General features: G+C 44.2%; 89 protein-coding genes and 1 tRNA gene (2 of these 90 only partly in view). 59 read left to right on the plus strand and 31 right to left on the minus strand.

Annotation, left to right across the window (positions count from 1 at the left end; all coding sequences use genetic code 11):
- Positions 1 to 563: the 5' portion of a tetratricopeptide repeat protein gene (locus tag ALKIM_RS18165; protein ID WP_044117858.1), read on the minus strand. It extends 79 nt beyond the left edge of the window; 563 of the gene's 642 nt are visible here — the first part of the coding sequence; its start codon is at positions 561 to 563; the stop codon falls past the left edge of the window.
- A 64-nt stretch (positions 564 to 627) separates the two neighbouring features.
- Positions 628 to 2,787, minus strand: coding sequence for a TonB-dependent receptor (locus ALKIM_RS0109310; protein ID WP_026474395.1), 2,160 nt, complete (start codon positions 2,785 to 2,787; stop codon positions 628 to 630).
- 338 nt (positions 2,788 to 3,125) lie between these two features.
- Between ALKIM_RS0109310 and ALKIM_RS0109315 the strand changes: the two genes are divergently transcribed.
- The gene (locus tag ALKIM_RS0109315; RefSeq protein WP_052345509.1) at positions 3,126 to 6,041 is read left to right on the plus strand and encodes a TonB-dependent receptor; all 2,916 of its coding nucleotides are present in this window, start codon (positions 3,126 to 3,128) and stop codon (positions 6,039 to 6,041) included.
- A 145-nt stretch (positions 6,042 to 6,186) separates the two neighbouring features.
- Here the strand turns inward: ALKIM_RS0109315 and ALKIM_RS0109320 are convergent, their stop codons facing one another.
- Entirely contained in the window at positions 6,187 to 6,795 is a 609-nt protein-coding gene (locus ALKIM_RS0109320) for a hypothetical protein (RefSeq protein WP_157363870.1), read from the minus strand.
- Between the two features lie 229 nt (positions 6,796 to 7,024).
- Here ALKIM_RS0109320 and ALKIM_RS0109325 point away from each other — a divergent pair, with 229 nt between their 5' ends.
- The gene (locus ALKIM_RS0109325) at positions 7,025 to 7,399 is read left to right on the plus strand and encodes a YbaN family protein (RefSeq protein ID WP_026474398.1); all 375 of its coding nucleotides are present in this window, start codon (positions 7,025 to 7,027) and stop codon (positions 7,397 to 7,399) included.
- A 242-nt stretch (positions 7,400 to 7,641) separates the two neighbouring features.
- Positions 7,642 to 8,376 (plus strand): DUF6383 domain-containing protein, encoded by a 735-nt coding sequence (locus ALKIM_RS0109330; protein WP_026474399.1) that lies wholly within the window; start codon positions 7,642 to 7,644, stop codon positions 8,374 to 8,376.
- 319 nt (positions 8,377 to 8,695) lie between these two features.
- On the opposite strand, the gene ALKIM_RS0109335 is transcribed toward ALKIM_RS0109330, so the two are convergent.
- Positions 8,696 to 9,529 carry a hypothetical protein gene (locus tag ALKIM_RS0109335; RefSeq protein WP_026474400.1) on the minus strand — a complete coding sequence of 278 codons (834 nt, stop codon included), beginning with the start codon at positions 9,527 to 9,529 and terminating at the stop codon, positions 8,696 to 8,698.
- A 209-nt stretch (positions 9,530 to 9,738) separates the two neighbouring features.
- Here ALKIM_RS0109335 and ALKIM_RS0109340 point away from each other — a divergent pair, with 209 nt between their 5' ends.
- On the plus strand, positions 9,739 to 10,644 hold the full coding sequence (locus tag ALKIM_RS0109340) for a DMT family transporter (RefSeq protein ID WP_026474401.1): 906 nt from the start codon (positions 9,739 to 9,741) through the stop codon (positions 10,642 to 10,644).
- Here the strand turns inward: ALKIM_RS0109340 and recJ are convergent, their stop codons facing one another.
- From recJ to lipA, 3 genes are all read right to left on the minus strand, one after another.
- Complete coding sequence (gene recJ / locus ALKIM_RS0109345; protein WP_026474402.1) at positions 10,645 to 12,360, minus strand: single-stranded-DNA-specific exonuclease RecJ; 1,716 nt, start codon at positions 12,358 to 12,360, stop codon at positions 10,645 to 10,647. It lies immediately after the preceding gene.
- A gap of 229 nt (positions 12,361 to 12,589) precedes the next feature.
- Positions 12,590 to 13,288, minus strand: coding sequence for a lipoyl(octanoyl) transferase LipB (gene lipB / locus ALKIM_RS0109350; protein WP_026474403.1), 699 nt, complete (start codon positions 13,286 to 13,288; stop codon positions 12,590 to 12,592).
- Positions 13,289 to 13,390: 102 nt separating this feature from the next.
- Positions 13,391 to 14,260 carry a lipoyl synthase gene (gene lipA / locus ALKIM_RS0109355; protein ID WP_084555857.1) on the minus strand — a complete coding sequence of 290 codons (870 nt, stop codon included), beginning with the start codon at positions 14,258 to 14,260 and terminating at the stop codon, positions 13,391 to 13,393.
- 393 nt (positions 14,261 to 14,653) lie between these two features.
- Between lipA and lysS the strand changes: the two genes are divergently transcribed.
- From lysS to ALKIM_RS0109380, 5 genes are all read left to right on the plus strand, one after another.
- Positions 14,654 to 16,378, plus strand: a complete 1,725-nt coding sequence (gene lysS, locus ALKIM_RS0109360; RefSeq protein WP_026474405.1) for a lysine--tRNA ligase — start codon at positions 14,654 to 14,656, stop codon at positions 16,376 to 16,378.
- Between the two features lie 12 nt (positions 16,379 to 16,390).
- The gene (locus tag ALKIM_RS0109365) at positions 16,391 to 17,389 is read left to right on the plus strand and encodes an NAD(P)H-dependent glycerol-3-phosphate dehydrogenase (protein ID WP_044117859.1); all 999 of its coding nucleotides are present in this window, start codon (positions 16,391 to 16,393) and stop codon (positions 17,387 to 17,389) included.
- A gap of 45 nt (positions 17,390 to 17,434) precedes the next feature.
- Entirely contained in the window at positions 17,435 to 18,778 is a 1,344-nt protein-coding gene (locus ALKIM_RS0109370) for a glucose-6-phosphate isomerase (RefSeq protein WP_026474407.1), read from the plus strand.
- Between the two features lie 194 nt (positions 18,779 to 18,972).
- Complete coding sequence (locus ALKIM_RS0109375) at positions 18,973 to 19,833, plus strand: UDP-2,3-diacylglucosamine diphosphatase (protein WP_026474408.1); 861 nt, start codon at positions 18,973 to 18,975, stop codon at positions 19,831 to 19,833.
- 31 nt (positions 19,834 to 19,864) lie between these two features.
- Positions 19,865 to 20,899, plus strand: a complete 1,035-nt coding sequence (locus ALKIM_RS0109380; protein ID WP_026474409.1) for a glycosyltransferase family protein — start codon at positions 19,865 to 19,867, stop codon at positions 20,897 to 20,899.
- A gap of 3 nt (positions 20,900 to 20,902) precedes the next feature.
- Here ALKIM_RS0109380 and mgtE read toward each other — a convergent pair whose 3' ends face one another.
- On the minus strand, positions 20,903 to 22,267 hold the full coding sequence (gene mgtE / locus ALKIM_RS0109385) for a magnesium transporter (protein ID WP_026474410.1): 1,365 nt from the start codon (positions 22,265 to 22,267) through the stop codon (positions 20,903 to 20,905).
- Between the two features lie 35 nt (positions 22,268 to 22,302).
- A complete protein-coding gene (gene rsmA, locus ALKIM_RS0109390; RefSeq protein ID WP_026474411.1) occupies positions 22,303 to 23,088 on the minus strand; it encodes a 16S rRNA (adenine(1518)-N(6)/adenine(1519)-N(6))-dimethyltransferase RsmA in 786 nt (261 codons plus the stop codon).
- A 143-nt stretch (positions 23,089 to 23,231) separates the two neighbouring features.
- On the opposite strand from rsmA, the gene ALKIM_RS0109395 reads away from it, so the two are divergent.
- The 5 genes from ALKIM_RS0109395 to ALKIM_RS0109415 all read left to right on the plus strand — a co-directional run bounded on the left by ALKIM_RS0109395 (position 23,232) and on the right by ALKIM_RS0109415 (position 29,232).
- Positions 23,232 to 24,215 carry a lysylphosphatidylglycerol synthase transmembrane domain-containing protein gene (locus ALKIM_RS0109395; protein WP_044117860.1) on the plus strand — a complete coding sequence of 328 codons (984 nt, stop codon included), beginning with the start codon at positions 23,232 to 23,234 and terminating at the stop codon, positions 24,213 to 24,215.
- A 3-nt stretch (positions 24,216 to 24,218) separates the two neighbouring features.
- Positions 24,219 to 25,181, plus strand: a complete 963-nt coding sequence (locus ALKIM_RS18170) for a lysylphosphatidylglycerol synthase transmembrane domain-containing protein (protein WP_044117861.1) — start codon at positions 24,219 to 24,221, stop codon at positions 25,179 to 25,181.
- 313 nt (positions 25,182 to 25,494) lie between these two features.
- Positions 25,495 to 26,088: a bifunctional nuclease family protein gene (locus tag ALKIM_RS0109405; protein WP_026474413.1), complete on the plus strand. Its 594-nt coding sequence runs from the start codon at positions 25,495 to 25,497 to the stop codon at positions 26,086 to 26,088.
- 14 nt (positions 26,089 to 26,102) lie between these two features.
- Positions 26,103 to 27,506 (plus strand): NupC/NupG family nucleoside CNT transporter, encoded by a 1,404-nt coding sequence (locus tag ALKIM_RS0109410; RefSeq protein WP_026474414.1) that lies wholly within the window; start codon positions 26,103 to 26,105, stop codon positions 27,504 to 27,506.
- A 163-nt stretch (positions 27,507 to 27,669) separates the two neighbouring features.
- A complete protein-coding gene (locus ALKIM_RS0109415) occupies positions 27,670 to 29,232 on the plus strand; it encodes a carboxylesterase/lipase family protein (protein ID WP_026474415.1) in 1,563 nt (520 codons plus the stop codon).
- Between the two features lie 108 nt (positions 29,233 to 29,340).
- Here the strand turns inward: ALKIM_RS0109415 and trxA are convergent, their stop codons facing one another.
- The gene (gene trxA, locus ALKIM_RS0109420) at positions 29,341 to 29,658 is read right to left on the minus strand and encodes a thioredoxin (protein WP_026474416.1); all 318 of its coding nucleotides are present in this window, start codon (positions 29,656 to 29,658) and stop codon (positions 29,341 to 29,343) included.
- A gap of 154 nt (positions 29,659 to 29,812) precedes the next feature.
- Positions 29,813 to 33,598 carry a DNA polymerase III subunit alpha gene (gene dnaE / locus ALKIM_RS0109425; protein ID WP_026474417.1) on the minus strand — a complete coding sequence of 1,262 codons (3,786 nt, stop codon included), beginning with the start codon at positions 33,596 to 33,598 and terminating at the stop codon, positions 29,813 to 29,815.
- 512 nt (positions 33,599 to 34,110) lie between these two features.
- Between dnaE and ALKIM_RS20005 the strand changes: the two genes are divergently transcribed.
- From ALKIM_RS20005 to ALKIM_RS0109475, 10 genes are all read left to right on the plus strand, one after another.
- The gene (locus ALKIM_RS20005; RefSeq protein WP_026474418.1) at positions 34,111 to 34,326 is read left to right on the plus strand and encodes a hypothetical protein; all 216 of its coding nucleotides are present in this window, start codon (positions 34,111 to 34,113) and stop codon (positions 34,324 to 34,326) included.
- Positions 34,327 to 34,383: 57 nt separating this feature from the next.
- Positions 34,384 to 35,499, plus strand: a complete 1,116-nt coding sequence (locus tag ALKIM_RS0109435; protein WP_026474419.1) for a glycoside hydrolase family 26 protein — start codon at positions 34,384 to 34,386, stop codon at positions 35,497 to 35,499.
- A gap of 26 nt (positions 35,500 to 35,525) precedes the next feature.
- Positions 35,526 to 36,704 carry a glycoside hydrolase family 130 protein gene (locus ALKIM_RS0109440; RefSeq protein ID WP_026474420.1) on the plus strand — a complete coding sequence of 393 codons (1,179 nt, stop codon included), beginning with the start codon at positions 35,526 to 35,528 and terminating at the stop codon, positions 36,702 to 36,704.
- Positions 36,705 to 36,819: 115 nt separating this feature from the next.
- Positions 36,820 to 38,040, plus strand: a complete 1,221-nt coding sequence (locus ALKIM_RS18175) for an AGE family epimerase/isomerase (protein ID WP_044118250.1) — start codon at positions 36,820 to 36,822, stop codon at positions 38,038 to 38,040.
- 97 nt (positions 38,041 to 38,137) lie between these two features.
- On the plus strand, positions 38,138 to 39,538 hold the full coding sequence (locus ALKIM_RS0109450; protein WP_026474421.1) for an MFS transporter: 1,401 nt from the start codon (positions 38,138 to 38,140) through the stop codon (positions 39,536 to 39,538).
- Positions 39,539 to 39,754: 216 nt separating this feature from the next.
- Positions 39,755 to 39,829, plus strand: a tRNA-Val gene (locus ALKIM_RS0109455).
- Between the two features lie 506 nt (positions 39,830 to 40,335).
- The gene (locus tag ALKIM_RS0109460; RefSeq protein ID WP_044117862.1) at positions 40,336 to 40,695 is read left to right on the plus strand and encodes a carboxypeptidase-like regulatory domain-containing protein; all 360 of its coding nucleotides are present in this window, start codon (positions 40,336 to 40,338) and stop codon (positions 40,693 to 40,695) included.
- Positions 40,696 to 40,925: 230 nt separating this feature from the next.
- Complete coding sequence (locus ALKIM_RS0109465; RefSeq protein ID WP_026474423.1) at positions 40,926 to 41,384, plus strand: toxin-antitoxin system YwqK family antitoxin; 459 nt, start codon at positions 40,926 to 40,928, stop codon at positions 41,382 to 41,384.
- Positions 41,385 to 41,674: 290 nt separating this feature from the next.
- The gene (locus tag ALKIM_RS0109470) at positions 41,675 to 42,595 is read left to right on the plus strand and encodes a DUF362 domain-containing protein (protein WP_026474424.1); all 921 of its coding nucleotides are present in this window, start codon (positions 41,675 to 41,677) and stop codon (positions 42,593 to 42,595) included.
- A 13-nt stretch (positions 42,596 to 42,608) separates the two neighbouring features.
- A complete protein-coding gene (locus ALKIM_RS0109475) occupies positions 42,609 to 44,198 on the plus strand; it encodes a 4Fe-4S binding protein (protein WP_026474425.1) in 1,590 nt (529 codons plus the stop codon).
- A gap of 88 nt (positions 44,199 to 44,286) precedes the next feature.
- Here ALKIM_RS0109475 and ALKIM_RS0109480 read toward each other — a convergent pair whose 3' ends face one another.
- The 3 genes from ALKIM_RS0109480 to ALKIM_RS0109490 form a co-directional block, all read right to left on the minus strand.
- On the minus strand, positions 44,287 to 44,769 hold the full coding sequence (locus tag ALKIM_RS0109480; protein WP_026474426.1) for a hypothetical protein: 483 nt from the start codon (positions 44,767 to 44,769) through the stop codon (positions 44,287 to 44,289).
- Positions 44,770 to 44,872: 103 nt separating this feature from the next.
- Positions 44,873 to 45,424, minus strand: a complete 552-nt coding sequence (locus tag ALKIM_RS0109485; RefSeq protein WP_026474427.1) for a hypothetical protein — start codon at positions 45,422 to 45,424, stop codon at positions 44,873 to 44,875.
- A 139-nt stretch (positions 45,425 to 45,563) separates the two neighbouring features.
- Complete coding sequence (locus tag ALKIM_RS0109490) at positions 45,564 to 47,378, minus strand: hypothetical protein (RefSeq protein WP_026474428.1); 1,815 nt, start codon at positions 47,376 to 47,378, stop codon at positions 45,564 to 45,566.
- Positions 47,379 to 48,283: 905 nt separating this feature from the next.
- On the opposite strand from ALKIM_RS0109490, the gene ALKIM_RS0109495 reads away from it, so the two are divergent.
- From ALKIM_RS0109495 to ALKIM_RS0109530, 8 genes are all read left to right on the plus strand, one after another.
- On the plus strand, positions 48,284 to 51,412 hold the full coding sequence (locus ALKIM_RS0109495) for a SusC/RagA family TonB-linked outer membrane protein (RefSeq protein ID WP_026474429.1): 3,129 nt from the start codon (positions 48,284 to 48,286) through the stop codon (positions 51,410 to 51,412).
- A 21-nt stretch (positions 51,413 to 51,433) separates the two neighbouring features.
- Positions 51,434 to 53,179 (plus strand): RagB/SusD family nutrient uptake outer membrane protein, encoded by a 1,746-nt coding sequence (locus tag ALKIM_RS0109500; RefSeq protein WP_026474430.1) that lies wholly within the window; start codon positions 51,434 to 51,436, stop codon positions 53,177 to 53,179.
- 490 nt (positions 53,180 to 53,669) lie between these two features.
- The gene (locus ALKIM_RS0109505; RefSeq protein WP_044118251.1) at positions 53,670 to 56,921 is read left to right on the plus strand and encodes a SusC/RagA family TonB-linked outer membrane protein; all 3,252 of its coding nucleotides are present in this window, start codon (positions 53,670 to 53,672) and stop codon (positions 56,919 to 56,921) included.
- Between the two features lie 69 nt (positions 56,922 to 56,990).
- Positions 56,991 to 58,691, plus strand: a complete 1,701-nt coding sequence (locus ALKIM_RS0109510) for a RagB/SusD family nutrient uptake outer membrane protein (protein ID WP_026474432.1) — start codon at positions 56,991 to 56,993, stop codon at positions 58,689 to 58,691.
- A gap of 179 nt (positions 58,692 to 58,870) precedes the next feature.
- The gene (locus ALKIM_RS0109515; RefSeq protein WP_044117864.1) at positions 58,871 to 60,115 is read left to right on the plus strand and encodes a glycan-binding surface protein; all 1,245 of its coding nucleotides are present in this window, start codon (positions 58,871 to 58,873) and stop codon (positions 60,113 to 60,115) included.
- Between the two features lie 25 nt (positions 60,116 to 60,140).
- Positions 60,141 to 62,309, plus strand: coding sequence for a glycan-binding surface protein (locus ALKIM_RS18180; protein ID WP_052345510.1), 2,169 nt, complete (start codon positions 60,141 to 60,143; stop codon positions 62,307 to 62,309).
- A gap of 178 nt (positions 62,310 to 62,487) precedes the next feature.
- A complete protein-coding gene (locus ALKIM_RS0109525; RefSeq protein WP_026474434.1) occupies positions 62,488 to 63,630 on the plus strand; it encodes an MFS transporter in 1,143 nt (380 codons plus the stop codon).
- 236 nt (positions 63,631 to 63,866) lie between these two features.
- Positions 63,867 to 65,213: a glycosyl hydrolase gene (locus ALKIM_RS0109530; RefSeq protein WP_026474435.1), complete on the plus strand. Its 1,347-nt coding sequence runs from the start codon at positions 63,867 to 63,869 to the stop codon at positions 65,211 to 65,213.
- A 76-nt stretch (positions 65,214 to 65,289) separates the two neighbouring features.
- On the opposite strand, the gene ALKIM_RS0109535 is transcribed toward ALKIM_RS0109530, so the two are convergent.
- From ALKIM_RS0109535 to ALKIM_RS0109565, 7 genes are all read right to left on the minus strand, one after another.
- Positions 65,290 to 65,793 (minus strand): dihydrofolate reductase, encoded by a 504-nt coding sequence (locus ALKIM_RS0109535; RefSeq protein WP_026474436.1) that lies wholly within the window; start codon positions 65,791 to 65,793, stop codon positions 65,290 to 65,292.
- 2 nt (positions 65,794 to 65,795) lie between these two features.
- Complete coding sequence (locus tag ALKIM_RS0109540; protein WP_026474437.1) at positions 65,796 to 66,590, minus strand: thymidylate synthase; 795 nt, start codon at positions 66,588 to 66,590, stop codon at positions 65,796 to 65,798.
- Positions 66,591 to 66,595: 5 nt separating this feature from the next.
- Positions 66,596 to 67,696 carry an endonuclease/exonuclease/phosphatase family protein gene (locus ALKIM_RS0109545; RefSeq protein ID WP_026474438.1) on the minus strand — a complete coding sequence of 367 codons (1,101 nt, stop codon included), beginning with the start codon at positions 67,694 to 67,696 and terminating at the stop codon, positions 66,596 to 66,598.
- Positions 67,697 to 67,743: 47 nt separating this feature from the next.
- Positions 67,744 to 68,640: a rhomboid family intramembrane serine protease gene (locus tag ALKIM_RS0109550; RefSeq protein WP_026474439.1), complete on the minus strand. Its 897-nt coding sequence runs from the start codon at positions 68,638 to 68,640 to the stop codon at positions 67,744 to 67,746.
- An 8-nt stretch (positions 68,641 to 68,648) separates the two neighbouring features.
- Complete coding sequence (locus ALKIM_RS0109555) at positions 68,649 to 69,494, minus strand: rhomboid family intramembrane serine protease (RefSeq protein WP_026474440.1); 846 nt, start codon at positions 69,492 to 69,494, stop codon at positions 68,649 to 68,651.
- A 187-nt stretch (positions 69,495 to 69,681) separates the two neighbouring features.
- The gene (mutL, locus tag ALKIM_RS0109560; protein WP_026474441.1) at positions 69,682 to 71,541 is read right to left on the minus strand and encodes a DNA mismatch repair endonuclease MutL; all 1,860 of its coding nucleotides are present in this window, start codon (positions 71,539 to 71,541) and stop codon (positions 69,682 to 69,684) included.
- 41 nt (positions 71,542 to 71,582) lie between these two features.
- A complete protein-coding gene (locus ALKIM_RS0109565) occupies positions 71,583 to 71,909 on the minus strand; it encodes a hypothetical protein (protein WP_026474442.1) in 327 nt (108 codons plus the stop codon).
- Between the two features lie 274 nt (positions 71,910 to 72,183).
- Between ALKIM_RS0109565 and ALKIM_RS18185 the strand changes: the two genes are divergently transcribed.
- From ALKIM_RS18185 to ALKIM_RS0109580, 3 genes are all read left to right on the plus strand, one after another.
- Positions 72,184 to 73,518, plus strand: a complete 1,335-nt coding sequence (locus tag ALKIM_RS18185) for a YifB family Mg chelatase-like AAA ATPase (protein ID WP_235714402.1) — start codon at positions 72,184 to 72,186, stop codon at positions 73,516 to 73,518.
- Positions 73,511 to 73,723, plus strand: coding sequence for a magnesium chelatase subunit ChlI family protein (locus tag ALKIM_RS20250; protein WP_235714403.1), 213 nt, complete (start codon positions 73,511 to 73,513; stop codon positions 73,721 to 73,723). Before ALKIM_RS18185 ends, ALKIM_RS20250 begins: the two co-directional genes overlap by 8 nt.
- A 162-nt stretch (positions 73,724 to 73,885) precedes the next feature.
- Entirely contained in the window at positions 73,886 to 74,560 is a 675-nt protein-coding gene (locus tag ALKIM_RS0109580) for an inorganic pyrophosphatase (protein ID WP_026474444.1), read from the plus strand.
- A gap of 125 nt (positions 74,561 to 74,685) precedes the next feature.
- Here ALKIM_RS0109580 and ALKIM_RS0109585 read toward each other — a convergent pair whose 3' ends face one another.
- Complete coding sequence (locus ALKIM_RS0109585) at positions 74,686 to 77,802, minus strand: ATP-binding cassette domain-containing protein (RefSeq protein WP_026474445.1); 3,117 nt, start codon at positions 77,800 to 77,802, stop codon at positions 74,686 to 74,688.
- A 474-nt stretch (positions 77,803 to 78,276) separates the two neighbouring features.
- Here ALKIM_RS0109585 and ALKIM_RS0109590 point away from each other — a divergent pair, with 474 nt between their 5' ends.
- Both ALKIM_RS0109590 and ALKIM_RS0109595 read left to right on the plus strand, forming a co-directional pair.
- Positions 78,277 to 78,489 carry a hypothetical protein gene (locus ALKIM_RS0109590; protein WP_026474446.1) on the plus strand — a complete coding sequence of 71 codons (213 nt, stop codon included), beginning with the start codon at positions 78,277 to 78,279 and terminating at the stop codon, positions 78,487 to 78,489.
- Between the two features lie 58 nt (positions 78,490 to 78,547).
- Positions 78,548 to 79,177: a hypothetical protein gene (locus ALKIM_RS0109595; protein ID WP_026474447.1), complete on the plus strand. Its 630-nt coding sequence runs from the start codon at positions 78,548 to 78,550 to the stop codon at positions 79,175 to 79,177.
- Between the two features lie 196 nt (positions 79,178 to 79,373).
- Here the strand turns inward: ALKIM_RS0109595 and uxuA are convergent, their stop codons facing one another.
- Complete coding sequence (uxuA, locus tag ALKIM_RS0109600; RefSeq protein WP_026474448.1) at positions 79,374 to 80,591, minus strand: mannonate dehydratase; 1,218 nt, start codon at positions 80,589 to 80,591, stop codon at positions 79,374 to 79,376.
- A 76-nt stretch (positions 80,592 to 80,667) separates the two neighbouring features.
- A complete protein-coding gene (locus tag ALKIM_RS0109605; RefSeq protein WP_026474449.1) occupies positions 80,668 to 81,483 on the minus strand; it encodes an SDR family oxidoreductase in 816 nt (271 codons plus the stop codon).
- A 167-nt stretch (positions 81,484 to 81,650) separates the two neighbouring features.
- Between ALKIM_RS0109605 and ALKIM_RS0109610 the strand changes: the two genes are divergently transcribed.
- From ALKIM_RS0109610 to ALKIM_RS0109630, 5 genes are all read left to right on the plus strand, one after another.
- Positions 81,651 to 82,529, plus strand: coding sequence for an AraC family transcriptional regulator (locus ALKIM_RS0109610; protein ID WP_026474450.1), 879 nt, complete (start codon positions 81,651 to 81,653; stop codon positions 82,527 to 82,529).
- 156 nt (positions 82,530 to 82,685) lie between these two features.
- Positions 82,686 to 86,420: a methionine synthase gene (metH, locus tag ALKIM_RS0109615; RefSeq protein WP_026474451.1), complete on the plus strand. Its 3,735-nt coding sequence runs from the start codon at positions 82,686 to 82,688 to the stop codon at positions 86,418 to 86,420.
- Positions 86,421 to 86,458: 38 nt separating this feature from the next.
- Positions 86,459 to 87,415, plus strand: coding sequence for a methylenetetrahydrofolate reductase (locus ALKIM_RS0109620; protein ID WP_026474452.1), 957 nt, complete (start codon positions 86,459 to 86,461; stop codon positions 87,413 to 87,415).
- An 88-nt stretch (positions 87,416 to 87,503) separates the two neighbouring features.
- A complete protein-coding gene (locus tag ALKIM_RS0109625; RefSeq protein ID WP_026474453.1) occupies positions 87,504 to 88,871 on the plus strand; it encodes an NAD-dependent succinate-semialdehyde dehydrogenase in 1,368 nt (455 codons plus the stop codon).
- Positions 88,868 to 89,341 carry a regulatory protein RecX gene (locus ALKIM_RS0109630; RefSeq protein ID WP_044117865.1) on the plus strand — a complete coding sequence of 158 codons (474 nt, stop codon included), beginning with the start codon at positions 88,868 to 88,870 and terminating at the stop codon, positions 89,339 to 89,341. Before ALKIM_RS0109625 ends, ALKIM_RS0109630 begins: the two co-directional genes overlap by 4 nt.
- A 299-nt stretch (positions 89,342 to 89,640) precedes the next feature.
- On the opposite strand, the gene ALKIM_RS0109635 is transcribed toward ALKIM_RS0109630, so the two are convergent.
- The 3 genes from ALKIM_RS0109635 to ALKIM_RS0109645 form a co-directional block, all read right to left on the minus strand.
- A complete protein-coding gene (locus tag ALKIM_RS0109635; protein ID WP_218916695.1) occupies positions 89,641 to 90,342 on the minus strand; it encodes a type 1 glutamine amidotransferase in 702 nt (233 codons plus the stop codon).
- A gap of 35 nt (positions 90,343 to 90,377) precedes the next feature.
- The gene (locus ALKIM_RS18190) at positions 90,378 to 91,244 is read right to left on the minus strand and encodes a lysylphosphatidylglycerol synthase transmembrane domain-containing protein (protein ID WP_044117866.1); all 867 of its coding nucleotides are present in this window, start codon (positions 91,242 to 91,244) and stop codon (positions 90,378 to 90,380) included.
- Between the two features lie 280 nt (positions 91,245 to 91,524).
- Positions 91,525 to 92,826, minus strand: coding sequence for a KamA family radical SAM protein (locus ALKIM_RS0109645; RefSeq protein WP_026474456.1), 1,302 nt, complete (start codon positions 92,824 to 92,826; stop codon positions 91,525 to 91,527).
- Between the two features lie 548 nt (positions 92,827 to 93,374).
- Here ALKIM_RS0109645 and dnaG point away from each other — a divergent pair.
- The 4 genes from dnaG (at position 93,375) to ALKIM_RS0109665 (ending at position 97,607) form a co-directional block, all read left to right on the plus strand.
- A complete protein-coding gene (dnaG, locus tag ALKIM_RS0109650; protein WP_026474457.1) occupies positions 93,375 to 95,333 on the plus strand; it encodes a DNA primase in 1,959 nt (652 codons plus the stop codon).
- Between the two features lie 22 nt (positions 95,334 to 95,355).
- A complete protein-coding gene (locus tag ALKIM_RS0109655) occupies positions 95,356 to 95,853 on the plus strand; it encodes a pyridoxamine 5'-phosphate oxidase family protein (RefSeq protein WP_026474458.1) in 498 nt (165 codons plus the stop codon).
- Positions 95,854 to 95,903: 50 nt separating this feature from the next.
- Positions 95,904 to 97,136, plus strand: a complete 1,233-nt coding sequence (locus tag ALKIM_RS0109660; RefSeq protein ID WP_026474459.1) for a nucleoside recognition domain-containing protein — start codon at positions 95,904 to 95,906, stop codon at positions 97,134 to 97,136.
- Positions 97,137 to 97,367: 231 nt separating this feature from the next.
- On the plus strand, positions 97,368 to 97,607 hold the full coding sequence (locus ALKIM_RS0109665) for an SHOCT domain-containing protein (protein ID WP_044117867.1): 240 nt from the start codon (positions 97,368 to 97,370) through the stop codon (positions 97,605 to 97,607).
- A gap of 15 nt (positions 97,608 to 97,622) precedes the next feature.
- Here the strand turns inward: ALKIM_RS0109665 and ALKIM_RS0109670 are convergent, their stop codons facing one another.
- Positions 97,623 to 98,501 (minus strand): AraC family transcriptional regulator, encoded by an 879-nt coding sequence (locus ALKIM_RS0109670; protein WP_026474461.1) that lies wholly within the window; start codon positions 98,499 to 98,501, stop codon positions 97,623 to 97,625.
- A 450-nt stretch (positions 98,502 to 98,951) separates the two neighbouring features.
- Between ALKIM_RS0109670 and ALKIM_RS19290 the strand changes: the two genes are divergently transcribed.
- The 4 genes from ALKIM_RS19290 (at position 98,952) to rimM (ending at position 101,403) form a co-directional block, all read left to right on the plus strand.
- Positions 98,952 to 99,578: a class I SAM-dependent methyltransferase gene (locus tag ALKIM_RS19290; protein ID WP_052345511.1), complete on the plus strand. Its 627-nt coding sequence runs from the start codon at positions 98,952 to 98,954 to the stop codon at positions 99,576 to 99,578.
- A gap of 96 nt (positions 99,579 to 99,674) precedes the next feature.
- A complete protein-coding gene (locus ALKIM_RS0109685) occupies positions 99,675 to 100,136 on the plus strand; it encodes a GNAT family N-acetyltransferase (protein WP_026474463.1) in 462 nt (153 codons plus the stop codon).
- 104 nt (positions 100,137 to 100,240) lie between these two features.
- Positions 100,241 to 100,789, plus strand: a complete 549-nt coding sequence (locus ALKIM_RS0109690) for a 30S ribosomal protein S16 (RefSeq protein ID WP_026474464.1) — start codon at positions 100,241 to 100,243, stop codon at positions 100,787 to 100,789.
- Positions 100,790 to 100,869: 80 nt separating this feature from the next.
- A complete protein-coding gene (gene rimM / locus ALKIM_RS0109695; RefSeq protein ID WP_026474465.1) occupies positions 100,870 to 101,403 on the plus strand; it encodes a ribosome maturation factor RimM in 534 nt (177 codons plus the stop codon).
- On the opposite strand, the gene ALKIM_RS19295 is transcribed toward rimM, so the two are convergent.
- From ALKIM_RS19295 to ALKIM_RS0109710, 3 genes are all read right to left on the minus strand, one after another.
- On the minus strand, positions 101,381 to 101,830 hold the full coding sequence (locus ALKIM_RS19295; RefSeq protein WP_052345512.1) for an acyl-CoA thioesterase: 450 nt from the start codon (positions 101,828 to 101,830) through the stop codon (positions 101,381 to 101,383). The genes rimM and ALKIM_RS19295 overlap by 23 nt on opposite strands.
- A gap of 20 nt (positions 101,831 to 101,850) precedes the next feature.
- The gene (locus tag ALKIM_RS0109705; RefSeq protein ID WP_026474466.1) at positions 101,851 to 102,429 is read right to left on the minus strand and encodes an L-threonylcarbamoyladenylate synthase; all 579 of its coding nucleotides are present in this window, start codon (positions 102,427 to 102,429) and stop codon (positions 101,851 to 101,853) included.
- 115 nt (positions 102,430 to 102,544) lie between these two features.
- Positions 102,545 to 103,351 carry a 2,3,4,5-tetrahydropyridine-2,6-dicarboxylate N-succinyltransferase gene (locus tag ALKIM_RS0109710; protein ID WP_026474467.1) on the minus strand — a complete coding sequence of 269 codons (807 nt, stop codon included), beginning with the start codon at positions 103,349 to 103,351 and terminating at the stop codon, positions 102,545 to 102,547.
- A 954-nt stretch (positions 103,352 to 104,305) separates the two neighbouring features.
- On the opposite strand from ALKIM_RS0109710, the gene ALKIM_RS0109715 reads away from it, so the two are divergent.
- The 9 genes from ALKIM_RS0109715 to ALKIM_RS0109755 all read left to right on the plus strand — a co-directional run.
- Positions 104,306 to 105,079, plus strand: a complete 774-nt coding sequence (locus ALKIM_RS0109715) for a carboxypeptidase-like regulatory domain-containing protein (RefSeq protein ID WP_026474468.1) — start codon at positions 104,306 to 104,308, stop codon at positions 105,077 to 105,079.
- Positions 105,080 to 105,595: 516 nt separating this feature from the next.
- Entirely contained in the window at positions 105,596 to 107,443 is a 1,848-nt protein-coding gene (ilvD, locus tag ALKIM_RS0109720; RefSeq protein ID WP_026474469.1) for a dihydroxy-acid dehydratase, read from the plus strand.
- A gap of 33 nt (positions 107,444 to 107,476) precedes the next feature.
- A complete protein-coding gene (ilvB, locus tag ALKIM_RS0109725) occupies positions 107,477 to 109,210 on the plus strand; it encodes a biosynthetic-type acetolactate synthase large subunit (protein WP_026474470.1) in 1,734 nt (577 codons plus the stop codon).
- A 43-nt stretch (positions 109,211 to 109,253) separates the two neighbouring features.
- Positions 109,254 to 109,796 (plus strand): acetolactate synthase small subunit, encoded by a 543-nt coding sequence (gene ilvN / locus ALKIM_RS0109730; protein ID WP_026474471.1) that lies wholly within the window; start codon positions 109,254 to 109,256, stop codon positions 109,794 to 109,796.
- Positions 109,797 to 109,840: 44 nt separating this feature from the next.
- Positions 109,841 to 110,893: a ketol-acid reductoisomerase gene (gene ilvC / locus ALKIM_RS0109735; RefSeq protein WP_026474472.1), complete on the plus strand. Its 1,053-nt coding sequence runs from the start codon at positions 109,841 to 109,843 to the stop codon at positions 110,891 to 110,893.
- A gap of 176 nt (positions 110,894 to 111,069) precedes the next feature.
- Complete coding sequence (locus ALKIM_RS0109740) at positions 111,070 to 112,569, plus strand: 2-isopropylmalate synthase (RefSeq protein WP_026474473.1); 1,500 nt, start codon at positions 111,070 to 111,072, stop codon at positions 112,567 to 112,569.
- Between the two features lie 94 nt (positions 112,570 to 112,663).
- Positions 112,664 to 114,067, plus strand: coding sequence for a 3-isopropylmalate dehydratase large subunit (gene leuC, locus ALKIM_RS0109745; protein WP_026474474.1), 1,404 nt, complete (start codon positions 112,664 to 112,666; stop codon positions 114,065 to 114,067).
- A gap of 52 nt (positions 114,068 to 114,119) precedes the next feature.
- Positions 114,120 to 114,710 (plus strand): 3-isopropylmalate dehydratase small subunit, encoded by a 591-nt coding sequence (gene leuD, locus ALKIM_RS0109750; RefSeq protein ID WP_044117868.1) that lies wholly within the window; start codon positions 114,120 to 114,122, stop codon positions 114,708 to 114,710.
- Positions 114,711 to 114,830: 120 nt separating this feature from the next.
- Positions 114,831 to 115,343: the beginning of an alpha-isopropylmalate synthase regulatory domain-containing protein gene (locus ALKIM_RS0109755; protein WP_044117869.1), read on the plus strand. 1,023 nt of this gene lie beyond the right edge of the window; the window shows 513 of its 1,536 coding nt (coding positions 1-513); the start codon lies at positions 114,831 to 114,833; the stop codon falls past the right edge of the window.

Genomic DNA, 115,343 nt, shown 5'->3' on the forward strand with positions numbered 1-115,343 from the left:
GATGCGGTGTAGCATTCCATGGCGCGATGAAAATGGGGCAGTGCGTTTTTGGAGCCACCACCAAACATTTTTGGCGTGTGAAATACATTTTGACCCATCAGAAAATGTGCCCTCGGGTTGTTGGCGTCAAGCGCGATGGCCTGTTCCAGTGTTTCGGCAGCCATGCGAGAATATTTCATACCTCTGGAAGCATTCACCTGAATCCTGCCCTGATAGAGATAGGCTTGCAATGCCAGAAGCTCCGATTTATTGCCTCCCAGATTCAGCGCACTGTTAATCTCTTGTTCGGCCTGATCCAGAATGTCATCCTTAAGCTTGCCGTTACTCTCTCTAAAGCTGGTGTTAATTCTGCAATAGGCCAGATGGTAGAGTAGTTCCCAGCGGTCGGGCGCCGCAGCTGCAATGCGTTCCATCTTTGCCACACAGGCATAAAGTTCATTGCTGCTACCTGCCGTATGCAATTGCATCAATGTTTCGGATACAGCTTTGTCTAGCGAAGGCGTTTCGGCTTGTGTGTTTCCCCAAATGTAAATCAAAATCGTTAAAATAATTAGCGTTTTCATGTTGAATGTATTAAAGTTAAATAATAGGATTACTCGTTGCTTATGAATTAATTAGAGTGCTCTTTTAGATGGTAATGAAAATTCCCACAAGATAGAATCGGCTGGATTGCGCTCTCACCGGCATGCGCTGGTAAACTCCCTGTTCATTTGGCTGGGTGTAATATCGGTAGCCGAAAATGTTGTCGCGGCCTAGCAGGTTGCTTACCGACATATAAATGATTGTGGGTTTACCAAGTATTGTGCGCAGATGACTGCAATTGATGCTCAGATCGCTGTAATGCGATGTCAGACTGTTCATAAATCCCGGTTTGTTGGGGTCATGAAATGTGCGGCCGGAAGCCACCGTGCCCGAAACTCCAAATTGAGTGGTAATTTGACTTATCCAATATTTGCCCACAATGGTGAGTGTGTTTTCCGGAGCAAAGTGTGGCTTGGCCTTTTGAGGGTAATCTCTGTAAAACCTTTTGGATTGCAAATGGGAGTATGATATCCAGAAGTCAAGATTTCGGATTGTGGTTTGGTCACGGTAGAATAAATCAATGCCACGTGAATAGCCCGACCCATTGTTCTGGTAGCCATCGGGATTCCAAAACTGCACACCATCATAGGTCACCAGGTTCTTGTAATCTTTCAAGTAGGTTTCAAGACGCAGCACCCTGCTGTTTTTCTCATATTGGTAGTTGAGGATGTAATGGTCGGCACGTTCAAAGTTCAGGTTGGTTGTAAATCTGAGTAAATCTTCTTCCGGTGTCTGGTAAAAGTTTCCGTAAGCCAGTGAAAATTGGGAGCGTGCTGTAAGTTGATAGGCTGCCGACAACCGCACTGCCAGATTTTGACGGGAGAGGAGGGTACTGTTTTCGCCCCTGAGACCTATACGTGCAGCTATCCGTTTTGCCGGTTGCCATTCGGTTTCGGCAAATGCAGCCGTATTGTAATCGGTAAACTGGCTTGTGTTGGCGATATCTGTTGCTGCTTCCCAATAGTTTTGCCTGAAATAGTTAATGGTCTCTTCTGCGCCAAGTATTATTCTGGCCTTGGACGAGAGGCTCCTTTTTGCTGTGAAGCGTACCTGTGCATTGCGGTTAACTTCCTCTACTTTAAATCTCTCAAGATCCAGATTGTTGTCATCCAAAGTGATGGCAACGCCACTTTTAAGAATCCACCCTGAACCCGCTTCACCTGTCCAGGTGAGGTTTATGTAGCCATTATTGTTTTTAAGAGACAAGCTGTTGAGCGCGTCAGGTCTCGTGAGGTCGGGATAGTTAAGCCCAAATCTGGAGCCCGAAAATGTGGCAAACCCTTTTATCACGCTCTGGTTTTGGAGACGCTCACGCGTTACCAGATTGATGTTTATCTCTTCCGGAGCTCGATTCATAGGGAACTGCTGGGGCACCACAGAGTAATATGGCGCCAGGTTTGTATAGTTCACGCCTGCTGCTATGGAGCGGTCATCTTTCCGGTATGTTTGTGTGATGCCTTGGCCAACTGTGAGAAACGAAAGCTCCGTTTGGGTGCGCTCAGGAAACGCATTGGTGGTAAGAATAAGAGCCGATGACAATGCCTGACCATATTCGGCTGAATAGCCTCCCGTGCTAAAGGTGGTCCCGCTGAAAAGAAAAGGAGAGAAGCGGCCACGTGAGGGCAAATCCGGAAAACTCGATGAGTAGGGTTTCTTACTCAACATGCCATCGATGTAGGTTTTGGATTCGTAACCATCTCCTCCGCGCACAAACAGACGTCCGTCTTCGCTGATGGCCGAAGCGCCCGGCAGTGCTGACAGCGCGCCATAGATGTCGCCAAGGGCACTGGGAGTGGTGACAATATCGAGCGGGTTAAGAGTGACGCTCTTCTTACGGTCGCCGGCTTCGAACAAACCTGCTGATATCACCACATCGTGAATTATGCCTGACACCGGCTTGAGAATAAAGGAGGCAGAAACCTTCTCCCCGTTAAGGGTGATTGATTTTTCCTGTGGCTGGTGCCCCAGGTACGTGGCCATTAAAACAACTTCTCCTTTTTCAGATGTCTGAAATGTGTAGGCTCCATCAGTGTTGGTGGCAGCTCCGTCAAAACGTCCTTTGATGAATACATTGGCACCTGCCAGCGGGTTGCCGCCGCCATCGGTCACAAAGCCCGTTACGGTTTGTTGGCTCGTGAGGCATACTATGCCAGTAAGTAGTGTGAAGAGTAAACTGGCTGTTCGTTTATGATAGAAAGGGTTCATACTTGTACCATTAATATTTGATACAAAATTGAACCATAGCCATCGCAAGAAAAAAAAGAACCCGACGAACCCCTCAACTGGTAGGACAAGTTGAAGATTTATGGGTATGGATTGAAAACGGATAAGGACAATTCACAATTTGTTAACCTACATGTAATATTATGGTGACAGACCTTCCCGTTGATTAGAGTTTTCTTTGTCCCTGAAATTTAACAGGGAGGAAACTGTGAAACCAATATGCTTTATTCGTTCTTTTGCTCATTCAATTTGTCTTTTTACCACGGTGTTTCACTCTATTCTTCCTGTTGATTTTTTTGAAAAGCTAACAACAGGAATTTATGAAAATTATTGAACTTATTAAAGCTCTGCTTTTTACGTCTGCTCTGTTTGGTCAAACCACAAGAGGTAAACTTCGGTTTCTAACAATTGCTATTGTCTTGATTTGCGGATTTTCCCAGTCAATAATGGGACAAAACGGATCCATCCGCGGTGTGGTTATCGATGCGGTTACCAAGGAAACGCTTGTTGGCGCAGCAGTTGTGGTTCAGGGTACCTTCACCGGGGTCACTACTGATTTTGATGGACAATATCGCCTCGAAGGACTCCAGCCCGGCACCTATAATCTTCAGTTCTCTTTTATCTCTTACGACCCAATTGTGATTGAAAACATAAAGGTTGAATCGGGAAAAACATTGACGCTAAACGTTCCGCTCAGTTCTGCTACGCAGCAGTTGCAAGGTGTTTCGGTAGTGGCACGTCGTGTGCAGCATACCGATGTATCGTTAATTAGTTCTATTAAAACTGCAGAACTTGTGGTCTCCGGAGTCTCGGCACAGCAAATCAGCCGTTCGCAGGATAGGGATGCTAGCCAGGTGGTTCGTCGTATCCCTGGTGTTACGGTTATCGACAATCGCTTTGTGGTGGTACGCGGACTCAATGAGCGATACAACAGCGTGATGCTTAATGATATCAACGCCCCAAGTATGGAAGATGATGTACGCTCCTTTTCCTTTGATGTTATACCAAGCGGACAATTGGAGCGCATGATGGTTTATAAAAGTCCATCCGCTGAACTGCCTGGTGATTTTGCCGGTGGTGTTATTAAAATATATACCAAAAGCATTCCCGACCGCAATGGGCTTGAGGTTAGTTTCACTGCTGGCTATGAGCCGGCAACTACCTTCAAGGATTTTTATGGCCCGGAGCGCTATTCGGGTCATTGGACCGGCTTTAACAATGGCGCTTATGATATGCCTGCCGGTATGCCTGAGAGATTAAGTTCTGTGCGTAACGAGGAAGAGTTAAAAAGACTTGGTAACTCGTTTAAGAACAATTGGGTGCCCGAGAAGAACACGGCCATGTTTAACCAAAGTGCCACTGTAAGCGGGTTCTTTAACCAGCCTATAGGCAGTGTGACACTCGGTCATTTCACCTCTGTGAATTACAGCAATAGCTATTCTTTTGAAGAGGTGGATCGCTATGATTACAATGCGTATAACTACATCGACAATGTTGCCCTGCCCATTTACTGGTTTCATGATTATCGTTATAAGCAGACCATTCGGGTAGGTGCACTGCACAATTACGGTTTTCGTCTTTCGCCCAACCATTCAATAGAAATAAAAAACCTGTTTAACCAAAATGGTAGCTACGAATATATTGATAGGGGTGGACACGATTTTGATTTTGGCTATTTTCCAAGTAATCATGGATTTCAGCAGCTCTACCGCACCATTTATTCCGGTCAGGTAGGTGGTAAACATGATTTCTTTGATAAGCGCTCTGAGATTTCATGGGCGGGTGGCTATGGTTTCTCGCGCAGAGAAATGCCTGATTACAAACGGTACCGTTCCGACCTTCCCGAGCTAGGTCGTGACCGCTCCCAAGCAGAACTTTACCTTCCGGTGGGAACCGCTCAGGCTTATTTCCTTGGCCGTGTGTTCTCTTTTATGGAGGAAAATACTTATACCGGATCCATTAACTTCACGCAGCGCTTGTTAACAGGCAACTCTGGTTCTTTTCAGCCTGTACTAAGAGTGGGTGCCTACGTAGAGGATAAAGACAGAACTTTTAGTGCCCGTAACATGGGTTACGCACTTACACAGTTTCAGGCCGGGCTAACGTTGCGACAATTGCCAATAAATGAGCTATTTCATCCCGACAACATTAACAGCGGAGCAATTAAACTGGATGAGCAGAGTAACCCCAACGACTCTTACGATGCTACCAGCAGTCTCACTTCATGGTATGTTTCAGTAACAATTCCGGTAACGCGCGATATCAAAATGGTGGCAGGCCTGCGTGTTGAGGATTATACGCAAACCATGAAAAGTGCAACCACCACTGGCCCTGTGAATGAGACGTACAAGAGCACCGACTATCTGCCTTCGTTAAATCTCTCCTACTCATTAAGTGATCAGATGCTGGTACGCGCTGCTTATGGAAAAACATTGAATCGTCCTGAGTTTAGGGAAAGGGCTCCGTTCAGCTTCTACAGCTTTAACGATAACCTGAACCGCAAAGGAAATATTTTCTTGCAGGATGCTTCAATTGACAACTACGATTTGAGATGGGAGTGGTATCCTACCATGTCTGAAATGGTGAACTTTGGCGTTTTCTACAAAGATTTTACCAATCCCATTGAAACCACGTTTGAGCCGGGAGCCGGTAGCGGTGGAGCCAAAAACTTCAGCTTTACCAATGCCCGATCGGCCTATTCGTATGGTGTGGAGCTTGATGCCCGCAAATCACTTGACGGCCTTCTCAACTCGCGTTTTGTAAACGATATGGCCGTAATTTTGAATGCAGCCCTTATTAAGAGCAACGTGGTTTATGGTGAGGGATATGGGCATGGTCGTGACATTGAGAATCGTCCGCTTCAGGGACAGTCTCCCTATATTGTGAACACCGGGTTTTACTATTTTAATGAAACTTCGGGCTGGGAAGCAAACTTGCTTTACAATGCCATTGGAAGACGTATTGTGCGTCCGGGATATACACAGTCGCGCGGCAGTGAAGTAATTGATTATGCCAATATTTATGAGATGCCTCGCAACCTGGTCGATTTCTCCATCAGTAAAACATTTAAAAATAACCTCAACCTGAAAGTGGGTGTGTCGGACTTGCTAAATGAAAAAGTCACATACCTGCAAGATCCCTGGAACAATGGCAAGCCTGATAAATCAAAGGATCCTGTTATCGAGAGCTATCGCCCCGGTACCTTATTCACTTTCTCGATAGGCATAAAACTATAACAACCAGAAGCAATATAGTTGTTCAAAAAAAGAGGGTATCTCGTAAGTTCGAGATGCCCTCTTTCTATTAGTATAATTTGTTCGGCGCGTTGTCAAATGTTCAATTCGCCGAGGATTATATTATCTATTGGTTCGGACTTGTTTTCTATGAAAGACCTTTAAGTTTTTGAATCTCTTTGTGATGTTGTATCACCAGGTTTTCTTGTTTTCTGCGGGCATCCTGCCGGTACTCTTCGTAGCTGCTCATGGTATCCGACAACTCTTTCTTCAATTTTGCAGTCTGCATATTGGCCTTTTGGAATAGTAAAAAGGTTATTGCAACGATGGTGCCCATCACCACAAGCAAAAATATTGCAAGACTAACAAAAAGCCCTTTTCGCATCAAAATCCCCATAAATGAAAACGAATCACGCTCTTTTACTGCCTTCTCATAATTTAACTTTACTTCATCAACCTGATTGTTGAGTGATGTGATATCTGACTCTTTGTTTAGCACAATTGATTGCAGATTGCTTATCTCTTTTTTGAGCACAGATATTGAGTCAAGTGTATGTTTTCGTAACTGATTTAGCCACGTTTCAGGCACCACTCTGTAAGTCTCCCATTTGGAGGATTGCCCAATTACGAAATCAAGTTGTTCATTTAACGGAGCTTCGTTCACGTATGGTCGGTTGCGATTGTCTGCTGCATGCACATCAAGCGACAGCAGCAAAAGAAAAAACAAAGTTGCAACGAATAGGGATTTGTTATTCATGATCATGATTTCTTTTATTATCAAATGTCGGAAATACCAAGTCTTTCTGCAATATCTGTTTAAACGTTTGGTTTGCACTGAATATTGTCATCCAGGGTGAATTTTTCTAAATTATAGGGAGGGAAAACTACTGTTTTTGGCATTAATGTGACGTTGTTTTTTCGTCTGCGCACTTTGAACTTATTAAAATGATATTAGTTCAGTAATTTAGTTTTATCCTTTATGTTGTATGCTTAAAGTTGTCTTTATTGTATTGGGTGCATTGTCGCTTGTTTTGGGAGTGTTGGGGATTTTAATTCCCGGGCTGCCTACAACTCCTTTTTTGCTGCTTACGGCTGCGTTATGGATGAAAAGTTCTGAAAAACTTCATAACAGGCTGCTTTCCAATAAGTATCTTGGCCCATACATTGTAAATTATGAAAAAAGAAAAGGTCTCACCGTAAGACAAAAGAGGTATGCCATTCTTAGTATGTGGATTCTTATCAGCCTCTCGTTCTTTCTGTTAAGTGGTAACCCTTCCTTACAGCTGATTCTTATTTTCGCCGGAATAACAGGTGCTGCCACTGTTTGGTATCTGGTGCCTAATGGTAAAAATGAGGATTAGATATTTTGGTTATGTTAATTTTTTTAAGAATTTGGGTTTGTATCGTTATTCTTTAAAAAATCGAACATTGAAAATAATGTAAAAACCTCATAAATAGATAAATATCTTTTATGGGCTGTTCTGTATCGGGGGGCTTAATTTGCAAAAATAGTACTCAAAATTGCAGAAATAATATAGGCAATTGTCATGTAATTGCCTCTAATTTGTTAACGTTTATTACTAACCATTAAATTACTAAAATTATGAGAAAAATTTACTTACTAATCGCATGTTTAATTGGGTTTTCTGGAGCTTTCGCTCAAGTTGTGATTGCTGATTTTGAAAATAATACAACACAGGGGTTCGGAAAGTGGGGTGGTGAAGATCCTGTTGCAATTGCTAATCCATTTCAGGATGAGACCAACCCTTCTAATTATGTCCTGAAATACATCCCATCAGGGGGTTGGCAAGGTGTTAATTTATGGAAAGATGAGGGAGTATTTTCACATAAACCACTGAAATTCGCTCTTGATGTCTATATTACTGATGTGGTAGGCGATATAAATGAGTTGAAGATCAAACTGGACATGCGAAATGGTGTAGTAGCCGAAAATGCAGAACGTTTTACTGCTGCTTTGGAAGCAAATAAATGGGTTCACGTTGAATATGATTTAAGTGCCCTTACTGCATGGGATTACAAGCAATTTGCATTACAAAACCATGTGGTAGCAACATTCCATTTTGACAACATTAGAGTTTATTATGAAGGCGGAGCTACTTCTTCAGATTTGAATAAAGTTGCGAAAGTGAATGCTTTCTCAGTTACAGGTGGCTTAGTTGTGAACGGTGCAGCTGGTCAAAACGTTTCTGTTTATTCATTAACCGGAGCCAAAGTATTTGAAGTGGCTTCTGCAGGTTCAACTGTTGAGGTTGCTGTTCCCGTTGGTGTTTATGTTGTGGCCGTTGGTGGCGCAACTCAAAAAGTGGTAGTAAAATAACACCCCTTAATAACCCAATATTGGATAAGGGAAGGTGTCTTAACAGGCATCTTCCTTTTCTAATTTTTAATGGGTAGGTAATTCCTTATAATTGAAAAGAGCGTGCTTATAAACTCCCATCTATGCATGTTTTGTGCCTAAGCATCCTTCTTATAGTAAAAGTACAACGAAATTACTTTGAAGTTGGTTACTTCCCATCACAGCCATATACCTACCAGAATAGATGAGCAACTAAGCCATTAACATGCTTCCGAATAAATGAAAAGGGGCTGCCATTTGCATGACAACCCCTTTTCTATCAGTGTCTAACTTAAACTATTTATTCAACCATTTGATTGCGAACAGTATAGATTTCAGAAGTTATCTGTTTCATCTGACGCTCAGTGATGGAACCGTCCTCAATGGCAGTGAAAATCTGATGGATGGGAGTTAATTGCTCAATAACTTCGGCCACGGCGCGGTTTTCACTCACCACATCCATAATTCCCATAAGTTTATTCAACGATTTCTTTTGATCCATTACAATTATCACCATCTCCTTGTTGTTATAGGTGTCTTCTGAAATATGAGTGGCAATATATAAGCTTTCTACCCATGTTCCGGCAAGAACCAACATTGATACAGCACCACGTCCGCTTTGGTTCAGGTGTTCGTATGTGTCAAAGAAAGTAGTGGTGATAAGGTCAACCAGTTCTTCTTTATTATCTTGCTTGGCTTCGATTTGTTCAATGATGTCGGGGCTGATGGCACCTGAAATATTGAGGGCATCAATAAGCTTTTTCGACACATTCATGTAATCGATTGTTGCTTGCTTCTGATTGTAGGTTGTAGCATAGCTCAAATCGGCGCTGTATATCCCAAGATTGACGGCTTTCGATTTTTCGGTCAGGTATCTTTCAACGTTTGACACTGGGTTCGACAGGGTAAGGATGTAGGCTGCACCAATTCGGTTAAGCATTTCGGTCACTTCAAAGCTGGTGGGCAGTGGATATACAAATTCGCGCACATCCTGCTCTATTCTGGCTTTGTCGAGTTTCTCTCCTGTTTGGGAGGCGTCACCAGATGAGGTACGTCCCATTTTACAGGCCGAAAAAACAAACGCAAACATCAGCATCAGGCCAATAAGTTGTACGGGCAAAAGGAGTTTTTTCATGTGTCTGTTTTATTTGTTTGGTTTATTGTTCTTATTAATTCACCAACCACAGTTTTCTTTTTTTGATTTGCTATTGGTGAATGACTCAGGTTCTGAATTATATGACAATTGTTTGCACAAATATAGTTGATAATAATTTATTTTGCGCGGCCTTATTGTAATTTTGCATCTTAATAAACAGTGGGATTCAACTTCTCATTTCCTTTTTCATGTCAGATTCAACCAAAGGTTTGTTGTTGGCTATTTTATCAGCCTTTATGTGGGGGCTGCTGGCTATCGCGCTTAAAGTGGCTCTCAACTACACCGATTCTTTTACCATTGTATGGTGGCGCTTTTCCGCTTCTTTTTTTGTGCTGTTGCTCTGGTTTTTGTTTCGAAGCCCGCAGTCGTTGCGTATTTTGCGTCGTCCACCACGCTTGTTATTGCTGGCAGCCATTCTGCTGGGAGTAAATTTTATCGGATTTCAGCAGGGCATTCATTATGCCGGGCCGGCGGTTTCCCAGGTAATTATACAGGCGGGCCCGGTGAACCTGGCTCTGGTAGGTTTTATTTTCTTTCACGAAAGCATAAGCCGCATTAGATTGACGGGTTTTATAGTGGCTGCTTTTGGATTTTTCTTTTTTTACTATCAGCAGGTGCAGGGTGTGAGCTATGCTGCAAAAGAGTTCACTTTTGGTGTGATATGGACTTTGATAGGAGCCTTGTCGTGGACGGGCTATGCGGTGATTAATAAAATTTTGGTACGTAACATACCACCCATGCAGGTAAATCTGGTATTATATGGCTTGCCAATGCTTTTTTTTCTGCCAATGGCCAATTTTGATTCACTGTTTCAAGTTCACTCACTGGCTGTGTGGCTTCTGTTTCTATTTCTGGCGGTTAATACCCTCATTGCTTATGGTGGTCTGTCGATGGCGCTTAAGTATATAGAGGCCAACCGAATAAGTATGATTGTAACCCTCAATCCCATCATTACATTCCTTCTCCTTGAATTGCTCCTGTACCTGAATGTGAAGTGGTTTGACTCTTTGCCGATGGCGCCTTTAGCCTATGTGGGTGCTGTATTGGTGCTTGGTGGCGCTGTAATGGCCATTGGCTTCCATAAAAAAACGTAATCAATAAGGAAATCGAATGTCTTTAACCATTATCTGTATAGAGACATTCCCGTTGTAAACATTCTCTTCGATGGTATAGCAGATGTCAAACGGGTCGCCACTCTTAATTTTCTGTATGTGTTTACCCATCGAGAAGCCTATGCCCTGAACAATGGAGCCTGAGCACTCCTCAATAATCTCTAGCTTCACATGGTCGCGATCCTTACCTACCAGTTTGCTTGTACCATAATCCATCACGCGGCGGGTCACAAAAACAGGCTTCATGTTTCCGGGGCCAAAGGGCGTGAACTGTTTGAGAATCCGATAAAACTTCGGAGTTATTTTTTTGAGTTGTATCTCAGCATCTATCTCAATTTGCGGAATGAGTTGTTCGGGCAGAATGTTCTCAGATACATATCGTTCAAACCGTTCGGTAAATTGGGGTATGTTCTCAATTTTCATGGTGAGTCCTGCTGCATACATGTGTCCGCCAAAGTTTTCGAGTAAATCGCTGCACGATTCGATGGCCTTATACAAGTCAAAGCCTTCCACAGAGCGAGCCGAACCAGTTGCCAATCCCTGACTCTGTGTGATAATAATGGTTGGCCGGTAGTAGTGTTCGGTAAGGCGCGATGCCACAATGCCAATAACACCTTTGTGCCATTCCGGTTTAAAAAGCACAGTGCTCTTAAGCTTTTGAAGCGGTTCACTCGTGTTGATCATCTCCAGTGCTTCCTGTGTGGTAAGTCTGTCCAGATCTTTGCGCGTTTCGTTGCACACGTTGATGCTTTCGCTCATCCTGTCGGCCAACGGTTCGTCCCTTGATATGAGCAGTTCTACGGCATCACGCCCTGACTCTATACGCCCGGCAGCATTGATGCGAGGGCCAATTTTAAACACGATGTCACTAATGAGGAACTCGCGGTTTTCCATATTGGCAATGCGGATGATGCTTTTCAGTCCGGTACTGGGATTTGTGTTTAGCTTATTCAAACCAATGGCAGCCATCAACCTGTTTTCGCCAGTTATAGGAACAATGTCGGATGCGATGCTTACAGCCACCAGATCAAGGTAGTTATAGAGCAATTCCTCATCGTGGCTGTTCTTTCGGCAAAAGGCCTGCATGAATTTAAAGCCAACGCCACAGCCCGACAGCTCCTTTTCAGGATAGGTACAGTCATTGCGTTTAGGATCCAAACAGGCATACGCATCCGGAAGTGTATCTCCAGGTGTGTGGTGGTCGCAAACAATAAAATCGATGCCATGCTTTTTGGCGTAGGCAATTTTATTCACTGCTTTAACGCCGCAGTCGAGAGATATAATGAGGCGGCATCCTGCGTCGGCAGCATAATCAATACCTTGTGTGGATACGCCATACCCTTCTGAATAACGGTTAGGTATATAAAAATCGAGGTTGTTGTAATATGGTCTCAAAAAGGAATACACCAAAGCCACCGAAGTGGTGCCATCCACGTCGTAATCTCCATAAATCAATATTTTTTCGCCGTTACGAATGGCTGAGTTCAGGCGATCTACTGCTTTGTCCATATCCTTCATCAAAAAAGGATCGTGCAAATGCTCAATGGATGGCCTGAAGAATGCTTTGGCTTGTTCAAAAGTATCAACACCCCGCTGCACCAACAATCTGGATAGAATCTCATCAACATTGATGGCTTCGCTCAATGTTTTAACGATATCCGGATCTGATTCGCTCTTTATTTTCCAACGTTTTTCCATTCTATGGCGGGGGTTTGCCTATGTGATTTTGCGACCGCAATTGTGTGTTAAGCAACGCGTGTCCCTGGTTTTGTTTTTATTTGTAATTAATCCGACAAAGATAGTTAAATAAGGCCGATTTACAGGTTTTAGGTTGTGCTAAATGGAATCCTGGAACCGAAACGACATGCGTTTGAATCAATAAACTACCAAGATACGGCGCCTCACTACTTTGGCTCTGCACAAAGCATCAGACAAAATTCAGGTTGAAAAGCTCTTTGAATGCTTTTAGAAGGTGCTCGTGTATTTCGGCCAAAGGAATGGGGCGATTCAGTTCATTTTGCAACGAAGTAACGCCTTTGTCGATAAAGCCGCATGGGTTGATATACCTGAAATAGTCCAGGTTGGTATTTACATTAAGAGCAAAACCATGCATTGAAACAAACCGGCTGGCGCGTACACCGATGGCACATATTTTACGGGCTTTTTGTGGGTCGTTCACATCGAGCCAAACACCTGTGGCTCCATCCAGACGGGCTCCATTGATGCCATAGTGCCGTAATGTCATGATTATCCCTTCTTCCAGCAAATGGATGTACTCCTTAATGCCGAGGTTCATAGCCTCAAGGTCAAAGATGGGGTATCCAACAACCTGGCCGGGCCCGTGATAGGTGATGTCGCCACCACGATTGATGCGGTAAAACTTAGCTCCGATTTTTTCGAGCAGTTCATCGGTAATCAACAGGTTTGTAGGGGCGCCGCTCTTTCCAAGGGTGAAAACATGCGGGTGTTCCACAAAAAGCAAGTGGTGAAGCATCTCTTTTCTGTCGGCCGGATTGTCGCGATTGTGCAACTTGATTGCTACCACATCTTCAAACAGGCTTTCCTGGTAATCCCATGCTTCTTTGTAATCGGTTTCTCCCAGATTGGAGTATTTGGTGTTGTACATGTTTTTCTAATTGATGTTGTGCGATGATTCGCCAATAAGCATTTACGATTTATCAGAAATAGAGGTCGCAGCCCTTCACAATGCCCATTTGCGATGCCGGTATTACGCTTTCAGGGCATTTATGTGGCGCTCGGCATGATATGACGAACGCACCAATGGGCCGCTTTCTACAAATTTAAACCCTTTTTTTAATCCTTCCGTCTCATAGAATTTAAATTGTTCCGGCGTGATGTATTCCTGCACTTCCAAATGTTGCACGGATGGTTGAAGATATTGGCCAATGGTCAGCACCTTTACCCCAACGGCAGCAAGGTCATCCATGGTTTCAAGAACCTCTTCCTGGGTTTCGCCCAGCCCGAGCATTATTCCCGATTTCGCAATCGCACCTGCTTCGGCAATGTGTTTAAGCACCGACAAGCTCACATCGTATTTTGCTCTGGAGCGGATGCGCGGCGTTAGTCGGCGAACGGTTTCCACATTGTGGCTGATAACTTCCGGTTGTGCATCAATGATGCGCTGAACAAGGTTGGTCATACCCTGAAAATCAGGAATGAGAACCTCCATTGTGGTGGAGGGATTAAGCTCCTTAACTTTTTGGATGGTATCGACCCATACCGATGCACCCCCATCGGGTAAATCGTCTCTGTCAACAGAGGTTATTACGGCGTGTTTAAGCTTCATTATTTGGATGGAGCGGGCAATGCGAAACGGCTCTTTAAAATCTACAGCACCTGGTATTCCGGTTTTAACGTTACAAAATTTGCATGCTCTGGTACACACATCGCCTAGAATCATGAAGGTGGCTGTACCAGCGCCCCAGCATTCGGCGGCATTGGGGCATTTGCCACTGGTACAGATGGTGTGTAACTTATGGTCGCGGATGGTTTTGTGCATCCAGTTGTAATCGGCGGTATTTGGTAGCTGAATCTTAAGCCAGTCGGGTTTTGATATTCTGCGTGTTATTTTAACCATGTTGATCAGTTTTTGACCTGTTACGGCCCAAATAGTGTGTAAAGATATATTTTGTAATGTACTTTATGTCTCAGTGATGCATTTAATCCATAGCGGATTGTTGATATACACCGAGGCACCTCTCTTTTGGGTAAGTCATATCCCGATTAACGCACAACCACAAATAAAGTTCAAACCTTAACGCGCCCTATAAGACCTGTAAAATATCAGGGACGTAGGTTAGCTCTGAGTCATCCTTTAAAAAATGCAATCCATGTAAGTTTTGGTGGCAATGATTTGTACCATTTATCGTGAATGAATTATACGCTACCTTTTTATATTGTTTATTTTGGGTTTATCTTTGCATCTAGTTTTTTGTTTTTTAATAGATGATTAAATAAATATATTCTACCAATGAACCAGTTAGAACTGAGCGAGCAGGAGCTTATTCGCCGCGAAAGCCTTCACGAGCTTGAAAAGTTAGGCATCAACGCTTTCCCGGCCGAAGAGTATCCGGTAACACACTATTCTCAGGACATCCTCAACAATTTTGAAGCCAACCCGGATGCCTACCAAACTGTTTGTCTGGCCGGACGTATCATGAGCCGCCGAATCATGGGAAGCGCTTCTTTTGCTGAGATTAAGGATAACCAAGGCCGTATTCAGATTTATCTTCGACGTGACGATTTGTGCCCGGATGAGGATAAAACGCTTTACAATACTGTGTTTAAACGTTTGCTCGACATTGGTGACATCATTGGTGTGAAAGGTCATGTGTTCAAAACCCAAACCGGTGAAATCTCTGTTCATGTGGATGAGTTTACTCTTTTGGCTAAATCCATCAAGCCACTGCCCATTGTGAAAGAGAAAGATGGCAAACTTTACGATGCCTTCACCGACCCTGAGCAGCGCTACCGTATGCGCTACGTGGATTTGATTGTGAATGATCAGGTAAAGGATACCTTCCTGAAGCGTACCAAAATCATCAACACCATGCGCGAATTCTTTAACCAGAAGGGGTACCTGGAAGTTGAAACACCAATTCTTCAGGCTATTCCCGGAGGCGCAGCGGCACGGCCATTCATCACGCATCACAACGCACTAAACATACCTTTATACCTCCGTATTGCAAACGAACTTTATCTGAAACGTCTTATTGTTGGCGGGTTCGATGGGGTATATGAGTTTGCCAAAGATTTCCGTAACGAGGGCATGGATCGCACACACAACCCTGAATTTACGGTAATGGAAATCTATGTTGCTTATAAAGATTATAAGTGGATGATGGAGTTTACTGAAGAGATGATTGAAAAAGTGGCTCTGGCTCTGCACGGAACAACAAAAGTTCAGCTTGGCGACAAAGAGATTGATTTCAAACGTCCCTTTAAGCGCGTTACCATGATCGATGCCATAAAAGAGCATACCGGATTTGATATTTCGGGTATGAATGAGGCGCAGTTGTTTGATGTGTGTAAAAAGCTGGGTATCGAAACCGAGCCATCCATGGGTAAAGGCAAACTTATTGATGAGATATTTGGCGAGAAGTGTGAACACCATTATATTCAGCCAACTTTCATTATTGATTACCCGGTGGAGATGTCGCCGCTTTGCAAGAAGCACCGCAATAACCCCGAACTTACCGAGCGCTTTGAACTCATGGTGAACGGAAAAGAGCTGGCCAATGCATACAGCGAACTTAACGATCCCATCGATCAGTTGGAGCGTTTTCAGGATCAGCTAAAACTTTCAGAAAAAGGCGATGATGAAGCGATGTTCATCGATACAGACTTTGTGAGAGCGCTCGAGTATGGCATGCCGCCAACTTCCGGAATGGGCATCGGTATCGACAGGCTCACTATGTTTATGACCAACCAGTCATCCATCCAGGAAGTGCTTTTCTTCCCGCAAATGCGACCTGAGAAGAAGCCGGAAAAGGATGGTGACGATAAGTTTTTGGCTCTTGGCATTCCCGAAGAATGGCTCCCGGTAGTACGCAAAGCCGGATTTCAGAGGGTTAAAGAGTTGCTCGAAGTGAATCCAAACAAATTGCACCAGGATCTTTGTGGACTCAATAAGAAGAATAAACTTGGCCTGACCAATCCTTCCAAAGAGGAAGTAACTGGCTGGCTCGCACAATAATTTCACATCATCATGGACGAAACCACGTCGAGAATCGGGATAATTGGTTCCGGAAGTTGGGCTACGGCCATTGCCAAAATGGTGTTGAACAACGAAACGCACATCAATTGGCATTTCCGGAATCCCGAGCATATTGGAAAATTCAAACGGGTAAGGCACAATCCCAATTATTTGACTTCGGTGAGTTTTGACACAGATGCCATCTCATTTTTTACTGATATTAATGATGTGGTGGAAAAGTCTGACATCCTGATCTTTGCCAATCCTTCGGCATTCTTAAAGGATATGCTGGCCGGACTCACATTGTCATTAAAGGATAAGGTTATCGTTTCTGCCATCAAAGGTTTGGTGCCCGGAGAAAATCTGGTGGTGGGTAGCTATTTTCATAAGAAGTATCATGTGCCCATCACGCAGGTGGCCGTTATTTCGGGCCCCTGCCACGCTGAAGAGGTCGCTTTGGAGCGGTTATCCTACATCACCATTGCCTGTCAGGATTTGAAGCGCGGACGCGATTTCGCCTCCCGCCTGCAATGTGGCTTCATTAAAACGGTGGTTTCCGATGACATCTACGGAACCGAGTATGCTGCCGTGCTTAAAAACGTGATGGCCATTGCCTCTGGTATCTGTCATGGTTTGGGGTATGGTGACAACTTTCAGGCAGTGCTTATTTCAAACGCCATACAGGAAATTAAACGGTTTGTAGATACTGTTCACCCGATATCCCGTGACATTAAAAGTTCGGCTTATCTGGGCGACTTGCTCGTGACCTGCTATTCGCAGTTTTCGCGTAACCGCACATTCGGAACCATGATTGGCAAAGGTTACTCCGTAAAAAGTGCTCAGTTAGAGATGCTCATGATTGCAGAGGGCTACTACGCCGTTAAAAGCATCAAGGAGATAAATGACAAGTACAAAGTGAACATGCCCATTACCGATGCGGTTTACAACATCATCTATCAGCGCATTTCTCCGGCCATCGAAATCAAGTTGCTTACCGATGCGCTTCGATAGGTACCCCTTATGTATCACCAATAAACACTATAACCTTTTACACAGATGCAAAAAATATCAATTGACATTAGCAAAACCGGTAGCTTCATTGCGCCCGGCGATGTGAAAAAACTGGAGGGCGACGTGCTCGCCTGTGAACAAAAGCTGCATGACGGAACCGGTGCAGGTAACGATTTTTTGGGATGGCTGAATTTGCCATCGTCCATCACGGCAACTGAACTAAAATCGATTAAGGACACTGCCGCCCGACTGAGTGCAAACTCTGAGATTGTGGTAGTGGTTGGTATTGGCGGCAGCTACCTGGGCGCCCGTGCCGTGATTGATGCGCTTAACGATTCATTCGACTTTTTGCGAACCAACCGCAAAGCGCCTGTGGTGCTTTACGCCGGACAAAACATTGGCGAAGATTATACCTATGAATTGCTCGACCTGCTCAAGGACAAGACCTTTTCTGTAGTTGTAATCTCAAAATCGGGAACTACCACTGAACCTGCCATTGCTTTCCGTGTGCTTAAAGAGTTGCTCGAGAAAAAGCATGATACAGCCGGTGTGAAGGAGCGTATTGTGGCCATTACCGACGAGAGTAAAGGCGCCCTGCGTACCCTCGCCGACCGCGAAGGCTATCAAACCTACGTAATTCCTGATAACGTGGGTGGACGTTTCTCCGTGCTTACACCTGTTGGTTTGTTGCCAATTGCTGTGGCCGGTTTTGATATCGACAAATTGGTAGAAGGCGCACGCGACATGGAAAAAGCTACTGCTCCCGGCGCTTCGTTCGATGAGAATCCGACCAATATTTATGCTGCCGTGCGTAACTTGCTTTACCGCAGCGGAAAAACCACAGAAATTCTGGTGAATTATCATCCTAAACTGCACTTCCTGGCCGAATGGTGGAAGCAACTTTACGGTGAGAGCGAAGGTAAAGAGCACAAGGGTATTTTCCCGGCGGCTGTGGATTTCACCACCGACCTGCACTCTATGGGGCAATGGATTCAGGAAGGTGAGCGCAACATCTTCGAGACGGTTATCTCCATCGAAAATCCGAAATACAAAGTGCAAGTGCCCAACGACAAGGACGACCTGGATAAGTTGAACTACATTGCTGGCAAACGGGTGGATGAGGTGAACAAAATGGCTGAACTTGGTACCCTTGTGGCACACGTGGATGGCGGTGTTCCCAACATCCGCATTTCTGTTCCCGAACTTAACGAGTATTTCCTGGGCCAGCTCATCTATTTCTTCGAGAAGGCTTGTGGAATCAGTGGTTACGTGTTGGGCGTGAATCCATTTGACCAGCCCGGCGTGGAGGCTTACAAAAGCAACATGTTTGCCCTGCTCGGAAAACCCGGTTTTGAGAAAGAGACTGAGGCTATTCGCAAAAAACTGTAGCCTCTTTAGGTGACTAATATTCCAAAGGGCCGGTTCAAAACTTATTTTGAGCCGGCTCTTTTCGTATAATCTCAGAATAGCTGTCAACTCTTCCACTACTCAATTAAGACTTCCATTCTTAACACATTCTTATCCTTCGCGTCACATATAGTTCTTATTGATGGATTATTCTTGTATTATCAAAATACAAGTAAATGACGCCTGTCAAAAAAAACATGAAACGGCTGGTAAAGGCCGTTGTAATATCAGATGTGCACATGGGCACTTATGCCTGTAAAGCTGCACAATTAACCGATTATCTCAAGAGCATTCATCCCGAAACATTGGTTCTTAACGGTGACATCATTGATGCATGGCAGTTTAGCAAGCGCTATTTTCCAACCGCACACATCAAATTGATGCGTGAGATGCTTAAGATGATGGAGGCCGGCACAAAGATCTATTATGTAGCCGGTAACCACGATGAGATGATGCGCCGGTTTGCCGGTATGTCATTGGGTAGTTTTAGCGTTGTAAACAAAGTGTTACTCACTTTGGATGGTAAACGCTCCTGGATTTTTCACGGCGATGTTTTCGATGGATACATGCACCGCTTGAAATGGCTGGCCCGTTTGGGCGCACAGGGATATGGCATGCTCGCCATATTAAATAAAGCGGTAGAGCAAACGCTGCGGTTCTTCGGAAAACCCAAGGTTTCCATCTCTAAAAAACTGCATAACCGTATCAACGGCGGAAAAAAGGAGATTTCACGATTTGAGGAGACTGTGGGTCAATTGGCCATCTCAAAAGGATATGATTATGCAATTTGCGGACATACACACCTGGTGGAAAAGAAAGTAATCAGCAACGAAAAAGGCAAGGTAACTTATCTGAACTCAGGCGATTGGGTAGAAAGCATGACCGCTCTGGAGTATTACGAGGGCGATTGGCATGTGAAGTATTGGGAGCCATCAACAGAAACGCTTAAAGATGAGGAGACTATGACCGAAGAGCACTTCTCCAAACCTTCCAAAGCGCTGTTTATGAAAGTGTTTCGCGAAGTGGTAATGAGTTAAGAATAAATAGTGTATTAAAAAAGTAGAGACAATGAGAATTTTATATGCGATACAGGGAACAGGTAATGGTCACACAGCGCGTGCGCGTGAGGTTGTGCCAATTCTTCAGGAGTATGCCGATGTGGATTTATTGCTGAGTGGAAACCAATGCGAACTCACACTGCCCTGGCCTGTAAAGTACCGGCTGAGTGGAATGGGTTTTGTGTTTGGAAAAACAGGGGGCATCGATTATAAAAAGACGATGGCTACCAATTCCATTCTTCGATTCTTTAGAGAGGTGATGACTTTGCCGGTTCATGAGTATGACCTGGTGATATCCGATTTTGAGCCGGTAACTGCCTGGGCGTGTAAGCTGAGAGGCAAAAAATGTATCGGTATTAGTCACCAGTCTGCCATTTTGCATCATAAATCGCCCATGCCCGAGAAGAAGGATTTTATGGGCAAACTGATTCTGAAGTATTACGCACCTGTTTCCAAGGCCTTTGGTTTTCATTTCAAGGCATTGGGTTCCAGTGTAACCACGCCGGTAATTCGGCGCGATGTGCGAAACAGCACGCCGGTGAATGCAGGTCACTATACAGTTTACCTTCCTGCTTACGATGACTTACGCATCATTCAGTTTTTGGCCCGCTTCCCTGAACACAAGTGGGAAGTTTTTTCCAAACACTCTAAGAATCCCTATTCATTCCAGAACATTAAAATACGCCCTGTGGAGCAGCAGGCTTTTACCGAGAGTATGGTGCGTTCGCGCGGTGTGTTTTGCACAGCTGGATTTGAAACGCCTGCCGAAGCACTCTTTCTGAAAAAGAAGTTGTGCGTAATTCCCATGCGTGGACAGTTTGAGCAGCAGTGCAATGCGGCCATGCTGGGTACCATGGGTGTCCCTGTAATCGAAAATCTGAAAGAAGGCTCTATGGCTGCTTTCACCGAATGGCTCTATGCCGGTAAAGTGGTGGATGTGCAATATCCTGACAACACCCGCCGTGTGCTGGAGCGCATCATCGAAGAGGCCAGCGGTTACCACATCGAGTATTTCCCGATGGCTGGCGCATACCTGATGCGCTGATGTTTAAATAAATACTCTGAAAAAATAGGATGACAAAATAAGATAAACGAACATACCAGAAATGTCGTTAAGCGTTGTGATAAAAGGCCCCGTAGCTACTGCGGGGTCTATTTTTATTCTGTCCAGTAGCAAAGGCAGAAACGTACCAAACAACGACGCAAACATCACTACCGAAAACATGGCCGAAGCTACTGTAAACGTGAGTGCATGGTGTGAGCCTATCAGAAAGTTATAGGCGAATACCAGCAGTGACAGTGCTGTGGCGTTGAGCATGGCAATGGAGAGTTCTTTAAAGAGTTTGCGGAAGTTTGATTCCAGACCTAGGCTGCCGCTGGCCAGTGATTGTACCATGATGGCCGACGACTGAATGCCCACATTTCCGCCCATGGCCGCAATCAGCGGCATAAAAAAGGCCACTTCGGGGTGGTCGGCTATGTTGCCCTCAAAAATGCTGATAACGCGCGAACCAAACAAACCACCTACCAAACCAATCATAAGCCACGGAATACGTGCCCGCGTGTGGCGCCATACGCTGTCCGATACTTCCACGTCCTGCGTAATACCCGATGCCAACTGGTAATCTTTTTCTGCTTCTTCACGAATCACATCCACCACATCGTCGATGGTGATGCGACCCACCAGGCGGCCAATGTCATCCACAACAGGCAATACCACCAGGTCGTACTTGTCCATGATGTTGGCCACGTCTTCAGAGTTTACATTTACATTCACCGATATCACATCGGGATTGTAGATGTCGCGCACAATGGTGTCGGTGGCGCTGAGAAGCATTTTCTTGAGGGAGAGGGTGCCCTTGAGAACACCATCGTTATCTACTACATATACAAAGTAAACTTCGTCCACATCCTCGGCCTGGCGGCGCATGCTGCGCAAACAGGTGATGATGGTCCACGACTCCTTCACTTTTATAAGTTCTTTGGCCATCAAACCCCCGGCGGTGTCTTCTTCGTAGTTGAGCAGATCCACAATGTCGCCTGCCACTGTGATGTCATCCAGATAGGAGAGGATTTCCTTTTGGCGGCTTTCATCCAGCTCGGCCATGATGTCAGCGGCATCGTCCGAGTCCATTTTATCGATGAAACGGCGTGCAATGACCTCACTGGGTAGTGCCTTCAGAAACCTTAGTCTGACGTCTTCCTCGAGTTCAATAAGCACATCGGCGGCTAAATCGTCATCCAGAAGAAAGTAGAGATATTTGGCTTCTTCAATGCTTAGCTCTTCGTAAATTTCGGCAATATCGGCGGGGTGTAACTCCTTAATGGCTTCCGACAACTGTTCCTCATTTTTCTGATCTATGAGCGTTCGGAGTTGTTCGATAAACTCTCTGGTAAGTTCAAAATTTGCCATAGCCAAGAAGTTTTAATAGTTACACAATAGATGTATCACTCACAGAGCGGATGCTCCTGTATTAATGAGGTCAGCTCCTGAAATCCACTGACCGACATCTGTTCAGGACGCAGGTTGAATACCGGCAGGTGCATCAACGCATCATGATTGAAAGGCACCTGGCGCAGACTGTTGCGCATCATTTTGCGCCTTTGGTTAAAAGCCGCTTTTACCACTCTTATAAAGAGGGCTTCGTTGCATGGCAGCGTGTTTACGTTGTTGCGCTCCAGTCGAATCACTGCCGACTTTACTTTGGGTGGAGGTGTAAACACGTGTTCGTCGACGGTGAAAAGATATTCGGCATCGAAAAACGATTGTAGCAACACGCTTAATATGCCAAAGCTTTTTGAGCCGGGAGCGGATGTGATGCGCTGTCCTACTTCGCGCTGTACCATGCCAACTACCGAACGCACCTGATTTCGGTTGTCGAATGCCTTGAAAAATATCTGGCTCGAAATATTGTATGGAAAATTACCAATGATGGAGAAGCGTTCGGGAAACATCGCGCCGAGGTCGAGGTTCAGAAAATCGCCTTCGATGATGCGGCCGGCCAGTTGTGGATAGTGAACGTTCAGATAATCTACCGATTCGGTATCGATTTCAACAACTTGAAGATCGATGTCGGTGCGTTGAACCAAAAATTGTGTAAGTACACCCATTCCCGGCCCCACCTCAATAACATGAGCCGGAGGAGTTTGCAGGCTATCCGCAATACGTCTGGCTATGCTCAGATCGTTGAGGAAGTGCTGCCCCAGATGTTTTTTCGCTCTTACACGCTTCATCGTCCATGGTTACGCGGTTTGTGACAGTGATTTTTTGATTCTGATAAATAGATTTTGTAACATTGCACCTTTAAGGCGCTGCAAAGGTATAACTATTTTGGCACTAATCCGAGTTTGCAACGTAAAAACCAAAAACTATCAAGTTGAAATCACAACAGATAAAAAAAACAATACAGTTTATCCTTTTTTTGGTTGTTGGAGCTGTAATTCTATGGTGGCTCTATCGCGATCAGGATGCCGACGAGTTGCTCAGAGCCATTAAAGAAGATGTGAACTATTTTTGGATACTGGCCTCTCTCATGGCAGGTCTCTTAAGTCACATAAGCCGCACCATACGTTGGCAAATGATGATAACCCCTTTGAGTAAGCGCCCTTCGTTTATCAATACATTTTTGGCTGTGATGATTGGTTATCTGGCCAACCTCGCCATTCCCCGAATGGGAGAGGTGTCGCGGTGTGCCGTATTAAGCAAACACGAGAATATTTCGTTTACCCGTTTGGTAGGCACGGTAGTGGCCGAAAGGGCTTTAGATGTGGTGTCACTTCTGTTGTCGCTGTTTTTGGTGTTTGTTTTTCAGTTTGAAGTGATAATGTCTCTTTTTGCAAGGCACGTTGATTTCTCAGGCGTTGTAAACTCGTTTGCAACGCCGGTACCATACGTAATAATTGCATTGTTATGGGCTGTGGTTTGGTTGTTCCGTAAGCGTATTCGTACTACCAGAGTTTTCTATAAGGCCAAGGGTTTATGGGAGAAGTTTAAGGAGGGATTCTTGTCTTTTAGGGATGTGAAGCAGAAGGGCTGGTTCATTTTTCATTCGGTGATGATTTTTGTGCTCTATTTTCTAATGATGTACCTCAGCTTTTTTGCATTCTCATATACTGCCCATCTTTTGCCGGTAGCCGCACTCACTGTGTTTGTTTTTGGTACTTTGGGCATGTTGGCTCCAGTGCAGGGAGGTATTGGCCCCTGGCATTTTATGGTCATCACATCTTTGGCTGCTTACCAGATTCCGGCTGCCGAGGGTGGCATATTTGCACTTGTTGTGCATGGCGCGCTCAATTTGATGATTGTTTTGTTTGGGTTATTGTCGTTGCTTCTGCTTCCCTTTGTTAACAAACGAAGCTAATCCATGTTTCTCGGGAAAAGGGTTATTTTGCTGATTCAGATTGCCATATCTGTGGCAGCAGTTGCATACATCATCTTCCGCCTGTTTAATTATGATGAATGGGCGACGTTTTATGAGCTGTTTACCAAACAACCCTTTCGTTTTGCGCTGGTTTTTTTGCTTCAACTTATTCTGTCGTCGCTCAATTTAAGTATCGAAAGCTTCAAGTGGCAAAAACTGGTATCGCCACTTCGCCGGCAGAGTTTCAATCTTAGTTTTTATCAGATATTAAAAGGGTTACAAGTAGGCATGGTTACACCGGGCAGAAGCGGTGAAGGTGTTGCCAAGGCTCTTTTACTACCTATGGGGTATCGTACCCGTGGATTTCTGTTATCTGTTACCGGCAGTGCGCTTCAAAACATTATTCTTGCTTTGGGAGGTTTGCTAGGTCTGATTTTTATCCGGGAGTTTCCTGAGCAAGAGCCCGGCATGTTCTTTCAGCTTCAGGATTGGTTGATTCGATACAGTTTAACATTTCTGATTGTGACTGGTGCCGGTCTAGTTGTGATTGTACGTTTGCTCAGATTTATGCGACGCAATCCGGTGGTAAAACGCATCACATTCTATCTGCTGGTGGTGAAACAGCTTGGTGCTATGAAGTTTGTTGCCATCGTGATGCTAACCCTGGCGAGATATTTTGTCTATTGCTTTCAGCTTTGGGTCATGTTTTATTTTCTGAGTATTGGTGATTCAATGAGTCTCTTTTGGCTTATACCTGTTTACTATGCGGCCATCACATTTGTCCCGTCAATGGCTATTGCTGACATTGGCATAAGGGGGACAATTGCACTGTTTCTCTTTGGTGCCATATCGGCCAACAGCGCCGCCATAGTGGCTGCCATCTTTTTTGTGTGGTTTTGCAATCTGGCCCTACCCGCTGTGAGTGCCATATTTTTTCGGGCTCCCGTTGCCACACATCCGCAATGACGCGCGAAGGTTTTCCACAAGCGGGATCAACATGCATCCATCATTTGAGTCAAAGATGCCATTTACTGTCTTCATCGGCTGACTTTACACCACTTTTAATTATCAATCCCTTAAGAATCTTATATCTACCTTTTTGGGTCTCCGATGTGGAATGAATATCTACATGCTTAGGGGGCTTTAGACAATCTCCTTTGAGAAATACCCACAATAGGAATTAATCTTAAAACTAATTCCTATATTTGTTACTAAATATAAAAAAATAGCAGTGTGCGTTTTACCCGCTGTATCTGAGTTAAGACAAGAGAGAAGTTCAATGAACAAAAAAAAGATCAGACTAAATATACTCGGGCTTTCTTATTCACAAACCCAATCCGGTGCTTATGCTCTGGTACTTGCCGAGGAGGAAGGAGAGCGACGCATACCTATCATTATAGGTGGAGTTGAAGCGCAGTCCATTGCCATAAAGCTCGAAGGGCTTGAGCCACCGCGTCCCCTTACGCATGATCTCTTTCTCAACTTTGCACGTGCCTTTCACATCGAATTACAGGAAGTAGTGATTTATAAGTTGGAGGAAGGAATATTTTATTCAGAATTAGTTTGTATAAAAAACAATGATACCTTGCGAATTGATTCGCGTACATCAGATGCAGTAGCTTTGGCATTGCGGTTTAATTGCCCCATTTTTACCTACGAGGAGATTCTTTCAAAAGCTGGCATCGTTCTGGATTTTGGAGACACCAAAGAGCCGGTTCCTTCGGGCAAGCCTACTACCACAAAACCATCAGGCAATCCTCTGGCATCAAAATCGCTTGACGAACTTCAGGTTATGTTAAACGAGGCCGTAGATGCTGAAAATTATGAGAAAGCATCTGAAATCCGCGATGAAATAAAACGTAGGGAGAAGTAGAAATTCGGATCTTCATGAAAAAAATCGCCTCGCTCGCACTTCTGTTAATCTGTTTCACCTCCGTGTTATCGGCTCAGCCGATTCTTTTATCCAATGCACTTGTTCCGCAAAGTGCCGGTTTAACCCTTCACAGCATCTTCAGGGGTCTTATTGGTATGATTGCAATACTTGGACTGGCCTGGCTTTTTAGCACCAACCGTCGCGCCATTAATTGGCGCGTGGTAGCCACAGGCTTAGGAATACAGCTTGTTTTAGCACTGAGTATTCTCTATGTACCATTTGTTCAGTATATGTTTGACTTTGTGGGACGTGGGTTTGTTAAAATTCTTAGTTTTACCGAGGCTGGCACCGAGTTTCTCTTTAGCAGTTTTGCCACAGGAGAGATTGAATCGCCACTGCTCAACTTTGCCATATCCATTTTGCCTACCATAATTTTCTTTTCGGCCATTACCAGTGTGCTGTTTTATTTTGGCATCATTCAAAAGGTGGTATATTTTCTGGCTCTAGGGATGACAAAACTGATGCGGCTTTCAGGAGCTGAAAGTCTTTCGGTGGCAGGGAATATTTTTCTTGGGCAAACCGAATCTCCACTGATGATAAAGGCCTATCTCGAGAAAATGAACCGTTCAGAGATGCTTTTGGTTATGGCTGGGGGGATGGCTACACTCGCCGGCGGAGTGCTCGCTGTTTACATAAAAGTGCTTGGAGGGGGCGATCCGGTGCAGGAGTTGGTTTACGCCAAACACCTGCTGGCTGCATCCATTATGGCAGCGCCTGGTGTGGTGGTAATTGCAAAAATGCTACTACCTCAAACCGAAGCCATACAGAAAGAGGTGGAGGTAAGTCGTGACCGCATTGGGAAAAACATCCTTGATGCCATCTCTAACGGAACCACCGAAGGGGTGCGTTTGGCAGTGAATGTAGCAGGTATGCTTCTCGTATTCATCGCATTCATTGCCATGGTGAATTTTGTTTTTTTTAAGATGGGCGACTGGACCGGATTGAATCAGGTGATTGCCGATGCCACAAATGGCAGTTATTCAGGACTTACGCTTCAATTTATTTTAGGATATGCTTTTGCACCGCTTATGTGGTTGTTGGGCGTACATGCGCAAGATATGGATTTGGTTGGTCGTGTGCTCGGTGAGAAAATTATTATGACCGAATTTATCGGTTATGTAAGTTTGGGCGACATGAAACAGGCCGGTGTATTCTTTCAGGAGAAGTCTATCATTATGGCAACCTATATTCTATGCGGGTTTGCCAATTTTGCTTCCATTGGTATTCAAATTGGCGGCATAGGTGCGCTTGCACCTGCAAAACGTGTTCTCCTATCTCAACTCGGCATGAAAGCCCTGTTGGCCGGTACGCTGGCATCCTTATTATCGGCCACCATTGTGGGTATGATACTGGGTTAATTCTTTAATAGCGATTATACGTCCATTTTGCAGAATTGGTGCGGATTATGTTTTATTAAATGATGCTGCTACCGACATCAGCGCTGTTTGGCATACTCCTTTTTGAACTTACATATCAACAGCAATTCCGGATATATTATAAAACAATAAACAATAAACAATTATGAAACTCTTAACCAACCTAGCTTTTGTCACCTTGTCTGTAATTGGGTTATCCATTCTTGGGTGCAATCCAAAGGTCACTCAAAACCAGGAACCAATTGTCAAAACTACTCACGGCGTTATTTCCGGAAGTATCGACGACGGCATCTATACATTTAAAGGAGTTCCTTATGCGCAGGCTGAAAGATTTATGCCTCCTCAGAATCCCAATGCATGGGAAGGCATTCGTGAATGTGTCGCTTACGGTCCGGTTGCCAAACAAATAGTAAGTTGGATAGATGAGTCCCTCATGGACGAGAAGGAGTTATTTAGCCTAAATGTCTGGACGCCCGCATTGGCAGATGGCAAGAAGCGTCCTGTTATGCTTTGGTTACACGGCGGAGGGTTTCATGTTGGAAGCAGCAGCGATCCAATGACCGATGGCAAAGCATTGGCTCAAAAAGGTGATGTAGTAATGGTATCGGTTAATCATAGGTTAAATATACTTGGGTTTCTCGACCTGTCGGCATGTGGCTCCAAATATGAGCAATCGGCCAACGTGGGCATGCTCGACGTGGTTAAAGCTTTGGAGTGGGTCAGAAATAACATCGAACATTTTGGTGGTGATCCTGCCAATGTGACCATCTTTGGTGAATCCGGAGGTGGGGGAAAAGTGGGTACGCTGATGTGTATGCCAGCTGCAAACGGACTGTTTCACAAAGCCATCATTCAAAGCGGTACACTGATAAATGTGATGACTAAGGAGAAGTCAGCTGCATTGGGCTTGGCTGTGCTTGATGAGTTGGGTATTACCCCTGAAGAGGTTGAAAAACTCAATACCATCCCTTATCATGATTTGGTGAAGGCTGGAAACGAGGCTATATTTAAAATAAATGGACCACGCGCGCCCGGGTCGCCCACAATGTTTGGTTTTGCGCCATCTGCTGATGGAGAGGTTCTGTTGCAACAACCTTTCAGCCCGGGGTTTGCTTCCGTATCTAATGACATCCCGCTTATGATGGGAACAACTCTGAACGAATTGATGCCTACTGCTTATGCTGAAAAGGATTTAACTCTGGAACAGGCCAAAGCCCGGCTGGAGAAGATATATGGCGGTAAAACCGATACGTATATAGAATTATATGCAAATGCTTATCCTGACTTCACACCGCAGGATCTTCTCTCAATTGATACTGTTTTCAGACCATTTACCATTAGAACCGCCGATGCAAGAGTTGAAGAATCAAGTGCGCCATTTTATGTCTATTTCCTGGCATGGAAAAGTACAGTTGAGGAGTCAACAAAGGGTTCTTTTCATGGGTTGGATATACCATTGGCTTTTAACAATGTGGATTTGAAACCCGATTGGACGGGAACTTCCGATGCTGCCTATGAATTGGCAGATATCATGAGTTCTGCATGGTTAAATTTTGCTAAAACAGGCAATCCCAATGTAGAAGGCAGGTTGCCTGAATGGAAAACATATACCGTTGAGAATGGTGAAACCATGTATTTCGATAATGAGAACAGGCTGGTTTTTAATCATGACCGTGATTTGATGCACTTCATTAAGCCGTTAAACTAGTACGTCAGACTTTAGTTGGTGCGGCCGCTGAAATACCATTTGGCAAAGTGGCGAAATAAAAAAGCCGGAGCGTTAAAAACTCCGGCTTAATGTTTTGTGTGGCATCTGTTAGATGATTGAGTCAAGTTTTGAGGCCAGTATTGTTTTGGGTACTGCTCCTACCTGTTTGTCAACCACTTCACCTCCTTTAAAAAAGAGAATGGTTGGGATGTTACGGATACCATATTTCAGGGAAGTTTCCGGATTGCTGTCCACATCCATTTTGGTAACTACTGCTCTGTCTTTATAGTCGTCAGCCAGTTCAGCTACAATGGGTGCAACCATACGGCAGGGACCACACCATTCTGCCCAAAAATCTACAAGGACAGGTTTGTCGGATTTTAATACCAGTTCTTCAAAGCTGGAGTCTGTTACTTCAAGTGCCATAGTTTTTTACTTTATTAAATGCTATAATTAAATTGTTTGTGTTTGATATGGTTAACATTGGTGTTTTAAGCCCTCGCTGTTGCCATCGAACTCTGTTTTTTAAACAGATAAATGCGGCTCTTGTTCAAAGATAACCATTTTTAACCGAACATGCTTAACTAAGTTCCATGGAAATCTCAGGTCGTTCTTCAAAGAATCTCACCAAATCGCTCGTTAGGTTTACCATCACCGAACGCGACAGGAGTCTGACGCTTTGGCGTTCATTCTCGTCATCATAAACCTGAAAACGCAGCACCACTTTGCCTTGGTTTTCCATGGTAACAAGTGCCAACTCAGTTACTATCTCTTCTGTTAGAACCTGAAGCGGTATGCGCAGGGTTAGGTTTTTTACCTGATTGTCCAAGACTTCACCCAAAGGGCTGATTTTATATATTTTAGCATCCAGCTCGTCGGGCTTGAATTTGCGACCTTGCACCTTACCTTTTATCATAAGGTAGGCACCCATCTGCATATATTTTTCATAATCGAAAAAATCCTGACCAAAGAATGGAAACTCGAAAGATCCACTGTAATCTTCGAGAGTTAAAATTCCAAAGTCGCTGGCTTTCACTCTTGTTTTTCCTTGTCGCACTTTGGTTACCATACCACCCACCGTGAATTCCCGGTTGCGAAGAGAGTCCAGGTCGTTGAGTGCGCTCAACGGCAGGTTGCAGTAGTGCTTGAGCTCCAGCTTGTATTCATCGAGCGGGTGTGCCGAAAGGTACATGCCGATGAGTTCCTTTTCTTTTTCGAGCTTTTCGAGGGTTGAAAACTCAAGGCACTGCGGAGGCTCCGGTTTTTTCACCTCTACGGCCATCTCAACGGATCCAAATAGCGAGTTGTGATTAGAGGCCTTATCAGCCTGAAAGCGGTTGCCATACCGAATGATACGTTCAATGAAGGAGCCTTCTTCTCCGGCAATGGTTGCAAAATATTGGGCTCTGTGTATTTTGCCCAGATTGTCGAACGCTCCGGCAGCAGCCAATGCTTCTACGGCTTTTTTGTTGACCGACTGAAGGTTGATACGCTCCACAAAATCGTAGATGGATTTAAAAGGCCCGTTTTTCTTCCGTTCATTAATGATTTCGATAACCACACCTTCGCCAACACCTTTGATGGCTGCCATTCCAAAACGGAGTGCGCCTTGTTTGTTTACCGTAAATTTCAGAAAACTCTCATTCACATCAGGGCCAAGCACTTCAATGCCCATGCGTCGGCACTCCTCCATGAAGGTCGTAATCTTTGTGATATCGTTGAGGTTGCGACTCAACACGCCAGCCATAAACTCAGCCGGATAGTGTGCCTTAAGATATCCTGTTTGATAAGCCAGATTGGCGTAGCATACCGAGTGCGATTTGTTAAAAGCATAGGAGGCAAATGCTTCCCAGTCTTTCCAAATTTTTTCGATGAGGATTTCCGGTTTTTTATTCAGCTCTTCACAGCTTTTTATAAAGTCCGGATTTTTTTTACAGCCCTCCTCAAATTTACTTTTGAGTTTGGCCATCTGCTCAATCTGTTTTTTACCCATTGCTTTACGCAGGGTGTCGGATTCGCCCCTTGTGAAGCCTCCCAGATGGCGCGAAAGAAGCATCACCTGCTCCTGGAAAACCGTAATTCCGTAAGTCTCTTTCAGATACGACTCCATTAAGGGGTGGTCGTATATAATCTCCTCCCTTCCATGTTTACGGGCCACATAATTGGGGATATATTCCATTGGCCCGGGACGATATAGTGCGTTCATTGCCACCAGGTCTTCAAAACGGTTGGGCTGCAATTCACGCAGGTATTTTTTCATTCCAGCCGATTCAAACTGGAAGATGGCAGTGGTTTCACCGCGGCTAAAGAGTTGAAATGTTTTCTCGTCTTCGTATGAGATGGTGTCCAGATCAACTTTCTCATCTCTCGATATCTGAATTGCCTCCAATGTCTCTTTTATAATGGATAGGGTCTTCAGTCCCAGAAAGTCCATTTTTAAAAGACCGATGGATTCCACAAGGGTGCCTTCGTACTGAGTAACCAAAAGGCTGGCATCTTCACGTGGCGGCATCAAAGGGATATGCTCGTCGAGAGGATCACGACCAATGAGCACCCCACAGGCATGCACGCCTGTCTGACGTATCGACCCTTCCAGATCGCAGGCTAGTTCCAGTGTTTTCAGCAGTACTTCGTCACCGTTTTGGCGTCCGTTGGCAATCTCTTCGGCAAAGATGGATAGTATCTCGTAACGTGACGCATCCTTATCTTTTTGTGCCGAACGGGCTTCGGCAAGCTTTTTCTCAATATGGTTCAGAGCAGAATCGAGTGAGCCATTTTCTTTTTCCAGTTTGATGACTTCGGCATAGGCATTTGCCAGTTTGGTGCCAGGTTTTTCAGGTATTTTTTTCGAAATGCGATCAGTTTCGGAAAGTGGCAGCTTAAGAACCCTGCCCACATCTTTGATGGCCGATTTGGCAGCCATGGTACCAAGGGTGCAGATGTGCGCCACCTTGTCGTGCCCGTACTTGTTAGCTACCCAGTTGAGCACTTGTTGTCGGCCATCGTCGTCAAAGTCGATGTCAACGTCGGGCATCGATATACGATCCGGATTGAGGAATCGCTCAAACAGAAGGTCGTACTTTATGGGATCCACACTGGTTATACCAACACAATATGCCACTGCCGATCCGGCAGCGGAACCCCTGCCCGGACCTACAAGCACGCCCATTTCTCGGGCTGCGTTGATAAAGTCCTGCACAATAAGGAAGTATCCAGGAAAACCCATTGTTTTAACGGTGTTGAGCTCAAAGTCGAGCCGCTCACGCACATTATCGGGTATCGGATCTCCGTATCTCTTTTTGGCCCCGTCGTAAGCAAGGTACTCCAGATAGTCTGCCTCAAGTTTTACCCGGAGTAGATGTTCATAATCTCCGCCAAGTTTTTTGTAGCGCTCTTCACCAAACTCTTGCATCAGCTCTGCTTCAGAGAACTTTTCTTTGTACATATCCCACGTGGCAAACGTCTCTGGTATGGGAAATAGCGGCATAATGGGGGGTGAATCTATCTCATAGGCTTCAACTTTATCAGCTATCTCCTGTGTGTTTAGCAGGGCATCCGGAATGTCAGCAAAGAGGCGATTCATCTCTTCGGTAGTCTTAAACCACTCTTGGCGTGTATAGCGCATTCTTGAAGGGTCGTCCACATCTTTACCTGTGTTAAGGCAAATCATGATATCGTGGGCTTCGGCCATTTTTTCATCCGCAAAATGAACGTCGTTGGCAGCCACTACTTTAACGCCCAGCTCTTTGGACAGCTCAATCAGTTTTTCGTTTACTTTCATCTGTTGGCTGTAGATTTCCTCACGGCTGCGAGGGTCTTCGGCCGGGTGACGCTGCAGCTCAAGGTAATAGTCGTCGCCAAAAATACTTTTGTACCATAGCACCGCATCTTTTGCACCCTGAATGTCGCCATTCATTATTTTTCTGGGCACTTCCCCTCCCAGACAGGCCGATGTCACTATAAGTCCTTCGTGGTATTGGGCCAGCAAATTTTTATCTATACGTGGTCTGTAAAACAGACCCTGCACATTGGCAATTGACGTCAGTTTGAGCAGGTTTTTGTACCCTTTCTTGTTTTTTGCAAGCAATATAAGGTGACGACCTGAGCGGTCAAGTGTTTTATCACTTCTGTCGTGAATGGTACGTTCTGCCACGTATGCCTCAACGCCTACAATCGGTTTTACACCATTCTTTTTACAAGTGTCGAAAAACTCTTTGATGCCGAGCATGGTGCCGTGGTCAGTTAATGCAATGGCTTTCATACCGTCGGCAGCAGCCTTTTTAACAAGGGCGCTCACGCTGGCCTGGCCATCGAGAATAGAATATTGTGAGTGAACGTGTAGGTGTGTGAAGGGAATTAAAGACATAAGCCAAACTGTTTCAAAATTTCCACCGATGGGATAACTATTCTACAAATGTATAAAAAGGAACAGAGAGGTAACAGCAAAATGAATAGATTGGTTTAGGGTAAGTAATGTGAGCATTGTAAACCAGACAGATAATAATGCATTCTTATTTTCTCATTCAGTTCCCCGTAATAATGATGATATGAGGTTCGATTTTGGACAATATAGTATCTGAAAAAATGTAAAATCAAGTGTGATATTGGAAATCGGTATTATCTACTTTAACGATGTGGTAATTACGATGATTGGTTTAGGTGTTGAAAAACAGTGATTTATTGTTGATGCGTTTCTGGTCGCTCGTCTTACCTGTTTTTTCGCATCAGTCACGTTAAATATAAAATCTCATAAGGAAGTGATTGAATCGTATTTGTCTGTGAGGCTGATTGAATCTAATTTGCAACATGAAAATTGTTTTCGGAATATTCTCCGGACTATTTGTGTAACACCCTTATAATGAAGCAAAAAAATCTGATATGAAAAAGAGTCTGTTATTAGGTTTGGTATTTGTTTTGGGCTTTTGTAATGTTATGTCACAGAAGTTTGAAGGTATTGCACTAACCCCTCCAATGGGTTGGAACAGCTGGAACAAATTTCAGTGCGATATCAACGAGCATCTCATTCGCGAAATTGCTGATGCAATGGTATCCTCCGGAATGAGAAATGCCGAAGACTCCCCTTACTCCGGTTAAGTAAGTTTACCAGATGTTTCATCCAAAATAATAAACATAACATCAATCGATACAACTATGAAAATAGCATACATTATACTTTCGTTTTCTATACTCTTTTCTGCCGCATGTGCTCACAAGTCTGTTCAAGCGAAAGAGTCAGAAAAATCTTCTGCCGATGTGCTTTTTGAAAATCTTAAGGCCTTAGTTGGTAAAGCCACTCTTTTTGGGCACCAGGATGACCTGGCTTATGGCATTGGCTGGAAATACGTTGAAGGAGAATCTGATGTGAAACGCACTGCCGGAGACTATCCGGCTCTGTTTGGCTGGGAACTTGGTGGCATTGAACTTGGAAATCCGGTGAATTTGGATAGCGTCCCTTTTCATAAAATGAGAGAATTTGCCGTTTGGGTTCACCAAAATGGCGGTGTCAACACCTTTAGCTGGCATCCCTTTTCGGCAGTTGATGAGTCAAAAAGTTCGTGGGTAGTTGATGAGGTGGTTGTGCGTCACATTCTGCCCGGTGGTTCGCACCATGAGGTTTTTATCAGACATCTGGATAAGTTGGTAGGTTTCTTCAAAGAACTAAAAACTGATGATGACGAAATGGTACCGTTCATCTTCCGCCCCTGGCATGAGATGGATGGTGGCTGGTTTTGGTGGGGCGTGGATTTAACAACTCCGGAGGAGATGATTGCACTTTTTCGCTTCACCATTGAGTACATGCACGAAAGTGGCATCACCAACTTTTTGGTGGCCTACTCCCCCGACCGCCACTTTAACAATGAGGCAGAATACCTTACCTGGTATCCCGGCGACGATATGGTAGATGTGATTGGTGTGGACAATTATTACGATATGCGCAGTGGAGAGCAGGGTTTTCAGGATGCCATCCGCAAACTGGAAATTGTGACACGGTACGCCGAAAAAACCGGTAAAGTTGCTGCTTTTACCGAGACAGGTCTTGATCGTATCCCTGATGCAAATTGGTACACTTCGAAATTGGGAGCTGCCCTAAATGCCAACGAATGGACGCGCAAAATTGTCTATGCTATGGTATGGCGCAATCATGACCTGACTCACTTTTATGTGCCATATCCAGAACACCCTGCTGCCAACGATTTTCGTTCCTTTCTCAATCAAGACCATATATTGTTACTTAGCGACTGGAACAACTATTTGGGTAACAAATGATCAACACTTATAAACAGACAGATAAAATGCAACAAGATTTATTTACATCACGTTTTAACCGGATTAGGGCTGCTCATGAATCACTTTTGCTGCGACCCAACGAGGAACTTTTTAGCACAAACGGCATATATAGCAGGTTTAAGTATCCCATTCTTACCCGTGAGCACATACCGCTTCATTGGCGCTTCGATATGAATCCGGATTCCAACCCGCGTTTTATGGAGCGTATCGGCTTCAATGCTACATTTAACTCAGGAGCCATTAAGTGGAATGGTAAATATCTGCTGGCCGTGAGGGTAGAGGGCAACGACCGCAAATCGTTTTTTGCAATAGCTGAGAGTCCCAATGGAATAGATAATTTCCGGTTTTGGGACAGGCCAATTACACTGCCAGAGACTGACAAGCCGGACACCAATGTGTATGACATGCGTTTGACACGCCACGATGACGGGTTTATTTATGGCGTATTCTGTACCGAACGCAAAGATCCAAATGCCCCCGATGGCGACACCAGTAGCGCTGTAGCCGCTGCAGGCATAGCGCGAACAAAAGATTTAATCAATTGGGAGAGATTACCTGATTTGATTTCCACTACCGGACAACAGCGCAATGTGGTGTTGTTCCCTCATCTTATCGATGGAAAATATGCCTTTTATACCCGCCCGCAGGATGGTTTTATCGATACAGGCAAAGGTGGTGGTGTAGGCTTTGGATTGTCTGACTCAATCAACAATCCGGAGGTTAAAGAGGAGGTAATTGTGGATCCGAAAATTTACCATACCATTTTTGAAGTTAAAAATGGACTGGGACCTGCTCCCATCCGCACTGAAAAAGGGTGGTTGCAACTTGCGCATGGCGTGCGTAACACGGCTGCCGGACTGCGTTACACGCTCTATCTGTTTATGACCGACCTCGAGAAACCATGGATTGTCACACATAAACCCAACGGGCATTTCATTGCACCACTTCAGGAGGAGCGTGTGGGTGATGTTTCAAATGTGGTATTTTCAAACGGTTGGATCGAAGATGAAGACGGAAAGGTATTCATTTACTATGCCTCATCTGACACTCGAATGCATGTGGCCGTTTCAACCAAAGAGCAGTTGGTCGATTACTGCATCAATTCGCCTCAGGACAAGTTGCGCTCGGCTGCTTCGGTGCAAACCATCAATCAATTAATTGATAACAACAAGAAGTTTATGTAATCGTAAATCTGAAAGTCTCTCTTTAATAATGAATTGTAAGGGTGATCGTCTAAGGGTTGTTTTTGACTTTCATCGCAATGCAGATACTTTCTCAATTATAATTTTGAAGTCACAAATGGAGCAGTTGAAAAGTTTATACAGAGATGAGTTGATGGCCGAGTATGAGAACATCCTTCAGTTTTGGATGGATAAGACCATTGATGACGCGCATGGTGGTTTTTTCGGCGAGGTCGACAATTACGGAAACCCTTTGCCCGAGGCCGCTAAGGGCATAGTTCTCAATACACGTATCTTATGGACGTTTGCTTCGGCATACAATTTTCTGGGCAAAAATGCCTATCTCGAAGTTGCGCATCGTGCCTATCGGTATATAACAACGCATTTTTGGGATAAGGCGCACAAAGGACTTTTCTGGAGCGTGACACATAAAGGCGAGGTGCTTGACGGACGCAAGCAGATTTATGCCCAGGGCTTTGGTATTTACGGCTTCTCAGAGTATTTCCGTGCCACAGGAAACAGTGAAAGTCTAGATTATGCCATCCAACTTTTTGAACTGATTGAGCAACATAGTTACGATCAGCAATATGGCGGATATCTTGAAGCTCTCTCACAAAACTGGACACCTCTGAATGACATGCGCCTGAGTGCTAAGGATGCCAACGAGCCCAAATCGATGAACACGCATTTGCACATCATTGAACCTTATACAAATCTCTTCCGGGTATGGCCAAATGACAGGCTTCGTGATGCCATGCATAGGCTCGTACGTATTTTTTTGGATAGGATTATCAATCAGGACACTGCTCACTTCAACCTGTTTTTTGATATGGAGTGGCGCGTTAAGTCGTCTGTGATTTCTTATGGTCACGACATTGAAGGCGCATGGCTTTTATGTGAAGCGGCCGAGATGCTTAATGACAAGGGCTTGATTCAGGAAGTTGAATCAATAGCCGTGCGAATGACGGACGTAACGATTGCCGAAGGGCTTGCGCCTGACAGGTCGCTCTATTATGAGTTGGATGAGAAAACCGGGCATATTGATAAAGACAGGCACTGGTGGGTACAGGCCGAAGCGATGGTCGGGTTTGTCAATGCTTTTCAAATAACAGGTAACGATGCCTATTTGAAGCAGATGGATACGATGTGGAATTTCATAAAGGATAATCACATCGACCGAAAAAATGGTGAATGGTTTTTGCGTATCCACAACAATGGCTGCTCTTCCGAATCTGACCCAAAAGCTGGCTTCTGGAAATGTCCCTATCATAACAGCAGAGCTTTGATGGAAACATATATGAGGTTAAGTAAAGTGTCAACGGCAGTAGCTGTTAAGTAGCAAAATTTGCTATCAGCATAAAATGCTTTCATTAAATTAATTGTTTTAAACTATATACAAAAAGCTCAATTAGTTAACCAAATTTTAAATCTGTGAAATGATAACAACTAAAGTAAGCCTTCGCGAAAAAATTGGCTATGGATTTGGTGATGCCGCCTCCTCCATGTTTTGGAAAATTTTCACCTTCTATCTGGCTATATTTTATACAGATGTATTTGGAATTCCTGCCGCAGCAGCCGGAACCATGTTTTTGGTGACGCGTATTTGGGACACTGCCAACGACCCGATAATGGGAATCATTGGCGACCGTACCAATACACGCTGGGGTAAATTCCGTCCCTATTTGCTCTGGATTTCATTCCCTTTCGCGATAATTGGGGTCTTATTATTCACCACCCCAAACCTCGATCTCACAGGTAAGATTGTGTATGCTTATATATCATATACTTTAATGATGATGGCCTACACTGCCATCAACGTACCCTATGCAAGTTTGCTGGGTGTGATGACGGCAAACTCCAATGAGCGCACCAGTTTTGCATCTTACCGTATGATTTTTGCCTTTGCCGGTAGCTTGTTGGTTGTGGCAATTTTTCAACCGCTTGTGGATGTGTTTGGCAAAGCAGTGCCAACAACTACTGCTTACCAGCTTACCATGGTGGTTATAGGAACCATTGTGATTGGATTTTTCATGTTAACTTTTTCATGGACCCGAGAGCGTATTACCCCTCCGCGCGACCAGAAGAATAATTTGAAGGAAGATTTTAAGAATCTTATGGCCAATGGCCCCTGGTTTATCTTGCTTGGCGCCGGTGTAATGACACTCATTTTTAATTCGGTACGCGATGGCGTGGCAATTTATTATTTTAAGTATTATATCAGCGACGACATTGCACGTGAATCAGCAGTTATGTTGTCCAAAATGACCTTTGCTTACAGTACATTCTATCTTTTTTTGGGACAGGCTACAAACATGATTGGTGTAATAATGGCAAAACCGGTTTCGGCCATTATCGGAAAACGACGCACATTTATCTTTGCCATGTTTATAGCTGCGGTACTTAGCATGTTTTTTCTCTTCTTAACCCGTGACAGTTTATTCCTGGTATTTACCCTTCAGGCACTAATAAGCTTTTGTGCAGGTATCATTTTCCCATTACTTTGGTCTATGTATGCCGATACGGCTGACTTTTCTCAGTGGAAAACCGGACGTAGAGCCACCGGGCTGGTTTTTTCAGCATCCAGTATGTCGCAAAAGCTGGGGTGGACATTGGGAGGCTCTATTACCTTGTGGTTGTTGGCCATCTATGGTTTTCAGGCCAACGAGGTACAGTCTGCCGAAACCATCCGTGGCGTTAAATATATGATGAGTATCATTCCTGGCGTTGCCGCACTCCTTTCAGGTGTCTTTATGATTTTTTACAAACTTAGTGATGCAAAAATGACTAAGATCATCGAAGATCTGGACCAAATTCGTGAATCCGAAGGTGAGGCATAGCCGTCTGTTTGTTTTTCTTTTGGTTTTTTCGCTCTTTTTTTGAAAAAATGCTTTGGGTTTGTTAATTTTTGTCTATGTTTGCATGTGAAAGTCAACAGCCTTTCCCATAGAATCAGCTAATTTTATACAAAAAGGTCCTCCCCGGACCTTTTTGTTTTTTCCGCCCTTTGTATCAAGGGGTCCCAAAAAAAACGTTATTTTTGCGCTTACAAAAATGGGTTGTTAGCTCAGTTGGTTTAGAGCATTACCTTGACAGGGTAGGGGTCACTGGTTCGAATCCAGTACAACCCACACATTTTTTAAGTCTGAACATCTCTTTGTTTGGACTTTTTTGTTTGGCTATTTCACATCTTCCTTCTTCCGAAGTCATATCCAGCACCATATCACCTGATCTGGAAAAATGGATTCGCCGCTGTCAATTCTATCTCAATCGGCCAATATTACTTCCTTCTCAGTCACTGTTTAAATTTAGTTTAGTATAGCATGAAACAGACGCTAAGACTTTTAGTTGTTAGACAGATAGAGTAGTTGAGAAACATAATTAGATTAATCTTGTTTTCGGTTCTATCTTGTCTATCAGTCTAAGCATCTTATCCCGCATTGCGCGGGACTTCGCTTTGCTCCGTATCTAAATATCTTATAATCTTTAAAGCAGGTTTGATTCAATTGGTTAACATTTTATTAAAGAACGCATAACTACCGTTTAATACTCACTTAACATTCCTGCTCTACTTTTGCTCATGTAATTAATGCTTAAAAAGCACCCTGTTTTGATTAACTCATTAAAGTCTTAAAATATGAAAGCAAAAGCAACACTCCTTATGTTCCTGTTGATGGTTGGTATCTCAGTATACGCAACCGATGGACAACCTGCTGAACCTGCATCAGCACCAATGATTAACACATCATTGTCGGGTGTGGTAATGGATAAATGTACTGGTGAAGCACTTACAGGTGTTGAAATACGCGTAGATGGTACAGAACTAAGAGCCTATACCGATTTTGACGGTAAATTTGTGTTCGAAGGTCTTACTCCGGGTGAGTATAAAGTTTCTGCTAACCTTATTTCATATCGTAGCTCGCAAACCAATGCCATACGTATTAAAAACAACGAGCTACATGCATTAAATCTTGAATTGGAAACAGTGAACCAGTAGTTAGAATAGCTCTAAAAATCAGATAGAACCGTTGGCCAAGCATCGCCAACGGTTTTTTTGTTGCCCTGTGGTGAACGCAATTAATTGGAAAAGTCTAACCTCTGCGTTATATTTACGTATATGTAACCACACACAGGAATTGTTTCATTGGGAGGCTTTTTTGATATTACCTGATTTGCTGTTTCCCGGCAGCGTAATCAGGTGGATTGATAACCACAAAACTAAAAGCCATGAAAACGTTGCAATTCACACTCATTTTCTTCTTCTCTGTTATCGTGTTAAACGCTCAACTCCTTGAGAAAGAGGATGGCAGATATTACGACCACCGTAACAATCTTTATACAGGAACCTATATTGAATATTATCCATCCGGAACTGTTCGCATCGAAATGCAGGTGGTTAATGGTCTTAAGGAAGGCGTTACCACACTCTATTTTGAGAATGGGCGCAAGAAGGAAGTTCGTTCATTTAAGGACAACCAAATGGATGGCATCTGGACCACATGGAATGAAGACGGTGTTAAGATTGGGGAGGCATCGTACAAACTTGGTCTCAAGCACGGTCGCTGGGGAATATGGGACGAAAACGGTATCCACAGATACGACATGCATTACACAGATGGGAAGAAGACCGGTGTATGGACCATTCGCGATGCCAACGGAAAAGTAACCGAGCAAAAGGAGTTTTAGGTCTTTTTTATTGTTTGAGGATCTGGGCTGTGTTAACAATATATTAACACAGCCCTTTTTTTGTGCGCCAATGTTCATATCCGCCTTGAATAAGGCTTTTCAGCGTACTTTTTATTTAAACTGGCTTTAAATAGCAACACCCTGTTCTCAAGGCCGATTCTCTTTTCTTATCTTTAAAACAATCTCAATCAGCAAATAGCAGTTTTTATCTGCCAATTGATTTTTTTTTGATGTTTGTTGATGGAGCAATCGGAATTATGAGCCTAGGTTAAAGATTAAATCACACCATAATGAAAAGACGAGAATTTGTTACAAAAAGTATTGGCGTAGGTCTTGTTGGCGCATTAACGCCAGTGTTTGGAGGTCTTGACACCTTGGCGTCGCAGCCGGCTCCGGCAAGCGGCTCTTTTGACCTGGCTGCTGTACGTGGCGGTGAACCTGCCCAAATGTTTGATCAGGCTATGGAAGCACTGGGAGGTTTTAAGCAGTTTATTAAACCCGGACAGCGGGTGCTTATCAAACCCAATATAGGTTGGGATGCAGGGCCTGAACGCGCTGCCAATACCAATCCCGATTTGGTAGGCCACATGGTTAAGGCTTCATTTGAGGCTGGTGCCTCCGATGTATTTGTGTTTGACCATACCTGCGACCAGTGGGATCGATGCTACAGAAACAGCCTCATCGAAGCTGCAGTACGAAACAATGGAGGTACCATTGTTCCCGGTAACAACGAACGTAATTACCGTGAAGTTTCCATACCGGGTGCCCGCATCTTAAAAACAACCAAAGTACACGAACTCCTTCTTAGCACCGATGTGTTTATTAATGTGCCGGTATTGAAACACCACAGCTCAACTACGGTATCTCTGGCCATTAAAAATCTCATGGGCGTAGTATGGGATAGGCGGTTTTATCATGGAAACAATCTGAATCAATGTATTGCTGATTTCCTTGCCTATCGCAAGCCGGATCTAAATATCATAGATGGATACCGCATGATGACGCGAAATGGACCACGTGGCGTATCGGTGGCCGATGTGGCTGACCTGAAGGCTTTGGTAGCCGGTCGTGACATTGTAGCGGTGGATGCAGCAGCCACTCTCATGTTTGGCGCACAGCCGGGCGATATAGGGCATTTACGCCTTGCCGAGGAGATGGGATTTGGAACCTTGAATCTGGAAAGTCTTTCTATTAAACGAATCAGAATATAAGACTCAATAAATAATGACGCTTTTTGCTACGCTAAAAAAAGCCAGGGTCACGCTCGGAATCATCTTTTTCCTGCTCACTTTGGCTCTCTTCATCGATCTGTACGAGAAATTCCTTCCCCAACGTTTTGGGCAAATACTCTATTTACAGTTCGTTCCTTCCGTGTTGCAGTTTATTCAGACATTTTCGCTGGTTACTGCCGGGGGCTTTATTTTTGTTCTACTATTAACTCTGCTTGTTGGGCGTCTGTATTGCTCTACAATTTGCCCATTGGGAATTTTGCAGGATATTGTTACATGGATATCCAAGAAAGTCTCCCGGAAGAGGATTTTTCATAAGTACAAAAAGGCACATCCCATTTGGCGATACTCGTTTCTTGGAGTGATGGTGGTTGCAATGGTGGGCGGCTTTGGTTTTGTGGTTGCCTGGCTTGATCCATACAGCATTGCCGGTCGGTTTTTTAGCTATTTAGCCGAACCTGTAGTCACGGCAGTTAACAATGCTGCTGCTACCTATCTGCAAGGGAAAGAAACATACGTTCTTCATCATGTGCCACTTTATCATGTGTCTTGGATTCCCTTATCAATTACCATTTCGCTATTTGTTTTTATTGTTGCACTGGCATGGCAGCATGGACGTTTTTTTTGCAATGTGATTTGCCCCGTTGGAACATTTCTTGGGCTTACTTCACAGGTATCATTGTTAAAAGTAAAGTTCAACACTGCCAATTGCACCAAATGTGGCAAGTGTGCCGCAGTATGTAAAAGTGAGTGCATCAGTATAAAGCATCAATCTGTTGATGTCTCTAGATGTGTAGCATGTTTTAATTGTTTGCAGGTGTGCCCCGACGCGGCCCTCGATTTGGGAAGCATTAAGCCGGCAGTTCGCCCGGTAAATGAGCTTCAGGAGCGCGCTAAAGCTGATGGAAGCAACCGACGCAAGATGATTGTCACCGGAGTCGCTTTATTGGCAGGTACGCGTGTATATGCCCTGAAGAAGAACAAAATGGGCGAAAACAAACAGAATCTGACATTGAATAAGCGCGACTTCTTTCCATCTCCTCCAGGTTCGGGAAGTGTGCGACGTTTCAATAACCTATGTACAGCCTGTTCGTTATGCGTATCGGCATGTCCAACACATGTACTTCAACCATCTATCACACAGTATGGGCTGGCCGGTTTTATGCAACCATTTATGGATTATGAAACAAGCTATTGTAATTTTGATTGTCATAAATGTGCGGATGTGTGCCCAACAGGCGCCATTCTGCCGCTGCCAATAGAGGAGAAGCAGCAAACCCAGCTGGGTAAAGCAGTCTTTTTGCTCGAGAATTGTGTGGTTCATACCGATGGCACCGATTGTGGTGCATGCTCGGAGCACTGTCCCACCAAAGCTGTGGACATGGTGCCCTACCGCGATGGTCTTTTGATACCGGAGGTTAATCAGGATATTTGTATTGGTTGTGGAGCCTGTGAATATCCCTGCCCTGTGTTGCCGCCTTTCCGAGCCATTTATGTGAACGGAAACGGAGTGCATAAACTTGCCGATAAACCTGAAATTGGTGATCAGGTTGAGGTCGGTTTTGATGATGATTTCCCGTTCTAATCTTTGTTAACCAATATGTTGTAAAAAGAATGAACCGCTCTGACACCATTTTCAGAAGCGGTTCGTTTTTTATATTCAATTGCAGAATTTATGGTTTTCTTGATTCTGTTGATCTTTTTTTCAGCTTGCCTCCAAGTACGATACCTGCAGCTACCAGTACAAGATTCTTAATGATGTATTGCCCTTCAAGTGTTGGGGCATAGGGTATGCGGGTAAATACTTCGTTGGGAAAGAGAAATACCGGCGCAAATGTGCCTGCCATTTGCAGGAATAACAATAGCAGTGTTTCTCTCATGAACTTCCCGGTTATCAGCCCTATGCCAATCAATACTTCCCAGAACGCCAATCCATTGATGATGAATACATCGGGGATAAGCTCAAAAGTCATTAAGGTGATGGTACGTGTTGCCAGTTCCTGCGCCGGGCTTAAACCGGGTATAAATTTCAAGAACCCAAACCAAAAAAATATTATCCCAATGGATATACGCAGTAGCAAATATCCATTTCGCGACATCCAGCCTGTTACTATCGGGTCTACCTTATGAAACCATTCGCCTCTGAATATGCTCATATCTTTAAATGTTATTGGTTTATTAGAGAAACGCCAAAAACATGATATGGTTCATATATGAAGAAAATTTTCTGTATTTTTAATAAATGGTTGTCCCTTCCGTTTAGTCAGCAATATATACCCATTCATTAATGTTTGGGTCATATTGGGTTCGGGCATCAGGCCATTCAATATACGCTTTGTTGCCTTGAAATTTATCTATTTGGCCGGTCGCAATCATTTCACTAAACAGTTCAAGCCCTTTGGTTTTAAGCTCCTTTTCAGGAAGAATTGGCGTGTTAAACACTTCCATGAAGTTGGTTAGGCGGGCATCGCCCTCTTTTTCAAACCAACCACCTACACCGCGTTTTACATGTCCTTCATGATTCCTGGCAGGACGCAGAATGTAATAATAATGACGATCTCCATCGTTATGATAGTAAATTAGTTCAAATCTTTTGGCGAGATTCTCAAAATGTAACCTGTGCTCCGGATTGAATCGGTCCTCGCGCAAAACACCCCGCGGTCTTTTGCCCAGAAACGTGGCGAGTTCAGTCATGATTGAATCGCTTGATTCATGAGCCATCAAAACCGATGGACTATACTGGTTTGTGTTGCAGGCTGTAAATGAAATGGTTAATAGAATAATGAGTATATAGCCAGATAATTGTTTCATGTGTTTTGTGGTTACATTCAAAATGTGATTGCCTATAATGAAAGGGCGGGGATTAAAGTAAATATCAGCCACAGCGCTCTGCAGCAGAGTCTGTGGCTGATGTATTATAGATTATATCTGTAAATACAGGCTGATATCATTAGTAATATACAACGGTTCCAGGAAGGAATTCAGTCCAACCTTGTGTCCAGTCATCAGCACCAAAAGCACCAATAAAATCTACTTGTTCAAACATGTTTTTTTCCGGTACATTGTCCCATTTGGCATAATCCAAAAGCATTGAGCCAGCGTTGGGAGTCATTTTGGGGTTTGCAGTCAAATCAAAAATGGTTGGGTCGATACCGGCAAGTGTCCAGGATGAAAGTCTTTTGTTATTGTATGCAGGTGTTTCAAACCAGCTCACAATATTGAAGCCTTCTGTGGCACTTTGCTTGAGCGAGATACCTCTGGGGGCATTCGGGTGTTGCGTATTGTTTCCAAAAGGCAGTCCTTCTACTGTCCCTTCTGCCGCTGCTAAAGCCGAACCGTATCCATTTCCACCCCATCCTTCAACGCCAGCAATAATGGTGTTGCGAATACGGAGCTCATCCGCTAATGCGTAACCGCTTGTATTTCCGCGTGAGTCATCAATAAAGATGCCTTCGGGATAGCCGGTCATAAATGAGTTGTAAATTTTAAGTTTGTTGGCACGACGCAGGTGAGCAGCGTGTTGAAACTGAAGGTTGATAGGCGTTTCACGAGTCTTTTTAGGGCCAATGATGGTTACGTTGGCAAAAGCAGCTGAGGTAAATGGTGTAGATGCTGAGCCTGAACCGTTGTTATCTACTTCAAATCCGTTAGAACCTGACTGGTCGGCAAGGGCTGCATCACGGATACCGATTGCGAACTGCACATGGCCGCTAAAGCCAAAGTCCACATCAAAATCGTCATCAAGACCACGGTAGGCTACCAGATACTTAGCGTTTGCGCTTCCGCCAAACCACTCAAAAGCATCGTCCAAACCGTAAGAACACTGAATGTATTCAAATTTAGTTCCCAAGCCCACGCTACCCATTGTAAGGGAGTTCACCTCTTCATTTGGGTTGATGGGTACACCAGCGTACTCTATACGTACAAAGCGCATGCTGCCTGAGCTGTGTGCAGCATCGTCAAGGGCTACGCTACCACCGTGGTAAGCACCATAGTTACCTTCCATCTCAATGTTTGCACCTTGGTTATTCACAGTTTCTCCGCAAATTACTACACCACCCCAGTCACCTGGCAGGCGCTGTCCAATCGGCATTTCAGATGTAAAAATGATGGGATTCTCACGTGTTCCTTCAGCAACAATTTTAGCACCGCGCTGCACAATTAGTACCGCTTTTGACTCTTTGTCACCAATAATAAGCGTACCTGGCTGAATCGTCAATACGTTGGTTCCTCTGTTGATGGTATGTGTGCCGTCCTGATTACGTACATCGCGACCAATGCGCACATAACCATGTAGATGGTAAATGGTGTCTGAATACCAGGTTATTTGACCAAGGTAGTTTCCTGGCTGCACAACTCTGATCGGTTTTGCAGTTACATTCACCGAAAATACCGGAGAAGTGGCCGAAACACGATCTTTATTGTCCACAACCTGGAATGTGAAGTTGATGGCAGCACCTAAAGTTTCAGATATGGTATATTCAAATAAATAGCTGCCTGATTTCTGACCATTTAAAGCCTCTGTTTTGTAAACCAATCCATTTTTAAGGATCACGAGTTCTTTGGCTCCTTCAGATGCATCAAAGGATACAGTGGTGGAGACAGTATTGGATGTAGCGTTTTGAGCTGTCTCGTTCGAAATGTTTAGCGATGGTAAAGCACCAAGCTCATCATCATCATCACAGGCTGTAAAAACTAAGCCTGTGCCAACAAGCATCAGTGATGCGAAAAGGAGTTTTCTCCAAAATTGACTCTTTGTTTTCATTTTTTTAAGTTTTGTATTTGTATCAATTCTATGTGTAAGCACTTTTTGGGTTTATAACCATGCGGCTGTAAGTGGAGGAAAGACCAAAATGTTTGTGTGAAGTAAGCCTTGATTCCACGGAAGCAAAAGTATGGTGTCTGCTTTAACCAGGCGTTAATACCGTGTGGTCTAATTGTAATCTTTTTGTAAAGCGATTGTTAAGACGTTAAGTTAATGTTTGTTGAATTTGTGAAGTATTCTGTTCTGGTATGAAAAAGTATTCTATTCTGTTTTGATATTTTTTTGTTAACCACAGGGGTTTGATAATAAATAAATTAAGTGTGCCGATTGTCCTTTATCTATCCTGTTTGTAGAAAAATTACATGTTAAATATTTGCTTTGTGACTAAAAATCCCTTAAAATTGTATCGTAATGTTAACGCAGTTGCTTCGGCTCTCTGAGAATTATCATTTTTGATTATGATAAAATTATTATAAGATTTGACAAGCATATTTCCGAATGCATTGATTATATGATAGTATAAGGCAGTTGTATGGCATGTAACAAAAGAAAGTATTCACATAATGGATTTATTGTATTATGTGTTTTTTTTGAAATCGACCTTAATTGTTAATCCAAGTTAAAAATGTAGAATTTGTTTGAATGTTATGAAGTAGGTATCGGATTGTTTAGCGAATTATCAAATTTTCCATTTTACGTATGTCATGATGTTTTATTAAAATTTTAGGCTTGATGATAATGAATTTTTCTCTCCCCACGCTTTTGCGTTCTCTGTCAGTAGCTATTGATGATTATGGATTTATAAAGGTGTGCAGCTTTGTAGGTCATGGTTGTCAGTAGACTGAGTATTTTTTTAAGCAACATCTTAATGTTTAATTAATTAGAACTAACTCAAACAACAAACTATGAAAAGAAGAAATCTGATTTTGATTTTTTGCTTGTTATTTAGCTACATTACGTATGCACAGCAACGTGTAACTGGTGTGGTTAACGACACTCAAAACATTCCTATCCCGGGTGTAACAGTCCTGGAAAAAGGAACTACTAATGGTACAATTACCGCCGCTAATGGTAGTTTCGCCCTTGAAGTGGCCGGTTCCAATTCGGTTCTGGTTTTCTCATTTATTGGTTTGGAAACTCAGGAAATGCTTGTTGGTAGCCAAACTAACATCGTAGTTTCTATGCGAGATGCTTTCTCCGATTTGGATGAAGTGGTGGTTGTAGGTTACGGTGTGCAGAAGAAAAGATTAACCACAGGTGCCAACATCAACGTGGGTACTGATGATCTGCTTCGCCAAAATAGTACTGAAGCACTTGATGCTATCCAAAGTCAGGCTGCCGGTGTAAACATTGTTCAGAATTCTGGTATGCCAGGTGAAGGTTTCAAAGTTAACATTCGTGGGCTTGGTACCATCGGTAATTCAGAACCTCTATATGTAATTGATGGTGTAGCCGGAGGAAATATCAATAATCTTAACCCTGCCGATATTCAGTCTATTGATATTTTGAAGGATGCTGCTTCTGCTGCTATTTACGGTTCTCGTGCTGCCAACGGTGTAATTCTTGTTACAACCAGACAAGGACAACGTGGCGCCATGCGCGTATCTTATGATGGATACTATGGCGTACAACAAATCGAGAATTTGGCTCAGACGCTGGATGCCAAACAGTTTATGGAGATTTACAACGAAGAGCGTGTGGTATCAGGACGTGCTCCTATAGATTTTGCCGCTGCAATACCTGCTCTTTATCAGCGCATACAAAGTGGCGCATGGAATGGAACCAACTGGATGGAAGAAGCTTATAATAAAAATGCACCCATTCAGAACCACGCAATTAATCTTGCTGGGGGCTCAGACCAATCAACCTTTTCAATGGGTTTCTCTTACTCATCTCAGGAAGGTGTTTTTGGTAAGCCGGTTGAACCACATTACGACCGTTATACTGCACGTATCAATAGCGACCATGTGATTTATGAAAACAATGGCCTTGATATCGTTAAGTTTGGCCAAACGTTTAACTATGGGTATACCGAAAGATCTGGTATTGCCATTGGGGGTATGTACTGGAACGACATCAGAAACATGCTTGTAGGTAACCCTTTGGTACCTATGTACAATGCCGCCGGAGAATATTATGCCAATGCTGATCTTCAGGCTTCCGGCTTGGCTGGTCTGTCATCAAGGATTTATAACCCCATAGCTCAAATGCACCTGAACAGAGGTATGAACGAATCCAGAAACTACAATATCAATAGTAGTGCATACCTTGAAATTCAGCCCATTCGTGATTTGGTATTCAGAAGCCAATATGGTTACAGATACAATGGCAACACCTATCGCAGTTATCAGCCTGCCTATAATCTTGCAGGTGACGTTTCTCTGAGCCCAGGCCGAATCCAACAGTCATCCGGAAATGGACACAACTGGACATTTGAAAACACGCTTAACTATCGCTTCAGATCTGGTTATAACTCTTTCGACTTCCTTGTGGGACAGTCTCTTGAGAAATGGGGTCTTGGAACGGATATGAGTGCCACCAACGCAAATCCAACCTTTATAGGTTTTGAGCATGCATTCCTTAACAACACCGATGGTTTGACTACTGGTGTAACCAGTATTTCAGGTGGTCCGCTTAGTAGAGGTCAGCTTGCATCATTCTTCGGAAGGATGAACTATGACTACAATGAGAAATATCTGTTGGCTTTGGTAATGCGTGCGGACGGTTCCTCAAATTTTGCAAGAGGAAATCGTTGGGGTTACTTCCCATCAGTTTCTGCTGGTTGGGTGATGACTGAAGAGGCATTTATGCAAGACAACAATGTTGTGGACTTTTTGAAATTAAGAGTTAGCTGGGGACAGAATGGTAACTCTACAATTGATCCATTCCAGTATCTGGCGCTTATTGGATTTAACCCACAGCACAACTATCGTTTTGGATCAGACAGAAGTGTTATGCAGCTTGGAGGTTACCCCGCTATTCTGCCTAACCCTGACGTAGCTTGGGAAACTTCTGAGCAGCTTAACATTGGTGTAGATGCTTATTTCCTGAGATCACGCTTCCAGATGGCTTTCGACTACTATAAGAAAACAACCAAGGACTGGTTGGTTCGTCAGCCTATGCCAGCACTCTTTGGAGCTGAGGCACCATTTTACAACGGTGGTGATGTTGAAAACTCCGGAGTTGAGTTGGCAGTTCGTTGGAACGACCGCGTAGGTGATTTTACGTATGGTGCTCAATTTAACATCGCCAAAAATAAGAACGAGGTAACAAGACTTGGTAATGCTACCGGATTTATTCAAAGTGAAGCCAATAGAATTTCTCAGGGAACCGATCCTGTTTGGCGTGTTCAAACTGGTTACCCAGTAGGCTATTTCTATGGTTACAAAACTGCGGGTATTTTCCAGAATCAGCAGCAAATCAATAGCTGGCAGGGAGGTTTTCTGCAAGCAAATCCACAACCTGGTGACGTGATTTTTGTAGATACCAATGGTGATGGTGAAGTAACTCCGGATGATAAAACCATGATTGGTAACCCACATCCCGATTTCACTATTGGTTTTGGTCTCAACTTTGCTTACAAAGGGTTTGACTTTGCTATGGCAGGACATGGTGCTTTTGGCCATCAGATTATGCAGTCGTACCGCTCGTTTGGCGACAATGAGTTCCATAACTATACCACCGATATTTACAAACGTTGGCATGGTGAAGGTACCTCGAACAAGTTACCACGTCTAACAGCCGGTAATACTACCAACAGACTTAATATTTCAGAGATTTATGTTGAAGATGGGGATTTTGTTAAAATTTCGAATGTAACCCTTGGTTATGATTTCAAACGGGTTATGCCAAATCTTCCACTCGGACAAGCCAGATTGTACGTGGCAGCTCGTAATTTGGTAACATTTACCAATTACTCGGGAATGGATCCAGAAGTTGGTTATGGTGACGATCAGCCATTCGTTCGCGGTATCGATTTGGGTTTCTACCCTGCCCCACGCACATACATGGTAGGTGTTAATCTGAAGTTTTAAAACCTTTAATCTTAGGACATTATGAAAAAAATATTATATTTATTAATTGCTGGTTTATTGTTTGTGGGGTGTGAAGATTTTCTTGACTCAGATCCCCTTACCGATAAAACATCAGCCAACTTTCCGCAAACGGCTGATGATGCCAAGCAGATGATGGCTGGAATTTATACCATCATGAACAACTTGCAACATCAGGTTGACAGAAGTCCGTTTTTCATCTGGGAAGTGGCCAGTGATGATAAGCTTGGTGGTGGTGGTATGAATGATATCCAGGCCCAATCGTATGAGACCTTCCAGTTTTCCGATAACGAAATGTTGGCGCACTCATGGTCGGTGCTCTATCTGGGAATCCACCGTGCCAATTTCGCAATCGAGAACATGGGCTTACTTGCCGACGATGTGGTTAGTCCTGCGTTAAAAAATCAATATGTCGGTGAAGCGTACTTTTTAAGAGCATGGTACTTCTATCAACTTAATTCAGTGTTCAATGAAGTGCCTTTGAAAATTACCACTGAAGCAGTGAATTTACCTGCAGCAACTGCCGATGAGATTTACGGACAGATAGCATCTGATTTAAAAAGTGCTATTGAACTGCTTCCCAACGTGCCTTATGCACAGACACAACAAGGTAGAGTTACCAAGTGGGCTGCACAGGCATTAATGGCCAGAGCCTTCCTTTTCTACACCGGTTTTTATCAGAAAACTGCTATCACTTTACCCGAAGGTGGTAGTGTTACAAAGCAAAATGTAATCACTTGGCTGGAAGATTGCTATGTGAATAGCGGACACTATCTGGTTGATGATTTTCATGAGCTATGGCCATATACCAATGAGCTTACTATTGGCACCTATAAGTACATTCAGGATTATATGGCTGAAACTGGTAAGACTCTCAAGTTTGCCAGCGACAATGGTGCACGTAACCCTGAAACCGTTTTTGCATTGCAGTTTTCGAATTTTGCAAACTGGGACATTCGAAGAGGTTATTCCAATACCTACCAGTTGTTCTATGCTTTACGCGGTCTTCAGAATATCGAAAACACTTATCCATTTGCAGGTGGTTGGGGACAAGGAAACTCTATTCCCGAATCATTGGTTGACCAGTGGCTTGCCGATGAACCCAACGATGTACGCCTTTGGGCTTCTGTAATGGATATTGAAAAAGAGGTTATTCCGTCAGGTTACCAAAGAGGTGCATGGGACTTTGTTCTTGAAAGCAACTACTGGGGTAAAAAGTATAATGGAATTACCGCTCGTCATCCGGACGGAAACCTTAGACATGATTATGGTGTGATTATGTATGGCACTGCTAATAACAACCAGCTTTCGCATACCGATGATTTGGTATTCATTCGTTTTGCTGATGTATTGCTGATGCTGTCTGAGTTAAAAGAAGATGCTTCATACATGAACGAGGTGCGTGCCCGTGCCGACTTACCTGCTGTGGCCTATTCACTCGAAAACCTACAGAAAGAGCGTCGTTATGAATTGGCGTTTGAAGGTGTAAGATGGAATGACATGCGTCGTTGGGGTGCTACCTTTACCAAAAATGCATTGGAAGCTCAGGTTGGTGTTAAAGTTTATAACTTTGGCGTAGCAGCAACACATAAAGCTCTGCATCCTAGTGGTTACAGTGCCCGTTATGACGCTACCAAAGGTTTCTTCCCAATACCACAAAGTCAAATTGACCTTTCCGAAGGACTCTTGAACCAGGTGCCGGGCTATAGCCAGGATGGTTTGGGCTTGTATCCGGGATGGAATAATTAATTGTATTATTGCTCTGTATTTAAAGGGGTTGCCATTTAATGGCAGCCCCTTTTTATGTTTGTTTACGGATTAAACAAATGGTGTAAACTCTATTGTTGAAATTTCACCTTAGGTTAAGACTTTTGTATGGGGACTATCTGTTCAGGCAGTTTGTCCCTTTTTCATACTATTGGTACTTGCTTTTATGTAAGTAAATAGGTTCTAAGCTATGTGCCAATGCATTCACGTTTATGATGTGCTGATGCGGCTGCTGTTAATTAAGGTTAAAATGTATATAATAATACAAATTTTAGACAAAATAGTATTAGTCGAATTGGGTAGGGATATATAATTTTGACTTGACCTTTTGTAAGTGTTCTTCAAACACTTTCTGATTAAGTAAAAAGGTAGGTAAATAACAGGATTTTCCTTAATGGCGAAAACAGTTTTTATATATGCTTTTAGATTAATTACCAAATCTCTCACAATTATCAAATTTAAATCAATCCTTATGACAAGAAGTCTGCGTTTATTGTCAGTTTTATTTCTGTTCATCTGCCCATTATTGGCATTTGGCCAGGCTAGAACCGTTACCGGGAAGGTAACAGACAGAATGAACGAGCCCCTGCCTGGGGTTTCAATTGTGGTCGAAGGTACCACTACGGGAATTGTTACCGATATTGATGGAAATTATCGGCTCACAGTTCCGGAAGGCAGTGATGTATTAAATTTTAGTTTCATCGGTTTTGCTGACCAACGCGTAGTTCTTGGTGACAGAACCGTTGTGAATGTTGTATTGCAGGAGTCCGTACTTGGTCTGGATGAAGTAGTAGTGGTTGGTTACGGAACAATGCGCAAGAGTGATATTTCCGGCGCCAGTGTCTCTGTGAGTGGCGAACAGCTTGCCGGAACCGTATCTGCCAACCTCGATCAGGCATTGCAGGGTCGTGCTGCTGGTGTAACTGCTATTACCACATCCGGTCAGCCAGGCGCATCCGTATCTATCCGTATTAGAGGACAGGGAACCCTTAGTTCTACTGCAGCTGAACCTTTGTATGTTATAGATGGTGTGCCGGTTCAGAATGTAAGTCAGGGTGGACACTCAGTTGGTTTGGGTGACAAACTAGGAAATGGACCTGTAGGTTCGTTTGGTGGTGGTTTGTCTAGTATTAACCCTGCCGATATTCTTTCGATGGAGATTCTTAAAGATGCGTCTGCTACCGCAATATATGGTTCAAGAGGAGCCAATGGCGTTGTGCTTATCACAACCAAACGTGGACGTACTGGTGATGCAAAGTTTAACTACGAGTTTAGCTATGGTATTCAAGAGCAGGCAAAGAAAATTGACATGCTCAACCTGCGTCAGTTTGCAGAGTATTCTAATTCAATAGCAGCTGAAACTTCAGGTCGTGACCCAAGGATTGAGTTTGCTGATCCATCGCTTCTGGGAACGGGAACCGATTGGCAGGGTGAGATTTTTCGCACCGCTCCTATGCAAAGCCATCAGATTAGTGCCTCGGGTGGAACCGAGAAGGTGAGATATTACCTGTCGGGCAGCTACTTTGACCAGAAAGGTATCGTGATTGGTAGTGGTTACGAGCGTTTTACCGGTCGTGTAAATTTGGATGCTGACCTAAAAAAATGGTGGAAGCTAGGAACCAACATCAACCTTTCACGTTCCGAAGATGATTTGGGTTTGAACAACAGTGAAGAGGGTATTATCAACGTGGGTCTGCGCACAGCACCCGATGTTCCAGTATATAACACCGATGGCAGTTGGTCGGGCGATGAGCGTGAGGGTTCAGGAGGTAGTGTAAACCCCATTGCAAAAGCTTTGGACGAGGATATCCGCCTCAAAAGAACCGGGCTTCAGGCCAGTGTTTATAGCGATATTACCTTCTTTAAAGGACTAACACTTCGCTCAGAAGTGGCCACTGATTTGGGATTTGTAAACGCATACACTTTTAAGCCCACCTATAAGCATGGTAAGATTGAGAACATTAACAACGAATCTCGCTGGCAGTTTAACCAGAATACTTTCTGGGAGTTGAAAAACTTCATTACTTATAACACCTCATTATTGAAGCATAATGTGACTGTAATGGCGGGGCAGGAGGTTTCGGAATGGCGTTATGAGTATCTGAGTGGTGCCAGCACGGGCTTATCAAGTAACGACATTCATTCTCCAAGCTTAGGTCAGCCAACGACCCATCGTATTGGTTCCGGATTTGGCAGTGGCGCAATGGCGTCGTTCTTTACCCGTACCTCATACAATTTTAATGACAGGTATTACGCCACATACACTTTCAGATATGATGGTTCCTCAAACTTTGGACCTGAAAACCGTTGGGCACCCTTCCATGCCACTTCTGTAATGTGGCGTGTTTCTAACGAAGAGTTTTGGCAGGGATTATCTCCTGTGGTGAACAACTTCCGCATACGTGGTGGATGGGGACAAACAGGTAATGCCAACATCAATTCGTACCTATGGGGCGCTTCAATAACCCGTATGCCAACAGGATTGGGAATGGGGTATCGTCAAAGCAATATTGCAAACCCATTTATTCAATGGGAGAAGCAGGAGATGTATAACCTAGGCGTTGATTTAGGCTTTTTCCAGAACCGTATCGACCTAATTGTGGACATGTACCTTAAGAAATCTTCGGATATGTTAATGGACATGCAGTTGCCTTCTTACATGGGTACACGCGGAAATGCATCTGCACGTCTGAATCCTCCTATGGGTAACTTTGGTGAAATAGAAAACCGTGGTATCGAAGTATCTTTAAATACCCGTCCATTGACCGGACAATTGCAGTGGAACAGCGATTTCACCTTCAGTTTAAATAAGAACAAGCTACTTGCCCTAACTGGAAGTCCAACTGCCCACATCGAAGGTTACGGACAGTGGAGTGATGTGGTGAGCCTTTCAACCATTGGAGCCTCTCTTTACAATTTCTATGGCTTTGTGGTAGATGGTATCTATACCAGTAAAGAAGACATTTTGAACAGTCCAAGAACAGAGGCTTTCCCCAATGATGGCGTTACATTTGAGAGGGATCGTACAGTATGGGTGGGTGACTTGAAGTTTAAGGACATCTCTGGCCCCGATGGTAAACCGGATGGTGTTATTGATTCGTATGACCGTACAAATCTGGGATCGCCTATTCCTAAGTTCACTTTTGGTTTTAACAACACATTCCGGTATAAGTCCTGGGAGCTGAATGTCTTTATGAATGGGGCATACGGCAACAAAATCATGAATTATATTGGTCGTAGCCTCAATGGCATGAGCTCGTTATGGACTAATCAACTGGCTATTGCCAACGATAGAACCTTGCTTGGTGCAATTGATGCGAGTAAAGTTTATTACGACGCCGATGGCAATCAGGTTGAAGGTTGGTTCAACGACATAGACAATGTGCGCATTGTGCGAATGGGCAAAGATGGCCTGCCACGCGCAATTGTGGGCGATCCCAACAATAACCGTCGCATTTCTGACAGATACATAGAGGATGGGTCTTATTTAAGAATTAAGAATATCTCGCTGGCCTATTACGTGCCTGAAAGATATACCCAAAGAGTTGGCTTAAGCAACGTGAAGGTTTACACCAACTTGCAGAACCTCTATACTTTTACCAAGTACACAGGTTTTGACCCAGAAATTGGTGCCAGTCAAACCAGTGCAAACGTGTATGGACTTGACAACGGTCGTTATCCGTCGCCTCGTATCTATACCTTTGGTGTAAATGTTGCTTTTTAATCTGACATGAGTCGTTTCATCCACCCGCTGTGGATTAAAGTATGACCATAACAAATAAATTTCTATCAGATGAAGAATATTCTTAAATATAAACTTTGGGCTTTGGTTGCGATACTTTTTGGCGCAACTGCCTGTGAGGATTTCCTGGATCGGCCTACTGAAGATGCTTTTAATATTGATAACTTTTATCAGACGAATGAGCAGTGTTTTCAGGCCGCTAACATCCTCTATAACTCACCCTGGTATGATTATCAGCGTGGTTTTCTATGGATTGGTGATGCGCTGGCCGGTAACATCTATAAAGGCACCGATGACATTTACCAAAATTTCAACCTGAATTCCAGTAACGAAGATTTGGTGAATGCATCTAGCTCACTCTGGCTGGTTAACGGACATGCCAATGCCGTAATTGAAAATATCAGTGCCAAAGCCGGTCCCGGTGTATCTGTGGAAGTGAAGAACACTGTAATTGGTGAGGCTATGACTATGAAAGCACTTGCCTATTTCTATCTGGTACGCATCTGGGGCGAAGTTCCTATTATACATAGCAACACCGCCGTTATTGGTGCAGGTACAGCCAACGAGTTAATGAAAAACAAACTCGAAGATGTATATGAGTACATTGAGCGGACTTTGCTTCAGGCCATTGAGTTGCTGCCCGAACAAAATGCGCAAGGCAGAATACATAAATACTCGGCAGCCGGACTTTTGGCAAAAGTGTATCTTACCCGTTCTGGTGTAAATCAAAATGGAAGTCGTGATCAAAGGTATCTCGATTTGGCTAAACAGTATGCCAAAATGGTTATAGATGAGTATCCAGGTAAATTGGAGCCTGTTTACGGTAATTTATTCCGCATCAGTACAGGTAATTTTAACTCTGAGAACCTTATTTCATGGCGTTGGGTAATATCGGATCAGTGGACATCGCAAAACTCCATCCAATCTGATGTTGCACTCAATAATTTTACCGGTATTGCAGACACATGGGGTGGCTGGCGTGGCATTACCATTGATTTACAAAAGCTATTTGGTGAGAACGCACTAAGTTCAACGCGTCAGAATGTGGATACACGACGCAAGGCTACCATGATGATGTGGGGCGATCATTATCCCTATTTCTGGAGACATGTGGGTGGATTTACTGCCACAATGGACGATGACAACAATGTAGCCGGTTCTCCTTTTGGTGTGCCCACCGGTGCAAATATTGTTAAACACATCGTTGGTCATGTTGAAGGTGATCATAAAGCAGAAAATGGTCAGATGGGCGAACGGATGGCTACTGATTTGGCTACTCATATCTTACGTTTGGCCGATGTATACCTGATCTATGCCGAAGCTATTTTGGGTAATAACGTAGAAACAACCGATGCCGAAGCGCTGAAATATTTCAATGCCGTTCGCTCTCGAGCTATTGCAAACGCCATTCCGGTAACCAGACTGGACTTTAAAATGATTTTTGATGAGCGCAGAAAAGAACTCGCTTGTGAGGGTGACAACTGGTTTGATTTCGTGAGACTTTCTTACTACAAACCTGATGAGGCCGTAGAAATGCTTCGCAATCAGGAACGAGGAAGTTACGGCAGCATCTATAGCTACTATAAAGGGGAAGCTACGCTTGCCGATGTGGAGCTCTGGTCGTTTAAGGTGTCTAATGTGAACGCATCGGTATTCAAGCTTCCTTTCCCGGATGTTGATTTGGCCATGAACCCCAACCTTCGCAAAGAAGTAGATGCAGTTCCTTTTGATTTTAGCACAATACCCTATTAAATTAGCATATGGACTTTTAATAAGGCACTATTAGATACCATGGTTCTTTTTGGAAGTTTAGCTGTCTTATATTGAAAGTGCTGAAGCAATGAAATAAGGAACACGAAATATCCGTTACCGGGAACATTAGGTTTTTATAAACGCATATTTCAGATGTATAAAAATTAAAAATTAAACAGATGAAAAAATATATGGAAAAAAGCACACCGCTGTCTGTTGTGCTGCTTCTGCTGGTAGCCATTTTCGCAGGCACCCTCTTTCAGTCCTGCGATGATGATGATAAGAATGTGGGCGATCCGGAAATACATTATATTCGGATAACCAATCCCGAAAAGTCCGACTCTTTGGTTGTGCGGGCGTTTCTTGGCAACAACATTGCCATAATCGGCAACAATCTTCAGGATGTGGTGCAGGTATGGTTCAACGACCAATCGGCCAAACTGAATGTGAATTTCATCACCTCAAGTGCTATCATTGTAACCATTCCTAATAAAATTCCGGATGTGGTAACAAATGAAATTCGCCTGGTAACCCGTAGTGGTTTTGTTTACAGCTATGATTTTAAGGTAGATGTACCAGCGCCATTACTATCCTCTATGGTTTGTGAATATGTAGCCGATGGCGAAGTGGCTGTTCTAAAGGGAAATTTCTTTATCGACGATGAGAATGTGCCGTTACAGGTCTTTTTCCCGGGCAATATTCCAGGGGAAGTGTTAAGCGTTAGTGTTGATGAAGTGCATGTACGTGTGCCAGAAGGCGCTGGTGTTGGCCCAGTAACCATGAGAACTATTTATGGGGCCTCACGCTCGTCTTTCATGTTCCGCGACGACCGCAATATTTTCCTCGATTTTGATTATCTGCTGGGAGCAGGTTGGCGTCCCGGAAACCGCCGTAACAACAATCCGGATCCCATCTCAGGCAATTTCCTGGTTTTAGATGGTACCATAGGTAACTGGGACTGGGTAGAGGATAACCTGGCAATGAACCTTTGGGGTGCTTCCTCTGACAGGCCTCCCATTCCTTTATTCCCATTGGGCGGTAACAAGTTGGAAGATATGGTGCTGAAATTTGAGGTGAATGTGATAAATCCATGGTCGGTGGGTTATATGCAGTTGATTTTCACGCCGTATGCCACAGCCAACAACAATGGATACTACTCTGATGCAACACTAGGTCGTGCTCTATGGCGCCCGTGGGAGCAGGCCGGCAAACCGTTTATGACTGATGGATGGATTACAGTAACTATTCCCATGTCAGAATTCAGGTATAGTCACAATGCCGAGAAGAACGATTTGGAATTGTCTTATCCGGATGCATTCGGTGGTTTTACCATCTTTGTATGGGGGCCTGCCCTCGAAGGTGATGGAGCTGCCAGAGAGAGTTTACTTTTTGCAATTGACAACATCCGAGTTGTTCCTAAATAGTTACCAACCTGATAATTGAAATGATATGCAAACAATAATAAATAAATACTCCCGTATTGTATTTTATGCACTTTTTGTGTTTACAATTGGTGCCGGGATGTTATTCACATCATGTGAAAAGGACGACGACAAGAAGAGCGATGAGGTTGAACTGTTAAGCTTTGGGCCAATGCCCATTGCCAGAGGTGGCGAACTTCGCTTTATTGGTAACAATCTGGATAGAGTTACAGCCATTGTTCTGCCGGATAATATTGTGATAGAAGCATCTCAGTTTACCAAAAGATCTGCCACTCTGTTGGCATTAACTGTGCCTCAAAATGCTGTTGAAGGGCTGGTTGTTCTGAAAACACCAAAAGGTGACATCACCACAAAAACACGCATCGGATATTCTGAGCCTATCTCTATTGAGACATTTTTACCGGGCGTAATCAAACCGGGCAATGTGCTTACCATTACGGGAGATTATCTGAACCTTGTTGGTGAGGTAATATTTACAGACAGGGTCTCTGTGGATAGCACGAACTTCATAAGCCAGAGCCGCGAAGAGATTAAACTGCTTGTTCCATTCGAAGCACAAACAGGTATTATCGCAGTGTCTGATGGCAAGGAAGATCCAATCATTATCTACTCCGAAAACGAGCTGATTGTAACCGTGCCAATGATTCTTTCTGTTTCTCCAAACCCTGTAAAAGCAGGAACCAATTTGACTATTACCGGAGAGAATTTTGATCTTGCTACCTATATCATTATGGATGCTTTGGGAGATGAGAAGCCCATAGCAAAAGCCAATTTTGTATCCCAATCAGCAACCGAAATTGTTGTAAAGGTTCCCGATGACAATAAAGATGGCAAAGTGGCTGTTATTGCGGCTTCTTTCCAGGGTACCATTACCACCGCGGTGTTGAATATGGTTGTGCCTACCGAAGTGGTTGTAGCACCTACCACCATCAAAAACGGACAATCCATAACAGTAAGCGGCAAGGATGTGGATTTGGTTTCATCTGTTATTTTTGGGGGAGGCGCTGAAGGTGAAATCACTTCATCATCTGCAACTCAGTTGGTTGTAACCGCTCCTGACAATGCTGTTACAGGCGTTGTAAGACTGCACACCCGAGCCGGAAAAGAGGTTGTGGCAGGGAATGTGACCTTTGTGTCGCCTGTGATTACTTCTTTTACGCCTTTGGAATTAAAGCCAAAGAACAATCTGACTATCACAGGTCAAAACCTGGATTTGGTTGATGAGGTAATTTTTACTGGCGAAATGAAGGGGAGTATTGTTTCTGCAACAGAAACCCAGCTGGTAGTTACTGTTCCAGTGGGAGCCAAAACCGGAACCTTTACTTTGGTAGCCAAGAATGGCGTGCAGGTAGTTTCAGGCAGTGAGGTAACAATACTATCGAACCTGCCTGATGTGACCGGTTTCCTTCAGGCTCGCGCCGAGCCGGGCAAAATACTCACCATTCAGGGAACAAACTTGTTGTTAATCAAAGAGCTTGTATTCCCTGGCAATGTATATGCAACCGCTTACGGCTTAAAAACTGACACTCAGGTTGAGGTTTACGTGCCAACATCGGTACCTGTAGGAAATGGAACCATCAGACTTATAACCTACGAAGGTGAGGAAGGCGTTTTGCCAACCATTTTCTTCGGAAGCGTAGATCCTATTTATAATGTAAATTTGGTGTTCTTTGATTTTAACGGAACCGGAAAAGATTCATGGTGGGGCAATGCCATGGGCAGCGGAATCGAGACCAATCCTGCAACATCTGCTGATGGCACTCCATACTGGCGCATAAATGGCATGAGTGGTACAGGCTGGTGGGATGGTCTGTTCTTCCGTAATGGCAACAACAACTACTCTGCTGCCGGAGTTAACGTTGCCACCTGGGCCGTGCGTTTCGACCTCAACACCTTTGAGGCTTTCCCAACCGATGGCAACCTAAAAGTGCGCCTGGGAGGCGGTGGTGACACACACTTTTATGATTTTAACCTGAATAATTCAATGGGCTTTTCTAATACCAACGGCTGGATTACCGTTACCTTACCATTGTCAGGGTTTAAACATGAAAGTACCGGAGCACCAATACCTGACGCGGCTCTTGGCGGCAGCGAGTTTGGTATGATTTGGAGCAGCGGCGTATCTGTGAAAGTTAACATCGGAATTGATAACGTAAGGTTTGAGCCTATTCCGTAATATATTCATGTAAGTAATGAAGAGGGGGATGGTCGTTGAATCATCCCCTTTTTTATTTGTTGATGTGCCTTATCCTGGTTGTTTTAATTTCTAAAACAATCTTTAATTGTTGTAAAAGATAGGTTTACAGATATTATTACAAGGAAATGTTATAGCTTTGCGCCACATTTTTACAACCATGCTCTCGATAAAAATATTCTTTCAGAACCGCAGGTTCTTTGCGCCGGCATTTCTATATTCATGCTTCAGTCTGGTTTTTAGTACCTGGATAATCTATATACCATATATCGCTGAAAAGCTAAACATTAGCGAAGGTCATGTAGGTGGTGCGCTCTTTTTTACTTCATTGGGCTCTTTTGTTATGATTCCGGTGAGTAACAAACTCATTGATGTGTTGGGTGTGGGTCGTCAGGCATTTTGGGGATTTGTAGCTTACGCAGTATCTCTGTACGGCATTTTTCTGGTTGATACTTACACCCTTTTATGTGCTGCCCTCTTCGTATTTGGGATGATGAGTTGCATCTTTGCCATATCGCTCAACTCCCTTATTGCCAACATCGAAAAGCAGGCAGGTCAGTATATTATGACCGGAAGTCACGGATTCTGGAGTATTGGCGGTATTATAGGGGCATCTATTGGCGGCTATTTCGCAGGAAAGTATAAAATGCCGCTCGTGCATGTATCTGTTGTGGTAACGATACTGGTTGGATTGCAGTTCTGGTTACGCAAAGCGTATATTCATATCAAATCAGAACCATTGGAAAAAGGCGCCAGCAAGCGTTTTCCCATAAAACCACTATTAGCAATAGCCGCAGTAGGAATGGTTATTTTGGCTTCTGAGGGTGCCATTGCCGATTGGAGCGCACTCTATCTCCAGAATGAAGTATCGCTCAAGAGTTACTTCCTCGGATTTGGATATGCTTTTTTTTCGCTTGGGATGACCATTGGACGGTTTTCGGGCGATGGTTTCAGCCGAAAGCTAGGCTCCTGGAAGCTTTTACAATTTGCCATTGCAATTAGTGTAGCAGGTTTTATATTGGTATTATTCAGGCATCCTATTGTTTCCATTGTGGGTTTTGGTGTGGTTGGTTTGGGGTTTTCGGTTATTGTACCCGAGATTTACAGGCTTGCATCAAATATAAAGGGCATCCGAACTGCCGACGGGGTTTCATTTATTGCGGCAACATCCAACGTGGGCTTCCTTACGGGTCCTGTTTTGCTGGGATTTATTGCCGAGGTGTACAGCCTCTTTGTCAGCTTCATCATCCTTACCTTCTTTGTGAGTTCGGCTTTCTTTGTAACTCTTTATAAAAGACGATAGTAATCAGTTATATAATTTGGGTTTGTTGATTAAAAGCTACACGTATTTGAAACATTTCTACTAGTAGAGTTATTTTGCGATGTGTATTTTTAACTAATGATGGCTTGCACTAACCAGCATGACAAAACGTATCACTAATGAAGATGTTTTATATTTTTTAGTGATCATCACGTTTGTTTGGAGTTAGTTGCTAGTTGATTTTATTACCAGTAGTTAAAAATTCAAATTTTAAACTCATGAAAAGGGGATTCTGTTGTCTTATTCTGTTGTACGTGTTTTTTTGTGCCTGTTCATCCACAGAAGAATCGCCCAAGGTTCCACCGCTGTTTAAATCCAGTACACCTGTTGATAAAGCTAAGAATGTAACGCTTTCGACGCCAATCGAAGTTGTTTTTGATGAGGTAATCACGTTGTCTTCATCTCATGGCATAACGGTTAACAACCAGCCGGTTTCGGCATCGGTTTCGTTCACTAATCTCACGATACATCTCACTTTGGAAGCGGGTCAGCACTATGTTGTCAGAATTCCTGCAGGAGCCGTAATTAACACCTTCCAGGTGGCTCTTGAAGCGGATGTGGTGTTTGAATTTTGGACCAGCGAGCCTATCAGTTACGATGTTAAATCAACCCTCGTAACGCCTGACGCCTCGCCGGAGGCTATCAGACTTTATGAGTATATGAGAGAGATTTACGGTGTAAATACATTATCTGGCACCATGGCAAATGTGTCGTGGAATATCAACGAAGCGAAGTGGGTGTTTCAGCATACAGGTAAATATCCTGCCATCAATGGTTTTGATTTAATTCATTTGCACCATTCGCCGGCTAACTGGATAAATTATGAAGATATTGGTGTAATTCAGGATTGGTGGAACAAGAATGGGATTGTGCATCTCATGTGGCACTGGAATGTGCCGGTTTCTGAAAGCAGCGAATTGCGTGAGTTTTATACCGACAAAACAGTTTTCGATATCTCACGTGCCGTGCAGTCTGGTACCTGGGAAAATGAGATTATCATGGCCGATTTGGCTAAAGCAGCTATAACCCTTAAAAAGTTGCGCGATGCAAATATCCCGGTGTTGTGGCGCCCCCTTCATGAAGCTGCCGGACGCTGGTTTTGGTGGGGTGCTAAAGGAGCTGAATCATGCAAAACGCTCTGGAAAATTATGTTTGACTATTTTCAATCGGAAGGCATCAATAACCTTATTTGGGTTTGGACTGTGGAGACAAAAGACGACAATTGGTATCCGGGTGATGACTATGTGGATATGATTGGTCGCGATATTTACAATCAACAGCAGGCATCATGGAACGCAATGCATTTTGAGTCAATACGCAATGTGTATCCCGACAAAATAATATCCCTGAGCGAATGTGGTAATGTGGCCGATATGAGCGCGCAGTGGAATGCTGGAGCTCATTGGTCGTTTTTTATGACCTGGTATGATTACACCCGGTCTGTGAATGTGTCGGGTTCTGCATTCACCTCTGAGAACCATCAATATGCAGATGCAGCATGGTGGCGAAACACGCTGAAAAATGGTGCAGTACTCACGCGAGATGAATTACCTAACTTGAAATGACCTGAGAAAGTAGTGGGAGTCTCCTTCTTGAGCCCTATTTAAGCCGGAACGCTGCGTAAAACCAGCCCATCCGGCTTTATTTTTGAGCGTTTACTCTTTTTACCGTTTGGTAGTGATACAGCATGCCACTTTTTTCATCCTGCATCTTGTTATCTACTTGAATATCTTTCCACACTGTTGAGTCAATTTCCGGAAACCATGTGTCCGAGCCTTCGAATGCGTAATGAATGTGGGTGAAGTATATGGTATCAGCCATCGGTAAAAAGAGATTGTAAATTTCACCACCGCCAATCACGAAAATCTTCTCATTTGCATTGCACAACGCGATGGCCTCTTCCGCTGATTGTACCACCTCGCACCCGGGAAGTTGCAACGTTTTGTTTCTGCTGACAACAATGTTTCTGCGGTTTGGCAAAGCGCCTTTGGGCAAAGCCTCAAAAGTTTTACGACCCATCACAATGGCATGGCCGGTGGTGAGCTGTTTAAAGCGTTTTAAATCACCACTGATATATGCCAGTTGATCGCCTCCCCGTCCGATTGCATTGTTCTGGTCTACTGCTACAATAATTGCTATCTCCATGCTTATACCGAAATGTCTCCTTTTATGTGAGGGTGTGGATTGTAGTCTGAGAGCTCAAAGTCGTCGAAGCAAAATTGATCTATCTCCTTAACTCCGGGGTTGATGGTCATTTTTGGCAAAGGCCTTGGCTCACGTGTGAGTTGAAGTTTCGCCTGTTCAATATGGTTTGTGTAGATATGGGCATCGCCAAGGGTGTGCACAAAATCACCGGGTTTAAGGCCGGTAACCTGAGCCATCATCAAGGTAAGCAAGGCGTAGGATGCAATATTAAATGGTACGCCCAGAAAAATATCTGCACTTCGCTGGTAAAGTTGGCAGCTGAGCGTGCCGTTGGCCACATAAAACTGAAAAAGAATGTGGCATGGAGGCAGTTGCATCTCATCAATTTGTCCCACATTCCAGGCACTCACAATGTGACGGCGCGAATCGGGGTTGTTTTTGATGGATTGTATTACCTGTTGAACCTGATCAATGTGTGTTCCGTCATAGCCCGGCCATGAGCGCCATTGGTAGCCATATATTGGGCCGAGTTCGCCATCTTCTTTAGCCCATTCGTTCCAAATACGAACGCCGTTATCCTGAAGGTATTTCACATTGGTACTGCCTTTTAAGAACCAAAGCAGTTCGTGGATAATGGATTTGAGGTGAAGTTTTTTGGTTGTGACAAGCGGGAACCCTTCGGCAAGGTTGAAGCGCATTTGGTGACCAAACACGCTGATAGTACCTGTTCCGGTGCGATCTTCCTTATGGACGCCCTCATCCAAAACCCTTTCTATAAGTTGGAGGTATTGCTGCATTTAAACTATTTTTTCAAATCGATGGTGGCCATTATTGGAAAATGGTCCGAATATTTAACGGGGAAAACCCTGAAATTGTACGCGTCAAATTCGGGGGAGTGAAACAGATAATCGATGCGGAAAGAGGGCAAACGGCCATTGTAAGTGCCACCAAAGCCAGAGCCGGATTCTCTGAATGCATCTTTTAAAGGGCCTCGCATGGTTCGATAGACGTATGAGACCGGAGTGTCGTTAAAATCGCCACATACTATTACCGGATAAGGTGAATTACCAATGTGTCGCGCCAGGGCTTCTGCTTGTGCCGAACGACTGGTGAAGGCTCTGTTTAGTTTTCGGGAGATGTTGCGAAGTCCCTGTTTCTGGCTGTCGCTCATCCTGAAATCCAGACTGTCCAAAACGCTCAGTTCGTTTTCTTGAAAACCTATGGATTCCAAATGGTTGTTGAAAACGCGCACTATCTTGCCGTTTACGTTGATGTCAGAATAGATGGCCAGATTCAGCGAGTTCTCAAATCTTATGGCGCCCCCGTCAACAATAGGATATTTGCTAAATATGGCTAGTCCATAACCGGTGTTTCCGCTATGTGTTCGCAAATATTCAATTTGTCGATACCCATAATGTCTGAAACGAGCTGCCATGGCTGACGGTGTAAATTCGTCGCGTCTAAGGCTTGTGAAATACTCCTGGATACAGATAATGTCGGGATTCTGACGTAAGATAAATTCAAATATCTCTTTTGGGGTGTTTGGTAAGCCGGAGTGTTTGTAAAAATCAAACATCCTGGTGTTGTAAGACATAACAGTGACCGGACGTTCAAGTTTTTCTGTTTCGGCAATGTGTTTCCCTCTTAATTGAAAAGTGTTGGTCCAGTGTTGCCACGATATGGCCAAAGCCAGCAACGGAATAAAGAGGAGGTAGCTGCGGCGTATAAGCAGCCATATCAGCATAAACACATTCATCAACCAAAATACCGGAAAAACGAAACCTGTAAATGCGAATATATGTAGTTTGGCGGGACTAATGTGGGCTGTTGCTACCGAACCCAGCAGCAAAAATGCCGGGATCAACACAATGATTAGCCATATAGAGAAAAAGAGTTTTTTCACGATGTTACATTGAATGATTCCCAAAAATAAGGAAAAAATGGGATTTACTATAAGCCTTCTTTACTGGCTTCAAACAAGGTTTTTTTCTCTGAGCTTGTAAGACTGTCGTAGCCGCTGATTTTTATTTTCTCTAAAATTCTGTCAACCTCCTTTTGTCGCTGCAATTTCATGGTATTATATTCCATATCGGAAAGTGGTCGCCGATGTGTGACCGTGAGGTTGCTTTTTTTTGTGAATGGCCACTTGAAACCGTTTGCTTTTTGCTTTTTGGATGGCTGTTTGGGCAACCCTTTTTTGGTCCATAGCCAGCCCAGATATAGTCCTGTGAGTGCACCTCCCAAATGGGCCAGATGTCCCCCTGTGTTTTGCAGGGTTGGTATGCTGATTATGTCGATAAGGAAGGCCACCAGTGCAATGTACTTAAGCCGCACAGGGCCAAACAAAAACAGATAAACAGTGTGGTCTGGACTAAACCGTGCCACGGCGAAAAGTATGGCCATTACCGATGCCGATGCACCTAAAAGAACTGTGGAAGGGAATGCCCTGTAGAAGCCCGGTACATAATTGAATGCAAGCAGATAAAGCAGTGCGCCGGCCAACCCGCCAATCAGATAGGTGCGTAGCATAAGGTGCGAGCCCAACAGCTGCATAAAAAGCCGTCCAAACCAATAGAGGTAGAGTATGTTAAAGATGAGGTGCAGAAAGTCGAAATGCAGAAACATGTAGGATACGGGCGTCCACGGTTGCAAAAGCAATTGTAACGGTTCAGATGGTACGGAGAAAATTCGGAGCCAGGAACGAACCAAATCGGGAGAGTTGCCACCAAGCACCAAAAACAGTTGGATAAATCTGAAAATCAGAAATACGCCAATGTTGACATAAATTAGCCTGGTTAATACCGATCCGTAGCGGAATGAGTCTTTTATTTCGCTTATAATTGACATATATCTTCTTAATAGTGAATGCCTTTTTTCTGCCAGTATTTAATCAGTATAAAACCGAATAACATGCCGCCAAGGTGGGCAAAATGCGCCACATTGTCGAACGAGAAGTTGGCTACCCCCAGGAAAAGCTCTGCCACACCATAAATTATAACAAAGTATTTGGCCTTGATTGGAATTGGCGGAAAGAGCAACATCAGTCTGGTTTCGGGAAACAGCATACCAAATGCCAAAAGAATGCCAAATACTGCTCCCGATGCGCCAACGGTGATGTGGTTATTTAAAAAATCGATGCGATAACTGTATAAATATTCTCTGGAGAGTCCGATGGCCGCTTGTGGGTCGCTGTTTACAAGGGAGTTGTAGCTTGCCGCAAAAGCATCAAATTTTCGTTTCATATCCAGACTCCGAATCTGCAAATGATCATCCAGAAAGAGCGAGAGATTCTCGTGTGATGCATTGTTCATGTAATGGGTGATGGCTTTGAGAACCGGCAAAATCTCAATATACTGCGTAAGCAAATGCACCAAAGCTGCACCAATACCTGTGACAAAGTAAAATACAAGAAAACGCTTTGGTCCCCACACTACTTCAAGCATACGCCCAAACATGAAAAGAGCAAACATGTTGAAGAATATGTGCATGATGCCTCTGTAGTCGTGCAGAAACATGTAGGTTATCAACTGGTACGCCTTAAACTTCTCGGCCATGGGAACGTGAAGACCCAGATAATCTTCGATACGGATGCCAAAGGAATTCACGGCCACAATGCTCGCAAAAAAGAAAATGGCATTTATTATTAGCAGGTTTTTTACAACCGGCGGAATACCCCCAAATGGTGATGCACCGTAATTCATAACGCTATGTTTATGAGACTTTAATTAAATCTGTTCCTACTTTGTAAATATAGCAATGTTTAAATTCAGATTGGCTTGCTGCTCTATCTACTTATGTACTTTCTGGTTGTTGTCCTGTAAATCAGTTCAGTATTTTGCATCAAATCATTTCATGCATCCATCCTGAGTTGAAAGCTTTCTTTACCGACTAACGAAAACGTTTTTCAAACTCATCATTCTCGAGAATGGAAATAATGGTTTTTCCGGATGGCGAGAAATGAGGCATTTCACATCTGAACAGTTTTCCAACAAGAGTGTTCATTTCCTCATTTGTGAGCAACTCCGCGTTTTTCATACAGGCATTGTGTGCCATGATGGCGGCCAACTGGCTTTTTATTTCCTTGCCGGGATCTACCTCGCCAGTTTTGTATGCTTGCAGAATGTTCTCAAGCATCTGTTTGTTGTTTACATTTTGAAATTCAGACGGCACACCGGTGATTTTAAATGCGCAATTGCCATCAGGCTCAATCTCAAATCCAAAAATACTTAGTTCTTCGCGAATATCATTTAGCAGCGCCGAGTCTGCTGCATCCAACATAATGGTTTCGGCAAAAAGCACCTGTTGCGATGCCGATTTACTGGTTTTTATGTTGTTGATGAAGTGTTCAAACAAGATTCGTTCGTGTGCTCTTCGCTGGTCTATTACCATGAGGCCCGACTTTACCGGGGTCAGTATGTAACGATTTTTATACTGAAAAAATGTGGATGCAGACGACGGTGTGTCATCTATTCCGGCAAGTTTTGTCTCCCGCTGTAAGGGTTCGTTTCCCCTCGATGGCAATAATATGGTGGCCGGTTCGTCGTCATACTCCTCTTCTTCGCTGCCTGGTCCCGTTTCAAAATCGCGATATAGCGACTCCCAGTTGGACGGCACAGGCTGAACATCCCTATGGTAACTGTTGTTTTCAAAAGGATTGTAATCGGGGTTTACAGTTATCCGGGGCTGGCTTACGTTGGCACTGATGCGTGCCGGAATGTGTATTTGCCCTTCAGTATCGAAATCGATGGATGGCACAATGTTAAATTTACCAAGACTTTCCCGAACCGAAGCGTTTAGTACCTTCCATACCAGTTTTTCGTCCTCAAATTTTATCTCTGTTTTTGTTGGATGAATGTTTACATCAATAAATTCAGGGTTGATATCGAAATAGAGAAAATAGGCCGGAAAAGCATCTGCGGGAATCAGGTTGGCGTAAGCATCCATCACCGCTTTGTGAAGGTATGGATGGCGCATATAGCGGTTGTTTACAAAAAAATATTGATCGCCGGCTGTTTTGCGGGCACTTTCGGGTTTCCCAATAAAGCCGGTTACATTCAATATGGTGGCGTCGGTATTGACAGGTATTATCTGTGAATTCATCTGCTTGCCCATCATGCCTATAACGCGTTGACGCAAATTGCCGGCAGCAAGGTTCAGCAGCTGCTGATCATTGTGGGTAAGGTGAAATGCTACCTGAGGATTGGCAAGTGCCACTCTTTGAAATTCTGTGATGATATGGCGAAGCTCTGTGGCATTGGTTTTTAAAAAGCGCCTGCGGGCCGGCACGTTGTAAAAGAGATTTTTGATGATGAAGTTACTGCCTGTACCACAGCTTACCGGCTCCTGGCTTTCAATTCTGGATCCCGATATCTCGATGCGTGTGCCCAGTTCAGAATCTTTATGTTTGGTTTTGAGTTCTACCTGCGCTATGGCAGCAATAGAAGCCAACGCTTCGCCCCTGAAACCCATGGTGCGGATTGCAAACAGGTCATTGGCCGCACGAATTTTTGATGTGGCATGACGCTCAAAAGACATGCGGGCATCGGTTTCGCTCATGCCGCACCCATTGTCGATTACCTGAATGAGTGTGCGTCCTGCATCCTTCACAATTACCTGTATCTCATCAGCACCTGCATCCACAGCATTCTCTACTAGCTCCTTTATAACCGATGCAGGCCGTTGAATCACTTCTCCGGCTGCAATTTGGTTGGCAACCGAATCGGGAAGCAGTTGAATTATATCCGACATTAGCGGTATCTCTTACGTGTGTTGTTTAATTAATCGATTAATTACATAAAACGGCTATACCATTCGTAACCTGCCTGAAGCAGATAGTAAAACAGCGCCATGAGTGCAATTAATATGATGATGAGTCTGATATTAGACTTACGTCGTTCGCTGTGTGCTATTTCAAAAGAGCTTTTAATACGTCGGCGCATCCGCCCTCTGATTCGATCCTCAAAATTTCCGGCATCCTCTTCATCCGTTGGCGACAGTCCCAGTTCTTCGCGTATTCTTCGCTCGCGCTCTTTTCGTTCCTCTTTGGCTTCATCGTAATAGATGGTTTGAGGGTTAAAACGACGATGATTGGGAAGTTTTATAAATGTGAATTTCATCTATTCAGGTTTATTTTTCTTTTTACAAAAATACAAAAACAAGTTGGTCTTTCCAGAAATTGCTTCACACAGTTATCTGTCCTGAGAATTCATGAAACATAAATAATGACTGCATAGATGAAAAAATCCAATGAAGATTATGAAGTTCAAACGTGTCGCAGAAAGTTTTTTCAATTAACACAGACATCAAATATGGTTTTGATTTTTTAACCACAATGTGTATTTTAACATCAAAATAACAATACATTTTCATTATCCTTATCCACCCAACCCTATGTTAGTAAAAGTTTTTGGCGCCGCTGTCACCGGTATCGATGCAATCCCTATCACCATTGAAGTTGATGTGTCGCGGGGCATTCGTTTTTTTATGGTCGGACTGCCTGACAATGCCGTTAAAGAGAGTCAGCAGCGCATTGAATCTGCTTTTCGTGTATTTAAATATGAATGGCCGGGGCAACGCATTGTGATTAACATGGCACCTGCCGATGTGCGAAAAGAAGGCTCTGCTTATGATTTGCCCCTTGCCATTGGTGTTTTGGCAGCTTCTGAACAAATCTCGAATGACATTATCGGCGACTTTATGATGATGGGAGAACTCTCACTCGACGGCAGTTTAAAGTCGGTGAAGGGTGCGCTCCCAATAGCTGTGCGAGCGCAAAAGGAGGGTTTTAAAGGATTGATAATTCCTAAGGTGAATGCGCGTGAGGCCGCTGTTGTTGAAGGACTGGAGGTTTACGGTGCCGAAAACATGGAGGAAGTCATTGATTTTCTTAATGGCAAGCAAAATCTATTGCCGACAACAGTTGATACACGTGCTGAGTTTATTGAGGGCATGGCCATCAGCGACATCGATTTCTCTGATGTGAAAGGGCAGGAGAGTGTTAAGCGAGCGCTTGAAGTAGCCGCAGCAGGAGGTCACAACATAATAATGATAGGCCCGCCAGGTTCAGGGAAATCAATGTTGGCTAAGCGGTTGGCCTCTGTATTGCCTCCACTCGAGCTTAATGAGGCGCTCGAAACAACAAAAATACATTCTGTGGCCGGAAAGCTATTTGGCAATACTGCCCTTATCACGCAACGTCCTTTTCGCAGTCCCCACCATACAATCAGTGATGTAGCCCTGGTGGGTGGCGGTACATTCCCACAACCGGGTGAAATTTCATTGGCGCATAATGGCGTTTTGTTTCTGGATGAACTGCCGGAGTTTAAGCGCACTGTTTTGGAAGTTTTGCGTCAGCCTCTCGAAGACAGGATGATATCAATCTCACGTGCCAAATTCGCACTCGACTATCCGGCCAGTTTCATGCTGGTGGCAAGTATGAATCCGTGTCCGTGTGGTTACTACAACCACCCTGAAAAGCGTTGTGTCTGTAGTCCCGGTGTGGTTCAGAAGTACCTGAGTCGAATCTCAGGACCACTACTCGATCGTATCGATTTGCACATTGAAGTGGTTCCGGTACCTTTTAATAAGCTGGCCGAGACACCTACATCGGAAAAAAGCGAAACAGTGCGTGAAAGGGTAATGAAGGCACGCGAGGTGCAGAATCTCAGGTATAAATCTCATAAAGGGGTGCATTGCAATGCTCAAATGAGTAGTAAAAATGCTTAGAAAATATGCTTTGCTTGATGATTCTGGCAGTCAAATTCTTAAAAATGCAATGGAGAAGCTGGATTTGTCCGCACGGGCTTATGATCGCATTTTAAAAGTATCCCGAACCATAGCTGATTTGGAGGCTTCGGAGTCTATACTGGCTTACCATGTGGCCGAAGCGGTTCAGTACCGCAGTCTCGACCGTTCGGGATGGGCCGGATGAACCAACTCCTTTCAAGCCTGTTAATTAATCGTAAAATCATGTTTCGTTATTGATTACTTAAGGCGAAACGAGCAATTCGCCCAAAAAAATGTTTTATTTTGCATAACAATGCTTATTTGAACCCAAATGGCAAAAAGAAAAACCAAAAATAACTGTAAAGATATGTCAGCAAACAGTCTAATGGATCCCATCGGGAGATTGATGGGATTGCGATATAAATCACACCCATGGCATGGAATTGATATCGGCAATGACGCTCCAAACGCAGTGATGTGTTTTATTGAAGTGGTTCCTACCGATACAATCAAATATGAAATAGATAAAGTAAGTGGCTATTTGCGTATTGACCGTCCTCAGAAATATTCCAACGTGGTACCGTCGCTTTACGGTTTTATTCCTCAAACCTACTGTGGCGATTTGGTAGGCAACTACAGCGCAGAAAAATCGGGGAAGAAGGACATTAAGGGAGATGGCGATCCGCTTGATGTGTGCGTGCTTACCGAAAAGGATGTGATGCATGGCGACATTATTGCTGAGGTAATTCCAATAGGTGGTTTCAGGATGATAGATGGCGATGCGGCCGACGATAAAATCATCTCCGTGCTTAAAGGCGACGTGGTGTATGGTGGTTTTACCGATGTCTCTGATTTACCAAACCTTGTACTCGAGCGTCTCAAACATTACTTTTTGACCTATAAAGATATGCCCGGAATGAAAAGTGAGTCGGAAATTACGCATGTGTATGGCGTGGAGGAGGCCCGTGAGGTGATAAAAAAATCAATGCTTGATTATGAAGCCCGTTTTGAGAAGTTGCGTAATGCACTCTCTTCTTATTAATCAGCAAAATTTGTGGTAGCAACAACCTAAATCAATGCATCGGTTGGCAATTGCAGCCATAGCCAAATAACAGAGATCCGATGACTATTCTTTAGAGAATTAATCATCGGATCTTTTTTTGTGGTTTATGTTCCCAATTTTTGCAGTCGTTTGTTGAGCTGTCTTAGCCTGAAGGTTTCAAAATAACGAATGATGCGTCGTAATACGTCCAGATAAAGCGTGATGTAAAGAAAAAGAATGCCAACCCATATTGTCAGCACATTGAATAGCGGTGTTGGTATCAATAGAGGCCCAAACTGTTTGGCTGGGGCATAAAAGTGTGCCCGACCCCATTTGCCTGTTGGATCTTTGTAACCGGGATGTTTTTTCTGAATGTACTTTTCGCCGGTAAACTCAAACTGTCTCACCTCTTTTTTATCAAGAACCCACTCCGCAAGAGCCTCGTTGTAGTATTTTTGTTTGAAACGCACCACCTTATCGGTCGAACCCATTCGTTCTATAAGCGCTTCCATTTTCTGATCCTTCAGCGCATTGTAATGCTGATATTCCCTGTTGAACCTTACTCTGGCATTTTCGAGCGCTCCGGTTATTTTTTGGTGCAAATCCGAAGCATAGTCAACACTCCTGATGCGAGCCAGTTCATCGGGGATAAGACCAGGCAATTCAAAATGGAGCTGACGGATGCCGGTGGCCAAAGGACGGAAATGTTTTTCGAAGGTGTTTTTTTCACCTCTTTGCGTTGCCCATAAACAGGCATCGTTTAGTCTGTTGAGCTCCGGAATAAGGGTGGTTCCAAAATAGGAACTTTGGCTCATCAACATCTCCTCGTCAAAGAACTGTTTCTGAAACTTGTTATTCTTAAACTGATGCACGGCCAAAGCTTCGTATGACCATCGTGTAACCATAGCGTCGCCAATGCGTGGTACATACTCCTTCGATGCAATGGAACTGTGCAGCTTATCAAAGTTTACGATGACACCACTAAACAACAAATGGGGCACAAGCACCAGCGGAATGATGACATAGATGGCTACCACTGAATTTAAACCGCTGCTAATGTTCAAACCCAGCATATTTGCAAAGCAGGCTGTGGAAAAGAGTATTATCCAAAACCCAAACGTCATGCCTTGTATTTCGAGAATGTAATTGCCTATCAGCACAAGCGTTAAGGTTTGAAATGCCGATATGGAGAATAACACAAATATTTTACTGTTGAGAAAACTAAACCGGCTCAGGTTTAAAAACGACTCCCGCTTTAGCAATTTTCTATCTTTGATGATCTCTTCCGCACTTACGTTTAGGCCAATGAAAAGCGCCACAACTACTGACATAAAGAGATATGCCGGAAGGTTCACGTTTTCCGAGAAGATGTACAAATCCGGATTGTCGGCCGTACCGGCCATAAACTTTGTGAAAAAGCCAAGTATCACAGCAAGTAATGGCGCCTCCAGTATGTTGATACTTATATATTGACGATCTTTTAGCTTCGAGAGGGCATCGCGCATGGCAAAAATACGGAACTGTTTGCGTCTGTCCGGAATGCTGAACCAGTTCTTAGGTAGCGGCTCTTTTTTAGCTACATGCTTTTTGTTTTTCCACTCGTATTTATCCTCAAAGTTTTCGATATAAAGAGAGTACCACTCTTCGGGCTTTACCTTCCGCTGCCTGATGAGTTTTCCGTAGGGGTTTACCATCCTGGCCTCTACAATACGCAAAGGCTGCTCTGTCTTCACATTGCCACACACGTAACACTCACGCTCTTCGGGGTTCACATAGTTGGCCTCTTTCTTGAAATAGGCGATGGCATCCATGGGGTTGCCGCTATAAATGATGCGTCCGCCTTTGTCAATCATCATCAGCTTATCCAGCAATTTATAGAGGTCAGATGATGGCTGATGAATATTGATGATGACCAGTTTGCCTTTTAACACCTGCCTTTTAAGCAGAAGCATAACTTTTTCCGAGTCCATTGATGAGAGTCCCGAAGTGGGTTCGTCAACAAAAAGGATAGATGGTTCGCGAATAAGCTCCAGAGCGATGTTGAGTCGCTTGCGCTGACCACCACTCAGTATTTTATTTAGCGGAGTGCCTACTACCAGGTCGCGAGCCTCAACCAGGTCGAAGTCTTGCAGGGCATTTTCAACTAATTTTTTTATCTCCTCTTTGCTGAGGTTGTTGAAGCAGAGACGTGCATTGAACCACAGATTCTCGAATACCGTAAGCTCTTCTTTTAGCAAATCCTCCTGAGGCACATAGCCTATAATACCCTGGAGTGAATCTTTTTCCTGGTGCAAATCATAGCCATTGATAAGTATGCGGCCGCTGCTTAGCTTATAGTTGCCATTAAGCACATTGAGCAGAGTGGATTTTCCGGTACCGCTTCCTCCCATCACCCCAACCAACTGTCCTGACCTGCCTACAAAACTAAATGGATGAATGCCAATCTGGTTGTTGTTAAATTTGTAGCTTACATCGATGGCGCGGTAAATGATGCGACCAGTCTCTTTTTGATGTATAAACATTTCGGACACGCGGCTGTAGTAAACCGGTGGCATGAGTGATGTTTTTATTACCGAGCCAACAGCCAGCGCATAGGGGCGGTTTCGCTCCACTTTATGCCCGTTTAGGTAGAGGTTTCGCTCTCCCGAATATCTGAAAATATATGTGTTAGTGCTTATCACGTGCAGCACCCAAACAATTACTTGCTGTTTGGGGTTGTGAAGCAGTTTTATACCTTGATGTGGTTTTGTATTCTCTCCGCTTATCAGGAGCAACGCATTTTTGTCGGGTACATCCAGCGGAGTTTTAAAGATGAAGGCCTTAAGGTTTACATAGTCAGAGGCTTCAATTTTGAATTTGTCGGCAAGCAGATCAACAAATCGAATCTCCTCATCTCCAATCTCCTCATCTTTGGTCAGGAAATCCAGTAATTGCATAAATAGCAATATCTTGGGTTCCTGTTCCAGTTCTTCGTTTATGCGTGAGGCAATATTCAGGATGCGCGACTGGTTATCGTTTGATTGTTTAACGCGTAATGCCTTGTCTTCGCTGTCAACCTGAGAGTGATAGCGGTTCAGGTAAACTTCAAACCGCATCAGGTACTGCTCAACATACTCTTTGTTGAAGTGTTTAGACAGAAAATCCTCCACCAGCGAGCGCGCACGGCCTGTTTTACTCTCCTTTTTTACATCGGTGAGTAACGCGAAGAGTTGCATCAGGGCTTCAAGCAGGTTTTCACTCATTTGGAAGGATTGTCTGACAGTTTTGTTACAGTTTGATGTGTTTGGGTGTTAATCCGAAAGTTGATTCCGAAATTAACAGGGTGAAGTTAAGAAAAAATAGTTTGTGATGCGAAAGGTGCTGTCTCTATTCTCTTGATCGCCTGAAACCATCGGCAACGTTCTGATAGCGCAACAACCCTTAACAAGACTATCGATTCGTGATGTGCTTGCAAACCAAGTTTATGAGTTTTGTAATTGGTCTAACTCGACCACCCTTTGGCTGCGCAAACGACGGTTCATTTTAGTTTTTTTGTATTTTTTTGGTGTTCATCTGTAAATAGACCTGGGCGTTTTGCTAAAATATTGGACGATGATTTTATATGATGAATTTGTCTTTTTCGCGTCATCAATTAATAAGTGCTGAATTTTAAGAACTTTACATCTTTAAATTTTGTTTCTTTATAAACCATTTAATCAACTGTTAAACTTAAACTTATGAAGAAGATTCTATTACTTTTTGCGATTATCGGAATTTTAGTCTCCTGCGCTGGCGACAAGAAGTCATCGAACCAAGCCTCTGAAGCAGTCTCTGATCCGGTAGAGGTTATCGAGCAAACCATCCAGAATTTGAACGAAGCTGTTGAGCTTACTGAGATGGAATTACGCAAAACACAGAGTGAAATTGATTCATTGTTAAGCGGTATTTAGGCCGGTCTGCATTTATCAAGCAAGTTAGATTAGGCTTTAAACTTAAAATTTTCCAGAGATGAAAAATAATGTAATAGTAATTATTGCACTCGTTTTTTGTGCATCGTCTGTTTTTGCCCAGGCACCCGGCAGAGCAAACCAAAGGAATCAAAATCTGCCTGAGCAGGCAAAAGAGCGGATTGATTCAAAGAAGCAAGCAGCTGAAAGTGAGGTTTCTGAGTTAATTGAGGATGTAAAAGAGCTTCAATCTTCAGACACAACGGAGGAGGCACAAGGTAGAGGGAAAGCAAAGGATGCCGCTGGAAATGATAGCCAGAAAGCAGAACAAGTGCGGGGCAACGCTCAAAATAAAGGTGAACTTTCGGGGCGCGAGTTCGGACAACAACGTGCTGCTGAAGCCAAAAAAATTGCTGAGGAAAGAAAAGTGGTTTTTAATGAGCGGCTTGAGTCACAAACAAAACAGATTGGCACCAACGAAGAGAGAATTCAGGCTGCCAAAGAGAGGGTAAGGCAGCAACGGGAGCGAGGTGAGATTTCAGTGGAAGAGGAACATGAAAGAAGTGAAAAAATTCGACAGGCTCAGGAGCGGGTGGATAGGATGCGTGTGATTGTTGAAGAGAGAAGGAAGCAAGTGGCCGACCTACAGCAAGAACTAGAGAAGATTGCTGAGCCGGCCAATCAGGATTAGCGCGCATCTGTTTGATTGTGTGTGATTTGTATTATGATGTTTTTTCGGCAGCATGGATTCGGTTCATGCTGCCTTTTTCATAATGGGTAGTGAAATAATATCTCTGATGTTTATTTTACTCACGCAAAAGAAAGAAAGGAACACCACTTAAGGCATCCCTTTCTTATCACCAAACCTCTATGAAAAAAAGCGCGAATCAGTTTTGTTGATCCTTCATGGATCGCTCAATACCCATTTCCAGACCTGCCAGTTCGGCCAGACCTTTAAGACGGCCTATCAACGGGTATCCGGGATTGGCTTCCCGAGCGTAATCGTCAAGCATTTTTATGCCATGATCAGGACGTACTGGCATTCTTAAATCTTTGCGTCCCTCTTTAACACGGCGTTGTTGCTCTTCAAGTAATGCTTTCATAACCGCATACATATCAACAACTCCATGTATGTGGCCATACTCATGGAAGCAGCCATCTGGCAAAAGCACGTTGTTGCGCAGATGTAAGAAATGGATGCGGTGGCCAACCGATTTCACAATGTCAACCAGCTTGTCGCTACTTCTCACCGACAATGAGCCGGTGCAAAAAGTAAGACCATTGGATATGGAGTCAACCTGTTGAATTATCCACTCAAAATCCTCTTTGGTGCTTACAATTCTTGGCAATCCCAGTACCGGAAATGGTGGGTCGTCGGGATGTATGCACAGATTTACACCGCTCTCTTCGGCAACAGGAACCACATCACGAAGGAAATCAGCCAGATGTTGGCGCAACCGGTCTCTGTCAATCTCTTTGTAGGTATCAATAAATTTCAGGAATACTTTTTTGTAATCCGGTGTTGAGCCGTCCACCACGCCATCAATAAAGCCCTGCGTAACTACAATAATGTTATGGGCAAGTTTTTCTGCCTCCTCTTGGGTCATCGATGCGTGTTTTTCACGGGCTAACGCCACAATGTCGGCGGGATAGTCATTTTCTGCTCCCGGACGTTTCAGTATAAAAGCATCAAAAGCTACAAACGTAGGAAAATCAAAATACATTACTTCGCCACCCGATGGCAGCGTGTAGTGTAAGTCTGTTCGCACCCAATCGAGCACAGGCATGAAATTGTAACAGACGGTGTCAATGCCGCATTTGCCTAAATTTCTTAATGATTCCTGGTAGTTACGGATAAGTCTGGGTCTGTCAGGCGATTTTGTTTTGATGCCTTCTGATACAGGCAGACTCTCTACTACGCTCCAACGCATACCATGCGCTTCGATGGCGTTTTTAACTTTCATAATTTCCTCAACGGGCCAAACTTCGCCATTGGGAATGTGATGCAACGCGGTTACCACCCCTTCAATGCCCATCTGCTTCAGATCCGATAGTTTTACCGAATCTTTTAAGCCAAACCAGCGCCATGTTTTTTCTAATGCCATCTTTAATCTGTTTTAAATCGTTTCAACAATCGAATGGCCGCCATTTATTCTCATCTTTTTGCGATGCCAAGCGCGGCTAAACTCCGCTGAAAGCGCTGAAACCGCCATCAACAGGAATGATGGTGCCGGTGATAAAACTGGCTGCATCGCTGCACAGGAACTGTACAATTCCGTTTAGCTCGGTTATGTCACCGAAACGTTTCATCGGCGTTTTGGCAATTACTTTCTTGCTGCGTTCGGTATAGCTGCCATCGGGATTAATAAGCACAGCCCTATTTTGGTCGCCAATAAAAAATCCCGGCGCAATGGCATTTACTCGAATTTTTTCGTCAAACTTCATTGCCAGCTCCATGGCTAACCATTGGGTAAATATGTTAACACCTGTTTTGGCAACGGAGTAGCCCGGGACCCGCGTAATGGCCGAGTAGGTGGCCATTGACGACACATTGATGATGCTGCCTTTGCCTTGTTTGGCCATGGCTTCACCAAAAACGATAGACGGATACACGGTCCCGTTGAGGTTTAGGTTAGTTACCTTGTTAAAGTCTTCAACTTTCATGTCGAAGATGGTTTGTTCTTCGGTAAGGGTGGCGCCAGGCATGTTGCCTCCGGCCGCATTTACCAGGATGTCTATTTGTCCCCATTTGGATAGGGCCTGCTCACGAACTGAGCGCAGGCTATCCATGTCCAGCACATTGCAAACCAGACCAGCCACCTCACCAAATTCTTTAAGCTCGGCAATTCGGCTGTCAAGGGCTTCCTGACGAATATCGAGAATGATAACTTTTACGCCTGCTTGCAGCAAACTTTTGGATATGCTGCTGCCCAATACGCCACCACCACCGGTTACGATGGCCACTCTTCCGCTGATATCAAACATTGATTGATTCATTGAGCTTTTGTTGTATTAAATGAAAAATGTATACTGATTTTGTTGGAAAGGGTAGAACAGGTTAATCTGTTGTATTTTGGAAACTACAAAGTTAAATACTTGGCAATTTAAAGACAAATATTAATTTTGCTGCTGCATGTATAATTTTTGCCCATTAATTTCCGTCTATGGTTAAAGCATTACAAAGCATTATGCACGAGCAGGTGCTAATCCCCGGAGGAAGCCCTATTCGCGTGAAGTGGAATGATTTTCCTCACTTTACATTTCCATGGCACTTTCACCACGAAATGGAAATTGTTTATGTAATCCGCAGTTTTGGGACGCGATTTGTGGCCGATAGTATGGAGCCTTTCACTGAGGGTGATTTGGTTATGGTAGGCAGTCAGGTACCCCACTATTGGAAGAATGATGAGGTGTTTTATTCGGGTAACGACCAAATGCGTGTGAATGCTGTTGTGGTTCAGTTTGCAACTGATTTTATGGAGAAGGCCATTAACAACTATCCGGAAATGTCGCATATTAAGGAGTTGCTTAACCGGTCAGCTTTGGGAATCCATTTTGCGCCCACCTTTAGTGAATCAATCGGTGAGGATTTGAAGCAAATATATCATCTTAAGGGTTTTGAGCGGCTAATGGCCTTGCTCTCTATTTTGGATCGTATGGCTTCTACCAAGGCTTTTCGTACCCTCGCCACACCCGATTACAGTCAAAATCCGCCCAGCGTGAATGATTTCAGGCTAAATAAAGTGCTGAATTATCTCAATGTAAATTACACAAACCGTATCACTTTGCCCGACCTTGCCAACCGTTTTGGGATGAATGCGTCAGCCTTTAGCCGATATTTTAAAGCAAAAACGGGCAAAACACCTGTAGAGTACATCAATGAGATGCGCATTAACTATGCTTGTAAGTTGTTGCAAGACAACTCATACACTGTCTCGCATGTCTGTTTTGAGTGCGGGTTTAATAATTTATCAAATTTCAACAGGTTTTTTAAAGCCAAATTGGGGGTTACACCTAAGGAGTATCTGGCGCGGTTTCAATAGATCATCATCGAACAAAAGGATTGTTTAATCCTTTTTAGTCCGTATCTTTGTGACTTATGTCATGATTTTGTTGTGACCTAGTTGCCACTGTTTAACACAATCGCTCGCCCTGAAACAACCTGACAGGCGCAGCATACTTTTTATCTATCTTAGCGAATGACCAGAACGGATTTACTTAGAGAAGCGGCAGAAAAACGTATCCTTTTGCTGGATGGGGCTATGGGGAGTCTTATTCAGCAATATAAACTCACCGAGCAGGATTTTAGAGGCGAGCGGTTTGCAAACCATCCCTCACCGGTTCAAGGTAACAACGATTTGTTATCGATAACCCGACCCGATATAATTTCAGCCATACATGAACAGTATTTGGAAGCGGGTTCTGATATCATTGAGACCAACACTTTTAACGCCAACTCCATTTCCCAGGCCGATTACCTGATGGAATCGCTGGTATATGAACTCAATTTTGAGTCAGCCCGTTTGGCAGCAGAGGCCGTTGCCAGATTCTCAACGCCCGAAAAGCCTCGCTTTGTTGCCGGAGCTTTAGGTCCTACCAACAAAACAGCATCACTCTCTCCCGATGTAAACAACCCTGGTTACAGAGCTGTTACGTTCGACGATTTGGTGGAGGTATATGCGCAGCAAGTTGCTGGCTTGCTCGATGGTGGTGTTGACCTGCTTTTGCTCGAAACCATCTTTGATACATTAAACGCCAAGGCTGCTCTTTTTGGTATCTATCGGGAACTGGAGAAGCGAAGTTTGGGCGATTTTCCGGTGATGGTATCTGTTACCGTTGCCGATGCCAGTGGGCGGACTCTATCAGGTCAAACGCTTGAAGCATTTATTGTTTCGGTATCGCACATGCCTCTCTTCTCGATTGGCCTTAACTGCTCATTTGGCGCATCTGATTTGCGTATTTATGTGGATGAGCTTGGTCGCAAAACGCCTTTTCGCATAAGTGCGTATCCCAATGCAGGCTTGCCAAACCAGTTTGGGGAGTATGATGAAACACCGCAGGAGATGGCTCCGCAGATATTTGATTACCTCAAAAACGGATTGGTGAATATTGTGGGTGGATGTTGCGGTACCACTCCAGCACATATTGCCGCATTTGCTGCGTTGCTCAAGGATGGCACCCCACATGTGCCGCCAACAATTGTTCCCACGCTCCGGTTGAGCGGTTTGGAGCCATTGGTGGTACAGGAAAATACCAACTTTGTAAACATTGGAGAACGAACCAATGTGGCGGGTTCCAAAAAGTTTGCCCGCCTTATTCGCGATGAACTTTATGAAGAGGCTCTCTCTGTGGCGCGCGATCAGGTCGAAGGTGGTGCTCAAATCATTGATGTGAATATGGATGATGCCATGCTCGATGCCAAAAAAGAGATGGTGACATTCCTAAACCTCATGGCTGCAGAGCCTGAGATTGCGCGTCTTCCGGTGATGGTGGATTCGTCGCGGTGGGAGGTACTCGAAGCCGGGCTGAAATGCCTGCAAGGTAAGAGTGTGGTAAACTCCATTAGTTTGAAAGAGGGAGAGGAGCCCTTTTTACAGCAGGCTGCCAGAGTTAAAGAGTATGGTGCTGCAGTTGTGGTGATGGCTTTTGATGAAAAGGGACAGGCCGATACTTTTAACCGTCGCATTGAGATTTGCCAACGTGCCTACAATCTCCTGACTCAAAAAATTGGATTCCCGCCACAAGATATCATCTTCGACCCCAATGTGCTGGCAATAGCCACTGGTATTGAGGAGCACAACAACTATGGGGTGGACTTTATTGAAGCCACTCGCTGGATAAAAAACAACCTGCCTTATGCCCGTGTGAGCGGTGGGGTTAGTAACCTATCGTTCTCTTTTCGCGGCAATGACACCGTACGTGAGGCCATTCACTCTGTTTTTCTCTATTATGCCATACAGGCAGGGATGGATATGGGCATCGTGAATCCCGGTATGCTTCAGATTTATGACGAAATTGAACCGGAATTGTTGCGTCTGGTGGAGGATGTGGTGCTTAACCGGCGACCCGATGCCACTGAAAGATTAATCGAGAAGGCTGAGTCATATAAAGCACGGACAGGAGAGGCTGTAAACGAAAGTCGTGATGCCTGGCGCAATGAGCCATTGGAAAAACGCCTGCACCACAGCCTCATTAAAGGTATAGCAGATTACATTGAAGAGGATTTGGCCGAAGCACGCAAAGCCTATCCTTTTGCCATCGACATCATCGAACAGCCATTGATGGATGGAATGAACATCGTGGGTGACCTGTTCGGTGCCGGAAAGATGTTTCTCCCACAGGTGGTTAAAACCGCCAGGGTGATGAAAAAGGCGGTGGCCTGGCTGCAACCTTTTATCGAAGAGGAGAAGAAAGCTGCCGGCGGGGTACCTTCAAAAGCGGGTCGGATACTAATGGCAACGGTGAAAGGAGATGTGCACGATATCGGAAAGAACATTGTAGGGGTAATTCTGGCATGTAACAATTATGAAGTAATTGATTTGGGTGTGATGGTGCCTACTGAAAAAATTCTGCAGGAGGCTGTTGATAAAGATATGGATATCATCGGATTAAGCGGTCTTATTACGCCTTCGCTCGAAGAGATGGTAAACGTAGCCAAAGAGATGGAACGCCGCAAAATAGAGAAGCCCCTTTTAATAGGCGGAGCTACCACTTCGTCGGTACACACTGCTGTAAAGATTGATCCTGTGTATTCGGGAGCAGTGGTACATGTGAAGGATGCATCAAAAAGTGCGCAGGTAGTTGGAGCGCTCATGTCGGCACGCGACAGGGATACTTTCTCGGCCCAGGTAAAGGCTGAATATGCGCGTTTGCGCGAAGCCAACAGCAATAAGAAGGAGCGCAGATTTCTGCCAATAGCCGAAGCTCGCGAAAAGAGATACCTGATTGATTGGGCCAATACTGAATTGCCGGTGCCGTCAATGACTGGTCTCAAGGTGTTCGATGATTACCCCATCAATGAGATAATACCGTTCATCGACTGGACTTTCTTTTTCCATGCGTGGCGCCTTACCGGCAGCTATGATGGCATCGAAAGCATCACCGATACAAAATCGGAGAATGAGTGGCTGAGCCGATTTACCTCTGAAGATGGTAGAGCCAAAGCACATGAAGCGGTTAAGTTGTGGCGCGATGCGCAAAATATGCTCGAACGTATCCAACGTGATAAAATGCTGACAGCTCGCGGCGTGTTCGGAATTTTTCCGGCCAACGCCAGTGGCGACGACATGGTGGTTTATGATCCATCAAATCAGAACAAGGAGCTTTGCAAAATGCACCACATCCGTGAACAACAAGAGAAAACCGGCAAGGAGAATTACTACTGTCTCTCGGATTTTGTGGCTCCAATTGGCAGCGGGCTGCGTGATCACATTGGCGCATTTGCTGTGACGGCCGGTTATGGCATAGAGCCGTGGATTGAAAAGTTTGAAAAGGATGACGACGACTATAGCGCCATCCTTTTAAAAGCATTGGCCGACCGTCTGGCCGAGGCGTTTGCCGAATTGATGCACTTCCGCGTAAGACGTGAGTTTTGGGGTTATGCGCCAAACGAAACCTTTAACCAGGCTGACCTGATTCGCGAGCGCTACCGGGGCATCAGACCTGCACTTGGCTATCCGGCATGCCCCGACCACAGTGAGAAACGCTCCTTGTTTGACCTTCTTGAAGCTGAGAAAACGGCCGGAATAACCCTCACGGAGCATTTCAGTATGTATCCAAATGCATCTGTAAGCGGTATTTATCTGGCTCATCCTGAAGCCATCTATTTTGGAGTGGGAAAAATTCAGCGCGATCAGGTTGAGGATCTTGCCAAGCGCAAAGGTTTCTCCGTGGAGGAGACGGAGAAATGGATTCCTACCAACTTAGCTTATTAATGGTAATTTTAATTGTTCATCTTTTTTGAAGTACTAATATGCCTACAGCAGCCCAACTCATCCGTGACCTCAAACAACCCGGTTTTTCCCTCGAATTGTTGCCTCCTCTAAAGGGCAACAGCATCAAAAGGGTGTTTTCTACCATCGACACACTCAAAGAGTTTAATCCTCTTTTCATCAATATTACCTCGCATCGCGATGAGGTTATTTTCAGAAATGTGGACAATGGCCTTTTTGAGCGAAAAGTAACGCGCAAGCGTCCGGGTACGGTGGCAGTAGCGGCTTCTATTCAGCATAAGTATGGCATAAAAGTTATTCCTCACATAATATGCAGTGGCTTTACCCGCAGTGAAACCGAATATGCACTTATCGACCTTAACTTTTTGGGCATTCACGATTTGTTGCTTCTCAGGGGTGATAATTCACAGCGCGATAAGTTTTTTAAGCCTCAGGATGAGGGCAATGCGTATGCACTGGATTTGATAAATCAAGTTAACAATCTGAACAAAGGTATTTTTCTTGATTCTACTCAGGCCGATGCATTTGATACCCCATTTAGTTTTGGAGTGGCCGGTTATCCTGAAAAACATGAGGAGGCGCCCAATCTTGATTCAGACGTTTATTGGCTTAAAAAGAAAGTTGAGGCTGGAGCTGAGTATATCGTTACTCAAATGTTCTTCGACAATGAGAAGTATTTTGAGTTTGTGAGAAAATGCCGTGCTGTGGGTATTACAGTTCCTATTGTACCAGGACTCAAACCCATCACCCTGATGAACCAGTTAACTGTGCTGCCAAAGATATTTCATGTGGATATACCCGAAGCATTTGCCAATGAGATACGAAAGTGTAAATCGGATGCTGATGTAATGCAGGTTGGGGTGGAGTGGACGACAATGCAAGCCAGGGAGTTGCTCAAGAATGGATGCAACTTGCTTCATTTCTATACTTTGATGGCAACTGAGAGTGTTCGCAGGGTGGCATCAGAGGTATATTAGTTGCTTCTGACCGTTTTTTACCATCAAATTCGGTATCTTTAATTCTTTAGAGGTTTTAAGCTTCTTTTAATTCATCATATTTCGCACAATGATACTGAAATCCATAAATCCCGCCAGTGGTGAGATAATTCGGGAGTACGACGAATTTCAATGGGATGACATTGATCAAGCCCTGGATCATTCCCTTGCGGCCTTTCATCAGTGGCGGAAAACATCTGTTCAGCGTCGCATCACCCTTATCGAAGCGTTGGCTCATAAACTTATTGAAAAATCAGAAGGGTTGGCCTTTACCATTTCACTTGAGATGGGCAAGCCCATTCGCGAGTCGAGAGCTGAAATAGAGAAGTGTGCATGGCTTTGTCGTTACTACGCTGAAAATGGTGAGCGCTTCCTCGCCAACGAATCAATTCCTACTGAGGCTTCGGCCTCCTATATCTCCTTTCAACCATTAGGGCCTGTACTGGCCATCATGCCATGGAATTTTCCTTTCTGGCAGGTGTTTCGCTTTTCGGTGCCTGCCCTGTTAGCCGGAAACACTGTTCTGCTGAAACATGCATCCAACGTACCGGCTTGTGCTCTTGCCATCGGACAGATATTTGCTGAGGCAGGTTTCCCTTTTAGAACTTTTCAAACGCTTTTGATATCGAGCCGAAAGGTTGACAATGTTATATCCGACCGGCGTATACAAGCTATTACCTTTACCGGAAGTACACCTGCGGGTCGTTCGGTGGCGCAACAGGCCGGTAGGAGCCTCAAGAAGACTGTTCTTGAGCTTGGAGGTAGTGACCCATATATCATTTTGGCTGATGCAGACCTGGAACTGGCTGCCACGGCTTGCGCAAAAGCCCGGCTGCTCAATGCCGGGCAGAGTTGCATTTCGGCCAAGCGCTTTATTGTGGACACATCGGTTTACGACGATTTTGCCGGGTTGATTATTGAAAAGATGAATGCAGCTGTTTTAGGCGACCCTATGGACGACCTTACGGATCTGGGGCCATTGGCCAGAAACAACCTGCGTTTGGATCTTGAAATGCAGGTGAATAACAGCATTGGAAAAGGAGCCAAACTGCTTTTAGGTGCCAACTCTGAAGACTATCCAACATCCTATTATCCTGCAACGGTGCTTGGCGATGTAAAGCCCGGTATGCCTGCCTATCATGAGGAACTTTTTGGTCCCGTGGCAGCGCTCATCCGTGTGGCCAATCAGGAGGAGGCCATCTGCACAGCAAATGATTCATCGTTTGGTCTTGGCGCCGCAATCTTTACACGTGACGTTGAAAAGGGGCAATACATCGCAGAATTTGAACTCGAAGCCGGCTGTTGTTTTGTAAATGATTTTGTGCGGTCTGATCCGCGCTTGCCCTTTGGTGGCGTGCGTGAGAGTGGCTATGGCCGGGAGTTGGCTATTTATGGATTGCGCGAATTTGTCAATGTTAAAACGGTGGTGGTGCGATGATGGATGTGGAAAAAGCTTTTGGTAAAATTGCGTCGCTCTGCGCCAGGCAGGAAATGTGTGCATCCGATATCCGAAAGAAACTTCTCAAGTGGGAAATGCCCCATGCAGATGCCGAAAAAGTTGTTGCCCGGCTTATTTCTGAAAAGTTTATTGATGATGCCCGATATGCCGGTTTCTATGTGCGTGACAAATATCGGTTCAATAAATGGGGAAAGGATAAAATTCGTTGGCAGCTACGGCTAAAATCAATAAGTGATGAGGTTATTAATGAGGCGCTTGCATCCATTCCCGACGAGGAGTATAGCAACAATTTGCAGCAGTTGTTAAAAACCAAAAATCGTCAACTAAAACAGGATGATCCCTATAAACGCAAAGCCGCTCTTATGCGCTATGCTGCATCACGCGGTTTTAAGTCAGACGAGATTGCCAATGCTTTGAAAAACCTTCTTTTAATGGAGGATGATTTTTAAGGTAGTTGCAATTTAGTAACCGTTTAATTTGAGATTGTAAAATATGATAATGATGCAATGAGTGTTAGGTTTTAGATAAAATAGTTGAGAAAGATGATTGGATTTATCTTATTCTCTGTTTTTTCGTGTCTATCAGTATAAATATCTAAAAATCTTTTAAGCAGCTGTTATACAAATTTTAAACAGTCTCTTAATAATTGTAGCGGCCGCAATAGGCAATGTACTCACTTTGGTTTGCAGGCATCATCTGAAAACCATGCCCCTATAAGTTTCTTCATCCAATCTCTTTTGTGCATGTTTTATTTTGAAACCAGATAGTTGAGAATTTGCGTCAGCCAGGTATTGGATTCTTCATAACGGTTAGCCTCTGCTGTTATTTTCTCTGCCGTTTGGATGTGTTGGTCTTCAATAAGTTCGTGTGCGCCTTCTTTTGTCATCTCTGAAATAGTTTGGGGCGTAACTTCTAAATGAAATTGCAATCCCAGGACTCTTTCTCTGTATAAAAATGCCTGGTTTGAACAAGCAGCGGTTTCCAACAGATGTGTGGCTTCATCAGGCAGATCAAATGTGTCGCCATGCCAGTGAAATGTGGTGAACTGGTCTGGGATGCCGTTTAAAATCCTGTGCTTTTTCCCGCTTTCTGTTTTTAATACCGGAAACCATCCTATCTCCTTCGCCCGGTTAGGATAAACATTTGCGCCCAGTGCGCTGGCAATAAGCTGGGAGCCAAGACATATTCCGATTACGGTTTTGCCGGTATGTATCGCCTCTTTAATAGCTTCTAACTCTTTGGTAAGCCAGGGATATTGCTGCTGATCATACACACCCATAGGACCACCCATCACAATGAGCCAATCAAACGTTGAAACCGCCGGTAACTCATCGTTTGCATATAAATGGGTGTATCTGATCTGATGGCCGTGTTGTTCTGCCCAGGTTTTGATATATCCAGGCCCTTCAAAATGAACATGCATAAAGCAGTGGATGCGGATCTGGTTCATGGCTGTCAAACGTTTATGTACAGTATCTTTTGTAGTTACTCTTTAACGATGATGGTCGCCGGTTTCACGGTAAAAACTATCCCCGGAAGGGCGGTAATGGCCGATGCTACGTAAAATAGCAGACTGAGTGCTACTGCCGAGTTTTCATCCACACCCAGATAGAGAGCGCCCCACATAAAAACCACTTCGCGGGCACCAATCCCTCCCAGCGTAATTGGCACCGATCCTGCAATGGCCGAAAGAAAGAATAGAAACAGATAGTCGTCATACAATCCATTCATTTCAACACCAAGTGATTTTAAGATGAGGATGGCTGATGCCATTTGAAGACCTTGTACCAGAAATGCCCAGCCAAGTACCGGGAAAAAGGCAATTCGCAAGCGGCGGTTGAAGATGTGCAGGAATAGAAAAAACGCAAATGCAACCAGAGGAATGCCAAGCCATAGCCATGATTTGTAGGGGATGGCATAGTCGATATAGGGAGCAAACGCCAAAAGCATCATCACAATAACCGACAGACCACTAACCCTATCTGAGAGGATGGCACCTATGACCTTTTTTAGTTCTGTTTTAAGATATTTGCCAATGAGATACACCTTGAAGCCATCTCCGCCTACCCCACCTGGTAGAAAGAGATTATAAAACAATCCGAGCCAGTATAGCTTCAGATTTTGTCGATGCCCAATTGCAATGGGCACTTGCCTGAAAAGATTTAGTAACCTCGCCGCTGCCGCCACTTGCGACACTGCATAAACCAATAGGGCTGCAACAAGTAATAAGATGCTGGCTGTTTGCACCTGCTCACCTATTTCCTTTAGGTTTATATGTGAAAATACATAATAGAGCGCTCCACCGCTTAATGCGATTTTGGCCACCAGTTTAATTATGGCATTTCTGCTCATCGATCTCTTTTTTCGAGCGTAAAAATAAAACTTTAACCTGATTTTACCGACCTACATGGGTAACTGATTGTCGTTTTGCTGAGATAATGATTGCAATTATCTGTTTTTGATATTTGCATCAAACGTTTTTTGTGCTGCTGAGATACAAATTGACGAAGTCTTTTATCCAAAAGTAAAAGGAGCAACCCTGCCCGGATGCTCCTTTTATATTCGAGTTCAGATGGGAGTAAATTGTCCTGTCCATCTGTTTTTGTGTATAAATATCAAAATATCAGTCTTTTTAATCCAGTAGCATTTCAGCAAGCTCCTCCTCAAAAAAGAACTCCTTTTTGCCAAAGGCTGGTTTTAAATCATCCATCCAAAGCGCGTTGGGATCATATTTGGCGAAGAATGGCCGGTTAACCCAATCGCTGTTTCTACCCTGAATGAATTCCAGCGCAAACACTTTTTCGCCATTTATTTCGGTAACACCTGAAACCCTTACTTTACCGGGCGTGCACGACATGCTGGGGCCTCTAACTGTGCGTGCAATTCCACTTACTTTTGTGTAGGCACGGCGAAATATATCCCATGCGCGGTTGAGTGACACACCAAAGTACTCTTGCGCACCTGTGTCGCGGGCAATAAACATGTAGTAGGGTATCATACCCATCTGTACCTGTTTTTTCCACATCTCCGACCAAACCATGGATGAAGCATTGATGTGATTGAGAAGAGGCGACTGAGTGCGAATCTGTGCTCCAGTAGCCCGAATACGTTTCACGGCATCCTTAACAGCCGGTGTGCTCAACTCCGTTGGATGGTTAAAATGGGCCATGAATGCCAACGTACGCCCCGATGCTGTTACCTTTTCAAAAACACGAAGCAGGTCGTCTGCGTCGGGGTCGGTCAAGTAGCGATATGGCCAAAAAGCCAGTGATTTGGAACCGATTCTAATGTTTTGCAGGTGAGGAATGTCTGCATCTAATATTTTGCTTATGTAGGTATCGAGTACATTGGCGCTCATCACCATCGGGTCGCCTCCGGTTATGAGCAAATCCGAAATTTCGGGATGTTCGCGCAGGTAATCCACAATGGCATCTACCTCTTTCATTGCGAACTTAAGGTTATCCATACCTGTAAATTGCGGCCATCTGAAGCAGAAAGTACAGTAGGCGTGACAGGTTTGTCCCTGTGATGGAAAAAACAGCATGGTTTCGTTATACTTATGCTGGGCACCGGTGAGTTTTTCGCCACGCAAAACTGGCAGGTTGTGTGCCTGTCCTGCAGGGTGGGGATTTAGTTGGTGCCTTATTTTGTTGGCTTCTTCTTTAATTATGTTGGTATCTGCACCAGAATCTACCAACATGGCAATGCGGTTGAAATGCTCAGGATTCAACATCCCTTTTTGTGGAAAGTTGAGAATAAAAATCGGGTCGTTTTTATAGTTATTCCAGTCAATTAATTCATCGGTCACATAGTTGTTGGTTTTGAAAGGCAGCACGTGAGCCACAACATCAATAGTCCGTTGATCTTCCTTACTGATTTTGTCAATTTGGGCAATCTGACGGTAATTCCGTGCAGTATAAATCTGATACTTCATAGGCAGTATTATTTTATGTATGTAAATAATTATATATACTCAGATGCAGAACGCGTTACAGAAAATTCTTAACGCCAGAATGATCTTTTGCAAATTGAGAGATGTCAATGGACTGACATCGGTCTGTGTGGAAAAAAATAGGGCCTAATTACCCATCTTCCTTTCAAAAATAGCAAAATAAAAGCTTAGGGGCAAGGTTTTTTGTCATTGGCGGGAAATGTAAAGTGGTTTCAATCAATGCGTTCCATTTTTAAGTACTGGGTTTAAGTGTGTTGGCGCCGGGTGTGAAAAAAACTTAAAAGTGTGCATACGAGGTTTTATATCCCGCTTTGAAACTGTTGTGAACGCATCATGGTTGGCATCTTTTTGCGCTCAATGGGTAATGTCAATACCGAAATAGACGTTTGCTCTTTTTCTCGTGGTTGAATATGAGTTATACTTCATAGCGCAATGTATCATCATCCCGTGTAAATAAAATTCTCCTGTTGCTTTCCCTGCCAACTTCACATCTATTCCCTATCTTTGAAAGTCATAATCGACACTAAAAAATGATTGATCAGGCCACCGTTGACCGCATTATGGAGACTGCCCAGGGGCAAATCACAGATGTGATTTCCGAGTTTGTCCATCTCAAAAAGAGGGGGATAAACTACATTGGTAATTGTCCTTTTCATAATGAGAAAACGCCATCGTTCATCGTTTCGCCTCATAAGGGAATTTACAAGTGCTTTGGATGTGGTAAGGGTGGCAACGCCGTGAATTTTCTTATGGATCATGAGCAGGTGTCGTTCGTGGAGGCTATTCGTACTTTAGGGCGTAAATTTCATATCCACATTGAGGAGAAGGAGCGCACGCCCGAAGAGTTGGTGCAGCAAAATGAACGCGAAAGTATGTTGGTCGTTACCGATTATGCGTCAAGGTTTTTTGCTAAAACACTTTTCGAAACGGATGAGGGCCAGTCTGTTGGACTAGGATATTTTCGTCAGCGTGGTTTTCGTGATGACATCATCCGTAAATTTCAATTGGGGTATTCGCCCGACAACCGCGATGCCTTTACTCGTGAGGCTCAAATTAATGGTTATAAGATAGATTTTCTGGAGAAGACGGGGCTCACCGTGGTGCGCGACGATTACAAAGCCGACAGATTCAGGGGAAGGGTTATCTTTCCCATACACAGCTTGTCGGGGCGTATCATTGCTTTTGGAGGCCGCATTCTAAAAACCGACGCCAAAACGGCGAAGTATCTCAACTCCCCTGAGTCGGAGATTTACCACAAAAGCAAAATTCTCTACGGCATTTATCAAGCCCGGCAGGAGATGGTACGCCAGGATCGTACCTACCTGGTCGAAGGTTACACCGATGTGCTTTCGTTTCATCAGGCCGGCATCTCCAATGTGGTGGCTTCATCGGGCACAGCGCTTACCGTGGATCAGATAAGGCTCATGGCCCGTTTTTCTCCCAACATCACGATTATTTACGATGGCGACCAGGCGGGTATAAAGGCTTCATTGCGCGGAATTGACCTCGTGTTGGAGGAGGGGATGAACGTAAAAGTACTGTTACTGCCCGATGGGGAGGATCCCGACTCGTTTGCTAAGAAATTGGGCGGAGATAAGTTACTCGAGTATATTGCTGCCAACGAAACCGACTTTATAAAGTTTAAAACTTCGCTGCTGCTCGAAGAGAGTAAAAACGACCCCATAAAACGCGCCCAGCTTATTCAGGATATAGTGCGAACCATTTCCGTTATTCCGGATGGGATTGTGCGTTCAGTTTATGTGCGTGAGTGCAGCTCGCTCATGAAGGTGGAAGAGCCGGCTCTCTATCTTGAAATGGGCAAGTTTATAAAGAAAAAACAGGAGCGCGATGCCGGGCGTACTTTCCTTCAAAACAGGGAAACGCCTGCTCTGGTTCAAACCCCTGAGATGCCTTTGCCTATTCTCACTCAACCGGCGAATCCACTCGATAGGGAAGAGCGTGAAGTGTTACGCTTTCTCCTGAAATATGGCGACTATCCGCTTGGCGAGGTTGAAGTTGGTGTAGATAAAGTTTTGATGAGCGCCGGCGAATATATCGTACACGAGATGCGACAAGATGAACTGGAGAGCCAAAATCCGCTTTACAATCGTATGCTCTCGCTTTATGAAGAGCAGATGAAAACTCCGGCATTCAAAGCGCAACGTTTTTTTGTGAGTCATCCCGACCCCGAAATCAGCCAGTTGGCGTCGAATTTAATTGCCCGCGAGTACATTCTAAGCAAAATTCATAACCGCTATGGAGGTGTTCGTAAGGATGAGGAGATGCTCGAAACGTTGGTGCCTCGCGTAGTTACTGAGTTAAAATGGAAACTGGTGAAGCTGCGTATGGAACAGATACGTGTACAACTCAAAGAGGCTGAAGAGCAAAAAGACAACGACAAAGTGATTTCTCTTATCCGCGAGATGACAGCCCTTCAGAACGTATTCAGAATTATCTCTCAGAAGCAGGGCGAGAGAACAATTATATAGATTTAGCAAAACAGAATTTAAAATGAAGACAGTTTTTCATAACGATCAGACCATTATTGAGGATGTCATTAAACGGGCCGACGTCTGTTTTGTGGGCGTTGTAACACCTGAGAACACACCTTATGTGGTACCTATGAATTTTGGATATCTCAACGGCACAATCTATCTGCACAGTGCGCCCACGGGCCGCATAATCGATTGTTTGGATCAGAATGCCAATATTTGCGTAACTTTCAGCATCGACCACGAACTGGCGTTTCAACATCCCGAAGTGGCATGCAGTTACCGTATGAAATCCAAAAGCGTCGTGGCTTTTGGCAAAGTGCATTTTGTGGAGGAGATGGAAGCAAAACGTGAAGCGCTTAACATCATTATGCGTCAATATTCCGATAAGGAGTTTCAGTATAGTGATCCGGCCGTACGCAACGTAAAAATTTGGGTGGTGCCTGTTGAAGAGATACGTTGCAAAGAGTTTGGTGCGCCTCACGATAAATATAAAAAACCAACGGATAAGGTGTAATCCTTTCTCATATTTTCCTGATTTTAGTCTGAACACTTAAGGAGGTACGTATGGCTTTAAATTATATCTGGATAGCATTTTTTGTTATCGCCTTTGTGGTGGCGTTGTTGCGCCTCATTTTTTTTCAGGATATGGAGGTGTTTTCCGAACTGGTGAACGCCACTTTTGAATATGCACGTACCGGATTTAATATATCGCTCGGGTTAACCGGCGTACTCACGCTTTGGCTGGGTTTCATGAAAATTGCTGAGCAGGGTGGCATGGTGAGTATTATGTCACGCCTCATAGGGCCATTCTTCAGTCGTCTCTTTCCATCACTCCCTAAAAATCACCCTGCTTATGGTTCTATGATGATGAATCTGGCGGCGAATATGCTGGGACTCGACAATGCCGCTACACCAATGGGCCTGAAGGCCATGAAGGAGATGCAGACGGTGAACCCGTCAAAGGATACGGCTTCGGATGCACAAATTATGTTTATGGTGCTCAATACGTCAGGATTAACCATCATACCCATTTCCATAATGGTTTATAGAGCCGAAATGGGAGCCGCCAACCCGGCAGATATTTTTTTGCCAATTCTGCTGGCCACTTTTTTCTCTACCATGGCTGGTGTCATCTCGGTCTCCATTGTGCAACGCATACGTTTACTCGATCCTGTGATTATGGCCTATCTGGGCGGCATGACGCTGATGGTGGGCGGCATGATGTGGGGACTTTCCCAACTGGATCGTGACCAAATGCGCGTGGTCTCTCTGCTGCTGGCCAATCTCATACTTTTCTCCTTTATCATTCTTTTTATTGTTCGTGCTGTGCTTCGTAAAGTGAATGTGTACGAGGCATTTATCGAAGGAGGTAAGGAAGGCTTTTTCATCGCTGTGAAAATTATCCCATACCTCATTGCCATACTTGTGGGCATTGGCGTGTTCCGTGCTTCCGGTGCCATGGATGTTATTATCGATGGGGTGAGGCTGTTTATTGCCTGGTTGGGCTATGACACAGAGTTTGTGGGTGCTTTGCCAACGGCACTCATGAAGCCTCTGAGTGGAAGTGGCGCACGCGGTATGATGATAGATGCCATGAATAGCTATGGTGCCGACTCGTTTGTTGGCAGACTGGCTTCAACGGTGCAGGGTGCTACAGATACCACATTTTATATTATTGCCGTCTATTTTGGTTCTGTAGGCATTCGCAGAACCCGCCACGCCCTTACTTGTGGGCTTATTGCCGATTTTGCCGGAATCGTTGCCGCCATATTTATTGCTTACATGTTTTTCGGATAGGGAATTACTTTTTCCAACCTTTACTTTTTCCCGTTTTTGTGCTAACTTTTAGGTTGCATGAATTCGGATGTGAACATTGATTTAATTTCAAGGATTTTACATCAGTTGCATCTGAAGTAATCAATAGAGTATATTGATGTTGCGGAGTTTCATTTTACCTCCTCTTTCATTCCGCAGTTTAATTGGAAAGTTTAAAGTTGGGCATCAATATTTATTTTAAATACTAAAGTTATGGATAGTGACATTAAAAACGGAAAAACCGGCCCATGGCATGTGGGATGGGGATGGCTGATTGCCTTGCCTTTGCTGGCAGTTCTAGGTGCCGCATCGGCCCGAAAAGTAAAACAAGTACTTCATGAGTCTGAAACCGACGGATATAAAACGGCTCACGATATATTGCGAGAGCGATATGCAAAAGGCGAGCTAGACCGTGAAGAGTACCTTGAAAAACTGAACGACATTTCGCTCTAAATACTTTGGGGCGTATTAAAATACATTTTTCACCCCATTGAAGTTTAGTCTGAATTCTGATGGCGTGCAATCCTGCTTCTTTTTAAAGGTGCGGTTAAAGTTTGATATGTTGTTAAAGCCACATTCATAGCATATCTCAGAAACGCTCTTACCTGTTTCTATAAGCATGCGCGTAGCGTATCCCAAACGTATCTCGTTAACAAACTCCACAAACGACTTGCCGGTACGTTGTTTTATCAAACGACTAAATGAGACAACCGACATATTTAGTAAGTCAGCGGCCTCTTCCAACATAATTTTTTTGTTGAAGTTGGCGCGTATGTAGTTGTATATTTTTTCGATACGTTCGCTGTTGTGGAAGTCGTTGTTTCGTTGAAATGAAATATTGGTAAGCAATCGTTGGCCTCTCGAAATGGATAAGTCATATAGCAGCGATTGAAATTCCAGAAACGAATCAAATCCCCTTTTGCGACTTATGGATTCCAGTCTGCCATAGGCCATTTTTGCTGTGTCATGCGAGAATAGAATCCCTCTGTTGGCATTGGTGAGCATGTCGCGAACGGGCTTCAGCAGGTTCTTTTCCAAAATAGGGCCATCAAAGATGTCCCTTGGAAACTGAAGCGTAATTTCATGCAGCAACGATCTGCCGTCATTTTTATAGTTTTCCCAACCATGATAAAGATTTGGCCCTACCATCACCAGTTCCAATTCTTTTATCTCCTCAAAATGATCGCCTACCACACGCCTTGCTCCTTGGGCATTTGATATGAAGTTAATTTCATACTCGGGATGAAAATGAATGGGATAGGTGAAGAGGCCGCGCTGCCTGTCGAAAATCAGGAAGCAGTCATCGTCCTTTAGTGGCGTAATTTCCCGGTGGATGGATTCTTTCATGATTGGTTTGATTTATTGTTGAGCATTTTAGCTATGCTTGAATGGCTGTTAACATAAATTGAGGCAAATTTAATAATTTTTAGATATGATAATATAAGGTTGTGAGCGTATTTTACCAACAGGTTAGTCAAATGTTTTTTTTGATTGTAAATATTTCTGTTTTTATGAATGAGCCAAATAATCGAATGTTTGATGTTATTTGGGATAATCCTTGGATGCATCTGAGGAATAGTTGAAGATATTTTGCGTAATCAATTGTTGTTTATGTGTTATTGAGTTGATAGAATAGTATTTGTCGGTTGCAGATTGACATTGGTGCTTTTGGTTATCTTTGGAGATGTTCTTTAGCACTATTGGCAGATGCATTCTCATTGGGTAAATTAACACCGGTGAGCCATCTTGTTGTTTTTGCAGAAAAATCTATCAGTCGCATGTTTTACTTCGAGTTTTATGACAAATCCCTGGCTCAATATTCCCTTTAGCGATTACGAGAATCACATGTCTGAGGTTGGACAGACTTTAATCCTTAACAATCTCATCAGGGATGCTCTGCAGGATTATAAGCCTGCCTGTTTTGTGCTGGTAGGATGCACCACCGGAAATGGACTTGAACATGTGAATAACGAAATTACCACAACAGTTTATGCCATTGATATCAATCGGGAGTATTTGGATGAGCTGAACACCCGTTTTTCAGGTACTATTTCTGATTTGCGGCTCGTATGTCAAAGCATAGAATCTTTAAGCTTAATGGCTGTGAATGCCGATCTGGTGTTGTGCGCATTGGTTTTGGAGTACGTTAACCCTGAAAACGCCCTGAAAGCGATGTTTAATATGCTTTCAGTTAAGGGAAAGCTAGCGCTGATTGTTCAAAGAAGTAACGGAAGTAGTTTCGTCACAAAAACAAAATACCATTCTCTGGAGCGTCTTTCATCAATAGCTGCTGAAGTGGATGAAGCGTCATTGGTGAAACTATGTCACCAGCAAGGATATGAAATAATTGAATCCCGTGTGATTCATATCAATGCATTAAAGTCTTTTGTTTATCTCGTTTTTGAAAATGTAAAAATCAGGTAATTGTCATAGCAATACAACTCGTATGAAGCCCTTATCATTTTAACCCCTATCCCTCAACTATCAACTATCAACTATCAACCCTCAACTCTAAAACTTATGCGTATAATTTCTGTCAGAGAGCAGCCTGAATATAAGGATGTTTTCATAAAGTATTTTCAATCCAAATGGGCCAGCGAAAACAGTTTAATGGTGTATGATGATTGTATCACACACTGCATTTCTTCTCCAAGTCCATTGCCTCAATGGTATCTTTTAATGAGTGGCGGTGACACCATCGGGTGTGCCGGATTGGTTACCAATGATTTCATAAGCCGGATGGATTTATATCCCTGGGTAGTGGCACTCTATATTGAGCCGGCTCATCGTGGCAATCACTATGGAGCACTATTGCTAAATAAGGCCCGCGAAGATGCTCGTTTGGGCGGATTTTCCCATCTTTATCTGTGCACCGACCATGTGGGTTTCTACGAGAAGTATGGCTTCTCCTATATCGGTACAGGGTATCACCCCTGGGGCGAATCATCCAGAATATACCAGACTTCTCTGGCAGAAAAATAGCTCATTACCAGTTTAAATTTGAGTGGAAATCTTTTTAAATGAAATAAAAAGCATTATCTTTGCCGCGCTAAAATGTAGGTTGAATTAATTGAAATTGTTTTAACATGCCCGTAAAAATTAGATTAGCAAGACACGGACGCAAAAGGTATGCTTACTACCACATTGTGGTAGCTGACAGCAGGGCGCCACGAGATGGCAGGTACATTGAAAGGATTGGTTCTTACAATCCCAACACGAATCCTGCTACTATTAACCTTGATGTTGATAAAGCCTTAACATGGCTTTCAAATGGTGCTCAACCTACCGATACAGCCCGTGCAATCCTCAGCTACAAAGGTGTTCTCATGAAGAAACACTTGCTTGAGGGTGTGAAAAAAGGTGCTTTTGACGAAGCTGAAGCTGATCGTCGTTTCGAGAAATGGAGCGAGGAGAAAGAAAGCAAGGTTCAAGCCAAGAAAGATCGTCTGGCTGGCGAAAAAGCTAAAACATCTCAGGAAAGACTTGCCGAAGAGGCTAAAGTAAATGCTGAGCGTGCTGCCAAAATCGCTAAGAAGAACTCTGAAATGGCTGCTGAAGCTGCAACTGCCTCTGCTGAAGAGGCTGCTGATGAAGCTGCCGATGAAAGCGCTGCTGAAGAGCCACAGGCTGAATAATTACAGTCAGAAACGCTTCAATCAAAAAATAGAGCCCGCTTGTTTGTTCAGGCGGGTTTTTTTGTACTTTTACTTTAGTTATGATAACAAAAGCCAACTTGCTAAAAATAGGTTCATTTGCTAAACCTCACGGCGTGGCCGGTGAGATAGTGCTTCGTCTGTCGCCCGAATGGTCAGGATATGAGCCGGAACCAGATTTCATTTTTGTGGAACTGCAAGGTGGCCTGGTGCCCTTTGAAGTTACCTCTTTGCGCTTTAAAAATGAGATGGACTTGCTCGTTGGTATCGATATGGTTGACGCTGAGGAGATGGCACGGACGCTTCAGGGATGCGAGGTTTATATTGAACCAGATGCTCTGGGGCAATTGGCCGATGACGAATCCCCCGGACTAAATGCCCTTATCGGATTTCTTGTTACCGATATTAACCACGGCACACTGGGCAAGATAGTTGCTGTGCACGCCATTCACAACAACCCTTTGCTTGAGCTTGAATACAAAGGCAAAGAGGTTCTTATTCCTTTCAACGAAGATTTTATTGTGTCGATGGATGGTGAAAAGAATGAAATACAGCTTGATACGCCCGAAGGTCTCATCGATTTATTTCTGGAGTAAGTCGCCCGTCCTCCATCTGGTTAAATCTGTTTCGCCATTCATCCGGAAGAACCATTCCGGATTCATCCGGTATATAAAAGCCCGCCATCACAGAGTCGCTGGACACAAGCGGGAACGCATCACCCATTTTTACAATCCATTGTATCATGCGCAGGCTTTTATTTCCCAACTTATATACGCAGGTTAGTACTTCAATGGCGTCGTCTGGCATTATTTGCCTGTGAAAGTCTGTTTTGAACGACACAATAACCAAATGTTGTCCGTCTTTACCTAAAAGGGTGCCAAGCGAGTCACGCAAATATCCTGAACGGCCAAGGTCAAAGTACTCCTGAGCCACGGCATTGTTCACATGTCCCAAAGCATCCACATCGTTAAAGCGGATTTGCACCGGCGTAATGTGTTTAAAGTCCTCTATCTTAAACTCCATGGTTTGTAAATTGATTCTGTTTATTGCCTGATGAGTTCAAATTCGCCATGCAGTCCCAACCGCATGATGCCTGATGCGATATAATGCTTTGAATCATCTTGTCTGAATTTCACAACATAATCCACTTGTTCCACTATCGCAGGCTCTATCTCAATAAAACTACGAGGTGTCTTTTTCCCACTTAAATTGGCTGATGTGGCTACAATAGGTGTTTTGAATCGTGTGCACAAAGTTTTTGAAAACAGCTCATTGGTGACCCGGATGCCGATACTGCCATCGTGTGCCAACACGTTTGCTGCCAGGTTTTTCCCGTCAGGGTAGATTAAGGTAAGTGGTTTCTCTGCCAATTCGATGAGATCCCATGCCAATTCAGGAATCGCCTTAACATACTGTGGAATACGCCCGGGCTGGTCTGTAATCACAATCATCCCTTTGCCGGCATCCCGCTTTTTAAGCTCAATGATTTTTTCTACCGCAGCAATATTGGTGGCGTCACAGCCTATACCCCAAACCGTGTCGGTAGGATAGAGGATAATGCCACCCTGTTTTAGCACCTCAAGTGCCTGTTTCAGGTCTTCATTGTCGAAACGATCGTTCATATCAATGGGAGTGTTTTCAGAATCAAAGATAACAAATCATCTGCCTGCAGCAAACAAAAGCCCCATACCTGATAGATCAACGGTACGGGGCTAATAGGTTCTTTTATGCGATGGGCTATACCGCTACTCCAAAATCGCGTAGCGCATCGTTGAGCGACGTTTTGAGATCGGTGGATGCTTTTCTCTGACCAATGATAAGTGCAGCCGGTACATTGTAGCTTCCGGCCGGGAATTCTTTGGTGTAACTACCCGGAATTACAACTGAACGAGGCGGCACATATCCTTTGTATTCGATTGGCTCTTTGCCACTCACATCAATGATTTTGGTGGAGCCGGTAAGTACCACGTTGGCACCAAGCACAGCTTCCCGGCCTATACGGCAACCTTCCACTATGATACAACGCGACCCAATAAAAGCACCGTCCTCCACAATCACGGGCGATGCCTGTAACGGTTCAAGTACACCACCCAGACCAACACCGCCGCTCAGGTGAACATTTTTACCAACCTGTGCACAGCTGCCTACCGTGGCCCAGGTGTCTACCATGGTGCCGGAATCCACGTATGCTCCTATATTCAGGTAAGATGGCATCATTACCACTCCACGGGCAATGTATGCGCCATAACGGGCTACTGCATGAGGCACAACTCTTACGCCAAGCTCTTTGTAGTTGCGTTTCAATGCCATTTTATCGTGAAACTCAAAGGGGCCTATTTCAATGGTTTCCATTTGCTGCATGGGGAAGTAAAGAATTACAGCCTTCTTCACCCATTCGTTCACTTTCCAGTCGTCGCCATCGGGCTCAGCAACACGAATACGACCTTTATCCAGCTCTTCAATTACATTGCGGATGGTTTCCTGCGTCTCCGCGTTAGCCAACAACTCGCGGTTGTCCCAGGCTCTTTCAATTATCTCTCTCATCGGTAATCAGGTAATTAATTAGGTTTATTAACTATAGGTTGTTAGTGTTTGTTCAAAATTTCATTCTTCCTTTCAAGGGTTGAATCAGATCTGTCAGTCACAACGCCATGATGATTCGCCAATTACTACTCTGTTGGAGCATCTGAAGTTGTTAAATTGCACATTTTATGGTGCTTAGCAAGATAGGGGGATTTGCCAAATGAGTATGCATAAAAATAGATGTTTCATTTTTTTTATGCGCAATTATTTGTCATTTAATATGTTAATATTGTTTAAACAAGCATGCTGTATTCAATCAAGGTGCTGGTTGTTTATTTTTATGCAACGCGATACCGATAGTTTAATGCGGCATTCCAACGGTGAAAATGAATCCTTTCACCAATAGGATCCACTGCTGATTTCTGCCAATAGAATCATAGGTTATTAGGTTCCCGGTGACCTTACCTTTCTTTCGATACGAAGTCTGGTTTGTTAATAAAAGTTAACCAGCCCGAAAGGGAATAATATTTGTTTTGAAGCGAAGTCCCATCTGTAGTTTAATACTGAAATGTTTTGTTGGTCTGCTATAAGCAGGGAATAATCCATCGAGAGGATCTAAGTGACTGTTTAATTTATGTTGATCTGCTTAGCAGATTATTAGACTGTTAGATGCGTAGCAAAGCGAAGTCCGCAATGCTGGATAAGATAGTAAGACCGATAGATAAGATTAATCCAATCATCTTTATCAACTACCCTATCTGTCTAAAATCTAAAAGTCTTAACGTCTATATCATATTTTATAAATTTAATTTAAACAGTTACTAGAAGTCAGCCCTGGAAGAATGACGCGTTACTGACGTGCTGCGCAGCTATCCGGAGCTCCACAATCAATCAGGAGTGTCAATAAATCTGCTATCACAATGCGGCATTATCACATTAGATTAATTATGAACTCATATAATTACATAAACCCAAATGAGATTTTCTTTCTTTCTCTTGCTGTTATGGGGATTGCTGTATGCTTTTTCCGGCATGGCACAACAACCAGATGAAGTATTGTTTTCAGGATGCGTTTTTTCAGATGACGGCGTGTCACGGTTACCTCATGCTTCCATAGCCTCTTACTCACAAGTAAAAATTTATACGGCCGATGAGAGAGGCTGCTTCCGTATATATTTGCCTGCGAAAGACTCTGTGCGTATTACGGCTATTGGGTTTGAGCCGCGTACCTACGTGCTCTCAGCTTTAACTTCTGGTTCTGCGCATCAGCATCATATTACTCTGAAGCAGCACAGTTATATGATTAAAGAGGTTACCATTAAGCCTTCCGATGGCATTTTTGACCCATTGATTTTTAAAAAGCATCTGGATGATTCTGATGGCATCCAACTTAACCTCCCAAAAGAGATAGGCAGCCGAATGAGCAAAGTGCCCTTGAGCGAAAGACCCGAGCCTCCTGCTTCATTAGCTTCGCCGGTTTCGCTTATCTATCGAACTGTGAGTGGCAAAAAATCTCCCACTGTAAGCTTTGAGAAAGCCAGAAATTTAGATGCACAATGGAACAGGCGTGAGGCAGTGGCCGGCCGTGACGTGATTGCCCAAATTTCGGGACTTGAAGGCACTAAGCTTGATGCTTTCATCGTATATTGTAACGTTCACCTTGTCATCACCGACCACGATACTGGAGTTTCAGCCAGCCAGAAAATCGAAGCGCTGTTTGAAAAGTATAAGCAGGCTGTTTCTGAATAAAGATTCATATTGAACCATTTTTGAATTCCATTGTTACTAACTGTAGTAAATATTCATGCAGTGGCGCAGTTGTTCTGTTTATATTTATACACATCTCGACTTGTTTTGTAAAAAAATCGACTCGCAAAGCAAAAAAATGAAAGAAAATTGAAACTTTTTCTTGCAAAACAGTTTGAGATAATGACAAAATTCATACATTTGCAATGAAATTTTGAATAGACAATGTGTGGCGGACTGGCAAAACCTATGGTGGAGATGCACTATTCAGTTGCACATTGAGATTTTTTTAAGTTAAAGCTCATGAAACTTTTTGTATCTCTACTTCTCGTTGTGATTATTATTCTCGTGGACAACCATTAGAGAAGTGAGATTGGTATATAAAAGTTTAAGAAGATATAAACGAACCCCTCTCACTTCTCTGTGAGAGGGGTTTTTGTTTAAAAGAGATTTTTTGAAACTCAAAGTTGAATCATATACTGGATGAACTTCCCGAAAGGGGTAAATGTTTTTTTGACAATGAAGATACCTTTAAGAAGTAATACCACCACTCAGGGCCGACGTATGGCCGGCGCCAGAAGTCTTTGGCGCGCCAATGGCATGAAGGATGAGCAGATGGGGCGTCCCTTGATAGCTGTTGTAAATTCATTTACCCAGTTTGTGCCGGGACACGCACACCTTCATCAAATTGGTCAGGACGTAAAAGCCCTCATCGAAAAGCAAGGCTGTTTTGCTGCTGAGTTTAACACCATTGCCATTGATGATGGTATAGCCATGGGACACGATGGCATGCTCTACTCATTGCCCTCGCGCGATTTAATTGCCGATAGCGTGGAGTATATGGTGAATGCGCACCAGGCAGATGCGATGATTTGCATCAGCAATTGTGACAAAATTACGCCAGGTATGCTTATGGCTGCCATGCGCGTTAATATACCCGTGGTATTTGTGTCCGGAGGACCCATGGAGGCCGGAAAAGTGGGTGACAGAGCCCTTGACTTGGTCGATTCGATGGTGATGGCAGCCGATGATTCTGTTTCAGATGAGGAAGTGCTGGCGGTGGAGCAGAATGCTTGTCCTACCTGTGGCTCTTGCTCGGGAATGTTCACTGCCAACTCAATGAATTGCCTTAACGAAGCGCTTGGATTGGCATTGCCCGGAAATGGATCCATCGTGGCAACTCATGTAAATCGCCGCCGTTTGTTTGAAGATGCAGCTAACCTGATTGTTAAACTTGCATACAGATATTATGATGAGGGTGATGTATCCGTTCTGCCACGCAATATCGCAACCAAACAGGCATTTTTAAATGCCATGACCTTGGATATTGCCATGGGCGGATCTACCAATACGGTTTTACACCTGTTGGCAATAGCCCACGAGGCTGGTGTTGACTTCACGATGCAGGATATCGATCGCCTCTCCAAAAGTACACCTGTACTTTGCAAAGTGGCTCCAAATAGTCATTACCACATTGAAGATGTAAATCGTGCCGGTGGTGTGCTCGGCATTTTGGCCGAACTTGGTCGCGGTGGTTTGCTCGATACAACTGTGGGAAGAGTGGATCTGCCTTCGCTTGCACATGCACTTAAACTATATGACGTGGTGGGAGAGAGCTGTTCAGAAAAGGCCCGCGAGATTTATTCCAGCGCCCCGGGCGGATTTGTAAACCTTAAACTGGCATCTCAAAAGGCTGTTTATAGTGAACTGGATCTTGACCGTAAAAAGGGCTGTATCCGCAGCATCGAAAATGCCTATTTTAAAGATGGCGGATTGGCCGTTTTGTTTGGCAATGTGGCCGAAAAAGGGTGTATTGTTAAGACTGCGGGTGTAGACCCATCTATTTTCCGGTTCGAAGGAACAGCGCGTGTTTATGAGTCTCAGGATGATGCCTGCGAAGGAATCCTCTCAGACGAAGTAAAAGCAGGCGATGTGGTATTTATCCGTTACGAGGGGCCCAAAGGAGGACCAGGCATGCAGGAGATGTTGTATCCCACATCCTATTTAAAATCACGCCATCTTGGAGAAAAGTGTGCTCTGGTTACCGACGGACGCTTTTCAGGCGGAACATCGGGTTTATCGATAGGCCACGCTTCACCAGAAGCTGCTGCGGGTGGAGCCATCGCACTGGTAAAAAATGGTGATCCTGTTGTGATAGATATTCCAAATCGTTCCATAAATATTGTGGTGTCTGATGACGAACTGAACCGCCGCAGAGCAGCTGAACAAGCTAAGGGTGCAGATGCATTTAAGCCTGCATCGCGGCAGCGTTATGTTTCAAAAGCGTTAAGGGCTTACGCCGGACTGGTGACCTCTGCTGATATGGGCGCCGTTCGGATGTTACCCGATGAGCAACCCCAAAATTAATCTTGTGAATTGAACCCCCAAATCCATATTCGCATGGAAACACAATTTCAAACGATGATGAAAGAGAAGAGCAAAGAAGCAATCCGAATGACAGGTGCTGAAGCCCTTGTTCGTTCCCTTCTGATGGAAGGTACTGAGATCATCTTTGGGTATCCCGGTGGAGCTATTATGCCGGTTTATGATGCCCTCTACAGCTTTCAGAATGATGTTCACCATGTACTGGTGCGCCACGAACAGGGTGCTGTGCATGCAGCTCAGGGATATGCCCGGGTAACCGGAAAAGTTGGTGTGGCTATTGTAACCTCTGGTCCGGGAGCTACCAATGCGGTAACCGGAATTGCCGATGCCATGATTGACTCCACTCCGCTTGTGGTAATCAGTGGTCAGGTAGGTTCACTTCTACTGGGGACTGATGCCTTCCAGGAAACGGACGTGGTGGGCATTACACAACCTGTTACAAAATGGAATATACAGGTAAAAAAAGCTGAAGACATACCAGGAGCTATTGCCCGTGCTTTCTACATTGCACGTAGTGGTCGTCCGGGTCCCGTGCTCATCGATATTACCAAAGATGCTCAGTTTGCCAACTTAGACTTTGCCTACGAACCCATAAAGTATATTAGAAGCTACAAGCCTGTACCTGTAGTAGATACTCAGCAGATTGAAGCGGCCGCACAGTTGATTAATCTTTCAAAGAAGCCCCTTGCCCTGGTGGGTCAGGGTGTGATTCTGGGTGGTGCTGAAAAAGAACTGACTGAGTTTCTCGAGAAAACGGGCATTCCAGCTGCGTGGACGCTGCTAGGACTCTCTGCCTTACCAACTGATCATCCGCTCAATGTGGGTATGCTTGGTATGCATGGCAATTATGGGCCAAACATTAAAACAAATGAGGCTGACCTGATTATTGCCATCGGGATGCGTTTCGACGACAGGGTAACTGGAAATCTCAGCACTTATGCCACAAATGCGAAAGTGATTCACCTCGAGATTGACGATGCTGAAATTAATAAGAATGTGCATGCCGATGTGCCGGTACTGGGAAATGTGAAGGACTCACTGCCTATGCTTACCGAAAAGGTTACTGCCAACACGCACGATGAATGGCTTGAGCAGTTCAGAGCTTGTTACCGCATAGAGTATGACCGAATCATCAATAAGGAGTTGTATCCCATAAAAACAGGGCTTACAATGGGCGAAGTTATCCATCGCATCTCGTCCGCATTTAAAGATGATGCCATTATGGTAACCGATGTGGGTCAGCACCAGATGATGGCGAGCCGTTACTTCCGTTTCCGTCAAACACGAAGCGTGGTTACAAGCGGAGGACTGGGAACGATGGGATTCGGACTACCTGCTGCTATGGGGGCCAAATTGGGTGCTCCTGAGCGTCCGGTATGCCTTTTTGTTGGCGATGGTGGTTTTCAGATGACCATTCAAGAGTTGGGAACCATTTTTCAGACAAAAATTCCGGTGAAAATAGTATTGCTAAACAATAATTTTCTGGGAATGGTGCGTCAGTGGCAGGAGCTATTTTTCGACAGCCGATACTCCTTTACTGAACTGATAAATCCCGATTTCCAAACCATTGCTAAAGGGTATTTTATCGAATCTCAGAAAGTTACAACCCGCGAAGAGATAGATGATGCCATCATTAAAATGGTGAACCACAACGGTCCCTATTTGTTGGAAGTAGTTGTTGAGAAGGAAGGCAATGTGTTCCCAATGGTTCCGTCCGGTGCTTCTGTATCAGATATCCGCCTTGAGTAGTTGACCAATTGTATCTCTGCATTTATATTTAACAACTATGCGAATGAAGGAAGAATTCACACTATCCATATTTTCGGAGAACCACGTAGGACTTCTGAATCAGATAACCAACGTGTTTACCCGTCGTAACCTGAACATCGAAAGCTTAACCACTTCTGAATCGGCCATTGCCGGTATTCATAAATTCACCATCGTGGTGTTCAGCACCCGTGAGGAGATAGAAAAAGTGGCCAAGCAAATAGAGAAGAAGATTGATGTCATCAAAGCCTTTGTATTGACGGCCGATGAAATTATTCATCAGGAAATTGCCCTCTACAAAGTGCCTACCAAAGCTCTGCTAGACGGGAACCAAATCGAAGGCCTTGTGCGTCAATATGGTGCCCGCATCCTGGAGGTTACGCCTGAATATACGGTGATTGAGAAAACCGGCCACAAGGCTGAGACTCAGGAGTTGTTTGAGAAAATGGACAAATACGGCGTGGTGCAGTTTACCCGCTCAGGCCGAATTGCCATTACCAAAAGCAAGGCTGAACTGCTCGATAACTACCTTAGAAAGATGGAGCTTGACAGACAAAATGTAAACTAGTATTATAGTAGAAACCTGAACAAATATTATTAACAAACACTATTATGGCTAAAATCAATTTCGGAGGAACCGAAGAAAACGTAGTAACAAGAGAGGAATTTCCATTGGCAAAAGCACGCGAAGTGCTGAAAGACGAAGTAATTGCCGTGATTGGATATGGTGTGCAAGGCCCTGGTCAGGCGCTTAACCTGAAAGATAATGGCTTTAATGTAATCATAGGTCAGCGTAAAGATTCCAAAACATGGGACAAAGCTGTTGCAGATGGTTGGGAACCAGGAAAAACCCTTTTCCCCATCGAAGAAGCTTTGGACAAAGGAACTATTATTCAGTACTTACTTTCAGACGCCGGTCAGATTTCTGTATGGCCAACTGTTCAGAAGTATCTGAAACCTGGCAAAGCGCTCTATTTCTCCCATGGTTTTGGCGTAACATATAAGGAACGCACCGGAATTATTCCTCCAGCCGATGTGGATGTAATTCTTGTGGCACCTAAAGGTTCAGGTACCAGTCTTCGTCGTATGTTCCTCGAAGGTCGTGGTTTGAACTCCAGCTTCGCCATTTTCCAGGATGCTACCGGAAAAGCTAAAGACAGAGTTGTGGCTTTAGGTATTGGTGTGGGTAGCGGATACCTGTTCGAAACTACTTTCCAGAGAGAAGTTTACAGCGACCTTACCGGTGAACGTGGTACCCTTATGGGCGCTATTCAAGGAATATTTGCCGCTCAGTATGAAGTCCTGAGAAAGAACGGACATAGCCCATCTGAGGCTTTCAACGAAACTGTTGAAGAGTTAACTCAAAGCCTAATGCCTCTTGTAGCTGAGAATGGCATGGACTGGATGTATGCCAACTGTTCAACTACTGCTCAGCGCGGTGCTTTGGACTGGTGGAAGAAATTCCGTGACGCTACCTTGCCCGTATTCTCTGACCTTTACAGCGAAGTGGCCAAAGGTAACGAAGCTCAGCGCTCAATCGACTCAAACAGTCAGTCTGATTACCGGGTAAAACTGGAAGCTGAGTTGACAGAACTTCGTGAGTCTGAAATGTGGCGGGCTGGTGCAGCCGTTCGTAAGCTGCGCCCTGAAAACGAAAAGAAATAATCTTTTCACCCAAAAGGTAATGACAATCCGTAGATCTCTCTGGTTCTTCGCGCCGTCTTTGTGTTTGTGATGTGATGATGAGTCATATTGCCGGATGCAGAGATGATGCGGAGGCGGGGAGGTTATACTACAATTAGAATATTAATCCGGAGTTTGCCGGACTAAATGAGACAAACATGAGCAACAGAGTCTATATTTTCGACACCACTTTACGGGATGGCGAACAGGTTCCCGGCTGTCAGTTGAATACCATTGAAAAGATTGAAGTGGCACGTCAACTGGAGAAACTGGGAGTGGACATTATTGAAGCCGGGTTTCCGGTCTCGAGTCCGGGAGATTTCAACTCTGTGGTGGAGATTTCCAAAGCCGTTTCAAATCCCACCATCTGCGCCCTTACCCGCGCCGTAAAAAAAGACATTGAAGTGGCAGCTGATGCACTTCAGTTTGCAAAGCGGGGACGAATCCACACCGGTATCGGAACCTCGCCCTATCACATCTACAACAAACTAAACTCCAACCCCGAAGAGATTATTCAACGTGCCATCGATGCCGTTAAATACGCACGCAAATTTGTGGATGATGTCGAGTTTTATGCCGAAGATGCTGGTCGTTCAGACAATGAGTATTTGGCTCGCGTTATCGAAGCGGTTATTAAAGCCGGTGCCACGGTTGTAAATATTCCGGATACAACAGGCTATTGCCTGCCCGCAGAATATGGTGCAAAAATCGCTTATCTGGTAAACAACGTACCAAATATCGACAAAGCAATTATTTCAACACACTGCCATAACGATCTTGGCATGGCCACTGCCAATAGCATCAGCGGCATTATAAACGGCGCCCGTCAGGTGGAGGTAACCATGAATGGTATTGGTGAACGTGCCGGCAACACTTCGCTCGAAGAGGTTGTGATGACCCTTAGATGTCATAAGGATTTGGAGTTTGAAACCAATATCGACAGTAAGCAAATCATGAAAACCAGCAAACTGGTTTCTACTTTGATGCGCATGCCTGTGCAACCCAATAAGGCCATTGTAGGCCGCAATGCGTTTGCCCACTCATCCGGAATCCATCAGGATGGCGTATTGAAGAATCGTGAGAACTATGAAATCATCGATCCGGTGGAAGTAGGCGTTAAAGAGTCGTCCATTGTGCTGACCGCCCGTAGCGGACGTGCAGCCATTAAGCATCGCCTGAGTGTGCTGGGATATGAACTGGAGCCCATTGAGCTTGACGAGTTGTACCATAAGTTCCTGGAACTGGCCGATAAGAAAAAGGATGTTACCGACGAAGACCTTGAAATCCTTGTAGGACGCGACAAGGAGGAAGACACACCAAGACCTTTGAAACTGGTCTCATTACAAGTTACTTGCGGTAAATCAACCATACCTACAGCAACAGTACAGGTAAGTTTTCATGGTGACGTGTTTACCGAAACAGCCATCGGAAATGGCCCCATCGATGCGGCCTTTACCGCCGTAAAAGCCCTCGTGAAACGAAGAGTGAGACTGGAGGAGTTCCTGATACAGGCCATTCATCGTGGTAGCGACGATGTAGGCAAAGTTCATGTGCAGATTGAACACAAAGGCAGCACCTACTATGGATTTGCTGCGCACACCGACATTGTTACCGCATCGGTTGAGGCTTTCCTTGATGCATTGGGTCACATAGAATAGATGTCGTATAACCGATTGCTTCCATATTCTCCTTTGTCAGAAATGTGGAATGCACCGGTTACAGAATAATATAACCTTTTAAAATTCAAATACCTTGGCAGGAAAAACACTTTTCGACAAAATCTGGGAGAAACACGTGGTGAATAACGTGGAGGGTGGTCCCAGTGTATTGTACATCGATCGTCATTTGATCCATGAAGTAACCAGTCCACAGGCTTTTGCCGGACTCAAAGCGCGCGGGATTAAAGTGCGCCGTCCCGATAAAACCATCGCGACGCCCGACCATAATATCCCAACCATGGATCAACATTTACCTATTCATGACGAGTTGAGCCGCTTTCAGGTGAATAAACTGAAGGAGAATTGTGAAGAGAACGGGGTGCAGATGTATGGACTTACGCACCCATACAATGGTATTGTTCACGTTGTTGGTCCTGAACTGGGACTTACACAGCCCGGAATGACCATTGTGTGCGGCGATAGTCACACTTCAACCCATGGTGCTTTCGGAAGTATTGCTTTCGGTATAGGTACCAGCGAAGTTGAGATGGTGCTGGCCACGCAGTGTCTGATGCAATCTCGCCCAAAAACCATGCGTATCAATGTAGAAGGAAAGCTCCAGAAAGGCGTTACATCTAAAGATATCGTGCTATACGTTATCTCTCAGATTTCAACCGGAGGTGCAACCGGCTACTTTGTTGAGTTTGCAGGCTCTGCCATTCGTTCACTCTCCATGGAGGCCCGCATGACCATTTGTAATATGAGTATTGAGATGGGTGCACGGGGTGGTATGATTGCGCCCGACGAGATTACATACGAGTATGTGAAAGGCCGCGAATTTGCTCCCAAAGGAGCCGATTGGGACAAGAAACTGGCTGAGTGGAAACAGCTGCCATCAGATGCCGATGCGAAGTTCGACAAGGAGCTTACTTTTAAAGCTGAAGATATTGAGCCAATGATTACGTATGGCACAAATCCCGGCATGGGAATTGGCATTACAGGAAGCATACCTAAACTTTCCGACATCGACAAAGCATCACAAAACACCTTTAAAAAGTCGCTCGACTATATGGGTTACAACGATGGTGATGCCATGATTGGTAAGAAGGTAGATTACGTGTTTGTTGGAAGCTGTACCAATGGCCGTATCGAAGACTTGCGTGCCTTTGCCGCTTTTGTGAAAGGGAAGAAAAAAGCCGACAATGTAGTTGCATGGATTGTTCCCGGAAGTAAGCAGGTTGAGAAGCAGGCCATTGAAGAGGGTCTGAAAGAGGCTCTTGAAGCAGCCGGTTTTGAGTTGCGTCAACCGGGTTGTTCTGCCTGTCTTGCCATGAACGATGATAAAATTCCGGAAGGTCTGTATGCTGTATCTACTTCAAACAGAAATTTTGAAGGACGTCAGGGCCCTGGTGCACGCACCATGCTGGCCAGCCCGCTAACAGCTGCAGCTGCCGCAATCACAGGTGTAATTACCGATCCCAGAAGTTTTCTTTCGTAGCACACATTTCTGGTTTAAGATAAGGAATTTGTAATATTTAAAAGTAGTTAAGATGCCTATAGATAAATTCGTCACACTTGAATCGTCATGTGTGCCGCTACCCATAGAGAACGTTGATACGGACCAGATTATTCCCGCACGGTTCCTCAAGGCCACTACACGCGACGGTTTTGGTGATAATTTGTTTTGCGATTGGAGATATGATAAAAACGGTAATCCAAAGGCCGATTTCGTGTTGAACAAACCAATTTATTCTGGCGAGATACTTGTTGCCGGAAAAAACTTTGGTAGTGGTTCGAGCCGTGAACATGCGGCGTGGGCCATTGGAGGATACGGCTTTAAAGTGGTTGTATCCAGTTTTTTTGCCGATATCTTTAAAAACAATGCACTCAACAACGGGATTTTACCGGTTCAGATTTCAGATGCTTTTTTGGCTCAGATTTTTGAAGCTGTAGATGCCGATGCCAAAACCATCATTAAGATAGATCTTGAGAACCAGACAATTTCAGTGCCTTCAAGGAGCATTTCAGAAAAATTTGATATCAATCCATACAAGAAGAAGTGCCTGATTAATGGGTATGACGATATCGACTACCTGATCAGTATTGCAGATGAAATTGAAGCCTGGGAAGCAAAAGCTTAATTTGAAGTTGTTTATATCCGGTTCCGGAGACTGGCTTCAGTTTCCGGAATCATTTTCCCTCTAAATCACCCTACCGGATGTGTCGGTTGTGGCACTTCGTTTACACAAATCTATAGAAAAATGACCATCGTAGAAGTAATGGATACCACCTTGCGCGACGGTGAACAAACCACCGGCGTGTCGTTTAGCGAGGTTGAAAAACTGACGATAGCCCGTTTATTGCTTGAAGATTTAAAGGTTAATCGCATCGAAGTGGCTTCGGCTCGTGTTTCCGATGGCGAGTTTCGCGCTGTCAAAAGAATCACCGAATGGGCCCGAAAGCACAATTGTCTGGACAGGGTCGAAATTCTCGGGTTTGTTGACAAGACGGTGTCTCTCGACTGGATAGAAGAGGCTGGAGGGAAGGTTATTAACCTACTCACGAAAGGATCGCTTAAGCATCTTCAGGGACAGTTACGCAAAACGCCTGATGAACATCTTACCGACATCCAATTTGTAATTGATGAAGCCGAAAAGCGTGATATACAGGTAAATGTATATCTTGAAGATTGGTCCAACGGCATGCTGAGTTCACGCGACTATGTGTACTACATGATTGACTATCTGAGCAAAGCCAACGTACGCCGAATTATG

Source organism: Alkaliflexus imshenetskii DSM 15055, from assembly GCF_000517065.1.
Taxonomy (GTDB): Bacteria; Bacteroidota; Bacteroidia; order Bacteroidales; family Marinilabiliaceae; genus Alkaliflexus; species Alkaliflexus imshenetskii.

Excerpts from the sequence above, each read along its gene's own strand:
- ALKIM_RS18185 (WP_235714402.1), top strand. The coding sequence starts at position 72,184 with ATGTTAGTAAAAGTTTTTGGCGCCGCTGTCACCGGTATCGATGCAATC.
- ALKIM_RS0109685 (WP_026474463.1), top strand. The coding sequence starts at position 99,675 with ATGCGTATAATTTCTGTCAGAGAGCAGCCTGAATATAAGGATGTTTTC.
- ALKIM_RS0109465 (WP_026474423.1), top strand. The coding sequence starts at position 40,926 with ATGAAAACGTTGCAATTCACACTCATTTTCTTCTTCTCTGTTATCGTG.
- ALKIM_RS0109315 (WP_052345509.1), top strand. The coding sequence starts at position 3,126 with ATGAAAATTATTGAACTTATTAAAGCTCTGCTTTTTACGTCTGCTCTG.
- ALKIM_RS0109380 (WP_026474409.1), top strand. The coding sequence starts at position 19,865 with ATGAGAATTTTATATGCGATACAGGGAACAGGTAATGGTCACACAGCG.
- ALKIM_RS0109375 (WP_026474408.1), top strand. The coding sequence starts at position 18,973 with ATGACGCCTGTCAAAAAAAACATGAAACGGCTGGTAAAGGCCGTTGTA.
- dnaE (WP_026474417.1), bottom strand. The coding sequence starts at position 33,598 with ATGTCTTTAATTCCCTTCACACACCTACACGTTCACTCACAATATTCT.
- ilvC (WP_026474472.1), top strand. The coding sequence starts at position 109,841 with ATGGCTAAAATCAATTTCGGAGGAACCGAAGAAAACGTAGTAACAAGA.
- ALKIM_RS0109565 (WP_026474442.1), bottom strand. The coding sequence starts at position 71,909 with ATGAAATTCACATTTATAAAACTTCCCAATCATCGTCGTTTTAACCCT.
- ALKIM_RS0109480 (WP_026474426.1), bottom strand. The coding sequence starts at position 44,769 with ATGAGCATATTCAGAGGCGAATGGTTTCATAAGGTAGACCCGATAGTA.
- ALKIM_RS20250 (WP_235714403.1), top strand. The coding sequence starts at position 73,511 with ATGCTTAGAAAATATGCTTTGCTTGATGATTCTGGCAGTCAAATTCTT.
- ALKIM_RS0109405 (WP_026474413.1), top strand. The coding sequence starts at position 25,495 with ATGAACAAAAAAAAGATCAGACTAAATATACTCGGGCTTTCTTATTCA.
- leuD (WP_044117868.1), top strand. The coding sequence starts at position 114,120 with ATGCCTATAGATAAATTCGTCACACTTGAATCGTCATGTGTGCCGCTA.
- ALKIM_RS0109530 (WP_026474435.1), top strand. The coding sequence starts at position 63,867 with ATGAAAAGGGGATTCTGTTGTCTTATTCTGTTGTACGTGTTTTTTTGT.
- ALKIM_RS0109310 (WP_026474395.1), bottom strand. The coding sequence starts at position 2,787 with ATGAACCCTTTCTATCATAAACGAACAGCCAGTTTACTCTTCACACTA.
- ALKIM_RS0109665 (WP_044117867.1), top strand. The coding sequence starts at position 97,368 with ATGGATAGTGACATTAAAAACGGAAAAACCGGCCCATGGCATGTGGGA.
- ALKIM_RS0109645 (WP_026474456.1), bottom strand. The coding sequence starts at position 92,826 with ATGAAGTATCAGATTTATACTGCACGGAATTACCGTCAGATTGCCCAA.
- ALKIM_RS0109365 (WP_044117859.1), top strand. The coding sequence starts at position 16,391 with ATGGACGAAACCACGTCGAGAATCGGGATAATTGGTTCCGGAAGTTGG.
- ALKIM_RS0109335 (WP_026474400.1), bottom strand. The coding sequence starts at position 9,529 with ATGAAAAAACTCCTTTTGCCCGTACAACTTATTGGCCTGATGCTGATG.
- ALKIM_RS0109635 (WP_218916695.1), bottom strand. The coding sequence starts at position 90,342 with ATGAACCAGATCCGCATCCACTGCTTTATGCATGTTCATTTTGAAGGG.
- ALKIM_RS0109660 (WP_026474459.1), top strand. The coding sequence starts at position 95,904 with ATGGCTTTAAATTATATCTGGATAGCATTTTTTGTTATCGCCTTTGTG.
- ilvN (WP_026474471.1), top strand. The coding sequence starts at position 109,254 with ATGAAGGAAGAATTCACACTATCCATATTTTCGGAGAACCACGTAGGA.
- ALKIM_RS0109555 (WP_026474440.1), bottom strand. The coding sequence starts at position 69,494 with ATGAATTACGGTGCATCACCATTTGGGGGTATTCCGCCGGTTGTAAAA.
- ALKIM_RS0109630 (WP_044117865.1), top strand. The coding sequence starts at position 88,868 with ATGATGGATGTGGAAAAAGCTTTTGGTAAAATTGCGTCGCTCTGCGCC.
- ilvD (WP_026474469.1), top strand. The coding sequence starts at position 105,596 with ATGAAGATACCTTTAAGAAGTAATACCACCACTCAGGGCCGACGTATG.
- ALKIM_RS0109655 (WP_026474458.1), top strand. The coding sequence starts at position 95,356 with ATGAAGACAGTTTTTCATAACGATCAGACCATTATTGAGGATGTCATT.
- ALKIM_RS0109525 (WP_026474434.1), top strand. The coding sequence starts at position 62,488 with ATGCTCTCGATAAAAATATTCTTTCAGAACCGCAGGTTCTTTGCGCCG.
- lipA (WP_084555857.1), bottom strand. The coding sequence starts at position 14,260 with ATGGTTAAAATAACACGCAGAATATCAAAACCCGACTGGCTTAAGATT.
- ALKIM_RS0109475 (WP_026474425.1), top strand. The coding sequence starts at position 42,609 with ATGACGCTTTTTGCTACGCTAAAAAAAGCCAGGGTCACGCTCGGAATC.
- ALKIM_RS0109500 (WP_026474430.1), top strand. The coding sequence starts at position 51,434 with ATGAAAAAAATATTATATTTATTAATTGCTGGTTTATTGTTTGTGGGG.
- lipB (WP_026474403.1), bottom strand. The coding sequence starts at position 13,288 with ATGTACAACACCAAATACTCCAATCTGGGAGAAACCGATTACAAAGAA.
- ALKIM_RS18180 (WP_052345510.1), top strand. The coding sequence starts at position 60,141 with ATGCAAACAATAATAAATAAATACTCCCGTATTGTATTTTATGCACTT.
- ALKIM_RS0109490 (WP_026474428.1), bottom strand. The coding sequence starts at position 47,378 with ATGAAAACAAAGAGTCAATTTTGGAGAAAACTCCTTTTCGCATCACTG.
- ALKIM_RS0109320 (WP_157363870.1), bottom strand. The coding sequence starts at position 6,795 with ATGAATAACAAATCCCTATTCGTTGCAACTTTGTTTTTTCTTTTGCTG.
- metH (WP_026474451.1), top strand. The coding sequence starts at position 82,686 with ATGACCAGAACGGATTTACTTAGAGAAGCGGCAGAAAAACGTATCCTT.
- ALKIM_RS0109625 (WP_026474453.1), top strand. The coding sequence starts at position 87,504 with ATGATACTGAAATCCATAAATCCCGCCAGTGGTGAGATAATTCGGGAG.
- ALKIM_RS0109485 (WP_026474427.1), bottom strand. The coding sequence starts at position 45,424 with ATGAAACAATTATCTGGCTATATACTCATTATTCTATTAACCATTTCA.
- ALKIM_RS0109470 (WP_026474424.1), top strand. The coding sequence starts at position 41,675 with ATGAAAAGACGAGAATTTGTTACAAAAAGTATTGGCGTAGGTCTTGTT.
- ALKIM_RS0109330 (WP_026474399.1), top strand. The coding sequence starts at position 7,642 with ATGAGAAAAATTTACTTACTAATCGCATGTTTAATTGGGTTTTCTGGA.
- ALKIM_RS0109590 (WP_026474446.1), top strand. The coding sequence starts at position 78,277 with ATGAAGAAGATTCTATTACTTTTTGCGATTATCGGAATTTTAGTCTCC.
- trxA (WP_026474416.1), bottom strand. The coding sequence starts at position 29,658 with ATGGCACTTGAAGTAACAGACTCCAGCTTTGAAGAACTGGTATTAAAA.
- ALKIM_RS20005 (WP_026474418.1), top strand. The coding sequence starts at position 34,111 with ATGAAAAAGAGTCTGTTATTAGGTTTGGTATTTGTTTTGGGCTTTTGT.
- rimM (WP_026474465.1), top strand. The coding sequence starts at position 100,870 with ATGATAACAAAAGCCAACTTGCTAAAAATAGGTTCATTTGCTAAACCT.
- ALKIM_RS0109370 (WP_026474407.1), top strand. The coding sequence starts at position 17,435 with ATGCAAAAAATATCAATTGACATTAGCAAAACCGGTAGCTTCATTGCG.
- ALKIM_RS0109620 (WP_026474452.1), top strand. The coding sequence starts at position 86,459 with ATGCCTACAGCAGCCCAACTCATCCGTGACCTCAAACAACCCGGTTTT.
- ALKIM_RS0109325 (WP_026474398.1), top strand. The coding sequence starts at position 7,025 with ATGCTTAAAGTTGTCTTTATTGTATTGGGTGCATTGTCGCTTGTTTTG.
- ALKIM_RS0109415 (WP_026474415.1), top strand. The coding sequence starts at position 27,670 with ATGAAACTCTTAACCAACCTAGCTTTTGTCACCTTGTCTGTAATTGGG.
- ALKIM_RS0109690 (WP_026474464.1), top strand. The coding sequence starts at position 100,241 with ATGCCCGTAAAAATTAGATTAGCAAGACACGGACGCAAAAGGTATGCT.
- ALKIM_RS0109435 (WP_026474419.1), top strand. The coding sequence starts at position 34,384 with ATGAAAATAGCATACATTATACTTTCGTTTTCTATACTCTTTTCTGCC.
- ALKIM_RS18175 (WP_044118250.1), top strand. The coding sequence starts at position 36,820 with ATGGAGCAGTTGAAAAGTTTATACAGAGATGAGTTGATGGCCGAGTAT.
- mutL (WP_026474441.1), bottom strand. The coding sequence starts at position 71,541 with ATGTCGGATATAATTCAACTGCTTCCCGATTCGGTTGCCAACCAAATT.
- dnaG (WP_026474457.1), top strand. The coding sequence starts at position 93,375 with ATGATTGATCAGGCCACCGTTGACCGCATTATGGAGACTGCCCAGGGG.
- ALKIM_RS0109550 (WP_026474439.1), bottom strand. The coding sequence starts at position 68,640 with ATGTCAATTATAAGCGAAATAAAAGACTCATTCCGCTACGGATCGGTA.
- ALKIM_RS0109580 (WP_026474444.1), top strand. The coding sequence starts at position 73,886 with ATGTCAGCAAACAGTCTAATGGATCCCATCGGGAGATTGATGGGATTG.
- ALKIM_RS18170 (WP_044117861.1), top strand. The coding sequence starts at position 24,219 with ATGTTTCTCGGGAAAAGGGTTATTTTGCTGATTCAGATTGCCATATCT.
- ALKIM_RS0109510 (WP_026474432.1), top strand. The coding sequence starts at position 56,991 with ATGAAGAATATTCTTAAATATAAACTTTGGGCTTTGGTTGCGATACTT.
- ALKIM_RS0109610 (WP_026474450.1), top strand. The coding sequence starts at position 81,651 with ATGGTTAAAGCATTACAAAGCATTATGCACGAGCAGGTGCTAATCCCC.
- mgtE (WP_026474410.1), bottom strand. The coding sequence starts at position 22,267 with ATGGCAAATTTTGAACTTACCAGAGAGTTTATCGAACAACTCCGAACG.
- ALKIM_RS0109340 (WP_026474401.1), top strand. The coding sequence starts at position 9,739 with ATGTCAGATTCAACCAAAGGTTTGTTGTTGGCTATTTTATCAGCCTTT.
- ALKIM_RS0109410 (WP_026474414.1), top strand. The coding sequence starts at position 26,103 with ATGAAAAAAATCGCCTCGCTCGCACTTCTGTTAATCTGTTTCACCTCC.
- ALKIM_RS0109740 (WP_026474473.1), top strand. The coding sequence starts at position 111,070 with ATGAGCAACAGAGTCTATATTTTCGACACCACTTTACGGGATGGCGAA.
- ALKIM_RS19290 (WP_052345511.1), top strand. The coding sequence starts at position 98,952 with ATGACAAATCCCTGGCTCAATATTCCCTTTAGCGATTACGAGAATCAC.
- ALKIM_RS0109595 (WP_026474447.1), top strand. The coding sequence starts at position 78,548 with ATGAAAAATAATGTAATAGTAATTATTGCACTCGTTTTTTGTGCATCG.
- ALKIM_RS0109460 (WP_044117862.1), top strand. The coding sequence starts at position 40,336 with ATGAAAGCAAAAGCAACACTCCTTATGTTCCTGTTGATGGTTGGTATC.
- ALKIM_RS0109450 (WP_026474421.1), top strand. The coding sequence starts at position 38,138 with ATGATAACAACTAAAGTAAGCCTTCGCGAAAAAATTGGCTATGGATTT.
- ilvB (WP_026474470.1), top strand. The coding sequence starts at position 107,477 with ATGGAAACACAATTTCAAACGATGATGAAAGAGAAGAGCAAAGAAGCA.
- ALKIM_RS0109535 (WP_026474436.1), bottom strand. The coding sequence starts at position 65,793 with ATGGAGATAGCAATTATTGTAGCAGTAGACCAGAACAATGCAATCGGA.
- uxuA (WP_026474448.1), bottom strand. The coding sequence starts at position 80,591 with ATGGCATTAGAAAAAACATGGCGCTGGTTTGGCTTAAAAGATTCGGTA.
- ALKIM_RS0109605 (WP_026474449.1), bottom strand. The coding sequence starts at position 81,483 with ATGAATCAATCAATGTTTGATATCAGCGGAAGAGTGGCCATCGTAACC.
- ALKIM_RS0109670 (WP_026474461.1), bottom strand. The coding sequence starts at position 98,501 with ATGAAAGAATCCATCCACCGGGAAATTACGCCACTAAAGGACGATGAC.
- rsmA (WP_026474411.1), bottom strand. The coding sequence starts at position 23,088 with ATGAAGCGTGTAAGAGCGAAAAAACATCTGGGGCAGCACTTCCTCAAC.
- recJ (WP_026474402.1), bottom strand. The coding sequence starts at position 12,360 with ATGGAAAAACGTTGGAAAATAAAGAGCGAATCAGATCCGGATATCGTT.
- ALKIM_RS0109440 (WP_026474420.1), top strand. The coding sequence starts at position 35,526 with ATGCAACAAGATTTATTTACATCACGTTTTAACCGGATTAGGGCTGCT.
- ALKIM_RS0109585 (WP_026474445.1), bottom strand. The coding sequence starts at position 77,802 with ATGAGTGAAAACCTGCTTGAAGCCCTGATGCAACTCTTCGCGTTACTC.
- ALKIM_RS0109540 (WP_026474437.1), bottom strand. The coding sequence starts at position 66,590 with ATGCAGCAATACCTCCAACTTATAGAAAGGGTTTTGGATGAGGGCGTC.
- ALKIM_RS0109515 (WP_044117864.1), top strand. The coding sequence starts at position 58,871 with ATGAAAAAATATATGGAAAAAAGCACACCGCTGTCTGTTGTGCTGCTT.
- ALKIM_RS0109495 (WP_026474429.1), top strand. The coding sequence starts at position 48,284 with ATGAAAAGAAGAAATCTGATTTTGATTTTTTGCTTGTTATTTAGCTAC.
- ALKIM_RS0109710 (WP_026474467.1), bottom strand. The coding sequence starts at position 103,351 with ATGAGAGAGATAATTGAAAGAGCCTGGGACAACCGCGAGTTGTTGGCT.
- ALKIM_RS0109705 (WP_026474466.1), bottom strand. The coding sequence starts at position 102,429 with ATGAACGATCGTTTCGACAATGAAGACCTGAAACAGGCACTTGAGGTG.
- ALKIM_RS19295 (WP_052345512.1), bottom strand. The coding sequence starts at position 101,830 with ATGGAGTTTAAGATAGAGGACTTTAAACACATTACGCCGGTGCAAATC.
- lysS (WP_026474405.1), top strand. The coding sequence starts at position 14,654 with ATGAACCAGTTAGAACTGAGCGAGCAGGAGCTTATTCGCCGCGAAAGC.
- ALKIM_RS0109715 (WP_026474468.1), top strand. The coding sequence starts at position 104,306 with ATGAGATTTTCTTTCTTTCTCTTGCTGTTATGGGGATTGCTGTATGCT.
- ALKIM_RS18190 (WP_044117866.1), bottom strand. The coding sequence starts at position 91,244 with ATGAGCAGAAATGCCATAATTAAACTGGTGGCCAAAATCGCATTAAGC.
- ALKIM_RS0109505 (WP_044118251.1), top strand. The coding sequence starts at position 53,670 with ATGACAAGAAGTCTGCGTTTATTGTCAGTTTTATTTCTGTTCATCTGC.